This is a genomic window from Mesorhizobium sp. M0029, from assembly GCF_040323735.1.
Lineage (GTDB): Bacteria > Pseudomonadota > Alphaproteobacteria > Rhizobiales > Rhizobiaceae > Mesorhizobium.
In genome coordinates, this window is sequence record NZ_JAMYVF010000020.1 from 1 (window position 1) to 111,564 (window position 111,564).

Sequence of the window (111,564 nt, forward strand, 5' to 3'; positions counted from 1 at the left end):
TCGTTCAAAACATCGCCGCGCTTTGCGCCCCATGGTCGTACATCCAGTCGGTCACCCCACACGCGGTGGTGATGCGCTCGACACCTCTCCCCCGATCGACGGGGGAGAGGAAAGGCCCCCCTTCCGCAACTGCTGCGGGACGGGCGGGGCAGCGCAAGCTTTCGCGGTTGGCTCGTCATCAGGTACCGGTCGGACGCTTGCCTCCCCCGCCCCCACGCGGCATAGATCGGCCATGACAAGCGAACCTTACCGCCCGCGCCGCTCGGTGCTTTACGTCCCCGCCTCCAACGACAAGGCGCTGGCCAAGATCGCGACGCTGGCCTGCGATGCCGTGATCATCGACCTCGAAGACGCCGTCGCGCCCTCAGACAAGATCGCCGCGCGGGACAAATTGGCCGGCATTTTCGCCAGCCGACCGAAACGCCGCTGCGAGATGATCGTGCGCGTCAACGCGCTGTCCAGCGAATGGGGCAACGATGACCTGCTGACCGCGGCGAAATTCGAGCCCGACGGCATCCTGTTGTCCAAGGTCGCCACGCCGCGCGATATCCTCGAAGTCGGCGACGTGCTCGACGATAATTTTGCCCCCGACAGCGTCAAGCTCTGGGCGATGATCGAGACGCCCAAGGCCATGCTCAATATCGGCGCCATTGCCGAACTCGGCCGCGACCCGGCCTCGCGCCTAGCTTGTTTCGTTGCCGGAACGAACGATCTGGTCAAGGAAACCGGCATTCTGGCGACGCCTGATCGGCGCTACCTCGTGCCTTGGCTGATGCAGATGGTGCTGGCGGCGCGGGCCGGCGGCATCGACATGCTCGACGGCGTCTCCAACGATTTTCGCGACCTCGACGCGTTTGCGCGCGAATGCACGGAAGCCGCTGCCATGGGGTTCGATGGCAAGACGCTGATCCACCCCGCCCAGATCGAAACCGCCAACCGAGCCTTTGCGCCCGCGCCCGAAGCTCTGGCCGAGGCGCGCGCGGTGAAGGATGCCTTCGCCTTGCCGGAAAATGCCGGCAAGGGCGTGATTGCTTTGAACGGCAGGATGGTCGAGCGGCTGCACCTGGCGCAGGCCGAGAAATTGCTGGCGAAGGCCGCCGCCATCGGCGCATGATCCGCCCCGAAAAGACGAACTCACGACAGGATCTGACCCATGAGACTTTACCGCTTTTTGTCCGCCCCCGACGATTCGACCTTCTGCCACAAGGTGACAGCGGCGCTGAACAAGGGCTGGCACCTGTACGGCTCGCCGACCTACGCCTACGACAAGAAGACCAAATCGATGCGCTGCGGCCAGTCGGTGGTGAAGGATATCGACGGCCAGGAATACGGGCCGGATACGAAGCTCAGCGACTGGTAGGGAAGGCGTCAACCTCCGCGTCTTCGTCATCCTAGGGCGAAGCAAGGAGCGAAGCGACGCGACGCAGACCCTAGGCATGGATCCCAGGGTCTTCGCGACAGAGCTTCGCTCCTGCTTCGCCCTGGGATGACAAAGGTGGGGCTATTCCGCCGCCTCTTCAAGCTTTTCCATATCGTCGTCCGACAGGCCGAAATGGTGACCGATCTCGTGGATCAGCACATGGGTGACGATGTCGCCCAGCGTCTCTTCGTTCTCGGCCCAATAGTCGAGGATGGCGCGGCGGTAGAGGGTGATGCGGTTCGGGCCCTCGCCGGTCTGCGGGTTCCAGCGCTCGGCGATGCCGCGGCCCTCGAACAGGCCAAGCAGGTCGAACGGCGTCTCCAGCGACAGATCGTCCATGATCTCGTCGGTCGGGAATTCGGCGATCATGATGACGATCTCGCCGGTCAGCTTGCGAAAATCGTCCGGCAGATGCGCGTACGCCTCCAGCGCCAGAAACTCCATTTCCTCGATCGAAGGCGAGAGTTCGTCGTGCCAGGTGCGGGTCTTGTAGATGCGGGCCATGCTTTGTCCTTTGTCCCGGCATATAGGCTTTCCCTCCGGACTCGGCAAATGGACGGGTACCTGGCCAATGACTGTTTCTTTGCGCCGAATGGCTGCGACCAAAGTCCAAGGTTGGCCTCGCCACCTTTGATCAAGGAATAAATTCCTTCTGACTCCGCTTGACTCTTCCGGCACCCTCTGGAATCTATAGGAACATAACAGGAACAATTGTGAGAGAAATTGACCGTCATGGCGACATCAGCCGTGGCGCGGGAGACTGTTTTTGCCCTGCGCCGCCAGATCGCGAAGATCGAGGGAACGCTGCCCGAGCGCCTGGCTGCGCCGGCCAGCGAGCGGCCTCGTGCGCGTGCTGAGGGCTGTCTCCACGCCGCGCCTGAACCCGATTCCGATGTCACCATCATCCGGCGCGGGCTTGCCGTGGCTTCGCCGGATGCTTTCCTGCCCACCGGCGTCGAACGCCTCGATGCGGCCCTCAGCGGCGGCCTGCCGAAAGCCGCCTTGAGCGAAATCCATGGCCTTGAGACCCGCAATGCCGGGGCCGTCGCCGGCTTTGTGCTGTCGCTGGTCAGCCTGATCCTCAAGGGCCAGCCCTTGCCCGTGCTGTGGATCGGCACATCGGAGATTTTTCGCGAGGCCGGCTTTCCCTATGCCAGGGGATTGCAGGGCATGTTCGGTATCGCACCGGAGCAATTGCTGTTTTCCGAGGCGCCGAAACTCACCGATGCGCTGTGGGTAGCCGAGGAGGCCGCGAAGATGACGGCGCTCGCCGCAATCATCCTCGAGATCCGTGGCAGCCCGCAGCGGCTCGACCTCACCGCGACGCGCCGGCTGCACGCGCGCGCCCAAAACGCCGGCCGGCCGGTGTTCCTGCTGCGCCAGGCCGGCGAAGCCGAGCCGACCGCCGCCCCGGTGCGCCTCATCGTGTCGGCTGCACCAGCGAGATCGCGCCGGACGATCGCCGGGCCGCTTGCCGGCTCGATCGGCCACCCTGCCTTCACCGTCAGCATCGGCAAGAGCCGCACCGCTCTGCCTGGACAATTCACACTGGAGTGGAACCCCGATGAACATGCATTCGAAGAAAGAAAGCCCCGCGAAAAACGGGCAGAGAATTCTGTCGCTGTGGTTCCCGCATCTGGCGGCAGAACGGATCCTGCGCCAGCGCCTGGGACGGTCGTGGCGTTCCCGGCCTTCGGATCATCTGCCGCCATCTCACCCACCGCTCGTGATCAGCCATCGCGACCGCAACGCCCAGCGCATATCGGCCCTCGACGAGCGGGCTGAGGCGCTGCATCTGAAGCCTGGCATGGGCATTGCCGATGCGCGCGCCATGCATCCCTCGATCGACATTGTCGAGGCCGATCCGGACGCCGATCGCCGGCTGCTCGAAGGCCTCGCCGACTGGTGCGATCGCTATACGCCGCTGGTGGCGCTCGACGGTACTGATGGCCTTTATCTCGACGTCACCGGCTGCACGCATCTGTTCGGCGGCGAGCGCGCCATGCTGGACGACATCCTTGCGCGGTTTTTCCAGCAGGGTTTCGATGTCCGCGCCGGGTTGGCCGCGACGCCGGGTGCAGCCTGGGCGGCGGCGCGCTTCTGCGGCAACCGCATCGTTGTCTCCGGCGAGGAGGAAGCGCTGCTCGCCCCCTGGCCGCTGGCGGCACTGCGCATCGAGGCCGATATCCGCGCCAGCTTGGAAAGCGTCGGCCTGCGGACCGCCGGCGCGGTCATGGCAGCGCCGCGCGCGCCGCTCGCCCGTCGCTTCGGCGCGACCTTGCTGTTGCGGCTCGACCAGGCGCTCGGCCGCCTCGACGAGGCGGTATCGCCGCGCCTGCCCGTGGCCCCGCTTTCGGTCGAACGCCACCTGGCCGAGCCGGTCGTGCTGACCGCCGAGATCGAACGGCTGGTGCTCTTGCTGGCGGTGACGCTGAAGGCCGATCTCGAACGCCGCGGCGAGGGCGCAAGGATGCTGGCGCTGCTTTTGTTTCGCGTCGACGGCGCCGTCAGCCGCATCGCTGTCGGTACCTCGCGACCGTTGCGCGAACCCAAGCTTATCCAGCGCCTGTTCCATGAGCGGCTGGCCGCGCTCGAACAGGACATCGATGCCGGCTACGGCTTCGACCTGGTGCGGCTTTCGGTGCTGGCGGCCGCCGGCTTCGACATGCAGCAGGCCGATTTGACCGGCGAGACCGAGGATGACGGCGCCGACATGGCACTCTTTGCCGACCGCATCCGCGCCAGGCTCGGCGACAGTGCGGTGCTGAAACCGGTCGCCCTCGAGAGCCATCTGCCGGAGCGCGCCATCGCCACCATCCCGTTCTCGGAAGCGCCACAACGCAAAACACCGCTCAGGAAGCCGGGCTCGAAAGACGCGCCGCGCGCAACCATCTTCCCGCCGGAACGGCCGATCCGGCTGTTCCGTTCGCCCGAGCCGATCGAGGTGCCGGCCACCGAAATGCCTGAGGGTCCGCCGATGAATTTCCGCTGGCGCCGCGCGCTCTACCGGGTCGCGCGCGCCGAGGGGCCGGAACGCATCGCGCCGGAATGGTGGCGTGAAACGTCAAGCGATCCGCTCACATCGACGCGTGACTATTTCCGGATCGAGGATGCCGACGGCCGCCGCTACTGGCTCTACCGGCAAGGCCTCTATGGCAACCCGCAGGTGCCGCCGCGCTGGTTCATGCATGGGGTCTTCGCATGAACGCGCTGACCGTCATCCCCTATGCGGAATTCGGCATCCAGTCGAACTTCTCCTTCCTGCGCGGCGCCTCCAAGCCGGAGGAGCTGGTGGTGGCGGCCAAATTCCTCGGCTTTTCCTCGATCGGACTGGCAGACCGCAACACGGTGGCCGGCGTCGTGCGCGCCTGGCAGCAGGCCAAGGTCGAGAAGCTCGCCTATCACCCCGGTTGCCGCCTGGTGTTCGGCGACGGCACGCCGGACATTCTCGCCTATCCGCAGAACCGCAAGGGCTGGGGCCATCTCTGCCGCATGCTGACGCAAGCCAATTTGCGCGATGAAAACGAGAAGGGCGCGACCCTTCTCCAGCGCAGCGACCTGCTCGAATGGGGCGACCTGCTGTCGCTGGCGGTGCTGCCGGATCTCTCGGCGAATGCCGACGATCCCCTGGCATTGGTCCGTCAACTGAAAGACCGTTTCGGCGCTAATTTGCGGCTAGGCATGGCGCCGGATTATCGCGGCAATGACCGTTTCCGCATCGAGCAGGCGGCGGGCATGGCGGACATCGCCGGCGTGCCGCTGATGGCGACCAACGACGTGCTTTATCACAGCGCCGAGCGCCGCTCGCTGCAAGATGTGCTCACCGCCATCCGCCTCAATTTGCCGGTCGCCGAGGTCGGGCTGGAGCTGACGGCCAACGCCGAGCGCCATCTGAAGCCGCCGCTGGAAATGGCCCGTCTCTTCCGCCGCCATCCACGGGCGCTGGCCGAGACGCTGCGCTTTGCCGGCGAACTGACCTTCTCGCTCAGCGACCTCCAGTACAATTATCCCGACGAGCCGACGCAATCAGGGCTTGGGCCGCAGGCCGAGCTAGAGCGTCTGGCCAGGGAGGGGGCCGCCACGCGCTATCCGGCGGGCGTCCCCGCTTCCGTCTTGCAGCGCATCAGTGAGGAGCTCGCTCTGATCGAGCGTCTGAATTATGCGCGCTATTTCCTGACCGTTTACGACATCGTCCAGTTCGCCCGCAATGAGGGCATTCTGTGCCAGGGCAGAGGCTCGGCCGCCAACTCGATCGTCTGCTACTGCATCGGCATCACCGAGGTCGGCCCCGAGCGCATCGACACGTTGTTCGAGCGATTCATTTCCGAGGAGCGCAACGAGCCGCCCGACATCGACGTCGATTTCGAGCATGAGCGGCGTGAGGAGGTGATCCAGTACATCTACTCCAAATACAGCGCCAAGCGCACCGCGCTGGCTGCCGCCGTCATCAGCTATCGCGGCCGCTCGGCGCTGCGCGAGGTGGCCAAGGCCATGGGCCTGTCGGACGATGTCCGCATTGCGCTCTCCAGTTCGATCTGGGGCTGGTCGACCTCGGAGCTCGGCGAGAAGGAGGCGCATGCCGGCGGCCTCGACCGCAACGAGACCTCGACCCGTCACGTGATCGCCCACGCCAACGAGATCATGGGCTTTCCCCGGCATCTGTCGCAGCATGTCGGCGGCTTCGTCATTACCCGCGACCGGCTCGACGAGATCGTCCCCATCGTCAAGACGGCAATGGACGAGCGCAAGATGGTCGAGTGGGATAAGGACGATCTCGACTCGGTGAAGATCCTGAAGGTGGATATTCTGGCGCTTGGCATGCTGACCTGCCTGAAGCGCGCCTTCACCTTGCTCACCGACCATTATCCGAAGGCCCGGGATGATTACGGCCGACCCTATGTGCTGGCCACCCTGCCGCCGGAAGAGAACGACGTGTACGACATGATCTGCCGCGCCGACACGCTCGGCGTCTTCCAGATCGAATCGCGCGCGCAGATGTCGATGCTGCCGCGTCTACGCCCGCGCGAATTCTACGACCTGGTCATCGAGGTGGCGATCGTGCGGCCCGGCCCGATCCAGGGCGACATGGTGCACCCCTATCTGCGCCGTCGGCAGGGCAAGGAAGCGGCTGAATATCAAAAGCCAGAGCTGGAGGCTATTCTCAAGAAGACACTCGGCGTGCCGCTGTTTCAGGAACAGGCGATGAATATTGCAATCGTCGCCGGTGGTTTCAAACCCGGCGAAGCCGACGAACTACGCCGCGCCATGGCCACCTTCAAGCGCACCGGCACCATCGGCAATTACCGCCAGCGCATGATCGACGGCATGGTCGGCAAGGGATACACCAAGGACTTCGCCGAGCGCTGCTTCAAGCAGATCGAAGGCTTCGGCGAATACGGCTTTCCCGAAAGCCACGCCGCCTCCTTCGCTTTGCTCGTCTATGCCTCCTGCTGGTTCAAGACCTTTTATCCCGACGTGTTCTGCGCCGCGATCCTGAATTCGCAGCCGATGGGGTTTTACCAGCCGGCCCAGCTGGTGCGCGACGCGCGCGACCATGGCGTCGACATCCGCGACGTCGACGTCAATTTTTCCGACTGGGACTGCACCCTGGAGAAAGCCCAATTCGATCCGGGCCGCATCCTGGGGCGCCATGCCGAAATGCGCGGTGTCATCAAGACCCGGTACGCCGTCCGGCTTGGCTTCCGTCAGATCAAGGGCTTGGCCGAGAAGCGTATGGAAGCTTTCACCGCGCGGCGCGGCGCCGGCTATACAAGCGTCAGGGATGTGTGGCTGCGCTCGGGCCTCGATGTCGGCGAAATCGAAAGACTGGCGCAGGCTGACGCCTTCCGCTCGCTCGGCCTCGATCGTCGTGAAGCCTTGTGGGCGGTGCGCGCGCTGGATGGCAAGAGCGCCGCCGAACGGCTGCCGCTGTTCGACCAGCCGGCGATCCGGCTGCGCGAACTCGAGCCCGAGACAAAACTGCCGACAATGCCGCTCGGCGAGCACGTCATCCACGACTACCGCGCGCTCGGCCTGTCGCTGAAGGCGCATCCGGTCGCCTTTCTGCGCGAGCGGCTCGACCGCGCCGGCGTCATTCCCAATGCCAATCTCGGCTCGGTGCGCGACGGCAGGCGGGTCTCGGTCGCCGGCCTGGTGCTGGTGCGGCAGCGGCCCGGCAAGGGCAATGCGATCTTCCTGACGCTAGAAGACGACAAGGCCGTCGCCAACGTCATTTTCTGGGAGCGGACCTTTACCCGTTTCCGGCCCATCGTCATGGGCGCGCGCTTCGTCAAGGTCACCGGCAAGCTGCAGTCGGAATCCGACGTCATCCACATCGTCGCCGAAAAGATCGAGGATTTGACACCGTGGCTGACGGTGCTGCTGGAAGAGATGACGCCGGCTGCCCGGCCCGACATTGCCACCCTCTCGGACAAAGCTGAAAGGGTCATGCCCAAGGGGCGGAATTTTCAGTAGGCAAGTGCAGGGCGGTCGGGAGCCCATGACATTAATGCCGGCAAGGGCAGAGGGGGGCGCGAAGGATCGCCAACAGAATGGCTTCTTAGGCTGAGGTCCGTTTGAACCACCCCTGGCCCTTCAGCCCGGCCCACCCAATCGCGGCGGCGACAGCACGTCTTCCGCCGAAATAGTCCGCGCCTCCGAGGGCAGCATGATCGGGATGCCGTCGCGCACGGGATAAGCGAGCTTGGCAAGCCGCGAGATCAACTCGCCGCGCACCGGGTCCCAGGCCAGCGGCCCCTTGGTCAGCGGGCAGGCCAGCAGCTCCAGCAATTTTGGATCGACATTGACCGACTTGCCGTCACGCCCATCCGCAGCCATTGGATCCCCCTTCAGCCATCGGCTCAGCCCTTATTGCAGGCTGGAGCCAAAGTCCTCATTCTCGCGCGCCAGCGCCATTTCGGTGATCGCGATCAGCGTCTCCGCGCGGGCTTTCAGGTCGGGCGCCTCCAGCAGCGCCTGTTTCTCGGCCGGTCCGTAGGGCGCCATCATCGACAGCGCATTGACCAGCATGGTGTTCTCGGCGCGGCTGACGCTTTCCCAATCGGCTTCGAGATCGTTGGCCTGCAGATAAGCGCGAAACGCTTTCAACAGCGCCGGCCGGTCAACCTCGCTTGCCGCCTGGTCTTCGGCGAGATCCGTGAGGAACGGCGCCAGCTTGCATTGCCGGAAAGGCGTCTTCACCGGCAATTCGCTGGTGATGCGGAAACGGCAGACGCCCTGCAGCGAAACCAGATAGCGGCCGTCGCCGCTCTCGGCCATCGAGATGATGCGCCCGGCGCAGCCGACATTGCACAGTTCCGGCTCCCCGTCGGCGCGCAACGCGCCATTGAGGCTGGGCTGGACGATGCCGATCAGCCGCGCGCCGGCGATCGCCTCATCCACCATCTGCAGATAGCGCGGCTCGAAGATATTGAGCGGCATGCGCCCGCCCGGCAGCAGCAGCGCGCCGGCAAGCGGAAACACCGGAATGGTTGCCGGCAGATCCTTGCCGACCCGGTAAAATGCGTTTCCGACCTGCACCTTCACTCCTCCGACCCGCTTCGGGCGCGATGTTATCGGCCTAATCTGGCGCGGCGGCCGCCGACCGCAAGGCCCGACAGCCACGCCCCGGCAATTTGGCCGGCAAACGGCTCAGGAAAACAGCAGCGACGACAATTTGCGCCGTGCCGCCAGCGTCGCCTCGTCGGTCATGCCCCAGGCCTCGAACAGTTTCAGCAACTGCGCCCTGGCGCCGTCCTCGTTCCACGTCCGGTCGGCTTTTATAATCGCCAGAAGATTGTCGGCCGCCGCATGGCGCTCGCCCTTGGCGTTCTGGATCATGGCGAGGTCGAAACGCGCCTGGTGGTCGCCGGGATTGGCGGCCAGTCGCTGCTCGAATTCAGCTGGATTGCCAAGTGCTGCCGCTTCCGCAGCCAGCGTCATCTTGGCACGCAGCGCGGCAAGTGCCGGCGCATTCTTCTTGGCCTCCGGCGCCGTTGCCAGCAGCGCCTCGGCGCCGTCGCTGTCGCCGGCCTCGAACAGAAGCTCGCCCAGCCCGGCAATCGCCTCGATCGTCTCCGGCGCTTGCGCCAGGATGGCGTCGTAAATGTCGGCTGCGGTCTGCGCATCGCCCGCCGCATGCGCTTCCGCCGCCGCGGCCAGTGCTTCGGCCACCGGCGGCGCACCATTGCCCTTGCCGCCGACCTTGGTGATGAACTCGGCGATCTGGCTCTCGGGGATGGCGCCCATGAAGCCGTCGACAGGCTGGCCGTCCTTGAAGGCGATGACCGCCGGGATCGATTGGATGCCGAGCTGGCCGGCGATCGAGGGATGATCGTCAATGTTCATTTTGACCAGCTTGACCTTGCCGCCGGCGGCCTTGACCGCCTTTTCCAGAAGCGGCGTGAGCTGCTTGCAGGGCCCGCACCACGGCGCCCAGAAATCGACCAGTACCGGCTGTTTGCGCGATTCCTGGATGACGTCGGCGGCGAAAGTGGCGGTCGTGGTGTCCTTGATCAGCTCGCCAGCGGCAGGTGCTGCGCCGGGTGTCGGGCCAAGTGCCGACTTGGCCGGCTCGGCGCCGCCATATTGCACGGACGTGGTGTACTGGCCAGAATTGCCGCCGAATTGGCCGCCAAACGGATTGTTGTTGTCGCTCATGTCGTCGCCCTTCCGATCGCGCCCAGCGGAGCAGCGCGACGTCCTTAACTAGAGGTCAGTTTTCGCCATCCATGTGGCGATCAAGCCGAGACTTTCAAGATAGCAGCATCATGTCCGGTTGCCTCGACGAATCTGATGAGGTCGGCGGACGCGATCGACGTCGTCGCCTCATTGGTCAGCGGATGCGCGTTGACTGTCGCATGTGCTATCAAATCCTGGTCGAGCACCACTTTGACCCGTCTTTCGGTGTCGTTGATCAGCCCGAACACGGTGACCGCGCCCGGAATGACACCGAGCAGCTCCATCAGCATCTCCGGCTTGCCGAACGACACCCGGCCGGCGGCGCCGATCATCGTGTGGATCTGCTTCAGGTCGACGACCGCCTCCTCGCCGACGCTGACCAGGAAGAAATTGTCCTTCTTGTCCTTGAGAAACAGATTTTTCGTGTGCCCGCCCGGTATCTCGCCGCGCAGCGACTGCGAATCGGCCACCGTATAGAGCGGCGGATGGCGCACGGTCGACACTGATATGCCGAGATCGGCAAGAAAGGCGAAAAGCTCGGCTTCGGTCTTCGGCATTGGTGGTCTTCCCCTGTATCGGCGCGCGGCAAAGCCGTTTACGGCCAATGATGCCGCCGAGACAAGACCGTCATGCGGGAAGTCGATGAACCACCCGCGTGGCCGACAAGGTTCCGCCAAGCGATTTGGCGCGACCAAAAAGCCCGTCATTTCCCTGTTGCAATCGCCGCGCTCTTCAGCCATATAGGCCCGGCTTGCGGCCAAAGGGCCGTGTGAGCGGGTGTAGCTCAGGGGTAGAGCACAACCTTGCCAAGGTTGGGGTCGAGCGTTCGAATCGCTTCACCCGCTCCAGTTTCCTCCAAGGAAATCAAGCATCGAAAAGCCGCGGAACTCCGCGGCTTTTTCGTTTTTGGGCCGGTCAGAGATCGCGGCGACTTCAAGTCTGCGGAACGTCGTGGTCACCGTGCGGTTACTAGTTTCGCGGTTATCAGTTTGCGGATTCGACGCGGAGTAAAATCCGAACGTCGCGCAAGGGCACGCTGGGGATTGATAATAGTTCAAATCTGCGCTATCTCCCGAACACCGCGACGCAGGAATGCGCGTCGTCCACCTCCTTCAATCGCGTTGGAGGGCGGTTACGCGAAACAACTCAGGCATTGGCCCGATACGTTTCGTACGCCTTGGGAAGACGTTTCAGTCTTGTTGCCGCCTTCGGTGACGCCGGGATTGTCCTGGTAAACGGAAGGAGGATGCGCACGGACCTAGAGTCCTTGGCACCTCGGATCGTCAACCTCGTGTTGCGATCGGGTTTTTGACGAGTTCAGTCTCGATCGCCTAGCCAAGGACCATTGAAATGAACATCACTAGCACAAAAGAATATACCGTTCTTCCGCGTCCTGCGGAAAAACTTCCTGAGTATGCGCACGCAAAGGCCCGCCAAACCCTCGCAGAAAAACTGCAAGAGGCATTCGGCCTGTCCGCAGCGGCGGCAACAGCTATCTCTAACGCTGTTGTGGATCCGGCTGCGGTACGAAAGTCCATCAATGATACTGCGGACCCGACTGTTGAATCCATTGCCGTGCCTGGCGGAACCCTGCTTGGCATCCGAACTGCGGTGTGGGCTCGCCGGATCATGCCGGATGCCCGCAACCCACGCACGCTCCCGTCTCGTCGGCACCCCTTCGCAGTTGAACCTGGGAAGGGTGCTGAGGATTCAAAGTTTCGACCGGTGCCAGAGCCCCGCACCCCATCAGGTGTAGGTGCCGAGGTCGCTGAGCTGGCGGTCCAAATTGAGAGCCGCGAGCATCTGCATTGGGCTTCTCAGCAGGCGGCAGGATATGTGCTCGCAAACAACAACTGGAAGGATTCGATTGCTTCCCAGGGCGTCATGGAATCCGTCTATCTGGTCGCGATGACATATAACCATGATGACGGCATAGAACCGGTTACGACGCTCACTACCGTGGACGGGTCGTCCCGCGTAACGGCCACGCATGAGATACTCGGCATTCGATCGTCCGACGTGCCATACGATGACCAGGATACGAAGTTTCGGGGTCACATCCGCAAACTGAACGAAGAGTATGAGCGCGGAGCTGACAAACAGACCCTCGACACGCTGAGGTGCGAACGCATTCCGGCTTTGATCTTGGTTGGATTTGTGCCCTATCACTCAGGGACCACAGGGTTTCCGACAGCGGTCAAGTCGATTGTCGCGCTTCGCCATGTCGACCCCCCGACCCCTTGGGGGGAAGGTCCAGAAAATGAATCTCTTGCCGATGAAGTTCTCGATGAATTGCATCGTCGGAGTTTGATTACCAGCATTCAGCATGCCTACTACGCCGGCTCTTGCACAAGGGCGGAGGCACGCGCTGCCCACCTCTCGGATGATCCAGCGATTCGGGCAGCCGAAATTGTTGGTTTGCTGACGAATCCGGATCAGCGCTTCCGCACTGCCATTCGTGTCGCCGTTACGAGCCAGTCCACGCGGAAGCGGATTGGCACAAAGCTTCTGAACGACCTTGCCACGGCGCTTGTGCTTCGAGCGGTCGCGGGTGACCCTTCAAAAGCAGACCAGGTGCGCCGTTATCTCCGGTTCGCTTTTGGAAAATCGGTTCATAGCCAGGTTTGGCAGAGCACTTCCCGTGACACTGACACCTTGGTCAGAGCGGCGCTGTCCGAAGTCCATCAATCGATCGCCAATGGATCGGTTGACGAGAGGGGCCCAGCTTCTCTCGAACTTGCAGTCCGCGCGGCCTATCCCCTTGTTGTTTCGGGCAGGCTTAATGCCGACCGAGGCTCGGCTAACAATGATCAGCCCGATCGGCGGACGCCGGGTGAAGTCCTTGACGCTATGCGACAGAACGTTCAGGGCGTCCACCAGCTCGGTCAAGCCTTGAGAGATTTTGCCGAAGGTCGCCATATTCGGGCGGTCGCTGAAGACGGTTCAATCAAGGTGCAGGGCGATGCCGGCGACCAGATGGTCAATGACATCTACTTGCGGGGAGAATTCCCGCCTGCCGGGAAAGCGCGGGCACGCAGACCTGGGGATACGCCGACCGACCGCTACCACAACGCAGTAAGCGCCATGGCTAATGCGATCACGGCATTGACCGAAGCTTTCGACAATCTAAGAAGTGTCGAGGGAGATGACGGGCGGGCGCTTGTCGAAACGAAGGGTGTTGATCAGCGTGCCTGTGCGGCATGGCGTGAAGAACTGACCCAGATTGATGACGAGCTCGTCTTGTGGAGTGTGACGCATCGTCGGGCTAACGGTGCAAACGCCGATGCCCGTCGGTTGGTTGAAGAAGCAAAAAGTCTTGATGACGAGCCTATTATGGATGTTACGGATGAATGGGAACTAGAAGGCGATGAGCCCATCTCTCAGTCCGCTGATTAACCAATCGGCGTAAACCATCAAAAGTTTGAAACGCCAAGGTCAGTAAGTGGCCTTGGCGTTTTTGCGCTTCAGCCGGTATATACAATCCGGTGCGCCTCGTTCGCTCTTTAACGCTGCTTCCGCCGTGAGCCGTGTCATAACCATCTCATGCGGTTTCAACGCACGTCGGCCGCCCGCATGATTTGGTACGGGTCCGTGCCTATGGCTCGACACACCTCAATGTATTCTGCCACGTCGAGCCGCCGCTCGCCCAGCTCAAATTTCGATACAAAAGTCTGACGGACACCAAGGCGTTTCCCCAGTTCGATTTGGGTTATGCCAGCTTCCTTTCGCGCCTCTACAAGAAGCTCGATCATTCGGCGATAGAGATCATAACGGATTGAGGTCAAGAGGAGCGCCAATTCGAAACTGGCTGTCCAATAAAACCCTAAATCAGAGTACCCCAAAATCGGGTATTATGTCATTCTTCACTAAACTGAGGGATTCGGGGTCGGCGTGAAAGAACAATACGTCGGGGACATCAGCGACTATCGGAAGTATGCGTTGCTACGGGCGCTGTCAGCCGGCGGCGTTAACGGGTCGGCGTCTGCTGGATGCTGACGCCTTCGGATGGCAGTTCGGACGGCAACAAGCTCATTTACCTCAACAAGCCCGAACAGCACCGCGATCATGACCCAGTGCTATTCGACGTTCTCGCCCATACCGCATCGGAGCCAGACCGTCGCCGGCTGCAGGCCATTGAGGGTAGCAGCGCTGTCGCGAGTGCCACGTATTTCAATGAGTTACTCCCCGACAACGCTGCCGGTCGCCGGGCATTTATGGACAGATGCGCGTTCGAATTTCACGATGCTGACCTAGTGTTCTTCGATCCCGACAATGGCTTAGAAACAGCGCTCGCCAAAGGGCGGAAGAATTCAAGCAAGTACGTCTTCCTGGACGAACTGGCCACATTCTACGCTTCCGAAAAGTCGCTGCTGATCTACCAGCATTTTCCCAGGATCGAGCGGCGCGCTTTCATCGCCTCATGCACCGACCGCCTCCGGTCCGTGGCTTCCGGCGCCGCGATCTGGACGTTCACCACAGCGCATGTGGTGTTCTTCCTGCTTGTCCACCCAGACAGCCGAGCGCGCTTGGCTGTCGCGGCGATTGAGGCCTGCGGCCGGTGGGACGCGAGTTTCATCAAAGGCGAATATCTCGGATCGAACCGCATCGCTGTCGGATAATTGACAGCAGATTTTCCTCGTTATTTTTCGAATAACTTTGTAATTTCAAACGGATAGATAGCCATGAACATACCGAAAAAGCGTCTTACGAGCGCTACATTTCTCCTATCCACGCTGGCGCTCGCCGCCTGTACGCCGGTTGAGACCAAAACCTCGCTGCTCACGCCTGTTAGCGTTCAAATCCGGTCTGCCGGTCCCGGCGATTTCGTGATGAACTTCCAGTCCAGACGTTCTCTTCCCAACATCGTCGGCAAGGCCGACCTATTCGGCCGCACCACCGATGCGGGGCACACCACGGTCAGATATCTCGGCACGCGCCGCGGTCAAGCAGTGTTTGAACGGTCGGACGTGAGCGTCGAGAGCAATGCAACCACGATGAGCGAAACGCCACTCATTCTGCGCAACACCACCAACACCAACGTGAACGGCACGATCGGTGGAACTCCTGTCTCAGCGACCGCGGCATCGACCTCCTTCCAATACATTCCGCCGCGTGGCTCATCCCAATATGCAACTGCGGCGCAGCCGATCCAGATCGCGCTCGGGAAAGGGTCAAAGCGTCAAGGTCGAAGGCAGAACGCTGAGAGTTACGCGCGTGTCGCCGAATTCGGTTGACTACAGGGTAGAGTAGTTGGGTGTCGCGCGTACTGGGTATGCGCTCCAGATATTTTCGAGGGCCAAACGGGTCCCTTTGGCATTCTGTTACCTCTCGTTTGAAGGGGGAGGGTCGAGGCGCGCGCCCCGGAAACGAAGCACACATACGAAAATGCGGCGATCGAGAGTCGACCGCCGCATTGGGAAGGCGCAGCTGTGAGGTGGTGGCGGCTTATTCTGGCTCGATGGCGATGTGATCGACCGACTCACACTCCCCAAACTCTTCCAGCGCCCATTCGATCTCGGTTGCGTCGAGTTCCATCACTTCCGCAGCGGCTTCGAGCGGCATCCATTCCTCATTGCCGGTTCGCTTGTTCCTGATCAGGATGTGCATCGATCTCTCCCTACTGTCCAACAGGACAGTAAACCATGGCGAGAGCTCAGGCGCAATTATATCAAAGATATCATCATGTTAGCGACGATTTCCATGTTGCAGGCCTGCACCGCAGCCGTGCACCGCCAGCGGCGGTGCAGCCCGGCTGGCCGGCTGCCGTACCCACAGCGCTGAGCGTACGGTCCCCGTGGCGCGGCGTGGCCGGTGCCGGCATAGGCTAGCCGCTGTAGGCCCGGTCCAGCGCAGCGATCGCTGCGCTTCCGTCACGGACGGCCTGGGTGTAGTGACCGAGCGTGACCGTCGGGTTCGCGTGGCCAGCGATCTGAGCCACGAGGCCGATCTCGATGCCCTGAGCCTGAAGCATCGAAATGAACGAATGGCGCGCAGAGTGCGGCGTCACATATGGAAGTCCGAGCGCGGCGAACACCGGTGCCCAATAACGCTGCCGAAAATTCTGATAGAGCAGTGGACCGCCACCACCGATACGGGGCTTCGGCCATTCCTGTAGCCGGCCGGGGCCAGGGAACACGCGGTGCAGCTCCTTGCCCAACCTGGGGCAGCGAACCCGCCAAGCCAGCAGCATCTCGCGCAGCACGGCGCTCATGGGGATCTCGCGGGTACCGGCCTCCGTCTTGGTCATTTCGGTGAGCGAGCCGTCCCGCTCCTGGATGCGCCGGACGCGGATGACGTTGCGGTCGAAGTCCACCTCGCTCCACAACAGACCCAGCTGCTCGGAGGGCCTGGTGCCGGCGAGGAAGGCGAAGGCGTAGTAGATGCCTTGCTCCAGGTCGCTCTTCGCCGCCGTAATCAGCTTGGCGATATGCTCGGTGGCCAGGATCGTCTTTTTGATTTTGTGCCGCGCCCGCGCCAGCCCGGTCGGCATCGAAGGCGCACGGATGGAATAGTCTTCCTCGGCCAGCGCCAGGATGGACTTTAGGTGCGACTTGGCCCGATTTGCGGTGTAGCTGCCACACTGCTCGGTGACAGTCCTGTGCCACACGCGGATCATGGCAGTTGTCAGTTCCGATAGCTTGATATGTCCAAGCAATTTGATGAAGCGAGCATTCTTCGGTGGATTGCCAGTCTCAGTGAAGTCAGCACGTTCCTGCCTGGTGCCGATGAGCAGCGGTCCCCGGATTGCACCATACACCACCACCTTGTAGCCCTTCAGCGTCGATGACTTGACGTTGCCCTCCTTGGTCTGGAGCCAGTGCTCGATGGCCTGTGCAACGGTTGGGGCCTTGCGCTCATCCATGTAGCCGCCCTCCGCGACCTTGAGCAGCAGCGAGTTCCGGAACGCCTCGGCGTCCTTCTTACGGTTGAACGCACGGCGGCGGCGCTTCTGCGTAAGCGGCTCGCGATACTCACAGTAGTATTGCGGATAGAGAGCGACTTTGCCGTCGCGGAGCTTGCGGCGCCGGGTTGCGGTCGTGATGGAGACGTTGAAGTCATTCATGGCGTTGCTCATCCAAAAGGAAAAAAGCGGGAACGAAAACACGCGTCGGTAACCGGCACAAGTAATCGCCGGAGCGGCCAGCGAGCCCGTGAAACGGCCCGAACTGTAACCAGACGCGTAACCTCGGCATGTCAGGGAAGGTAGGAGCCGCGAGACGACGCGGCTCCGGATATCTCGGATTCCTCGGCCACCGAGGTTGAAATCGCGGCGCGTGATCTAGCTCAGGTCGACTGGGGGTGCCATATTCCTGTAGCCGCGCCGCGATGCCGGTTGGCTGAGAGCGCAACACAGCGGAGGGGACTATGCTGTGGCGTGTGTGGCATGCCACAGCCGCCTAGCGCGCCCGCCGCCTACACACCCGGCTACACATTCCTACACCGCTGACGCCGCCCCCCGGACATGCCACACACGCCACCACGCCACAGCCTAAAATTCTTGGGCATCGACGTGGCCTTCTGGTTTTGGGCGCTCGTAGCCACGGATCGTGTACTCGCCGACTCTAAACTTCGTAGGCTCCCAACCGAGCTTCCGCATCACGATAGCTAACCGCTTTGTGTGGAACTGGTTCTGGCGTTCTGCTTCGATTTTGAGCTTGCCTAAGAGTTCGTGCGTCCCCACACGCACCAGATGTCCGCTGGCGCGGCCTTTGACAGTAGCGAGGAGTTCGAGCCACGGGTCTTCCTCCAGCCGTGCCGCTTGCTCAACTGCGGCGGTCTCCCATAGGTTCGGTGAAAGGATGATGCTCTCGCCTTGGCGTTCGCGATGTGCAGCTTCCGCCCAAAGTTGAGCCCGGTCGCGCCTCAAGCCCTCAAGATCGATGACGGTAGTTTTTATCGGCCAGAACCGCCGGTTGCCCGTCTGGTCGCGGAGGTAGGTGGTTTCATTGGTGGTACCTATGAATACCGCTTGTCTTGGCCGCGCCTCGACAAAACGCCCGTATGCCATTCGGGATCGGTCTTCCTGGCGCGAAGCGAACGCCTTGATCTTATTGACTTCGGCTCGGTTGAATCCCTCGACCTCACCCAGCTCATAGATCCAAATCCCTTCGAGCAGTTCCATCTGGCTACGTGAATCCTGAGTGAGGATTTCCTGGTCAGAATGGAAACCCTCGCCCGCCATTATCCGGAGGGCAGTCGACTTGCCCGAACCTTGAGGGCCCTCCAAGATTGGGATCTGGTCAAATTTTACCCCTGGCACACGAACCCGACGAGCAGCGGCGATGAGAATTATCGGGCCAATTGCCCGATTAAGCGCTGTGTTTTCGGCGCCAAGATAGTCGACTAACCATGCGTCGATTCGCGGCTTTCCGTCCCATTCCAGGGAGTCGAGCATGTCGCAAACGGGGTGGAAGGAGTTTTCCAGGCAGTGTTGATTGACAGCGTCACGGACATTTTCAGCCCTGGGGTCAAAACCAAACGCAGCAATGATGAGGGCGCGGACCATCGCAACAGCATCATCGCTCAACTCCCCTTGGAATTCCTGCAGCGCCGCACCGTTTAGCATCTTTCGATGACGAAACCGGTCGTAGCTGAAGGTAAGTTCGAGCCGTTCAAGGGCCTGCAACGTATTGCGCATACTGGATCTCGGTTTACCGCTGCGCTCCACATCGATCCATCCAGCGGCCAGCGCTTCGGTTGCCCGCCGAGCCTGTCTAAGGGCATAGTTTTTCGGGTTTCGTTTTTCGAGAACAGAGGCCGAGATCCCATTTCTGGGATCTAACAAGATTCCAGCGATAGTTGTCTCATCGCACCCCGCTCGAGCCAACCCATGAGCGCCCGCAAAAACCGAATGACTTCTGCTTGGGTGACGAGGGTTGTGCCCTCCCCTTGGGCGTTCAGAGTCATCGCCGGTGCGTATCAGCTGTTTGAGGACTTCGCTAACACCGACCGACAGATCGTCTATTGACCTGGGTACGATTTCATCTAGCGAGGGCACCGGAGCTTTTCCGGTGCCAATAAAGGCGGGAGTAGCGACCGGAAAGTCATCGAGACCATAGGATAATGACCAGTTCATCCAATGACCCTCGCAAGGACTGGCACGCGGCCGGCCGCTCGTTTTTTTGCGTTCGGCAAATTAATCGTCCCCGGGAGTCGGAGGAGACGGTCGATGTTGTGACAGTTGTCACCGCCAAGCTGACGGGCGAGCCAGATGTTGATTCGCTCAGCCCGATCGAATTCGGTCGATGATTCAGTCAATCGCCAAAGCGCTTGGTATCCTCCACCAGAGAAGACAATAGCGGTCGGTGTAGGTCCAAATTCCCTCAACGCTGACAATGCAGCGTCGTCGTTCAAATCAACGTCAACATGCAGGGCACGGACTGCAACGATGTCCGGCTTTTTGGCTTTAATGTTGCGTGCATCCGTCCGCAACCGGTTGACGTGATAATAGAGGCCCTTTGTACCCTGCCGTCGTTCGATCCAATCGCGTGCTTGCTCATGTTCGTCAGGGATGAAGGTCCGGAATTCAGGTTGCCCCCCATCGGGTGGGAGGGCGGCTAAATCCCAACGATCTGAGGGAGTGAACCGCCTTAGAAAATCCATGGCCGAGGCAGTATCTGGCGTTAGGTTGCTCATGCCTTCTCCTCGCCACCGATTTGAGATCCAGCAATCCTTGTCTTGAGAGCGACGCGGATTTTGATCTCGACGGCTATGGTTCCCGTCGTGCAAGTGCCGTGGCTCCGCGCAGTGTTTCCGAGGTAAGTCGGACGAGCTAGATATTCGACCGGGTCGTCGAAATTCAGTTCTAGTTGGCGTTCGTCTTTCACAGCATGCCTCCCTGTCGGGTGGCATCGATGTAGGCGACGACCTCGGAGAGTTTGACCAGCTTCCGCGAGTTGAACGGGGTATAAGCTGGTATCACTCCAGAGCTTATGGCCCGACGCAGTGCCCAAGCATGGACGCCCAACGTTTTCGCGGCCATCTGGATATTGATCAGCTTTTCGGGCGCTGAAGGGCCGCTACAGGGTGAATTCTCCACAACACTCTCCGATCAGCGGAGAGCACAGAGCAACAAAGGGCGCTGCACCGTGCATCTCCGCCCTGTTTCCATTCAGGGTTAAAATGCGACCGGCGGCGCTCTGCAGAACTTTACAACCTAGCTTACGCATCGGTTGTTACGTCTGAAGCACTGCGTCATGAAGGCGGCATTGGCCGCGCGTCAGCACACATCATCAGTTGCAAAGTCACTCTGCCACAAATCGTCATACCGCGCAACCCACTGACTTTGTTCACGTTTTGTGGTCAGCCGTCGCCCAGGGTCGCGCGCCCGTGTAGCTGCGCCGCTGCTGAAAGTCGCGAAATATGCGTAGCGCTGGCACGGCGGGTATGACGATAAGAAGCGTATGGAGGAACGGCTGCAGAAGTCGAACTCTTCGGCGAGGTCTCAAGATGCAGTCCGGGCATTGGAGGAAATAGACTCGTCTCGATTGACCAACCCCGCGAGCCGCGTCAGCGCGTCGGTCACGATGCGTCCCTGATCATGGATGCTCTGGATGATCTCGGCAGGCGAGCGGTCGTCAAACTTTGCGACTGTGCTGGGGTTGACGGCCTTGAGGTCGAAGACGGCAGCATCCACGGCTGCTGCCTGAGCCTCCAGTTCTCGCGCTGCCTTCTCCTTCTCACTGATCTCCCTGATTAGCGCCGCCACTTTGCTGTCGGAAGCCTTCACCTTCTTCAGGCGCTTGAGCTTCTCCTTGAGGTCGATCACCTCGGCTTTGGTTTCGGTTGCCCGCTCCAAGATGGGCCGCATCTCTTGGCGGGCTTTCGCACGGCGCGCTGCGAAGTCGACAGTCCAAGAGTGCCGACTGTCGGCCTCCGCTTTGCCGCGCAGCGGCTGCAGCCGAGCGTAGGACGGGAACGGCTTTCCGGCGTTTTCTTCCTGCTCCAGCCAATCGGTGGTCAGGTTGGCGGGCAGCGCGCTGTCGGCGAGCGGCCTTCCATCCTTGTCGAATCCAAAGTGCGCCAGCGTAAGCGGGGTCTTCTTGCCGACCTTCACATGGCTCAGGTCGTAGTACCAGATCCGCTCGGTCTTCTTGCCTTTCGTGAAGAATAGCAGGTTCGTCTTCACGCCCGCGCCAGCGGTCGAGAAGACCCCTCCTGGCAGGCTCACAATCGCCCAAAGATTGCATTCATCGACCAGCTTGCGCTTCGTCTCCACGAACGAGCCTTCGTTGGTCCGGAACAGCATGCCTTCGTCAAGGACGATTGCGCACGTGCCTTTGGGCGCGAGCTCGGCAAGGATGTCCTGGACGAACAGGACCTGCGTCGAACTGGTCTCGAAAGCGAAGTTCTTCTGCGCGTCCTTTCCTTCCTTCCCGCCGAACGGCGGGTTGGTCAAAATGACATCGAATTGCTTAGGTGCCTTGTCGAAGAGCGCGCCATACGTAGCCCTTCGCGTAAGGGAGTTGCCGTGCCAGAGATTGGGCTGGTCGATCCCGTGCAGCACCAGGTTGGCCAGCGCGATCGGGATGACAAGGTTCTCCTTCTCGCGGCCGAAGAACGTGTCGTGCTTCAGCGTCTCAAGGTCAGTGCTGAGCGGGGAGCGGCCCAGTTTCCGGGCGATGTGCTCATAGGCGATCGCCAGAAAGCCGCCGGTGCCGCAGCAAGGGTCATAGACGGTCTGGCCAAGGTGCGGATCGACTGTATGCACCATCGCCCGGATCACCTCGCGCGGGGTAAAGAATTGGCCGCCGTCCGAGTTCTTTTCGCCCATCTTGAGCAGCAGGTCTTCGTACACCTGTGACAGGGTAAAGAAATGCGTATCGTCGATGTTGTCGACGCTGATTTCGTCCACGCGATCCAGGATATCGCGCAGGTTCGTCTCGGAATCCACGCGCACCCGTTCGACCGCCGTCATGATGCGGCCGATGATGCGCTGCTTGGGGCTGGCGGCCGGGTTCGGCAGCCCGGTACGCGTGTCAGTGTCCAGCCTGTGCAGCGCGGGCAGCAGTTCCTTGTTGATGAAGTCGAAGAGCTTGCCGTCACCGGCAGCAAACAGTTCCTGCCGCTTCCAGCCGAAGGCTTTACCCTCCGGGGTCTTAGGATGGTACGGCTTCTCGGAATAAGGCGCCGCCCAGTCCTGCCACCTATAGGGCTCGCGCAAAGCGTGCGAGAACCCGACGCCGACGGCATCGGCCTCTTCCTGGTCGCGTGCTTCCTGCGCATCGAGAAGGCGCAGGAACAGGATCCACGTCAGTTCTGGCACGTACTGAAGCGCACTGGCGCAGTTGGAGCGGCGCATCACGTCGCAGATACCCTTGACGAAAGTCGACAAGGATCGCACGCCACTGATGCTCCTTTGCTGGGGCTTTGTGGATTTATTCTGCTTCATTGTCATGCCCCAAAGGATGCCGCAACAATTCTGTGCGGCAGGCTCTTTATGTCCCTTAGCTGCACATTGATGGCAGCCTTTATCGAGTTGATTTCCGACTGCGCGATACGCAGCCTATTGGCAAATTCCTGTTGTACATCGAAATCTGGCAGGCACACCTCTGCCTCTGCCAGCCGATTGAAAAGCATTCGTTCCCTAACCGCTCCTCTGGCCAGAGAAAGCACGCATTCATGTCCGATAGGCGATCGGAGCCAATAGTAAAACCAGAGTGAGTCGATACAACCTTCATTCCCACGGAATACAACATAGTCTGGGCTGGTAATGCCTGGGGCATCGTCCTCGGCAACGAAAGCTACAGAACCGATAAGGATACGCATCGGATTGTAGAATATAGTCCCTGGCGTAACGGGCTTATACTTCTGAGGGTTCTTGCCCGGCAGTTCCTTCGCCGGCGCAAGACCGTCAACAGTCGCTCCGTACACCGGGAAGTTCGCCCAGTCAGGACCAATGCCGCCCTTTATCTCGGTGAGACCGTCTCCTAGTATGATCTTCTTGCTCACGTCTTGAACAGCCTTCCCTTTGCCTCACGCACCACGTCAGCAGGTTTCCCCAGCCCACGAAGCGCGGCGAGCCCTCCTGCCATCCGGATTTCCGGCACGTCCCACAGAGCGGGTGTCTCCAGCGCGTCGGTGCCGCCTTGCGCGAACTGGGGGCCAAGCTCCTTGAGCACAACGGTGGCTTTCGGGTCCATGGCGTCAAACCAGCTCCTGTTCAAGTCGATATATTGATTCCCACGCTCGGGACGCTTTAGAGCGCGGGCGTGATAGCCGTGATGGCCAAAGAAATCGTAGAGGTCAAAGTCGCTCATCTTGTCGATTTCGCGGATGACTTCAGGGCTGAAGTTGTCGCCGAGCAGATGGTCGATCAGGTCACGGCGCTTGGTCGTTTCGATCCAGAGCTCGCGAAACTCGTCCAGCGTATGCGCCTCTGCGAGCACACGTGCCATCACCTCGCGCCGATATTCGTCCACCGGAATTGGCGTGTCGCGCCCGTCGCGACTGACCAGGATGAAGCGACCCTGGGGGTTGATGATAACCTGCTTTCCGCCGATCTCGGCCACGGATGGGCCGTCACCCCCTCCGCCGTCGCGGCTCTCGCCACTACCACCTGTGCCACCCCTGTCACCGGGACGCGTTGGCCTGGTGATGAACTCGGTTCCGAAGAGATCGGTGACACCGGTGTAATCGTAGAGCCAGAACTTGTACTTGGCCGTCTCCTCGTGAATGCGCGTACCCCGGCCGACCATCTGGTAGAACTTGATTGGCGACTGGAGGTAGCGGAAAAAGACGACGGCATTCAGGCGTTCGATGTCCACGCCTGCCTCTAGTAGGTCAACGGTGCAGGCGATAAATGCGCGTTCGCCCGATCCCCGCATCGGCTCGATCATGTCGGCGCCGTTATTGGCTCCGCCCATGCACTTGAACGCGTAGTGGTCCTTGGGGACCTGGTCGTTCTCGCGGCACCATCGGACGTAGAGGTTGTTCATGTGCTGCGCGACCCGATCGGCATGGATCTCGCGCGTGCAGAAGATGATGACCTTCTGCTCCGGTCCGCCGTTCTGGCAGAGAAGCTGGAACAGGTCATCGCACATCTTTGGCGTTCGCAGCTCGACGAAAAGCTCGTCGTCAAAGTCCTTCCCCGTATACTGCGCCTTGGTGAGGTTATCCTCGGTCAGCGGCAAGCCCGTCTTGATGTCACGGACACCTGCCTTGAGGATTTCCTCCTTGGTGAAGACGATATTATCGATGCTGGCCTTGCGTTTGACGATCTCGCAGGCCGCCAGGTATCCGTCCTCCTGCGCCTCGATCAGGGTGTATTCGTAGACTGGTTCACCAAAGTACTTCCGATTGTTGGCGGTGATTTCCTGGTCCTCGACGCTGGCGTGCTTCGACTCCTCGAGTTTGCGCGGCGTCGCGGTCAAACCGATATGGATGGCGTTCGGGTTGCGCCGAAGCACCTCGGACCACCGGCCCCAGGCGGAGCGGTGACACTCGTCGATGATAATGACACTGAATGCGTCTTCGCCGTAGTGTTCGGTCAGGAAGCTCGCGAACCCCTCATCGTCATCCAGACCTAGGGTCTGATAGGTGGCGATGTGGATGCGTGCATTCTGTGCCGCGTTGCCGCCCCGCTCGGTCTTCACGATGCGGGCGTTGTCGCCGAAGGCCGCCTTGAGCTTGTTGTAGGCCTGTTCGCGAAGCTCGTCGCGATCACACAGGAAGAGTGCCGGTTTCGGGAGCTGTCCAGCCTGGGAGAGGCGCCAGAGCAGGTTGGTGGCGATGATCGTCTTGCCTGCGCCGGTGGCGAGGGTCAGCAATACCCGCGGCGGGGTGCCCGATTTCCGGTCGATAATGATCTTTTCGAAGGTGACGCGTATTGCGGCGTCCTGATAGTATCGGGTCTGCGCCCAAGCGGAGCTGTCTGCCTGGAAGAGCATGGCCGCTTCCGGTGCCCTAAGGTTGATGCCACGGTCTTTGGCGTATCTCGCCGTAAGATCGGGGTGAGCAAGAAAATCGGCGAACTGGAATGGCCCGGCTTGGAGGCCGGAGAAATAATCGTACTCCCCATATCTATGTCCGTTGGTGGCGAAGACATATTTTACGTCAAAGCGCTCGCAGTCGGCATACGTTTTGGCTTGCTGCATGCCTTTGAGAGGATCGTCACTCTCCTTCTTAGCCTCGAGAACCGCGATGGGCATAGGCTTCGGCATGTCGTCGATCTGAACGCACAAGAGGTAGTCCGTGCGCCCTGGCCCCTTCCGCCTGCGGCCCTTGGGCCCAATGGGTTCAACTGGTGAAGGGGTCAGGACAGTTTCGAGTGTGACCCGCTCACGACTGACATAGCCCTTCTCCCGGAGAACGGGGTCGATAAGGTGAAACCGCGTGTCGGCCTCATTCATGCTCATTTTCACCCTCCCGGTAAAGAAGCTTGTCGAGGAAGTGCCGACATTTCCTCGATTGCCATTGCGCTCATGCCAAACCCAGAATTCTTGTTGTGGTACAATCTGTCACGCTTCTGGCGAATCGGGGCGAGTCTTGCTTTCGTGAAAAGACAAGGGGGGGCATGGGGAGCCAATGCAAGCCAAACCGCGCACAATCGACGAGCCTTTTTAACTCGCGGTTCCGCTATGTCATACCAATGCGGTACGTTCGACTCCCAGCGGCGCTTCGTAACCAGTTAGAAATGTGTCGGTGTCCATCAGGATTTTTGGTTCTACGTCGACCTTCTTGTCGAGTTGACGCCGCCGTTCGTCGGCGCGCATGGGCGCTCACGGAGCCGCGCCGCCCGTTAAAGGCGCGGTCAGGTGAGCGCTGTGCGTCCCAGATGATACTCATCCATGAAGTCTTTGCTCTGAACTTGCGTCTACTTGTCCCAGTTCACACAGATTATTCGCCCGCACGAGTTGGCTTAGGCCCCCGGATGGAATAATCCCTTGGGTGGGGGGATTCCAAAATGCGCCAAATTGAGAAATCTATACGCAAATGGCTTACTGACGAGGATATGCCAGAAGCAGAATCCTTTTATTCGGCGCTGACCACTGAAGGTAAAGCCTTTACATCGGAAGAAGGCCAATATTGGGACTTCAAAGACCAGTGGCCTTTTTCTCTGTCCGACGAATATTTCGCTGGAATCGCTAGGCTGATATGCGCGTTTGGTAATGGCTTGGGTGGAGTTATCGTTTTTGGAGTCCACGACAAGAAGCGCGACGGCGGGCACAATAAAGTTCTTATAAACTTCGACAAGTTTCAACAAGCGCTCGGTCAATTACTTGGTGCTCATCCCAATCTGGTTTTGAAGAACTACTCGTCCGAAAGGTATGGTGACGTCAATGCCCTTTTGGTGTGTGCAAGGCAACAGAACGTTTCTCCATATCGATTTGCAAAAGGTATCGGCAAACACAAGGCGGACACGTTTTGGGTGAGGGCCGGACACGAGGTTTCTGAAGCAACGCCATCCCATTTTCCCATTCTTTTTTGCCGAGCAGATTACGAAGAATTTGAAGGGCGCTCGGGCGTCGAAGGGTCTCTCCCCCCAAGTCCGGCTGTATTGAAGCGGTTTGTCGGACGGACAGAGGTCCTTGATCAGCTATTCCATTGGCTGGGTAGCTCCGACGAGCCACGGACGTATCTTTATGGAAAAGGGGGGTCGGGGAAAACGACTATAGCCTACGAGTTCGCCAAGCTCCTCAAGGATCACGGTCAGCACCTTTCTATATCTGGGCATTCTATCGAAGTCGTTATTTTCCTAAGCGCGAAAGAGAAGGAACTTGTGCCCGCGACTGGTAGCGTGACTGATGTCGTGAATATCGATTTCTCTAGCGAATCAGAACTTCTTCGGAAGATTTTGCAATACGGAAACTGGACCTCTGATCTCGAGTCCCTCGCGACGTCGCAATTGACAGACCTCAGGTCGCAATTAGTGCAGTTTCTGGATCTAACGTCTGTGGTTCTTATTTTGGACGATGTTGATACATTAACTACAAAAGGTATTGATCCTGGGTCGGATTTTCTGTACCGATGCCTTTGCCGATCAAAAGTTCCATCCAGAGTCATTTATACTCTGCGGAATTCTCCCACCCAGTCCCTTACAAATTCGATAGAAGTCCCTGGCCTCCAGGACGGAGAATACGAACTTTTTGTAAGCGAATGTGCCGCCCAGTTTTCTGTTCAGGAGCCGTCGCGAGCGTTTCGGGACAATGTTTTGGCAGCAGTCTCAGAACGCCGACCCTTGGTCGTTGAAAATATCGTTGCTCTTGCCCGGACCGCCGGCAGTTATGATCGGGCGGTAGAGTTGTTCCATCAGCACGCGGGCGACAGCATACGGGAGTACGTCTTCCTCCGAGAATGGGAAGCGCTGACAGGTGGCAATCTTTCCAAGCTGTTCCTTGCAGCTCTGGCTGATTTTGACGTACCTGCAAATTTCGCCGACCTGCAGACGGTGCTGCAGTTCGAACCGTCGCGAGTGAAGGACGCGATCGGGATGGTGCGCGAGATGTTTCTGCAGGTCGATGAGGCTGGCCAAGAGGCACTCTTTTCGTTAGCGCCGCTAACTAAGCTTTTTGTTTCCAGCCGCAAGCGCCACTTAGAAGGATATAGCGTCTTAAGAGAACGGATACGCGCCTACAAGAGAACCGTGGAGGTTAGCAATCCGAGAGTCGCGGCAATTGCCACTCAGGTTGAGAGATTGCTGCCAAAGCGGTTTCCATCCCATCCACCCGATCGAGCAAACGAAGCCTACCGGATCGTTACCGACAAGAATCTGCCCCCTCTGGTAACTGAAAATCCCGTGTTTAAGAGCACGTACGCTTATGTTTGCGTCTGCCTTGCTAGGCCACACCTGATCGAGGCCAGAGAGGCATTCGAGTACGCATTAAAGATGCGGCACGAGCCGGACTTTCGTTACATGAACAGGTGGTTTGACGCGGAACGAAACAGTGGCGCTCACGATGGCTGGACCTTGAAGATCGCGGACTTGGTTCTCAACGGCCGTCGATACGATGAACAAGACAAAGTCACCATGATTTGTCTCAAGGCGACGAGTTTATATGCAAGAGGAAAGGAGAGGCTTCCGACCGATACCATCGACGGTCTCAAAGACTTAAACGACGCGTTAGCCCTCCATCTTCGCGCGTTTAAACTTCTGCATGTTGCAGCCGACTACCGTGCGGAGCGATACGAGTTGTTTGCCAGAAATACTGCGTTCCAAGTTTGCCAGATATTGGAGAGGTCCGAAACGCCCTGGGAGTTGGTGGATCGTGTGAAGTTACTGGGAGAAGAGAGAGAGATATATCTTGATCCCGTGGAGGAACCCATTACCAATTCCCTGCTGATATTTGCAAAGACGCCATATCGACCGGAGATAGCAAATCGACTGAGAAATCGACTGAGAGGACTGAGCGAAGCTCTTAGTGACCCCGACAAATGGCTTTCAAGCAGCGCTCTTAACAGAGTAAAGGAGGGACTCGCTGCCGCCGAAAAAAGTTTGGCTGCAAGGCGTCCTTAGGCGGCGTGGGGCACAAGCCACGCTGGACATCGCATCTGCTGAAGGTCGGGCGGGTATTAAGCACGTGCTTTATAACCGCTCACGGGATGCGAGATTTTGGCACCTGGCGGGACTCGCTCGCCCGGGCCCTCGCAAGCATGAGCCGGTTCACCACGCGCCCCGATTGCCTTGGACAGAGCATCCGATAGACGGTGAGGACGTTTGCCGAAATCCGTCCACGGACATGGGATAACGCGCGGCATGGGCCTCGACGGGATTAGAGCTGCACAGCGCCGCCTGCTCGATAAACTGCATGCCGAAGCGCTGGCGCCGGCCGAGGAACGTGAGATGGAGGCGACGGAATGAGCAACCCGACCGAGGGTTTCATCCGCACCTTCGAGGAGATCGTCCGCGAAGTTAATATCCGCGCCGGTTCGCCATCATCTCGCTCGTTCGAGATCGAAAAGGCGTCAGAGCGTGATGGCTCTGTGAGGAAGAATCGCGCGCTACTCGTCTACATCCGTGACGTGCGAAATGCGCTCCAACATCCCAAGCATCGTTCCGATGGCGACGCCATTGAGATTTCCAAGACGTTTCTCGATGAGGTAAGGGCTCTGCTCAACCATCTGAGAAACCCACCTACAGCCAATTCTGTCGGTGTGCCGCGTAAGGAAATCAGGACCGCCAGCCTTACCGACCAGCTTGGTGACCTGGCCGACGAGATGAAACGTGGCGGTTTCACTCATGTGCCAATTCTGGATGAGCGCGATGCGGTTATTGGTGTGTTTAACGAAGCGGCCGTCTTCCATCATTTGTGGGCAGAGACGGAGACGATCGTTGGTCGGCAGATGAAAATCTCGGACATATTCCCTAGTTGCCGTCTCGATGCCAAGCGTATGGAGACCTTCAGGTTCGTAGGCCCGAGGACCTCACTCGATAGCCTCGTCGAGATGTTCCTTGCCGTCGAGTCGCCCTTGACGCGGGTGGGTGCAGCGTTCGTGACGGCCTCAGGCAAAGAGTCAGAAGCGCTTCAACGTCTCATCACGCCGTGGGATGTCCTCGCCACGTCAACCGATGTTTGAGGCCGAGAAGTTGAGCGCTCAACCCGTTTCGACTCTTCAGTATGGGCATTGGGCTGATGACTGACCTTCCCAACAAACCTCGCCGGATCTGGCTACGCTCGTTCTACGGGTTTGGTCCCGAGGACGACGGCTATATCGGCTGGTTACGCACAGGTCACTTCCGGGGTTACGAAGCCCTCGTTAAAGACCAACTCGGGTAGCCGATTTAGTCGACCAGAAGGCTGCAATCTTCTCAGGATTCAAAAACCCGATAGACTCGAGCAGAAGCATTTCGTTGGCAAGGGCCGAAAGCTTATCTTTAAGAACGTCATCGATACCGGACAGAAAAGTCGGATTTGTCAAAAGTATCTTGCATGCCTCGCAATTACCACCAATCCCATCAGCTGACGGCAGTTCTATACCACGGCGCAGCGCGATTTCCTTGACAAGCGAGTAGGGGCCACGCAAGAACAGCCATACAAGTAAAGGATTGGAAAAACTTTTATGAATCAGGTCAGGAATATCGGCTGGCTCGAATTCAGTACCAATCGATAGCCGATCAGTATCCGGTATAACTCCGCAGCATGCAAGCAGCTTGCCTTTCGCACTCAATGTCGGTCCCGTAAGCACGTAGGGACACGGCCCCAAATAGCCGTTGGCTTTGGCGGGACGATCGGCTAGTTCGACCTCGGCTCGCCCGGTCAAATTCAAGTGGCTTTCAGCAACCACCGCTAGTCGTCCGGCGTTTTCTCCCAATGCTTCAAGAATGCTCACGCGAGTCCAGCGTGAATCGGCTGTCTCTACACAGTTGATTGCGGTGGAGATACCTAATTCTATTGCCGCGTTTACAACGTTCGCGACCGCATCGAACTTGACGAACTCTTCGTGAAAATCATCCCAACTAACGCTGAGTTCGTCCAATCCAGCCTTAGCCAGTGGCCTTAGCTTGGAGGCTGCTGCAGCACCAGTTGAACCAAAGTAGGCGCTGGTGACTATTCGTGTCCTGAAGTTCCGCTCGTGAGCAGCTTGAACGTATTTAACCAAGTGCGCACCGTGAAGAAATGGCTCTCCACCAGTAAATGCGACGAGCGATAAATCATCTGGTAAAGCAGCAATAGCCGTTAGCACGAGTGACGGGTCAAGTTTATCACGCACGCTTGGACCGGAATGAAAACAGCAATGTGCACATGTCAGCGGACATGTGTATGTCAGATGAAAGGCGAATGAAGTTGCTGACAGCACTTCGGAATGCAACTTAAAACGCTACGGCAACTTTAGAGGACGAAATGGAGTAGGAGCCGGCCGCCACAGCCCAAAGGGTCGCGTTGTCCTCCCCGCCTTGACCTACTTTTGACTGGAGGTCTTTGATGGAGGTTTTACCATTCAACCTGTTTTTGAGCTGATCAATAAAATCAGGGTCGACGGTCATGTTAAATTTCTTGAGAGAAGCATCGGGGTCTTGGGCAAATTGTTTGAAATTATCCTCGTTTTCAAGAAATGTGTTCAATTCCTTTATTTTTTGCGGAGCGTTTTCTATGGTGACATTTTTACCGTCTATATTTAAGTTTATAGAATTATTCTCCTGGGCATAAGCAGTTCCTCCTGCCACCTGTAAAACTGCTGATGTGGCAGCAGTTCCCGCCAACGCGAACATTTTACGCCTATTCATCGTCATATTAGCGCTCCCTAATAGATCGGCCAATGGTAGCCTATTATGGGGTTGAACACCAGAGGTTGAGTCGTCAAAAGTAGGTCGTGTAACCACAGGCGGTGTAGCTCGGCTGTAGCGAACGGCTTTGCGATGGTAATCGGCGCTTCCGGTAGGGTCTGGTTACGAAACCCACCTTTGACCGGAAGGACCACCGATGAACGACGACAAGATTACAAGGCAAATGGACCGGTCTGCAATTTGAAGCTCCGCGAAGTGCCTAATCGGGCCTTCAATCAGAGGGGTCTCCAAGACAATGGCGGCGGAAGCCGTCAATGAAGCATAGGAGTCGAAAAATGACACCCTCGGTCCCGACGAAGTGACAAAAGGATACAACGCGGGTTACCGTGCGGTCACCGTTACTGAATTTCGCTGAGGTTCCCTATACTCGACGGCGGTATGCGCCAGTTCGTAAATGCGATATCCGTTGTGCAACTTAGAAACGCGTATCGTGGCTAATTGGAGCGTTGCACGTGTAAATGAGCCGTACTCCAGAGACGCCGTAATTTATCGCTTGCCAAACTGGGGCGACACCGCGATTGCACGTTGAACAGTGTTGAGCTCTACCCCATCATTCGGTTCTAGTAACGAACCGCAACTCGCCCCCGCCAGTAGAGGTTCCTCTCATAAACCGCTGGCGGAAATCGGCGGCTAACAACGCCTTCGCAGTCGGCCGCGCATAGTTGATCGGATGCTGGGTAGCAACCGTGTCACATCCTGCTGTCGATATCGGCGCAAACCCAAGCAGCTGAAGCAAAATTGTGTAAGTTGATGATCGCATGCCATTTGCTCTTTTGCCGCGACCCAGAGAACTGTGCGCAATCCTGCAAGCTGAGGCTCGACCGCGCCTTCATATCATCCATCTGATCTGATGCTGGGAAGGAATAACTACGGTGATGAAGGATTTTGTTGCAGCTCTCTTGAAAATGTAGCGGGATGGGGTCGCTTCCATCCGTGGAAAGCAAACCAACCTCTCTGTCCGCGAGTTGGCGCCATTCGCCGGTTCTCATCTCTGATGGATACTTTTCGAACACTAGGTTCCGGATCATTCCCGCGGTGGCGAGGAGTCTTTTCAGGAGCATGGCTTCGATACTGGTCTGGCAATCATCTAAGAAGTTGTCGACGTCTGAGTTTCTATTGATCGCCTGCTCTGCATTCTGCAGCGCGAGAACCAGGCATGATATCAGAAAGGCATCTTCGATGATGCTGGATACGACAATTGCATTGCCCTCCATCGGACTAAAACCTCACCTTTCGCCAACCGGCCGCCCGCGCTTCTTGGGGGTGATCATTTCGGAACACATCTAGGAAGCCATGCAGATTTGTTGCAAGGAGCAATTCCATATTCGGCAGATCCGATCCTCTCCAGGAAGTTCCGAGGCCCCCTCTCTAACATATTGGTAGCGGAAAGTTTCTCAAATCAGTCTTGATCTTGCGTTGGCAGAGGCGGGATTTCTACTGAGCAATAGGGCTCAGGAGGTTTGCCCACCATGAGAAACTGCCGCAATCGGTCGAGCATCCGCTCGCCATTTGCAACGTCGATGCTTGCGGTTTCCAAAATGGTTTCGTGCCCGGTGATTTTGTGCCGCGCGTGCACTGCTTCTTCATCTCCTAGCCCAGGGTGATGTGGGTACAGCAGCGTCAGTCTAGGCGCGCGGTAGAGCTGCGCGTAGGCCATCATCTGGTATACGTCGCTTTGCGAAACTCCCTGCTTTGGATGGTCAATCCGAGATAGGATCCGCTTCCATTTAGTATCAATCAGATGGACAACGGCCCCTGCTCGTCGGATGATTATATCTGGTTTCGTCTGAAACAGACCACGTCCAGTCTCTTCCGCGCTTAGACAAAAGAGACGCCCTCCCTGTAAAGATACGCTCAGGTCGGTCCCAACCAAAGCGCGCGAAATCATGCGGCCGACATATTCTTCGAATAGCGCGTTCATTTCAAAGAGAAGGGCTGTGCCCTCACCAGGGCCTCCAGTGGTCGTCTGGTAGCGATTTGATAGCAGAAGCTTTGCCATATCAAACAGCTCCCGCCACTGGCGGTTGGTGCGGTCGATAACAACCTCGTCCCATCGGAGGGCCGCAGGGGGAAGATCGGCTATTTCTGAATAGACGAATGCTAGTTCGCGTAGACGCTGCTGATTGGCCGGACTTTTCGAGATGTGAAACAGATGCCGGATTGTCGCCTTCATGATGCGGTTCAGCGCAATATCTTCGGATAGAGTATCGAACCGACAAGCGAGGCGTGAGGGATTGATTGCGTGGCGGGTGAACTGCCGCGTGATGTTCAGTCGACCCCTCAGCATGGGCAGGTCATCATCCTGCTCTGTGTAGCGGCGCGGCATACCCTTGCGAACCGCTTCGGTAAGTTTGTCGCAAAAAATCCGAATCAAGATTTCGAGAAGCGTCTCGCGCTGCCACTCAATATCCGTTATCGCCCCTAGATCGATCTTCAGTTCAAGGGCGACGGCCAACATATGGACTAGCCGCTTCCGAGTCTCGGCGTTTTGGCGGCTGATGTTCTCGCCGGGCACCACGTCAATTTTGGGCAGTATCTCCAGACTGCAGTCTTTGGCGGCCAGAATGCCGACAACACCCCTGGCGCGCAGCGAGTGGCGACGGTGTTCGACCACACCACCGCCCTCTCTGCCAGCAAATGCAGAAACCCGCGCAATGGCGGCCAGCCGATCCGCGAAGGACTCCGGTATCTGGCCGGTTCCGTCTCCATGTGAAAGGCTGTCCCATTCACGGACCGTATAGGCCGGCATCAGGCTTCAAACTCGGCGAAGTTGAATTTTGCTTTGACGCTCCAGCGCAGCTTCTCCCCGCCGAGTTCATCGTCCGCAAGGCCGGCGGGAGGCGATAGTCTCTTCGCTTCGAGGAAGTTGGTGTTGGCCGTCCCGCCTCCGTCGCCCAGCACCGCGGCGACCTTCGACCAATCCTCATAGAAATACTCGGTCAGAAGCGGGATGATCTTGTGACGCATTACGTCGTCCACATCCGCCCGGCTGCCGCATTCTGTGAAATAGGCGTGACCAATCTGATGTTCGCGATCGAATAGGTATTCGATCCGCTCGTTGATCGTGCTCAGAAGTTTGCACAGATTAATGCCGTCGAGGTTCTCTGCGTTGAGCGCTCTCGTAGCCATGGTATTCCGCAGCACCGATATGTCTGGCATTAGCTCGCGAAAAGTGAAGCGGCGGCGCAGTGCCGTGTCGAGCAGCGCGATCGAACGATCTGCGGTATTCATCGTACCGATGATGTGTAGGTTAGACGGCACGCCAAAGCTTGCCCCGGAATAGGGAAGCCGGACCTTAATTTCGTTCTGACAGCCGAGACGCTTGTCTACCTCGAGTAGAGTGATCAGCTCGCCGAAGACCTTTGAGATATTCGCCCGGTTGATCTCGTCAATGATCAAGACATGAGGCCTTGCGCCGGCAACGGGGCGCCCGGCGTCCAGACCTATGACTGTGGTTTCCAACGCGTCCCAATCAATGAGATCTGGATCCAGTCGATATGCCGATTGGCGCCTGAAATTCTTGGCGTAGAAGCTCGCACGATCTGTGCCGCTATCATCGCGCCAGATCCACTGCACTCTTCGCCTATGCGGGTGGAACGTGGCACCAGCGTCGAACTCATATTCCCCTGTGACCTGGCCGAGAGCACGGAAGCTGTCTCTGCCGTCAGAGATGACTACATAGTCCCCGACCTGGAGACCTGACCTAAAAGCATAAGTTATTTCGATGTTCGGATCTTTGCCTCCGGCGTCCGGATCCTTCTTGGCCTTCCATTCTTTCCTAATTTCTTCGAAATCGTCGAAGCGTTCAGCCGACCAATCAATATCGCCTCCCCATCCGATATGGATCAGTGATTTGTCGAGCCCTTCTCGAATTTGGTCTTCTTCGGTCCGCCGGCGACCTAAGGCGATTTTGTAGACTGCTTTAGACCTGTCGAGCCGTATCGTCGGGGTGTTCCCTGAGTCTAAGCGGGCTTTCTCGCTGATCCTTTTGAATACGCCAGGCTGAGGTCTGAGCCTGAACCCGCTTGGACCCCCTGCTCCTGCTTTTTCATCACCAGCGTCCCCTCCTTCGGTGACGGGCCGCAGCCCCCCAACGAACTCTTCGTAGGAGAATGACTGATGGAAGGTTACGAACGCGATCTGTTCGTCAGCTACAAGATGGCGATACTCGGTCATCAGCGCATCGCGATCATGCTCCAGCGCAGCCACCGCCGCCGTGGCAAAGTCGGACCGCTTCCACAGCCGTTGCGTAGGTCTTGCCGGTCCCAGGAGGACCATAAAGGATTAGGTTGGTCGCGGAGGGCATTTCAACCGATGGCTCGGAGTTCATGGTTTCTGGGCCTTCTTCCGCAGGGGTGAGTTGATATGTGAAGACCGTGGTGCTGCTCGGGTTCGGTTGGGTATGTGTAGCCACACCAACTCCGGCCAGTTGCCGCAACTTCTCACCACCAAGAGCACTGCAGATAGCCGGATGAGCATTCAGCAGGCCTATATCCGCTGCCAAAGTTCCGGCACGGATCGAGACTTCATGCGCCGCACTCTCACGGGCCGGTTCCATGTAGTAGTTCAGCGCCACGAGCCGAATACGGTCTGCCCCGCGGATCACGTGACCATACTGCTCTGATGGGGTTACGGGCTGGTCGTCCTTGTCGACCACAATAAATCCAGAATTGTGCAGCAGGGCGGCAGCGTCGTCTGCGTTTCCCCAGCCGCCACTAAGTTTGGTTCTGTCACCCGCGAACGCGACTATGGGCTTCGTAGGATAGACCCTGTTAGGGCGTGCTCGCGTTGAGCGCACCCAATAATCGCGCGGCTCGCCGAAATGCCCAAAGATTTCGGAGTGCTCTCCGTTCTGGCGATATCTGTCGAATGCATCCATTGCCGCTTCGACGGCCATCCGATCCAGTATGTCTGGGACTGCACCTTCTCCCCTGGTCGACCTGGAGGCAGTCTGCCAGTGGCTTCCATTGCTATTGCCGTCGATGACAATTCCTGCCGCTACACTCTGGCTGCTGAAGGTGTGATCGACGGCGAAGCGGAACAACGCCGGGTTTTCATCGGGCACTAGCACTCCTGTGCCAACAAGCCGGTCGCGTTCCGCCCGGTCTCTCTTCACAAGCGGCGAGCCATTGCGCATGGCTGTCGATCCTTCTCGGACCAGGAATCCGGAAGGCACGCTTTTGCCAAACGCGAGCGCCAACTCCTTTCGAATTTGGAGCCAATTGTTGCCGCTGTCAGTAGTCAACCAGATCCTCCTGAGTTCAGACGTCTTGAAGTGCGCAAAGCGTATTCACCAGCCGCATGTGTTCGACCGTGTTGCATTTCGCCTCGCGCAGGCGGGGCGAACCGAAGACGAGCGCAAGCCCCTTGGCGCGTGACACCGCTACGTTGATGCGGTTGAGCGAGAAGAGGAAATCCATCCCGCGGGAGGTTTCCTCGACCGAAGATGCGGTCATCGAAACGATGCAGACCGGCGCCTCCTGCCCTTGGAACTTATCCACGGTGCCGACGCGAATTCCCTCTGGCAGCGCCTCTCTGAGTGCGTTGACTTGCACGTTGTAGGGGGCGACCACGATTATGTCGTCCTGCGAAATCGGACGGGTGTTGCTGGTCTTGTCGGTCCACCGGCCGGTCAGCAACTCGTCGCACGCGACGCGGATCGCTGCGACCTCTTCCGGCGAGGCCTGCGCGTTGCCCTGATGTTCGACCGGCACCCAAAATGCCCCAGCCTCGGGGAAGGCAGTGCCGATCACCCGCTGACGGGCTGTGTCGGGGTGGCTAATCAGCCGCCCGTCATAAACCTGATCCGAGATGAAGCGGCAGACCGCGGGATGCATGCGCCGCGTGACGGGCAGGAAGATTCCCAGGTCGGCCCGCACGGTCGCGTGTTCACCTAACATCCAGTCGAGGCATGAAAGGTTAGCAGGCGCGGGATGCGCACCCTGGATCACCTGAGGCAGCTGGCGCGGGTCACCCACTAACACGAGGTTGCGCGCAGCCCGACCCATAGCGACCATGTTGGCGAGTCCTACCTGACCGGCCTCATCAACAAAGAGCCAATCAAAAGCCTGGATGTTCTCATCGCGCGCGAAGAAGAAGGCAGTGCCGCCTACGACATGGCCGCCCTCGGCGGCTTCGGCATTGTCGGTCGTGCGGCGCACGGGGCAATCTTCGGGATATCCGTTTTCATCCTCCGAGACCTTGTGAACAAAGTCGAGCGCAATCGGCACGTCCACGTCTTCAAGCGCCGAGAGGCACCCGAGCAGCACGTTGCGGACGGCTTCGTGGCTGTTTGAAGCGACGCCCACGCGATAGCCTGCGCCCGCCAGTGACAAGATCGCGCGGGCAGTAACATGGGTCTTGCCGGTGCCGGGCGGTCCTTGGATGGGGAGGACGGTATTCTCCATAAGCTGGACGGCAGCGATAGTGCCCGTGCCCGGATCGGCACCATTCAGGATATCGCCGCCGCCACCCGTCAAGCGTGGAGACGCGCGCGAAAGCAGGTCATCAATCGCCCGGTAAACCCGCGAACCACATTGATCGTCGATTACGTTCCCCAACGCTGCGGCGATGACCTCGGTGCCGATCGGCTTATCGGGGTGCAACGTCAACCGGTCGCCCAACAGCTCCCCCTTGGCCGCGCCTATCTTTAGCGTGAGAATCCGCTTTGTACGGTCGAATGCCTCGATGTTGACCGAAGCAAAACCCTCGGGCGTAGGGACCGTGGCCTTCCTCCCGCCTCGCAGTTTCGTCTCCTGCGGCGGGAACCGATAAGTGCGCGCGACCGACCGTTTGATCGGCTCGGCGGGCCCAATGGCCACCAAGCCACCGAGCGCGTCGAGATCGTCAATCAATTCGTCGTCTTCACTCCCGAGGCTATCAAAGATTGCCCACCAGGCAGGCTTGGCCTCGCGTTTGTGGAAGAGGCCAAGGTTGAAAAGCATTTCCTTGCGGTCCTCGGGCAGGTTCGAGGCTGCGAGCCGCGCTCGCAAAGCTCGCGCCTCGGCATCCTCCTCCGCTTCCTTCTCGCTCTGGTCGCGGCCGATCTGCGGCCACGGATCTTTGGGGCGGATCGACGCTAGCCATTCGCGGAGCATCTCGGTCGACTGGCAGTCGATACGGTTGTAGTCCTCGATCTCGCTCAGGATCTGCGGGTCGCCTGTCTCGCGCCATTGCTCATATGCCACCACTGAGCCGCCCGCCGTCTTCACCTCGCCCTCGCGCTTGAGGCCATAAAATACCTCGAGCGACTTGATTGAATAGTTGGGCTCGGATGCGATCAACCCGCCGCGCACCACGGCATAAAGATCGACGAAGCGTCGCTCGCGCAACAGCCGGTCGAGGAAACCCTCGCCGATGCCGTATTTCGCGGTCAGACGGCGTAGTGCGGTGATTTCGTATGGGGCGTAGTGATAGATGCGGGCTTTCGGATAACTCGTTAGCCGCGCGCGGAAGAAGTCGAAAAGGTCGGAAAGCGCCTGCGCCTCGGCGTGGTGGGTGTGCGCCCAGAAGGCGCGAAACTGCCCGTCGCACCAGATCCCGTGCAAATATTCAAGGCCCCCCTCGTAGTGCGGGTCGCCCTCGATATCATAGAACAGATCGCCCGGCTGGGGTTCGGGTAGAAGATGAAACCCCTTTCCCTCTTGCGGCGAGCGTAACTCATAGGCCGGCGCTCCAATTTTGCGAGCATGCTGCAGCCGCGCCTGCGCGCGCAGCTTCTCCAGCGTGCCCGCCGCCATGCCATGCACCAGCCCTTCCCGCGCAGCAAGCTCGGCCATCGTGGCGATACCTGCGGCTTCGAGCTTCTTCACTTGCCCGCGCGCAATATTCGCGACGTTGAACAAACTATCCTCAGCCTGCCAGACACCATCGCAATGGTCGGACCAGCGGCAAAACCCACAATCGGCGCAAGGAATGGGCCGCGTCGGGTGCGGGTCAGCCGTGAAAGCCTCAAGCCGAGCCCGCGCCATCCGCGCATAGGCTGCATAATCCGCTAGCCGCAGCGTTGCGCGGCTGCCGTCGCCTAACTCAACATGGGCATATTCGGGCGCCACGCTCTGAATATCCGTCAGCAGGTCAGAATAGAGCACAAGCTGCAGCACATGTTTGGGGTGAGGGCGGCGCCTGAGCTTGGTGTCGGCCACCTCATAACTGAACGGGCCTAGCGTCGAGGGTAGAGTCAGCCGTTCCAGAAAATCAGACCAGCCCCCCCAGTTGCCCGAGAGAAACGCGCCCTGAAAGACCACCTCAGCGCCCGATGCTAGGACAGCTCGGGTGACCTCTGCATTTGCTGCCAGATCGCCTCGCTCGATTTCCACGACCTCACGCCCTGTCCCCTTCAGCTGCGCCAGATGCGCAACCTCATGAGCATCGCCAAGCTTTTGTGATAGCGCCGCATCCTGGCTGTCCTCTCGCGGCTGGGGCCCTTTACCGCGCAGCCGTGCAAGGTCGAGCGCCGTCGCATGGGCGCAACCCATGAAACGTATGAGATCGGACGCCGAGAATAGGATGTTGCCGCGTATTTCCCGCAAACGTCACCGAGTTGGTCTTGAGTGTATTTCCACGACGGAACCGTCTCGATAGGTCCACCATGGGGTAGTCCGACTTCAACCCCCCATTTAGCTCTGTACTCGTCGGGCATCAGTTCGAGAAGGTCCATACCTTCTGGAGTTTGCTCGCGGCCACGAGAACGCCATCGCTATTCCTCCTTGACCAATCCGAATATAGCGACCGGGGTGGTGGTCGTTTGGATCGCGCGCCAATTTCATAGAAGCTGCGATTTCCTTGGCGCTCGCTTGGCTATTCTGCGGATGCAGTTCCTGTGACGGTCGTGGCGGGATTTTGACGACCTCCTCGCCAACCAACTTCCACAAACTTTTCCCATCACCGAATCGGCTAGCCACCGGTCAATAACTTCTTTCTGCTGCGGATAGGGGTTTGTGTAGTCTCGGTCATCGGCGATCGCTCGATTGCCGAGCGTTAAGAGGCAGAAAGCTATCGCAAGCATCATTTGCGGCCCCGCGCCCATGCGATGTCTCCTATTGAAGCGTTAAGGAAAACTGCCCGTCCTTGACGTCTGCCCGCCATGTGCCGTGGGTAGCATTGGCTTGCGACAATGTTCCTTGCTCCAGCACCTTATCGCCTCTCAGCTTCTGGACCACGACGGTAAAGGTATACTGCTTGTCGCCCGAGGCGGATGGGAACGGAAAGGAGAAAAGCGTCTCGCCAGTTACACCCTCCTTTTCGATGTCGACGTGGTCAGCTTCCTCCTGGACTAACTCCTTTCGATAGAGTTGATAATCGTATTTCACCCACCCCCGCCCCTTACAGCCGAGCCACGTGTGGAATGGGCCTCTATTGGCCCCACAGCCCTGGACGTGGCCGCCGACAAAGACGCAATGGTCTCCGGATGGATTAACTGGTCCGATTCCGCTTCCACAGTTCGCCGACTGGTTAGAAAGTTCGACATGATCGATCGTGCCGCTTTTCTGCACAAGGCAGAGATTCTGGTCGGCGGAATAGGAATCATCGCAGTGATTATTCCCCGTGCTTTCGAAATGCCCCTTCAGATCGGCAATGACGCTGGGAACGAAATGGCTCGTCGTGAGGGTACCCTTTAAGTGATAGGTGATGGGTGGATCGATTAGGAACTGCACGGTTGGAGTAACGTCCAGATTGCTGAACCTCTCGGAGCAGCCAAGAATGAACCTGATCTTCCTTGTGATGGTCTTAAGCCCGACTATGGATGCACTGACGGCAACCTGCTTGGCCTTCGCATCCTGCAGCACCGTGGGAGGGACGGCAAAGTCGATTTCGGTATCGCTGCGCTGAAGGATTTGCGCCTCCTCTTTGCCGATTTTTACTGAAAACTCCTTCCCCTGAAGCAGGAAGTTACCGCGGACGTGAATGATCGGCGCTTCCTGATCGGCCTGGATGGCGACCGGATCGACGAGCATTACCCGCGGCTTCGTCGTGCGACACGGTAGCGAATAGCTCGTATTGTAGGCTACGATATCACCCTCAATCATAAGCGATCTGGCTCTCTCGAAGTTCTTCTTGGTGAGCTCTTCAGTGGCTTCCTGAGTAAGTGAGATGAGTCGCTCGCCGTTTCCCACGAGCTGTCTTTGCTGCTCCGACATCTTGTCAGCAGCGAGGTTCAAGTTGTCGGTGAACGCCTTATTTATGTCGCTGATGACGTTCTGGGCGTTTGCTTGGTACGAGTTCCCGACGCTCTTGGCGTCGTTGGTCGCCTCGTTGAGGGCGCTGCGCATTCCGTCGAGCGCTTGGTTCAGGCCCTCGATTACCCCTGCGGCCGTCAGCAGCCCCTGCGCGGATCCCGCTGTAGAAAGGATCGCGAGTAATGTGACTGCTATGATGGCGATAAACGCACGTTTGGCCATAGTTTCCTCCAGCAACACCTGATAATCGATTAATGGACGCGCTGTTCGTGGAATTATTCAGCGGGTCTCAGATCACGTCATAGGGAGGTCGTCGGACCTCGGGCTTACTCGATCTCGGCCGACCTCCATTCCAATGATAACCATATAGCCGAGGCCCAGTAGCAGTGCGGCCGCCGACACAAGCAACAAACCATCAGTAAAATATTGCACGTACTCATTGACGCCCGAAAGCGGCTTACCGGCGTCGTTAAATCTTGGCCCCACAGCGAAGCAGGGTTGGTGGCTGCACGCACGGCTATGAGCCGTGAGCCTGCTACTCATGAACCCCACATTGAGCGGGCTCATGTCGTTCCAAACATAGATGCGACTTTCAGAATATCTGACACCGAAGATGACCAGCGCCGCCATGATCGTAGCCGCATAAACGACAGCTGTGCCCCAAGAAATCAGGCGGCTCCTAGAGTCACTGCTCTCGAACGTAGTATTCGGGGGCACCACGAGGCGCATCCCTATTCGTTTGGCCGCGCGCATATATAGCGCGAACGTCCATGCCAGAATATTTGCCGCGCCGAGCGTTAAAAGAAGCCCCCAATAACCTCGGGAGACAAGCACACCAAGAGACGCCGTCTCTCCATTTAGGCCGCCACGAACATAAACCGCCCAACCTACCGCGATGGGGATAAATGAGTGACCGGTCCAAGTCCACAGCTTCGCGAGGGGCTTCATCTCAGGTCCTCTAAGAACCGGTTTTTTCGATCTAGAACCTAATGTCCGGAAAACGGTGAGCCACCGTTTCGTCGGATGTTCCACGTAGCCTAGTGCGGGTTGTTGCACCGCCCGCTCGGAGCTTCCCTCCTATGGCGAAGTCCCCCAGCCCAGGGAGGTCAAAACTTACCCGGCCACAGAAATGACCCAGTTGCTTAATCTGGGTAAACGGCCAGACGATCCACCAATAGTCCAGACAAGCTGGTTCCCCATCGATGTCCGCTGCCAGGTGCACCTTTCCCGAAAGGTTGATGCTCCAATATACATCCACAGCTGCCCCAGGTTCGACCCACACCGTCTCATAGTCCGCCGCAAGCGCGCGGCACGGGAACCCAAAAAGTAACGCTGAAGTCGACAATGCTAGGGCCCATCGCCGCCAGGAAAACATTCGGCTTAAATCTTCACCCACGCGCGACCTCATTGCAGCTAGGGGCTGGTCGGAGACAAAGCGCCGCCGACAACCAAAGCCTTTTCGGTAGCCTGGTAGCTGGTCGTCGCAGACATCGACGTTCCTTCTATCTCAAAGGTGGTTGGGGTCAGCACGAGTTCGAAGGCGCGCTCCTGACCCGCCAATTCAAAATCGCCGTTAAGTTCCGGGATAGCCCTCGACGCCTCTACAACAACAGGGTCAAGGAGGCCATTCACTGGCAGACAGGATAGCCTCATGTTGTAGCTCTGCAGAATTAAGTCCCTTGGCCCGGGCCGCATCTTAACGGCCAATGCCGACGTTTTAAAAACGGCCTTCAGTTTTGGCGGGGTGGTTGTCATGTCTAATGAGATTTGCGAACTCAGTCCCAACTCCTGAGTTGGAAGACGTACGTCAAGGTGCTTGTTCTCAGTCCAAGGAACTTGGCAGACCAAATATCCCGCTATGTCGAGCGGCACGTACTTAATACCGAAATCTGCCGAAGCCTGACCACTCACCGACAGAGAAGCGCTTAGGTTGTCGAGCGAGTGTGACAGCGATAGTTTCTTTATGCAGACGCTAAGTGTCCCCGATCCACCTACTTTGCCGTCTACATTGGCTACGTTTCCCAGTCGCGATATGCGTTTCAGTCCTTCTTTAGCAGTCTCGCACAGAGCTTTTTTGCCGGTCTTTTCAGCCTCACAGGCTAGCCGGGCAGCCTCCTTCTGTCCTTCGCATTGCACCTTTGAAGCGGCTTTGTTCTTTTCACAATCAAACTTCCTGCCTGATTTGGCGGCTTCGCATTCACCTCTAGCTGCGGCTTTTTCAGCCTCGCACTTAAGCCTTGATCCAGCGTAGGCATCGTTCTGAGCCGCCTTCTGAGCCTCACAAAATGGATCGTTCCCTTCCTTGATGCATTGGCCGCCAGAGCAACTTCCGAAAAAGCACACTCTGGGCGCCCTAAGGAGGCAAGCATGGCAGTTCCGTTCGTCGTGTGGCTGACTACAATCTCTTGTCTGTGAACAATCTTGTGTTTGGGTGCAGTCAGCCGTTGGTGTGCAGTCCTTCGTAGGCGTACAGTCCATCTTAGGAGTACAATCGATCGACGTTTCGTCGGGAATTTCTATCTTATTGCTAAACGACTGATCGGGGATCGAAGCCGACGCTCCAATGCAAAGATCTGCCTGGGTAACTACCGCGTTGACTACGTCCGCCACGAGCGATTTGGAGACTGCTATCCATTCGCCCTTTATCGCCTCCGGAAGGGACAAACCAGCTGACAGCCTTTGCGTAAATTCGACGTCGAGACGGGAGAAATCAACGGCGCCGGCCGCACCATCTGCGGCAGCGACAGGTTCTGACCCAACGGCCGCAAGTTCCGCTATTGCAGCAAAGCTATCTGCATCGATCAACCAAACAACTGACCTTATATAAACCGGTGACGAGATCGGATTCCCGGAGATCGTGATTTTTGCTGCCGCCTCCTCAGGACCGTCGAGAGATATTGACCGGGAGGGATCCATCCGATCAATGGGAATGGCTGGAAACGACACTTTGGCAAAGTCGGCCCGGCTCAGTTCGCCGGAAATGTTGTCAGCATAATCGTTTAAAAGCGGTATTAACATGTCCGCTGCGGCAGTAAGATCAATTTTTTCGGCTAAATCAATTTTGTCGACATGAATATTCTTGAACAGGGGCAGCAGGTGGAAACTCAGATTTAGATTTCCATTCTCGCTCTGCGCACTAGCACTGGTGACGCCGAGCCCAAATGTTATCGTACCTTTGAAATGAGGCCTCCAACTATTTAACGTTGTACGTGTATCATTATCTAATGCCGGAAAATCAACATCTGAGAATTGCTTGTCGAGAGATACGTCGGCAAATAATATTTGCTGATCTCCCCGAAGGGTAACGTTCACAATTCCGAATCTACTCTTAAGTTCGCTCGAATTAATGATTTTGGCAGCGTCTGATATACTCAGGCCGACGGCTATATTCGGGTCCTTCATACCAGCTAGCGCCGACATAGCCGTAGATATGGCTTCAGTTCGATGCTGCTCCGGCGAAACGGGGGGGAATCTGTCGTTGACCACCTTTTCCACTGGATCGCACCCTGCCAACGCTACAGCTAGACCTAGTACAAACAAAAGCGTAAGCTTTGAAGCCACAGGAACGCCCCCCTTACGATCTTAAGATTGCGTACAATTTCGTCTTAGTTGTGTTGTATCTCTTTTGGCGTTGATCATTCTGCGCAATAAAAACTCTTGACATCGAATGGCGCAGCGCACTGGTTGGACAACTTCCTGAAAGATACTTGCCGCCTCGACATTTAAACCAGCTTGAGCTTGTAGTGGGCCTTCGTTGTAGGTGCGAAAGATTTTTACGCGATCGCGCCCATGAAGCTCATCAGGCGACTTTCAAACGCTTCTGAGGCCAACGGAGAAATGGAGGCTGGGCTCCGCGCCGGACGAGCAGCGAGTGGTTGATGCGGAGTATCTTGCGGACACTCGCAAGTGCCGCCTCATTCACCTCGATGTACGCGACGATGTACCACTCGCCGTCTTGTTCCCTGGCCATACCCATCGGCTCGGCCAGCCATTTCAGCGCGCCGTGATGGGGCATGAAGTAGGTTTCCTGGATGCCGCCCACCGCGGCGAGGCCCTCCTCGAGTGCGTATTCCATCACCGCGCAGCACAGCTGCGTCAACGTGCCACGCAGCCCGGAGCGTTTGTCAGGAACAACAAATGTGCGCGTCCATTCGGCCCAGTCTGGGCGTCGCGGGACTCCTGATTTCTCGCACATGTGAGGAAAGACCTCCGACACCATGTGCGGCTCGGTCGTTGGGATCAATCGAGCAGAGGTCACGACCCGATCTTCTTCGATGCCGAGCAGGTAGGTCGCGGCCTCAGTATCGAACTGGTCTAGTTCGCGGCCGTCCGGGCTGGAAGGGCGCCAGCGTTTTTGGTGCACGAAGAAGTCGTGCCGCCGACGCAAAAACTCGTCGAACTCAGTTTCGTAGAGATGTTTGTTCTGCGCATTGACGACATGGGCCGTAATCATAGCGCGATCCCCCTATCGTTCTTCGGGGGATAGTTGCAGTCGTCCTAATGGACGTCACCTGTCCGATCGGACAGTTGACACCTAAGGATGGATCAAGCGCCTGCGCACCGCCTCGACGACGGCCTGCGTCGTCGTGGCGACGCCGAAGGCCTCGCGCGCTCGCGTCGAGTGCCATTTGACAGTACGTTCGGTCAGACCGAGAATTTGGGAGGTTTCCGAGGACGTCTTGCCGGCTGCGGCCCACAAAAGAACCTCCCTTTCCCGATCAGTCAGCGGACCTTCGTCACCGTCATCCTCATTTGACAACGCCTGAATCGACATCCCGGCGTATACCGCCATGGTGACCAACTGCACCTGCTGGCGAGGAGACAGCTTGCAGGACTTCGCAGAGGAGGCGAATGATAGGACTGACTGCCAGTGGTGGACGCTGAGCATCGGCACGGCGAAGCCGCTGCAAATACCAAACTCCGTCGCTTCTCTCGCAACGCGTCGGGAGCCTTCGGTACCCGACCATTTTGCCGGGACATCAGCCCAAAGGAACGGCCTAAGAGTTTTGGCTGAGTAGATGCAAACACCGTCAACAGCTGCATGCTCGGCCTCGACATAGCGTTCGAACCAGCCTGCTGGCCAGCCGTTCAATTCCACCATCGGCGCGAGCTTCTGACCCCCGAGCGGAACGCCGCTCATGATTAGATGCTCGAAGCCGAGATTCCTTACCGTTTCAAGAAGATCGTTCAGAAGGGGCCCCGTCGCCGAGTGCTTCCTGCAGCGTTCGACAAAATCAAATACGTCTCCGTCGATCATCCAGCAGACCTCACCCTGACACTCAGTCAATATAAGCATAGCCTGAATTAGAGATTCCGGACATCACATTTCAACACTGGGCACCAGGAGGAAGCTGCTTGGCTCCTCGTGTTTGTCATGGCAAGAATAGGTGTTGTTGGTCGTGCCCCATCAGGTGGTGTAGCTCGGCGGTAGCGAAGCCGCTCACGAGCGCGCCGTTAGTAGCGCTCGTAGCGAGCGAGCGGCGTGTGGGTGGTCATCGGCGCTTTCCGGTAGGGTTTGGTTGTTGACGCCACCCATTTCGGAAGGACCACCGATGACCGACGACATGATGAACCTGCGCACGCTCGTGGAGAAGACCCCGGATGCCGATCTGCTGCGGGAGATGATCGGCTTTGCCGCCGAGCGACTGATGGAAAGTGGGCGCGGCCACCGGCGCCAGCTATGGCGAGAAGAACCCGCTGCGGCTCGCCCAGCGCAATGGCTACCGCGACCGGGACTGGGAGACGCGGGCCGGCACGGTCGAGCTGCGCATCCCGAAGCTCAGGAAGGGAAGCTACTTTCCAGGTTTCCTCGAACCGCGCCGCATGGCCGAGAAGGCGCTAACCGCCGTCATCCAGGAAGCTTATGTGCAAGGCATCTCGACCCGGTCGGTTGACAACCTGGTCAAGGCCATGGGTATGAGCGGCATATCCAAGAGCCAGGTCTCGCGGCTGTGCGAGGAGATCGACGGGAATGTGAAGGCCTTCCTCGATCGGCCGATCGAGGGCGATTGGCCATACCTATGGATCGACGCCACTTACCTGAAGGTCCGCCGCGGTGGGCGGATCGTCTCGGTCGCCGTTATCATCGCCGTCGGCGTCAACGCGGACGGCCGGCGCGAGGTACTGGGCATGGAGATTGGCACCTCGGAGGCCGAGCCGATCTGGACAGAGTTCCTGCGCAAGCTCACACGTCGCGGCCTGCGCGGCGTCAAGCTCGTCGTCTCCGATGCTCACGAAGGCCTCAAGGCGGCCGTCACCAAGGTGCTGTGCGCGACATGGCAGAGGTGCCGCGTCCACTTCATGAGGAACGTGCTGGCCCATGCCGGCAAGAGCGGCCGCAGGGTCGTCTCAGCCTTCATCGCCACCGCTTTCGCCCAGGAAACGCCCGAGGCCGCGTCCGTACAATGGCGCGCCGTCGCCGACCAGATCCGGCCGAAGGTGCCGAAGCTGGCGACAATCATGGACGACGCCGAGCCCGACGTGCTGGCCTACATGACCTTCCCCAAGGAACATCGCGCCAAGCTCCACTCGACGAATCCGATCGAACGTCTCAACGGCGAGATCAAGCGGCGCACCGAGGTCGTCGGAATCTTCCCGAACGACGATGCGATCGTGCGCCTAGTCGGCGCAATCCTGCTCGAACAGAACGATGAATGGGCAGTGCAGCGGGCCAGATATATGACTCTGGAAACGATCAGCCAGATGAGCGATGATCCCCTGATAAGCCTGCCAGCCGTGGCGCGCTGATCAGCCCGGCTCATGCCGGAGAGCACGGCGACTAATGCCGCCAGCTACACCACGCCGCGGGACACGATCGTGTTGTTCCGAAACGTCGCACTTACTGAGCCTAGGTTTGGCAGGAGGTCTGATTGGAAAAAGGTCCGAGCGTGCTTATGCGTGGTATGAGTGAAAAGAAGATCAATGCCTTATGGGCTTTGACAAAGCGGCCGGAAGGAAATTGGTGGCAGGACCTCCTGCGATCCTGGGCGCCGTCCGGATCGCCGCTGAAGGGACAGCGACAGCTACGGCTGGCTCTCCGCGATGAATACCTCAACTTCTATCATTGCGGTCAGTCACTCGCGCGAGTGTCGCTGGACAGGCGAGGACATCCCAAGTTGGAGGTGCACCACAAGTACGTTTTCGACGATGTGTCCGGCCAAACTTACATGTCCCTGTCTGACCAAACCGTTCGCTACAAGTCGACAGCCGAGCGGGAAGCCCCTTACCAAGGGATCCAAACCATGACGGCATGGATCAAGCGCGCAAATACGTATTCGGGCTATGAAAAGTCGGGTGTGGAATGCATCGTTGCGGCGAATGAAGATGTTATAGATCTGGAGATGGGGATCCCTTGGTGGCCAGAGCAGGCAGTCGATGCCAGTACACCGGAACGGACCGGCAAATACGCTCCACGTATGGACATGATAGCTTTGGAGGATGGTCCACGGGGCCTCATCAACATCGTTTTCTGGGAGGCAAAGACCCTGGGCGACAAAAGACTGCGAAGCAGGAGCACTCCGGAGGTCATCCGGCAGCTACAGGTTTATAACAAGTATCTCAATCGAGCCCCCTACCGTGACGCGGCTTGCGCAGCCTATGTAGAGACGTGCAAGCTTCTGAAGACCTTCCACGAGATGGCAACGCACCTTCCTGGAGCAACATCTCTGCCGCCGCTCGGCAACCTTGTTTCCAGGATAGCCTCGGGAGCCGAACTTCCTGTCGTCGATCCGATGCCGCGGCTATTGATATTCCCGGCCGAGGTCAGCACGGGAAACTTCGAACGACAGGTCTCCACCTGGAGTCGCCATCTTGCGAAACTCACAAGTGAGTTTCCCGTCTACAGCGTCCCTGACCCGAAAGCCGCTGTTTTGGCGAGTAGTATTCGTCAATTCGATCGAAAGCCTGATGAGCACATCGTTCAAGCAGCAAGCGCGTTTTGAAGGGAGGTTCTCGAAAAGCGGCCGAAAATCAATGTTATCCTGGTGACAGGAAGGGGGAGATTTGCGAGATGAACAGCGATCCACTTGCGCTTTTAATTGACGGCGACAACGCGTCCCCAAAGATCATCTCGGGGCTCCTCGCGGAGATCGCCAACTACGGCACGGCTAGCGTCAGGCGGATCTACGGTGATTGGACGAAGCCAAACCTCAACGGCTGGAAGGAGTGCCTGCTCGAGCATTCCATTCAACCCGTACAGCAGTTCGCCTACACGACAGGCAAGAATGCGACCGACGGTGCGATGATCATCGACGCAATGGACCTGCTCTACACCGAGCGGTTTTCCGGCTTCTGCATCGTCTCGAGCGACAGCGATTTCGCAAGGCTCGCATCACGCATCCGCGAACAGGGTATAACCGTTTACGGATTCGGTGAACGTAAGACGCCGCGACCGTTTATTACGGCTTGCGACAAGTTCATATACTTCGATGTGCTCGGCGGCGCGGCACCAGAGCCGCAGGCAACCCCAATCACCCCAGAGAAGGTCGTAGGAAAGCCAGCGAATGCTCCCACCATACCCGTCAAACCGGAACAAGGTCGGTCAGCGCCGGGTGGGGCGGCGAGTGGCAGGCTGGACGAAGTCGCTCTCGGCATGCTTCAAAATGCAGTCAAGGCATCGGCAGACGACGAAGGTCGTGCAAACCTCGCTCGCGTGGGCGCTCATCTGTCAAAACAGTCTCCAGATTTCGACGCTAGAAACTACGGCTATGCGCGATTAAGCGATCTAGCGGTCGCTTCTGGCATTCTCGACGTGGAGCGTGTCGGTGAACAGAAGGTTGTCATGGTGCGACTGAAGACAAGCTGACCGAACGATTACTGACCTTCGCCAAGCTGGTAGGAGACGCCCAAGTCTCGGCTAGCGGTCAAAGAACCACCACCAGGCATCGACGGACATCCTCGTTCAATGCGAATTTCCGTAGGCGCTCGAGTGTCCGGAGGCTGTGAACGACCTCCGGCCTGATTTGCTCGAAATCGAGTGTGTGGTTGATCACGGGCGTCCTGACGTTGACGAATGCCATGGATTTTGTGGGTCGAACGACCATGTCAGGTTCCAGGTAAGGAAGCAGGGCCTCCCCGAGCGCTTCGGCGTTCCGAGTTGCGATCGCAAGCTCGCAGCCGATACCCTTGAATTTGTGAATCAATCGAACGCTGTTTCCCGAATACAAGCCGGGGAAATAGATCCAGCTTCCGTCCTTACCCACGATGTCCGGCTTCGGCATTCGAAGTTGGGGAAACTCCGAGGAGGCCATCGACCAGTAGTTCTTGTAAAAGTTCATCATGGCCACGTCGGCCGACTTCACGTATCCCTTCCGGAAATCCGTGATCGCGCTTTCAAAAACGTGTCGTTTGAATGTGAACTCGGGAAACCCGTTGAGGAATGCTACCACCTCCTCGTAGGATAGATTTGCGTCGATGTGCAAAGAATGCTCCGCGTCGAGAGCCTCAAAATAGCTTCGAGGTGACATCAGGATAACCTTGAAGCGCCCCCATTTACCTGCTCGGACGCCTGCCTCCCCCCGCATGCGGTATCTAGCGAACTGGCGGTCCATCAATGGCGCTCGGACTTTGTTCTCGATCAGGATAGCGCAACTGCCATTCGGTCCGCTGGCGACAACCTCAATGTCTGTCTCACCAAGGGAGGTGTCCGCGACCGAGCGACGTATGGAAACTGGTTTCAGGTCTGGTGGTTCACCTGCGACCGCTAGCACTTTCGAGAAGAAGGCCTGAGAGCTGTGCAAGAGATCCATGGCAAGCACGTCCGTGACGATTTCCTCAACACGGGCGATGGTATCAAATTTCAGGCTATTCATTGTCTCAGCAAGCCTCTTCGCTATCCGCGCCTGCTGCTCGGCAATTCTTATGAGGTCACCGCGCGGTTACTGTCTCTAGCGTGCACTGAAATTCACCAGAGTCCATCGGGGTTCGTCAGTGCTAAAGATTCAACGACCAGCGATTCGCCTTCCGGCGCGCATTTGCGCGAAATCCAGCGCACTGCTATGAACCACTTGAACGGCGTAATTTGTGGCTTGCCAAGGTTGGGGTCGAGCGTTCGAATCGCTTCACCCGCTCCAGTTTCCTCTAGGGGAATCAAGCGATGAAGAGGCGCCTTTCGGGGCGCCTTTTGCTTTTTCCAGACCGGCGATGTAAGCGCGTTGCGGGACACTTGTTCTCCCTCAGAACCAGGCGCGGGTAGTACGGCGTGGCGCATAATCCCTTGGTTTCCAGTTCGGCGAACGGCGGCAGCGCATCCGAAGCGCTTGCTTGGCTGGCGTTGCGGAACGCCGCGTCCGAATGCGGCTCAGGCTCGCGCTTGGTCGACCCGCAGCCCCTGCGCGCACTCCCGGCGGGACGCAAGTGGGCGCATGAGATTGCCAAGGTAATCTTCGATGGCCTCATGGCAGGAAGCCTGTCGGTGCCGGCACAATTGGCTGCCGGATGGGCGAGGTTCGGCAGCGCAACCACCGCGTTGATCATCGAACTCGGCAAGATCTGGGACAATCCCGCAGCAGCTCGCCGCGTCCAGTACCAGCTTGAGCAAATGCTTCTCGAAGCCGACGATCTTGCCGCGCCGCGCAGGCTGGCGCGAACGCTCGGAGTTCGCGTCGACGCTCGCAATCCGACCGCGACCGAACTGCCGGAAGGCATCGATCAGATCTATGCCCATCTGATGCTGGATGGCCGGATCGAGGCTGTCGTGCAGTTCGGTGCACTCGGGACGGTGACGAGCGATCATTGGATTGAATTGATCCTGGATGTAGTGCCTGCTGAGCGGCTTGCGGGAGGATCGCCTGCACCGCAAAAGGGCGCCGGCGCGACCACGTCAAACACGCCTGCAGCCGAGGTATCGTTTGCCATGGCGGGAAGCGAGCCCGATCAGGACAGCCACTTCGGCAAACTCGCGCAATTGGCCGCACAGGCGCATGACCTGGTTCGGTCGAGCGCTGAACCGTCAGAGCCTGTTACGCCGCGCCGCGCACGGGTCGCGGACAAGCACGACAAGGATCGCACGGCGTTCTGGAACAGCTATTTCGCGACCGAGGATCCCTGGAACTACAGCTCGCTCTATGAGCAGGAAAAATATGAGCGGCAGATCGAGATCCTGCCTGCCGGTCCCATCGGGCGGGCGCTTGAGCTGGCCTGTGCGGAGGGCCATTTCACGCGGCAGCTGGCGCCGCGCGTGGGCCATCTGACCGCAACCGACATCTCCGCCATAGCCATCGAGCGAGCCCGCGCCCGATGCAACAATCAGGCGAATGTCGAGTTCGGCGTACTCGATTTCGCTGCCGACACGCTGCCGGGTGAGATGGATCTGATCTTCTGTTCGGAGGTGCTCTACTATCTGGACGATCTCGCCGAGTTGCGGCGCATCGCCAAGAAATTTGCCGAGGCGTTGGCGCCTGGCGGTAGTTTCATCAGCGCACACGCATTCGTGCTGCGTGACAATGTCGAAAAGACGGGCTTCGACTGGAACACATTCGGTGCCCAGGCGATCTCCGAGACGCTGGCAGCGACCGAAGGCCTGGTGCTCGAGCAATCGATCCAGACCGAGCTCTACCGCATAGACCGCTTCCGCCGCCTATCGCCGGGCGATGTGGCGACGGACCCGGTGATCGATCATGTGCCGATCCGCGCGCCCATCGAAATCGGCGTCGCGCGAAATATCGTCTGGGGTGGGGCGCGAGCCTTGCGCCGCGACGTCGCACGTAACGAGCAGCGCCGGCATATCCCTGTCCTCATGTATCACGGCGTTGCCGATGAAGGTCCGGCCGCGCTCGCTCGCTTTCGGCTCACGCCCGCCGCATTCGCCAGCCAGATGGGATGGCTGCGCGCCAATGGCTTTCACGCCATTGGCTCCGAGCAGCTGGAAGCATCCATCGCCAACCGTCAGCCTTTCGTCGGCCGCCCGGTGCTCATCACTTTCGATGACGGCTTCCAGAACTTCGCCGACCATGCCTGGCCGATCTTGCGCGCCAACGACCTGAACGCGGAAGTGTTCCTGGTGACGGACCTGGTGGGCGAAAGTGCAAAGTGGGACACCGACATCGGTCCGCCGACGCCGCTTATGGGCGCCGGGACGGTGCGACGCCTCGCTGCCGAAGGCGCCTTCTTCGGCAGCCACATGGCGACGCATCGCGCCATAGATGGTCTGTCGAGCGCTGACCTGGCCGCCGAGCTCCTGCGCTCTCGTCTGTTCATCGAACGCTGGACCGGCCGGCCAACCAGGGCGTTCGCGGCCCCCTTCTCCGTCACCGACCGACGGCTTGGCCGGCTGGCTAGGGAGTGCGGCTATCGAGTAGGCTTCGGCCGCAGGCACGGGCCGGCGGACCTCCATAGCGATCTCATCGACCTTCCGCGCATCGAGATTCGCGGCGACCGCTCGCTCGATGACTTTGTCGCCACTGTCGAGGCCGTGCTCGGATAAACGGTGAACTTGTCAGTTCATTATTGGGCGACTTGCGACACGGCTGACATCAGCTCCTTCGGGTTTGGGGCGCCAAACATGTATCGCCCACCCTCCGGGACCTCCGTGAAGCTCCAGCGGACGATCCCCTGCCGGTCCAGCAGGAACTGACCAACCAGTTGTCCGTGTCCCGTGGCCATCATCTGCTCGTCGGCTTCGGTCAGTTCGTAGTGGTCCTTCTTGTCGAGGATTGCGGCGGCTGTCATCGGATCCATGGGACCGGGCAATTCGCCAGGTATGTCGACCCGCATGTCCTGTGCCGCTGCCATCGCGACCTTGTACGGCCAGTTCGTCTCGTTCTCGGTGAATTCGAGATTGGGCAGTCCAAAAGCACGATGTGAAGCGCGTTCCGGGTCCGACGCCGCAAGCAGGTTCGGCATTGGATGGTAGCGGAAATAGAGCCGCGCCCGTTCGATCGGCGTGTTGACCACCGTCAGGCTCTCCACGCCCTTTTCGCGCAGCTCCGGATCGAGACGCGCCTGAGCGGCGATGTGGCGCCGGCAAAACGCACAATGCAGACCTCGAAACAGGCCGACCAGCACCGGTTTTTGCCCGCGAAAGTCGTCAAGCGCAATCTTGCCTTCCTGGGTAATGGCGTCGAGTATCAGGTTCGGCGCCCGGTCGCCCGGTTGAAGCGGTATCAATCCACTAGGCGCGGACATGTCCAACCCCCTATCCCGGCTAGTCGAGAAAAGGCAGCACCACAAGCGCTTCCGGGTCGAGCCCGTGCTGGGCGCATATACCCTGCGCCAGGGAAAAGTAGCGTTCGGCCTCGGCCAGATTGTCGAGGTCGAGATTAAGCGTTGCGAGTCCATCATAGCACGGAAACAGCAGTTGGGGCTCGCCCGTTTCGCGGGCTACCTCCAGTGCTTCGTGGAACAAGCCGATCGCCAGTTCCGGATGGCCGTTGCACTGGTGGATCTGCCCAAGCACGATCAACGGCACTGGCAGGTGCTCGCGCTGGTCGAGCGCCCGGTCAATCTCGATGGCCTTCTCGGCAGCAGGCACGCCCTCCGTTGGACAGCGATCCGTGAAAGTACAACAAGCTACCGCCAGATTGGCGAGGAGGCGCGCCTGGAAACCCAAATCGCCAATACGGCGCGCCACTTCAAGACCGCGCCGACAGACCTCCATCGCCTTCGCCGGATCGATGGTCGTGTAGAGCACCCCGAGATTGGTGTAGCCGCGGCAGGCCGCGCCCAGCAGACCGGCGGCTTCGGCCAATTCAATGCTGCGCTCAACCTCACGCACGGCTTCATGGTTTCGCCCAAGGCGAGCCAGCGCAACAGCCTTGGTATTAAGTGCCTCGGCGGTCACGAGGGTGGCATCATCGGAGACATGTTCCGTTGTCAGAGAGCGTACGCAATCCAGCGCCGCGTCTGCCCATTTTGCCGCGAGAGTGTGATCTCCGCTGCGGAACGCCTGTCGGCCACGTTCTTGCCAGAGATGCGCCTGCTCGATCGGGGCATCCGCTCCATCGAGGAGCGCTGCCGCTTCAGCGTAGCGCGATTCCGCGTCGTCCCGCTTGCCCACGTCCCAAAACAGCCGACCGATCTTGCGCAAAACGCGCGCCGCCGCGACACGATCGGCTGACTCGCGATAGGCCTGCAGCACCGCCTCGTAGTGGCGGTGTGCAATCTCGCGGCGGCCTGCCGGGCCGCTCAAATCGGCAATGCGCTCTGCAATTGCCAGTTTGAGCGGTGTTTGCCCGATCGCGCCCAACGCAGTCAGTGCTCGCTCGTAGAAACGAAGGGCGTCGTCATTGGCGTATATCATGCGAGCGCGATCTCCCGCCGCCTGCAGGTAATGCGCGCCCCTCTCCCGCTCGGCGCTCTGAGCGAAATGATGACCGAGCACGGCCAGATCCTCGAACCGTTCCGGCTTGTCGCCGCACAGTTGCTCCAGGGCGGCACCTACCCGGCGGTGGATGTCGGTCCGGCGTTGCAGGAGCAGATTCTGGTAGATCACGTCCTGCAGCAATGTTTGCGTAAAGCGGTAGCTTTGCGACGAGACCGAGCCTGATCCGGCAACTTCCTCGATGATTTCCGCATCGCAAAGCAGTTCGCAGCCCGCTTCCAGTCGGCCGGGGTCGGCTGCCACGGCTTTCAGAAGCGTGGCATCGAAGCGCGGGCCGATTACCGCGGCTTCCTGGGCCAACCGGCGCACCTCTTGCGGCAGCCGGTCGACGCGAGCAAGCAACATTGCCTGGATCGTGGCGGGGATGCCGGTTGCGACTTCGCCTGCCACGGTCCGCCATTGCTGGCCCTCGCGCACCAATACACCGCGATCGATAAGGCCGCGAACGATCTCCTCCAAGAAAAGCGGGTTGCCGCCCGCGCGCTCGAGGATCTGGTCGAGAAGCCCTCCTGCGGCGTTTACCCAGCTCTCGCCGAAAAGCGCCGCCACCAGGCGGCGTCCGTCATCGCTGTCGAGCGGCGAAAGCCTGAGCGCTGTGTGGCTGACCCGACTTGAGTCGAGTTGGTCGTTGTCCGACGCCGGACGATGCGTGACCAGCAACATCAGCCGCGTGCGTTCCAGTCTGTCCATCACGAAACGCAGTGCCTCGAGCGAGACGGAGTCGGCCCAGTGCAGGTCTTCGACGACAATCAACAGCGGCGACAACGCAAGCCGCCGTTCCATGATTGTGCGGACCGCGTAGAGAATTTGCCGCCGCAGCTGCTCGGGCTCGACATGCTGCAAGGTGGCATCGGGGTCGCCGAGGCCAAGCACATGGTAGAGCAAAGGCATCAGCCGCTTCGCCTCCTCGCCCTGCAGGCCGAGATCGGCAAGCAAGGCTGCGAGCTTGCCCCGCATTTCGTCCCCATTGTCGTTTTGCATCATCCCGGCAGCGCTGCGCACCACTGCACCCAGGGCGCCAAATGATTGTTCACCCAGCGGTGAGCACGTGGCCTGCCGCACGGCGACGTTGCGAAAACGATCCTCGTCGCCGACGCGGGCGACGAACTCCTTCACCAACCGCGACTTCCCGATACCGGCTTCGCCGACGAGGCGGACAAGCTGGGCCGAGCCGCCGCACGCCAAGTCAAGGCTCGCCAGCATTCTGTTGAGCTCCGCATCACGACCTATTATGGGCGCACTGAGGCCGAGCGCCTCGAGCCCGCGCGCTGCACGCGGCGCCGCAAGCGGTGCATCCAGTCGGTGGACGAGCACACTGCCAGCCTTGCCGCGAAAGACGACATCGCCCAGCGACTCGTACGAGAAGGCATGCCGGGTCAGCCTGTGCGTGAGTTCGCCCACCAGCACCTCACCCGGTGCAGCCAGCGATTGCAGGCGTTGCGCCGTATTCACCGTGTCGCCGGTCACCGAATAGGATTTGGCGGTGCCGATGCCCAATCCGCCAGTAACGACCGGACCCGTGTTTATGCCTATGTGGAGCAGCAGCGGCGAGCCGGAGTGGCGGGTGCTTTCACCGAGCCGCGCCGTCCGGGCGATCATGTCGAGAGCGGCTCGAAGCGCACGTTCCGGATCGTCCTCATGCGCGACCGGCGCACCGAATAAGGCGAGCAGAGCGTCGCCGATGAATTTGTCGACGAAACCACCAAAGCCTTGCACGGCCGCCGTCAATTCCTTGAACAGTTCGTTCTGCAGCGCCTGCATGACCTCGGGGTCGAGCTGCTCGCTGAGTGTCGTGAAGCCGCAGAGATCGGCGAACAGCACCGTTACCGTTCGTCGATCGGCGTCGGAGACGGAATGCGGCCCCTCTTCGCTTTCGATGTTCGGCGATGGAGCTCGAGAGGGCTGCGCAATGGTGCGGCTTGGTGTCGGAGCAGGCCGTTCGGCAGCTTTTGCGGACGCACCGACGCTTGCCCCACATTTAGGACAGAACTCGAAATCAGGTGCGCAGGCGTAGCCGCAACTGGCGCATGGCACGGGCTGGCGGCGGCCACACTTCGGACAGAAGGCGTAACCGCCCTCGATCTCGAAACCGCAGCCCGAGCAGTTCATGGACACCTCACCAGAGCATGATGCCGAAGAGTGTGAAGCGGTTTTCGGACGACATCATGCTCTATCTCTTTGACCTTGGGCCATGACGCGTGATCTCGCCACGCTCGTCACGGCCGGGGTATTCACAAGGATGAACCGATAGTCGTCAACCGGCAAGCGGCAGCGCAAATGGGCATCGGTCTGGGTTCGGCGGTGGAGCACTGCCGATACGGGCGGCCGCGTGGCCGTGATTTGCGAAAATTCCCTCGTCCCGCCGTCTTCCTGCTATGATGGAGACGAGGAGGCGACCCATGAGCGAGAACCGTAAGCTGGCCGCAATCCTGGCTGCAGATGTGGTCGGATACAGCCGGCTCGCGAGCGCGGACGAAGATCGTACCTTGGCGCGGTTGCGAGCACTGCGCAGCGACCTGATCGATCCGATCATTGCAGTGCACCACGGGCGGGTTATCAAGCGTACCGGAGATGGGGCACTGGTTGAGTTTCGCAGTGTGGTCGATGCCGTGCGCTGCGCCGTTGAGATTCAAAACGGTATGGTTGAGCGCAATGCCGGCGTACCGCAGGAGCGCCGCATCGAGTTCAGGATAGGCATCCATCTGGGCGACGTGGTCGAAGAGAGCGATGGCGACCTGATGGGTGACGGCGTCAACATCGCCTCGCGTCTGGAGGGCGTTGCGGCGCCCGGCGCCATCTGCCTGTCCGAGGATGCCTATCGCCAGGTCAAGGCCAGGCTTGACCTCTCGGTCAGCGATCTCGGCAGCACACAGCTCAAGAACATCGCCGAGCCGATCCGGGTGTATTCGCTGCAGGTCGGCGCCGGGGCCAAGGCGGCCGCGACCTCGCAAACCCCGACGAGCCCTCCGGCTGCGGCAGCGCCGCCGAAACTGTCGATCGCCGTGCTGCCGTTCGCCAATATGAGCGGTGATGCCGAACAGGACTACTTCGCCGACGGCATCTCCGAAGACATCATCACGGCGCTGTCCAAACTGTCACAGCTCTTCGTCATCGCTCGCAATTCGTCCTTCATCTTCAAGGGCCAGAACGTCCATGTGCAGGATGTCGGCACGAAGCTCGGCGTGCGCTATGTCCTTGAAGGCAGCGTACGCAAGTCGGGGAACAAGGTACGCATCACCGCGCAGCTCATCGATGCAATCTCAGGCGGCCATCTTTGGGCGGAGCGGTTCGATCGCGATCTGACCGACATTTTCGCCGTGCAGGATGACGTGACGCAGCACATCGTCGGTGCACTGGCGCTCAATCTGACCGAGGATGACCGTCTGCGGCTGGCGCCCGAACACCAGCGCAACCCGGAGGCGTATGACTGTTTCCTGCGGGGCCGGGAGCTATGGCACCGGCTGACGAAGGACACGAACGTCGCGGCCCGCGAGCTCTTGCAGCGGGCCATCGAACTGGACCCGAAATTTGCCTCTGCCCACGCTTTCCTAGCCCTCACGTACGGGCTCGATTACCTCAACAGGTGGGGTGCGTCGGACTCGATGGCGCAAGCGGAAGAGGCAGCAACGCGAGCGGTAACGCTGGATGACAGCGATCCCTGGGCGCACTGGGCGCTGGCATCGGCCAAGCTTTACACACGACGGCACGATGAGGCCATTGGCGAGGTGGAGCGCGCGATAGCCCTCAATCCGAACTTCGCCGAAGCGCACGTCGCCCGCGGCGAGGCGCTGTATTATTCGGGTAGGCCCGCGGAGGCGCTAGAGAGTTTCGCCCGGGGAAAGACCTTGAATCCATACTTCCCGGATGTGCTTCTGCACTTCCAGGCTTTGGCATCGTTTCAACTGGGAAGGTACGAAGAGGCGGTCGACCTCTTGCTGCAACGGCTGGCTCGCAACGCTGTCACCGACCTCTCGCGCGCGCTTCTGGCCGCCACCTACGGCCATCTGGGCCGTCTGGAGGAGGCCCATACGGCATGGCAGGACCTGCTTCGCGTCAATCCCGCCTATTCGCTGGAACACCGCCGCAAGGTCTTGCCTTACAAGAACCCTGCCGATTTCGAACTCATGGTCGAGGGGCTCCGCAAGGCCGGTGTGGTGCAATGACGGGCTAAAGCCCGGCCGGATCAGAGGCGTGAGGCCCGGCCGATCTTGCGCCATCGGGGGTTTTCGCGAACCGGTTTCAGGTCGTCGGTCGTCTCGGCAAATGTCCGCAACCGGTATTGCCGGAGCAGGTCCGGGAAGAGCGCCCCTTCCGGCAGGCCGGCAAGCTGCTCGCGGACCGAGATCTTTTCATCGATGACCCGCATGCCCCAGGCATTTTCCCGAACCTGCAGCTCGGCGGCCAGATCGCGCTCTTCTGGCGCGTGTTCATCCAGCGCAGCCAGCAGGATCGAGTGGAAAAGCGCGACATAGCCAATCTGTCTCAGGCCGCCCACGACCCGCACGCGCGGCAATATGGCAAGGGCGAGGAACATCAGGAACAAGTCCGGCAAAAGCATGCCGTCGAGCAGTGCCTGCTGAAGATGCGGCCGCTCGAACGGGATGGAAAGACCATGCGGCCTGTCAGGCTCGATCAGCCGCCCGTTCTCGAGGACGAGCTTGCGCACGCGCTGCTCGCGGATGCCCCAGAAATAGGCCGTGGCATTGGGCAGGAACCTGCCAAATAGGCCCGATGCGGCTTCTTGCAAGGCATGGTCGAGACGCCGGCGCCTTGCGGGCTCGAGGAGCAGCCTGGAAAGAAGGCTGCCTTCATCTTCCAGATGCCGCGAAACGACAGTCGCGGCCAGCCTATCATCGACGAAAACCGGCCGAGCCATGCCGGAACGATCCCAATCGGCGACCAGATGCTCGTTGAGTTCTGTCAGCGCATCGGCGGCTGTTGCAAATACCTTGTCCTGGCTGGCAAGCAGCGTGCCGAGCCAGCTTCTGGCATCCGTCTCATTGCCCACCGTTTCGAGCGCGCGCCCGTTGAGGGCGACGGGACCGGCCGCGCAGGCGCTTTTGCGGCACAGTTTGTGGCGGCCCATGCCAAACAAATTGACCTTGTCGTCGCCGACATCCAGCCATCCCGGCCCCTCCCGGCCGGTTGTCTCCATGGTCATGGTCGTTCCCATGAAGCCGAAAAAAGCCGACAGCCCGTTTTCGACCGCGCCGAGCCAGGCAAGCAGCAGGGCATCGAAGGTGATGCGATCCATCAGAAGCAGGCAGTGCAGGCCGGACTGGATAACCGGTCTGTGGTCGAATTCGTCGAGGGCCTTGTCGATCGCTTCGGGCTGCATGATCGCACCGAGGCGCTGCTGCAGGACGTCGCGCAGGATCGAGCGGGCAGCGATCGACAGGGCCGATGCAGGCCTTGCCACCGGCCGCCACAGATGGCGGGCATAATCGGAAACCGGCGCATTCCAGTTCTGCTCGATGTCACGCACGACCTCCGGGCAGAGCAGCGACAGCACAGCCAAAATGTCCACCGGAGGGGCAAGGGCAGGGACGGTGGTCATCAGAACCGCAGCCGGGCCATGCTCAGGAGGTCGTGGTACTGCCCGTCGGTAAAACCGGCCTTCACATGCCGGCCTTCGACCTCGAAGCCGTGGCTTGTGTAGAGACGGATGGCCGGTTCGTTGTCGGCATAGACGCTTAATTCGACCCGCTTCAGGGCGCGCCAATTGTCGGCCACGTCAAGCAGCGCGCCAAGGATGGCAGAGCCGATGCCCCTGCCGACAAAGCCATCATCGAGGCCGATATTGATCTCGCCGATATGCGAGCGGCGCGGCGAACCCTGTGCGATCAGGCTGCCATGGCCGACAACCTTGCCGTCCAACTCGGCAACGATCCAGGTGGTTTCCGGGCCGGACTTGGCGATGCGCCGCTCCACCTGCTCCACCATCTCGAACGGCATCCTGAGCGTGCCCCAGCGGAAGCCCGGCATATTGAAGATAGCGCAAAGCGCCTCGGCATCGCTTGGGCGGACGGCCCGGAGCTGCGGCTGGATTTTCTCTAGGGGTGGCGTGCTGGTCATGGCTTTTCCGGCTACAGCAATTCCAGGAAAAGTGTGAGCGGTTTTCCGTCCGGAATTGCGTCAGAACAAAGGACAGAGGCAATATGCCCGGCACGATGCACCGGACGTCACCTGAAAATCCAGCCGTCTCTGAGACCTATGCCGATTGCGGGGCAAAATGCCGGGGGGCGGCGCAGAGCTTGAGGATACCGCTGATGCCGATCCAGCCGAAAAGGGCAAGCCAGCACAATGTCCCGGCCGCCGTCCAGTCGATCCGGTGCACGGCGGCGTCGGTGATGACGAGGCCAAGGACGGCAAGCAGGCCAACCAGAAACTGCGCCAAGCCGAGCACCAGCAATTCCTCACGCGGCGCACTTCTCCAGACGAGATAGGTGCCGCCTGCACCCGCGAGGAAGATGGCGCTGTAGACCTGGGCGTGGAAGGCATCGATCGGCCATGGCCAGAAGCCACCGAATGTCAGGGGAAACAGCAACAGGCCGACGCCGTAGGCCCCGAGGATCGTCATTTCCACCGGTAGGTAGGCGCGCCATGCGGGGTTCAAGATCACGCCTTTTGCAGAAGGGCGGGCCCTTGCCCGCCACAGGAACAGCCCGGATACCGCGGCTGACGCAAGATAGACCAGAAACCAGAGCCAGGGGGCTTTGCGCTCGAAGTTGAAATAACCGAGATTGATGAACGAAGCCGCCGACACGATGACGGTGAAGATGAAGGCCATGACCAGCACGAGCCTGCCGGGCGACCAGCGATTCCAGACCAGCAGCGCCGCCATCACTGCCATTTCGGCGGTGTAGAAGCCGCCGAGGAAGCGGGCATTGAACGGCGTGACGGCCCAGGGCCAGCGCGGCTTGACCAGCGCAGGCGCGAAAAACAGGCCGGCCCCGACGATCAGGACGATGATGACCCCCGCCGAGAAAAGGCGCAGGGCCGCCGGAAATGGCGGGTTGTCGCGTGTCGGCATGGAGAAAACCCCAGAGATGAATGCCCCATGGGCTATCATAGTTTGGAATTCAACAAATGGAAATTGACCTGTCACCAGGCTTGTCCATTCGAATGGCCGTCCGGTCCATTTCGCAGTATGATGGAGCGTTCGGGTCGAAGATCGGTCCGGCCAACACGCCTAGAGCCGGATGATTTCAGGTCTGTCCGACCTGAAATCTGAATCCGCCTCTGAATCAGGAAGAGCATGATGTCGTCCGAAAACCGCTTCACACTTTTCGGCATCATGCTCTAGCGGCGCAATTTCCGGAGCCTGCACGATGACCGAAGCTCAGGATCTGTTCTCGCTTCTGCGGCAATCGACCGATGTCGATCCGCAGGCAATCGACGCAATCCGGCAAACCATCGCCGAGGGCAAGGACCGCGAACTTTGCCGCATCAATGCGCTGGCCTTCGCCAGCAAGCATGGCCTCGACGAGGAACGCACCATAAGCGCCTTTCTCCATGCAGCGCGGGTGGGCATCTTCGACATTTCCTGGAATGTTCTGTGCCCCGGCTGTGGCGGCGTGCTCGACACCAACGCCACGCTGAAAACCATGCAGAAGGACGAATACACCTGCGCGCTGTGCTCCCAGGGCTATTCGCCGACCCTCGACGAGATGGTCGAGGTGACATTCACCGTCAGTCCCCGCGTGCGCAGGATTGCCGCCCACAATCCACACGAACTGCCGTTGGTGGAATATTACCGCCAGATCTACTGGGCGTCCGGGGCCGATCTGCCGGACGAGGATCTGGCGGAAAAGATGGAAGCGTTCTCGCTGGAAGATATCGAGCTTGCGCCCGGTGAAAAGGCGGTTCTGCACATCCAGCTTCCGCCCCAATTCATCATCATCTTCGAGCCGGTCACGCATTCGGCCCAGTTCATCGACGCGAAGGGCGAACCGGCAAAAGAGCGGCGAAACCTCTCTCTGGCCTTCGACCGCGACCATGTCCAGAGCCAGACGCTGGAGATGCAACCCGGCCCATTGCGCATTTCGCTGGAAAACAGGACCGACACGCGCGTGCTGCCGACGGTCTTCATCGCCTGCCCGGTATTGCATGATTTCCTGGGCAAGCGCCGGCCCTTCGTGACCGCCAAGCGCCTGCTCACCAACCAGACGTTCCGGGATCTCTATCGCACGGATACGCTCGACATCAACCAGCGCCTGAAGATCACCAGCCTGACCTTCCTGTTCACCGATCTGCGCGGATCGACCGAGCTTTACGAGCGGGTGGGCGATCTTTCAGCCTTCGATCTCGTGCGCGAGCATTTCCAGGTTCTGCACGAGATCGTCGCGGCGGAGGCAGGCGCGGTTGTGAAGACGATCGGCGATGCGGTGATGGCGACCTTCGCGACGCCTGACCGTGCGATTGCCGCGGCGCTGCGGATGCGCGACGCCATGCGGGCGCTCAATGACAAAAGCGGGCGCGAGGACCTTCTGCTCAAGATCGGTGTTCATGCCGGCCCCTGCATAGCCGTGTCCATGAACGAGCGGCAGGATTATTTCGGCCAGACGGTCAACATTGCTTCGCGGGTCCAGAACCTCGCCAACGCACAGGCGATCTTCGCCACGCGTGCGGTGGTCGACGATAATCTCACCGCCGATCTGTTGCACAGGAACGCGCTGACGCCCGTGCCGCACGAGGTCTCGCTGCGCGGCATCGAGCGGGAGATTGCGGTTTATACGATCCCCTGAAGAGTTCTCTACCGCTCACACGCGCTTGCAGAGGAAATAACGGTCGGCGGGCTCCGAAGTGGGCGCCGGGAGGTGTTGCAGCAGCGGGTGATCGAGCGGCGTGCCACTGACCGCGAAGCCGCCGACGCGAAGCAGGCTCGCAATCAGATCGGGAAGCCAGGTAGCGGTCACTGCATCGCGATCGTCATAGCCGGTGCCAATGTCGGCATGAACAAGGGCGGCTTCGATGCCAATGAACTTGCGGCCCGTCTCGCGTATTTCGCCGAGCACGAGGTTTTCAGCTTCGGGAATTGAGCTAGTGTGCGCGCCAACTTCGCGGTCGAACACCACGATCCGGCGCCCGGGCAGAAGCTCGCGCAGATGGTGGAATGTCCGGCCATTGCCGAGGCCGAGCTCAAGCACAAGCCCCTCCATCTTCGCCACCTCGGGGCAGATTCGATTGAGAATGTCGCGCTGCGCGGTCATCCTGCTGATGAAATTATCGAGGCGACTCATATGCGATTGTGTGTCCTGAACCAGCAGCCCCGATCGAGGCTTGCTGCATATAAAGGCGAACGACGAACCCTGCAATAACGCAACCGGCCGCCGACAAGCGTCATACCGGGTGGAGTGTTCGGCAGGCCGCGCGGTGGAACAGCGATATCACTTGTAGGGGTCTGCGGCGTCCCGCAAGCCGTCGCCGAGGAAGTTGAACGCCATGATGACGAGGATGACCGGCAGCATCGGCAAAAGCAGCCATGGATAAAACGCGATCACGCTGACGCTGCGCGCCTCGGTGAGCAGGATGCCCCAGCTGGTTATCGGCGCCCTCAGGCCGAGCCCGAGGAAGCTCAACGCCGTTTCGCCCAGGATCATGCCAGGGATGGAGAGCGTCGCCGTCGCGATCAGATGCGACATGAAGCCGGGAATGAGATGCCGCCTGATGATGCGGCTGCTTCCGGCGCCCATCAATTGCGCCGCCAGAACGTAATCCTCCTCGCGCAAGGCCAGAAGCTTTGAACGTACGGCCCGCGCCAGTCCGGTCCAGTCGAGCAGCCCGAGGATGACGGTGATGCCGAAATAGATCAGGATCGGACTCCAGGTTATCGGCATGATCGCCGCCAGGGCCAGCCATAGCGGAATGCTGGGAATCGATTGCAGGACTTCGATTATCCGTTGGACGATCAGGTCGAAGATACCGCCGTGATAGCCGGCCAGCCCGCCGATGACGATGCCGAGCAGGAAGCTGAAACTGATGCCGACGAGGCCGATAGTCAGTGAAATGCGTGCGCCATAGATCATGCGTGAGAGCACGTCGCGCCCCAGCCTGTCGGTGCCGGCCAGAAAGAGTTGGCCGTTCTCGGCAGGACAGACAAAATGCCTGTCACCTTCGATCAGGCCCCAGAACCGATAAGTGTCGCCCTGGCAGAAGAAACGGAGCCGCTGAACTTCGTCGTGGTTCTCGATGTAGTTCCGCTTGAGCGTGTCCATATCCAGCGTCATCTGGCGGCCATAGACGAACGGCCCGACGAACTCGCCATTGTGGAACAGATGCACGTGCTGCGGCGGCGCATAGATGTAGTCCATGTTGCGCGAGTGCAGATTGTAGGGCGCCAGGAACTCGCAGATCAGTATCCCGGAATACAGCACTGCCAGGAATATGCCGGATATAAGCGCAAGCCGGTGTTTGCGGAATTTCCACCACATCAGCCGCAACTGCGATGCCTGAAAGACCTTCGATTGCTCCGGCGTCATCGCCTCGACCGACTGCAGGTCGAAGGGCGCGCCGGAAATGTAGTGTTGCAGTGGAGCACCCGGAGCGGGCAGCGGCGAGTCCTGCTTCATTTGGTGCTGCCACCCTGCAAACGAATTCGTGGATCAAGCAGCGCCAGCGCCAGGTCGGAAATCAGCACGCCGATAACCGTCAGGAAGGCGAGGAACATCAGGAATGACCCTGCCAGATACATATCCTGGCTTTGCAGCGCCTTGATCAGCATCGGCCCGGTCGTTTCCAAAGACAGAACGATAGCCGTGATCTCAGCGCCGGAGATGATGGCCGGCAGGATCGAGCCGATGTCGGAAATGAAGAAGTTGAGTGCCATGCGCAGCGGATATTTGACCAGCGCCTTGAACGGATGAAGGCCTTTGGCGCGCGCCGTCACGACATATTGCTTGTGCAGTTCGTCGAGCAGATTGGCGCGCAGCCGCCGGATCATGCTCGCCGTGCCGCCGGTGCCGATGATCAGGACCGGGATCCAGAGATGAGCGAGGATCGACTTCGCCTTGGCCCAGCCCATCGGCTCGCCGAGATATTGCTGGTCCATGAGGTGGCCGATGGACGTGCCGAACCAGATGTTGGCGAAATACATCAGGATCAGCGCCAGCATGAAATTCGGAATGGCAAGGCCGAGAAGGCCGAAGAAAGTCAGGCCGTAGTCGCCCCAGCTGTATTGATGCGTGGCGGAGTACATGCCGATCGGAAAGGCGATGAGCCAGGTGAAGATGATCGTGACGAAGGAAACCAGCACGGTCAGCCACATTCGGTCGCCGACGACGTCGCGAACCGGCAGCTCATATTCGAAGGAATAGCCGAAATCGCCGTGCAGCATCCCGCCCACCCAGTAGAAGTAGCGAATGACCGGCGGCTGGTCGAAACCATATTCCTTGCGCATCATCTGGATGCGGTCGGAATCCACCGCTTCGCCCTGGGCCCGAAGCTCAGCGACATAGCTGTCGAAATAGTCGCCCGGTGGAAGTTCGATGATGGTGAACACCAGCGCCGATATGACCAGCAGCGTTGGAACCATCACGGCGATGCGCCAGACAAGATATCGAAGCACGCTCAGGAGCCTCCAAGCCAGAATGTGTCCGGCATGTAGACACCGAAATAGGAGGTCGGGTCGTAGCCGTAGAGTGCTTTGTCAGGCAGGTTGCGCAGCCGCGAGGATACCAGAATCGGCTGAAGTGTTTCGTTTACCGTACCGATAGAGAACACCTGATCGGTGTAGATCGACAGCATCGAGTTCCAGATTTCGGCGCGCTCGCTGGATTCGGTCGACCCGTTCCAGCGCTTGAGCAAAGCCATCAACTCGACCACTTCAGGAACATCGGGCGCCTCACCCATCTTGCCATGCGACAGATAGTAAGCGCCCCAGAGCGGCCATTGCAGCTGGTCGTCGATGGTGGGGGCCAGCTGGTATGGATTCATGTCGGCGGTCGGCACGCCATTGTCGATGCCCGACGACATCGACATCAGGATCTGGCCGCCAAGCGCACGGCTGCGGAAGATGTCGCGCTGCGAAGTCCGGATGAACAAAGCGATGCCGATCTTGCGCCAGTGATCGGTGATGAGTTCGAGCGCATCGGTTTCCAGCGTGCTTTCGCCGGCCGTTTCCACGATGATCTGCGCCGGGCGTCCATCGGGAAGTAGCCGCAGGCCGTCATCGTCACGGGCCTGAAGCCCGACCTCGTCAAGCAGTGCATTGGCCTGGTCGGGATCGTGGGCGACCCAGGCTTTCGCGAATTCCGGCCGGTAGAGCGGGCTCTCCGGCAAGACCGTATCGGCGCTTTCCTGCGCCAATCCGTAGAAGACGGCCATGTTGATCTCGCGCCGGTCCACAGCGAGCGAAAGTGCGCGGCGCACGCGCACGTCACGCAAAAGGCCACGCCACACCGGGTCGGCACAATTCAGATTGGGCATGAGCGCCAGCCGCGAACCCTGTGTGCGTTTCCACAGATGCATCTTCACCGGGTAGCGCTTCTCCGCGTCCTTCAGGAAGGAGTAATCGCTGAAGTCGATTCCCATGCATTGCAGGTCGCTCTCGCCCGCACCGGTCTTGGCGGAGATGATCGCCGACGAGCTGACATTCATGATGATCCGGTCGACATAGGGCAGTTGCCGGCCGTTCTCGTCTGTTCGATGAAAGAACGGGTTGCGCTCGAAGATGAACTGCTCGGCCGGCGGCTTGGTCCGGTTCTGCCAGGGGTCGAGTGTCGGCAGATCCGGGTTCTCCGGGCGATACTGCCGCGACATGCGGATGTGCAGCAGCGTCCATTTTGCGGTCCGGTTCTCCTTCATCAGGCCGGCGAGCCGGAATGGATCCTGATATTTCTTGTGGAACTGCTTGAGATAGGCGGCTGGCAAAACAAGCGGTGTCGGCGAAGCAGCGGCAAGTTTGGGCAGGAAGTCGGGATTGGGCGCGTCCCAACTGTAGCGCACCGTCAACGGATCGACGATCTCGAAACGTGGCGGCTTGCCGTCCGCCAGCAGGGCAGGGGCGAGCCCCCCTTGCGAAAGCTCATCGTTCAGCCAGACATCTTCCCAGCAATAACGAAAATCCTCCGGCGTCAGCAGGCTGCCGTCTGACCATTTATGGCCTTCACGAATCTTGAACGTGAAGACGCGATCATCCTTTACGTCGAAACTTTCGAGAATGTCGGCCTGAAAGTTAAGCTTTTCGTCATAGCCGACCAGCCGGGAATACCCGTAGATCGTCATCATCCGGATATCTTTCTGGCTGCCGATGATCGTACGCAGCGTGCCGCCATACTGGCCGGGCTGCCGGCCCATCGCCGCGAGGTTCAACGCGCGCGGGCTTTTGGGCAGGCGCTCCGCGAGTGGCGGCAGAGCCCTGGCTTTCAGCTGCGGCTGAAGAAAATCCGGCTCCAGATCGCCGGCGCGCGCCGTGCCCGGCAGAAATGCCGAAGCCATGAGACCAAGGACAGTGCGGCGGCTGATCAATGGCGTAACTCGCTGACATCGGCCGAACGTCGGGCCAGCACGAGATGGCCGCCGCCGAGATCGAGCGGCGACAGCATATCCTCTTCGCCCTCGTCGCGGAATTGCGGGCCCCATGCGCTGGTGTCGGAAGCGCCGCCGAGCTTCAGCGTCTTGAAATCCATCGGCCGGTCGAGATCGGGGAAGGGGACTGCGGCGAGCAGCGAGCGCGTGTAGGGGTGGATCGGTTTCCTGAGCAGAATTTCGCGCGGTGCAAGCTCGACGATACGCCCGCCGCACATCACCGCGATGCGGTCCGCCATGTAGTCCACCACCGCCAGATTGTGGGATATGAACAGGTAGGTCAGGCCCAGTTCCTTCTGCAGGTCCTTCAGAAGGTTCAGGATCTGCGCCTGCACGGAGACATCGAGCGCCGAAACCGGCTCGTCGCAGATCAGCAGTTCAGGCCCCAGCGCCAAGGCGCGCGCAATGCCGATACGCTGACGCTGCCCGCCGGAGAAGCTGTGGGGATAACGCTGGATGAAGCGCGGATCGAGCCCGATTGCCTGCATCAGGCTCTTGACTGTGGCTAGCCGGGACGCGGCATTGCCACGTTGATGGATTTCCAGCGGCTCGCTCAAGATGTTTTCCACGGTCATGCGAGGCGAGAGCGACGAGACCGGATCCTGGAAAACCATCTGGAGTTTCGCCCGCAGCAAGCGCAGGGCGTCTCCCTCGGCTTCCAGGACGTCGATCGGTCCGTCGCGGCCGTTGAAGATCACGGAGCCGCCGGTAGGGGTGACGGCCCGCATCAGGATCTTGCTGACGGTGGTTTTGCCGCAGCCGCTTTCGCCAACCAGGCCCAGGCACTCACCTCGCCTGATGTCGAAGCTGACGCCGTCCACGGCGCGAACTGAGGTCTGATGGCTCCCGCCGAACCATCCGGAGTTGCGGATGGTGTAGACCTTTTTCAGATCCCTGACCGACAGCAGAATGTCGTCCGGCCCCTTCGCTTCCGGCGCCGTCTGCTTGCCCAGCAGGGTCCCGACATTCACCGGCACCTCGCGGAGCGCCTTCAGTCTTTCGCCAGGCTTCAGGTCGAAATGCGGAACGGCTGCCATGAGGCCCTTCAGGTAAGGGTGGCCTGGCCGGCGGAATATTGCCTCCACAGGGCCTGCTTCCATGATCTCGCCATGGTACATGACGACCACCTCGTCGGCGACATTGGCAACCACGCCGAGGTCGTGTGTGATCAGCAGCATTGCCATGTTGAGCTTGGTCTGGAGCCCACGAAGCAATTGCAGGATTTGCGCCTGGATGGTGACGTCCAACGCCGTTGTCGGCTCATCGGCGATCAACAGAGCGGGCCGGCAGATAAGCGCCATGGCGATCATAGCGCGTTGCCGCAATCCTCCCGAAAGTTCGAACGGATACATGTCGTAGGCGCGCTTGGGATTGGGAAACCCGACGAGGCCGAGCATTTCCTCGGTCCTCGCCTTGCGCTCCGTCCGATCCATGTGCGTATGAATCTGCAGGGATTCGCTGACCTGGTTGCCGATCGTGTGCAGCGGCGACAGCGATGTCATCGGCTCCTGAAAGATCTTGCCGATGCGGCTGCCTCTCAACGCCCGGATTTCGGGTCCGTCGCGCGGCATCTGCAGGATGTCCTGCGTGGTGCCGGGCTTTTTGGGATCGGAAAACAGGATACGGCCGCGAACATGGGCCGTGTTCGGCAAGATGCCCATCACGGCCTGGCTGAGAACCGATTTTCCGGAACCGGACTCACCGACAAGTGCGGTGACCTTGCCGGGCAGGACGCGAAGATTTGCCCGCCTGACGGCATGCAACGGTCCCCCGACAATGGCAAAAGAGATGCCAACATCCTCGATCCGCAGCAGATCAACGCCTGCATCCATTCCCACACCAGCCCCAATCTGGCGCCTCCCGACCGGCCCCAAAAAGCAAGACTAGCGCATTGTCAGCGCAGAGCAACTTGGATTCGAAACGAATTCCCCGGCGACCGGCGGCCGGACAGCATACCAGGGCGTCCAGATCGGATGGTGGTGACTACTGGAGCTTCCTCCGGTCGCCCGCCGACAGCCGCGCGGCATCGCGATGAAGCAGCATGACCTGCTCGGCGTCCGATATCCGATCGTGAAACGGCTGCAGCGCAGCGTCTTCATCGAGTGCGAGAGCACCCGATAGATCGGGTGAAAGCACCGTCAGCTTCTGCTTGCTGCCCGCCAGTTCCTCCTCGCCGAGCGTCAGCCAACTGTTGGCCCCGCAATAACCGGCGAAGTCTTTGCTGGCGAGAACGCTGTGCGGATATTTCTTGGTCAGGGTCTGGAGACGCTGGACCTCGTTTACAGCCGAGCCGAAGACCGAGAATGTGAGTCGGTCGGTAAGCCCGACATTGCCGAACATCACATTGCCGACATGCAGGCCGATACCAAATTTTATATCGCCCAGTCCTTGCTCTTTTCTGCGCAGATTGAGCTCCATCATGCGCATGCTGGCCTTGTGCGCAGCCGCAAGAGCAGCCTGGCAGGCGATCTCTGACTGCGCGCGATGCCTTTCGCAGGGGTAGACGGCAATGAATCCATCCCCCAGGAAACTCATGATCTGCCCGCCTTTGCGATTGAAAGGTGCTGCGATGGCATCGAAAAACTGGTTCAGCGTATCGATATAGACTTCGCGGCCGGAAGTTTCGGCGAGCCTTGTCGACCCGCGCATATCGCCCATCACCAGCGCGGCCCGGATTGTGTCGCCCTCGCCGCGCTTGATCTGGCCGTCCAGCACGCGCCTGCCGGCGTCACCGCCGAGATACGTGGTCATCATGTTGTCGGCGAGCTTGGTGAGCACCGCCATCTTGCTTGCTATAGCGAGATGGTTCTGGATCCGCAGCAGCGCCGAAATCATGCTGTCGCTGAAGCCTGAAGCACTGTCGGTGGACCAGGACCCCAACATGCCCTGACTTGTATCGCCGTTGAAGGGATGGACGAAAGCCATGTAATCGGTGACGCCCATAAGCCTGAGCTCATCGAAAACAGGAAACTCCGACCGCACCGACGGGTCGAGCCGGCGCCGCAGATGGTCGAGCTTGTTGCTGAGCAGATGGTAGTATGGGCTGGTCAGGAATCTGTCGGAATGGACGCCGTTCTCACTCCGGAAGCCTTCCACTTCCAGGCCTTGGCCGCGAATCCAGGTGAAACCGAGCGCGTCATAAAGCGGATGCAGCATCGAAAAGCTCAAATGCACCCGCTTCAGCGGCAGGCCGGCAGCAGCCAGCCGTTCACAAAAACCCTTGACCAATGTTTCCAGGTCGTCGCCCGCCAGCGCCGATTGGGTCAGCCAATCGGCAACCTTATCCATGAGAATGTTGGAAATTTCTGCTTGCGCTGTGCTCATGCTATCTCGAAACCCGTCGAAGACGAGCCATCTCCTTTGATCCGCAAAATTCTCGAAGTCAATGAAGCCGGCTTCGGGGGCAGAAGCCGGCGAAGAATATCCCGAATGACTGTCCTTGCAGGAAGCAAGCAGACGTCGACCGCACAAATCACCTGCAACACTATGTGGCGAGGCTGCCGGCGAAGTGCAATCCCGATCCTGACATCGCGCAAATAATTGGTCGGCTCAGGCACCGTTGGGCTCGCCGGGTCCCAAGAACCATGGCCGCGGCGCATTGCGGAAAATCGATTCCCCAAGCCGTCATCAGACCGGCGCCTTCGCCTTCAGGCTTGCGGCAGCCATTGCATAGCCGCCGGCGGCGCCATCGATGAAGTGAACATGATCGCGCTGCAGCGGCGAGATGACGAGGCATGTCATCAAGGCCGACTTCTGGCGGTGCAGGCCATAGTTGCAGATGCCGGCCTCTTCCGCTTGTTTCAGCCGGTTCTCGATCCGCTGCAACACATCCGCGTCGACGTCGATGGTCATCTTCAAGCCGTCGTCGAACTTGCGGAAATCCGAATTGCTGGCCACCTCGCGCTTGTAGACCTTCGGATCGAAACCGCCGATCGTCCAGCCCAATTTGTCGGTGACGGCCGTAAGCGTCATCAGGAAGATCACCCACAGCTTGGCCAGCCACCGCCGCCCCGGCGGCGCCGTGGCCCGTGCCTCGACATCGAGACCGGCGGGCAAGAGACTATAGGCCGGACCGTCCACCGGCACCGGGTGGCCATCGCGCTCCTGCCTGCCGGCAAGGGTGATGATGTCGGAAGCCAGAAACTGGAAACCACGCAAGTCGCGCGATGCCCCGGGCACGGCTATGATCGAGACAATTTCGCCATGCCGGGCTTCGATCGGGTTCCAGCGGCAGGAGAGGCCGGTCAGATCCGGCCGCGCGCCGGCCGGGGCGGGGTCGACGCGGTAGCGCCCGGCTTTCATTTCGGCTTCCGCCCAACTGCCGCCGCCGCCGGCGAACATGGCATAGAAGGCTGCTTCGGAGGCCTGGAACCTCGCCACGCGAACGTCGAGGCCTTGCGCTCTTATGTCCTTTATCGGCACGATTGCGGCACGCAAGGTCAGGTCCAGTTCGTCCGCCACCCATCTCTGGACAGAAGCCAGCGCGTTGCGGGCGATCTCCAGCGCCGAGCCGGGAAACGCCACGAGCGCGCCGTCGCCGCCGAAGACGAAGGGAAGATCTTGCCGGCCCAGTGCATTGAGCAGCGCCGAAATGACGCTGGCGCCGGCCATATTGACGGTTTTGTAGCGCCCGGCTTCGATCGCCTTGGTCGAGCCGACGATGTCGGCGGTGGCCAGCGCCCAGCCATCGGGGAGAGGCCGATAGTTGTCGATATCGGCAACGCTTTCGAACTTTGCGAAGACCGGCAAAGAAGCGACGAACGGGTCGGACGCGACAGCTGTTTCCATAAGCATCAGATAGCACATTCCAGCGCTTGAAGGTGAAGTCGATCATGCCTCGAAATTGACTTTGGCAGGCTTTGCGATGATAGGATCGCGCGATGCGAATTGCCTTCTACGCCCCGCTGAAGTCGCCCAATCATCCCGTTGTCTCCGGCGACCGCCAGATGGCACGGATGCTGGTCCAGGCGCTGCAGCATGGCGGGCATAGCGTCGAACTGGCATCGGAGTTGCGCTTCTATCTACGCCAGCCGGAACCGAAAAGTTTCGATGCGCTCATGATAGAGGCCCGGGACGAAGCCGCGCGACTGACAAGGCTTTGGGACCGTGACGGCAAGCCCGATCTCTGGTTCTCCTATCATCCCTACTACAAGGCGCCCGACCTGATCGGGCCCGAGCTGGCGTTGGCCTTTGCTGTCCCCTATGTGACGGCCGAAGCCTCCTATTCCGAACGGCGCAACGCCGGTTCGTGGGCCGATAGCCAGGCATTGGTGGCGCGAGCCATCGAGCAGGCGGCGCTGAACATCTGCTTCACGCAAAGGGATCGCCAGGGGCTGGCGGATGCTGTTCCCCACGCCGCTCTCGGTATGCTTTCACCCTTCATCGACACATCGGCATTCCACGAAATGCCGGTACTGGATTATCCGACGCGCCTCGTGACCGTCGCCATGATGCGCCCGGGCGACAAGGTCTTGAGCTATCGCATGCTGGCGCAGGCGCTCGGGTTGATCGGCCACCTCCCTTGGACGCTGTCGGTCGTCGGGGACGGACCTGCCCGTGACAAGGTAAAGGCGCAATTCGCCGGCTTGCCCGCCGACCGTATCGAATGGCTTGGCGCGATTGAGCCGGTCGCCGTGCCGGATGTCCTCTATCGCGGGGGAATCTACGTCTGGCCGGGTTACGGCGAGGCCTATGGCATTGCCTATCTTGAAGCACAGGCCGCCGGCCTTCCGGTGGTGGCTCAGGACATTGCCGGCGTGCCGGAGGTCGTGCGGCATGGCCAGACCGGGCTTCTCACCCCGCCAGGCGATGTGGCGGCGTTCGCTTCCGCAATTGCAAGGCTTCTGGCCAATAATGATGAAAGAACCATCATGGCTGCAGAGGCCAGACGTTTCGTTCTCGAAGAACGCTCTCTCGGTGCTGCAAAGGCCCGCCTGGCCGAACTTCTCAAGATGATCCCGTTGTCATGACATCCGACCCGACTTGGCAGCCCCTGGTGGACGAGCTGGCGCACCGGCAACGGGCGGGCCGCAAGGCAGAGTTCTGGCTGCGCGACGATGACGCCGTGGATCCGACGCCGGCGCTCGATCGGTTGCTCGACCTCACCGGTGACTTCGCGGTTCCGGTCACTCTGGCCGTCATTCCGGCCCGGACCGACGGGAAGCTTGTCGTCCGGCTTGACGCGGCGCCGCATGCCACGGTCGCCATTCATGGCTGGGCGCACCGAAATCATGCGCCCGAGGGTCAAAAAAAGCAGGAGCTCGGCGCGCATCGGTCACGCGAGGTGGTGCTGGATGAGCTGGCCGGCGGGCTGTCGCGTGTAACCGGCCTGCACGGCGCACGTGCGGTTCCGATGCTGGTGCCGCCCTGGAACCGGATCGATGTCGGCCTGGTACCCGACCTCGGATCGATAGGATTTGCGGCATTGTCGGTGTTCGGGCCGCCAAGGCCGGCTTCCCTGGCGGTCATCAACAGCAATGTCGACATCATGGATTGGCATGGCACGCGCGGCTGCCGCGATCATGGTCTCTTGGTTCAGGCCATCGTCGCGCAATTGCAGCGTGCATTCGACGGCGGCGAACCGGTCGGCCTGCTCACCCACCATCTCGTCCATGATGAATCGGCATGGCTTTTCCTCGAACGGCTGTTCACGATCACCGCGCGGACCGAAGCCTGCGCATGGCTTCCGATCAGCACACTGACAGAACGCAGCGCCGGAAAATAGCTCAGCGCTTTTTGTGCAAGACTGGAAATGTGAGCGTCTGGCCATCCCGCGCCGCAAAAGCGCCGGAAAATCTGTCCTTGGCCAGTTTCTCCATCTCGTCCAGCTCATCGTCGGTGCGTGCCGGATCGTGGTGAAACAGCGCAAGCCCGCGCGCGCCGGCCGCCTCGCAGAGCTTGACGCCCTGTTGCCATGTCGAGTGCCCGTTGCCGCGGTAGCGGTCCATTTCCTCCTCGGTGTAGGTGCAATCGTAAATGACGAGGTCGGCATTCTCGATCAGGCCGAGCACCGCCTGGTCGAGTTTGCCCGGCTCGTGCTCGGTGTCTGTGATGACCGCCACGACGCGGCCCCCCCATTCGACCCGGTAGCCGATGCAGCCGCCCGGATGGGTAAGACTACCGGTTCGTACAACAACTCCTTCGCGTGGCCGAAGCAGGTCTCCGGATGCGAAATCGCGGCAGTCGAGGCTCGCCTTGCAGACACCGAGTGTCACCGGAAACCATGGCGGCCGAATGAATTCATCGACCATCTGCCGCGTCGTCATGCGTCCAGCGAGATGCCCGGACCAAAGCGTAACTTTGATGCCTCGTTCATAAATAGGCTTGAAAGCCGGCAGCCCGATGACGTGGTCGTAGTGGCAATGGGTGAAAAACAGGTCGAAATCGGTGACGCCCGCCGCCCGAAGCGTCCTGCCGGCAGGCCGCAAGCCGGAGCCCGCGTCGAACAGAAGCGTATGCTTGCCGCATTGCATCTCGATGCAGATCGTGTTGCCGCCATAGCGAGCAAATTCTGGCCCCGACACCGCAATGCTGCCGCGCACGCCCCAAAACCTGACAAGGAAGAAATCGTCGTCCATGCACCCTTTCGCCCATCGTAGCCAACCAACTGCTGCCAGAGTCGTTCCAGGAAAGGTGTGACACGGTTCCGGAAACTGCATCAAAACTAAGAAACAGAGCGGCTCGCCGTTTCAGTGTAACTGTGAATCGCTCTCGGCCGTTCGTGCGTCGATCAGGTCCGCGGTTGTACTGCTTAGCCGATCGGCAAGAACCCGCAATATCTCGATGGTCATTTCGGGAAACTCCTTCATAAGCCTCAGGAAATGGTCCTTGCGGATTCTCAAGGCCTCCAGCTCACTTGCCGCTTTGACGGTGGCAGTACGGGAGCTGTTGCACAATATGGCAATCTCGCCAACGATCGAATTTGGCAGCAATTCGGCAACTTTGATCGGCCCATTGTCGGAATCGACCAGAATATCCGCGCTGCCGGAAAGGATGACATAGGCGGCGTCTGCCTCGTCGCCCTGCCGGAAAAGAATCTGGCCGGCACTGTAGTTCACGCGATCGGACGTGAACGCGAGCAGCTTGAGCTTTGTCGGCTCGATGCCAGAGAACAAGGGAACGCGTTGCAGCATTCCAACTTCATCCTTGAGCAGCATTGTCGCAAACCTTCCTGAATTCGCGTTTGCCAGACTATGACACAAGTTCCTTGAAGATACCGTTTCCCGCCAAGAGTGTCTCGTGTGTTCCGTCTTCCACCAATTGGCCTGAGTCAAAGACCACAACCCGATCGAACATCGCCGCCATTGCCGGATTCGTCACCACCCACACAATTGCCGGCGAATGGCCGTCGCGTCTGGCTTCGTCGAGCACATTCCGCAACACCTTGTCCTGCACGCGCTGGTCGAGCGCCGACAGCGGCCGATTGAGAATGAGGAAATCGGGACGCTTGAGCAAGGCGCGGGCAACATCGAGCTTCTGTCGCTGTCCGCCGGTCAGCCGCCTGCCGGCGGCGCCGACGTTGAAGTCCAGGCCGACATCCAGAAGCTCGGCATAAAGCCCCAGTTCGTCAAGAATATCATAGACGATGGAGCGAATGCGGTCCGGCGCGTCGGGATGGTTGTTGCCGACACGCCCGAACAGGACGTTGTCCATGACGGTGGCCGCGGCGATGTATTTGGCAGGGTCAAACCGTTCGACAGCTTTCTCCAGCTCGGCCGGCAGGTTTTCATAGAACTGGTTGCGTGCAGCGATGATCTTGCTCATCAGCTCGTCGGTCAACAGGCCGAAGCGATGCCGGGGCTCGATATAGGCAAAGCTTAAGGTGACCATCATGGCGCGGTCGTTCTCCGAAACCGCATCGTAGGGGCGATTCTTGAGCCGTTGCAGCAAGGTTTCGTAGGCGGGTATCTCCTCGGCGCTCATGAAGGCGAGCTGCTGGAAGAACTGGTGTTCGGGCGGCAGGTCGGCAAACAGCTCGATCGCCTGTTCGGCGATCTCCATGCCCATTTCGTAGAGCGTGCGGTCGAGGCCGGCTTGCTTCAGCACGGAAGCAAAATAGGGATTGGACGCCAGTGCCTTGTGAGCCAGTTCGGGGCCGGCAGCAGCGCCGAAGAGCAGGTTCTGGCCGATCGTCGCTTCCTTGTTGTAGGCGCCCGGTTCAAAAGGAACCACCAGCGCGCTCAGGCCTTCTTCCTCCAACCGGGTTCGCAGCGCCGCACGCAATTCGACGATCCGCCCGGCAAGCTTCGTGTGGCGCTTGAGGTCGGCCGAAGAGCGCAAGCCAAGATCCAGAATGTCGCGCGACAGAAGAACCGCGTCGAGCACCCGGCGCACGGCTTCGAAGAGGTCGTGCGGGCCGGTGGCGCCGGCGGAGGCATAGTTGATCCAGTCGCTGCGGATATCGAGATCCGGATTGCCCGACCGGCGCGCCTCGTCGATACTCCAACGGTGCTGGTCCGCCGCGGCGCCGTCATATGTCACCGATGTCAGCGGCGCATGCTTCAACCCGTAGAGCAAATTGTCGCGCAGGCTTGCCTGGAACAGGAAAACATCCGACGAAGCGTAGGACATGCGCCGGCCGGTCACGGCTTCGGGGAGATCGAGCAAGTCATCGGAGCCCGAAACGATCCTTCCGCTATCCGGCCAGGTCAGCCGCGCAAAGGCTTCCGCAAGCGCCTCCGCTCCCCCTGTTGCGGTGCTGACCAGCGCCACCGTCTCACCCGGCTTGACCTCGAGCGAGATGCGATTGAGGAGCATTGCGCCGCCATCGTCTGCTATGGACAGGCTGATCGCCGACAGCGGCTTGGTCATCGGATCGGGATCGTCGATCGTCAGTGCTCCGATTTCCGGCGCGATGATTTTCTCGACGGTGAACTGTTCGACGACCTGCTGATATTTGACCTGGACATCCTGCCGGTCCTGATCCCAGTCGATCAGTTCCTTCATCGGTCCGGGCAAGTCCTTGTAGGCGCCAATCACGGCCACGAGCTGGCCGACATCCAGCCGCCCCTGGATGACCAGATAGCCACCGATCATGTAGAACAGAAAGGGCGTGAGCTGCGCGAGAAAATTGTTGAGGAACTTTACCATGAATTTCCATTGGTAAAGATCGAAGCGGATTTTGAAGATGAGCCCGAGCCGGGCTGCTATGTCGGCGCGCTCGTAATTCGACGTATCGTGGACGTGAACCGCGCCGATGCCGTCAACGATTTCGCCAACCCGGCCTGAAAGCGCGCGCGCCGTCAACTGCCGCTGGCGCCCCAGCACGAGCAGCCGCCGCCGCATTCGCGGGATAAGCACAATTTGGATCGCCACGATCACGACCGCTATCATTCCGAGCCAGACGTTCTGGACCATGATGAACAGCATGGCCGTCAGCGCCTGGCCGCCGAGCAGCACCGGCTGCAGGAAGGCATCGCCAATGAAGCCGCCCAGCGGCTCCACCTCGTCCTTCACCATGGTCGCCACTTCGGCGGATTTCACCCGCTTGAAGTAAATCGGCGGAAACCGCAGCACACGATCGACCAGATCGAAACGAATACGCCGCAGCATGCGTTCGCCGAGCCGGCCCTTGTAAGTGTTGATGTAGAGCTTGAACAAGCCGTTGATGACGACCAGCAAGAGGAAAACAAGGCTGAGCGCAAGCAGCGTCGACGTGCGGTCCAGTTGAAAACCGGAGAAGAACTGAACCTCGCCGATGAACGGCAGGTTATAGTGCAACCTCATGAATGGCAGGGTCGCGCCCGGTTGCTCGAACCCCTTGCCCTGGATCGGGCCGTTGACGATCAGCTTCGGCAGGTCGAACGACATGAAATACGGGACCATCGAAAGCACGACGATCATCAATATCCAGAGCTGCTGCTTCCTGGTGTGCGTCCAGATATAGCGGGCTAGGCTGGTTTCCATATGCGATTGTCAGTTTGAAGGATGCGGAATGTAAAGGCACCTGCTGGCGAATGGTGTATCGGCCATGTCTTCGCTGCCAACGACCAGTTCGAAGCGGCAGCTGCGCGCCAGGCGGATGGGCGCCGATGGTCCGGACAAATTCAATCGGCCTCCTCCGGGCAATGGCGAAACGGCTTGCGGCACAGTCGCGTCCGCAAGTCGAACAGGCTTGCAAGAGGCAAGATTGCGTTGTGTCGCCCGAAATCCCAACATAGAAGACGAATATGATGGATGTCACGCAACCACGCAATGCCGGCATGGATGGGCATGAGCAAGTCCTGGACCTCACGCGGGGAATTGCCGCCTATGTCGACCACCCTCTCGTGGCCGGGCTGGCGCGCGTCATCGCCAAGCATCCGCAGGCCAATATCGCGAACGCCTTCAACCACAAGCAGGTCGCCTGCAAGATGTGGGCGCTCGACAGGCTGTTCGAAAGCTGCGGCGGCCGGTTCGAGCGCATATGGGTTCTGGGTGGATGGTACGGCGTATTGCCGGCGATTCTTTTCAACGACGCCCGCTTCGACATCGCGGCGATCGACAGCATCGACATCGATCCCGAAGTCGGCGCGGTCGCCCGGACACTCAACCGGCAAGCCGGCGACCGGTTTCAAGCGCTGACGGCAGATATGTACAAGCTCGACTATGCCGCCGCGCGGCCCGACCTGGTGGTCAATACGAGCTGCGAACACATAGCCGATCTCAGCGCCTGGCTTGCCCTGCTTCCGCAGGGCACGAATGTCCTGCTGCAATCGAACGATTATTTCAGCGAGCCGACGCACATCAACTGCGTGGCGTCACTTGCAGCCTTCGAAGCCATGGCGGCGCTGCGGCAGATCAGGTTCTCCGGCGAATTGCCGACAAAAAATTATACACGCTTCATGCTGATCGGAACTGTTTGAAGCGCTCGCGCAGGATTTGCGCCGAGCGCCGCGCCCCTTCCAGATCGAGGCGATGCGCGGCTGGCGGCGGTCCGGCAAGCGCCTGCTCGATCGCATGCGCCAGACCTTCAGGCGTCAGGTCCTGTTCCGTCAGCACCGTTGCAAGACCGAGCTCTTCGAGCATCAGAGCGCGACGCGTCTGCTCGGTTTCCCCGCCGGCTGCAAATGGAACGAGCAGCGAGCGACACCCCGCGCGCATGACATCGCAGACCGTGTTGTAACCCGCCTGCGAGACCGACAGGCGGGCGCCGGTCAGCAGGCTGGCGAAATCCTCGCGGAACCGGAAGATGGACAGGCGTGGGGAGGCATCGCGTGAAATCGCGTCAAACTCGTCCTTCGGCAGGTTTGGGCCGGTGATCAAACACCATGTCCAGGCGTTATCGGCATTTCGCGCCGCCGCGACGGTGGATCTGACAAGGCTCTTTCCGGCCGCCCCGCCGCCAACCGACACCAGAACGTCGAAGCGCTCTGAGGCCGCTTTCGCCGGCGGCGCGGCAACGAGCCCGGTGTAGGCGGCCTCGGCCCTGATCGCCCCAGCCAGCGGAAATGTCTTGTCGATGGTTGCGAAAGCCGGATCGCCATGGACCATGACAAGATCGAAATGCCTGTTGACGAGATCGACCGTTTCTTCGTTTCGGCTCGGCTTCACGCGCTCCTGAAGGATGTCGCGGACGGACGCCGCCAGCAGCGGTCTGGGCGATGTCGCTTCGATGGCCTCGATCAGTGGCAAGAGTTCGAAACGCATCTGCCGGCGTCCAAAGGGAAACGCCTCGATAATGACGATGTCGGGCCTGTAATTCCGGAAAGCCTGCAGCAGCATCTCTGAGCGCCGCGTCTTGAAATCATCGTCGACGGCTTTGCCCTGCAGGTCGACAAGTCCGGAAAACCCTTCGTCACCGGAGGTGACAGGCGGCAGGGTCACGGATTTTACACCCGATCCCGGAAATCCCGCGATCGGCGCTCCGCCGGTCACGACGGTGACGTCGAACCCGTCATCGACCAGAGCCGCCGCAATGCGGCTGGCGCGCGCGAGATGGCCGATGCCGAGCAGGTGCTGAACATAGAAGAAAGCGCGCAGCCGCTTCATTCGGCGGCCCGCCACTCCCGCTCGAACAGTTCCTTGAGCTGTCCAATGCCTGCCACATGGTCGAAATTGCTTCGCACGCGCCGCTCCGCGGCGTCGCCGAGGCGGGCGCGCAGGACGGGATCGCGGATCAGGCGCTCCAGCGCCTGTGCCAGTGCAGTCGGGTTTTCCGAGGGAATCAGCAGCCCGGTTTCATCCGACGATAAAAGCTCCGGCACGCCGGATATATCGGTCGACACGCAGGCAAGCCGCTGGCTGGCCGCCTCCACCAGAACATTCGGCAGGCCGTCCCGGTCGCCATCCGCGGTGATCCTGCAGGCCAAAGCGAAGATGTCGGCGCTGCGGTAGTGCTCAAGCACCTCCTCCTGCGCCAGCGCGCCTTTCCAGGAGACGCGCCCCTCCAGCCCGAGCCTTTGCGCCAGCGCCTTCAGCCGTTTCAGTTCCTCGCCGCCACCGATATGCTCGAAACACCACGCCAGATCGCCAGGCAAGAGGGCAAGAGCCTCTAGCAACGTATCATAGCCTTTCTTTTCAACGGCGCGTCCGACACTCAAGATCATGACCGGTTCGGCCGGCGCCGAGCCGTCACGCTGTTTTCGCGCCTCGCCGAAACTGCCGAAGCGGTCAAGGTCGAGCCCATGATAGCTCAGATGCACGGACGAACTGCCGTTGGCGAGTTTTTTCAGATGGTCGAAGCCGGTTTTCGTGCACGTGACCGTCCAGCGCGCCGAGGAAAGCTTGCCGGCCAGATCCCAGTCCGCCGACGTCCAGATGTCCTTGGCATGGGCTGAGCAGCTCCAGGGCAAGCCACGAAGCTGGCTGGCATAGCGCGTCACCGATGCCGGCGTGTGCGCGAAATGGGCATGCAGCCATCCGGCATCTTGCGGCCATTCGGCGGCCAACACCAGCGCTTGCCCGAAGCGGCGCGCGCGATTGCGGGTAAAGTCGCGGCGGATATCGGCAGCGAGCGATTTGAGCGCGCGCCAGAAGCCAGGCCGCGGCAGACAGGCAAACAGCGATCGAACCACTCGCAGCGGCTCTCTGTGCAGATATTCCGGCAGATAATGGACGGGGGCCTTGATCTCGTCATGCACGGGATGACGTTTTGCGTCGGTCGGCCGCCTGAGCGCGAAAAGTATCAGGTCGAACCCCGCACGCTCCAGACCGAGCAGCTCCTGCGCGATGAACGTTTCCGACAGCCGCGGGTAGCCCTTCAGAACCACGACGATCTTGCGGTGTTGCAACTCAGTTCATGCCTTCAATGACCGAAAGGTGATGGCCGGCCCGCCGGTCGAGCAGTTCCGCGACGATTTCGGAAATATGAGGCAGCCCTTCCAGCGTCAGATGCGCATTGCTCTGCGATGGGCGGGGCCGGCCCGGCAAAACCTGCAGCGCATCGGCAAACCGTTGGGCATCCTCGGCCTCCTCAGGCAAAAGCATCTCGATGAGGCCGAGTTCGGCTGCGCGCCGTGCCCGGATCAGCTGTTCCTCGCGCGGCGTGACGCGCGGCACGATCAGCGCCGGCTTGTCGAAAGACAATATCTCGCAATAGGTGTTGTAACCGCCCATCGCCACCACCGCCTTGGCGCCGGCAATCAGCTCTTCCATGCGGTTGTCGAATTCGATGATCTTGACATAGGGGATCTTGGCCCCCTTCCGGACCAGCTTGTTGCGCTTGCGCGCCGGCATGTAGGGCCCAAGCACGATCAGCGCCCGGTGCTGCAATCGCGAATCCTGCTGATAGGCCTCGATGACGTTGTGGATCAGGTCGGCGCCGTCACCGCCGCCACCGGTGGTAACCAGGATATAGTCGCCCTCGGGCCGGTGGCCGGGCAACTGGTTCTGCTGCAGGCTCCGTTGCAGGAAACCGACGAACTTCATCTTTGCCCTGACCGCCGGCGGCACGTCCAGGCCGGTCAGCGGATCGTAGAAATCCGGCGGGCCATAGACCCAGACCTTGTCGTAGAACAGGCCTATCTTGCGCATCACATCCCTGCGTGCCCACTCCGCTTCGAGCAAATGCGGCGCGTCCATCACCTCGCGCAGGCCAAGCACGAGCGTGGTGCCCCGCGTCTTGAGGTAGGACAGCGTATCCTCGATCTCTCCGCGCAGCCCCAGCGGTTCCTTGTCAACGATGAAGATATCCGGCCGGAAGCTCTCGGCCGTGTGGCGGATAATCGACTGCCGCATCCTTAGCGTCTCATGCAGATCGATGTCCTTTTCCAGCGAGGTGTATTCGCCGTTGCGCAGCTTGATGACGCTGGGGATCTTCACGAAGTCGACGCGGGCGCGGTAGTCGAAGGCGCCGGCGATGGTGGCGCCCGAAATGATAAGCACCTGAAGTCCGCGGAAATCCCCGACCAGCGAATGCGCGATCGTTCGGCAGCGCTGCAAATGGCCGAGCCCGAACGTGTCGTGGCTGTACATGAGAATTCGTGCGTCTTTTGCGTGCTGTGTCATTGTGAACGTCTTTTAGAATTCTCGCCGGACCGTGGGCAACCCCGCAGGCTTCGAAACCATTCTCACGGGTCTATCGACCTGTTTTGAAACATGGGGGCGAGAGGTACGCAACGGCATTCTTCACCAGGTCACGAATGCCAGGGGCGCTGATTGTGGCGCCATGCCTTGTCTTCGCCGACGATAGACGGCCCGAGCACAAATCTCTGTCATGAGGCTTGACCCCGTGGAATTAAATGCCCTGCGGCCTGAGGCAGGCAAAGCGCACATTGCGAAAAATCAAGGGCGACCAAGGCGAAACGAGGCTGCCGCACATTGTGAGGAGAACCCGCACCTTGGGAAAATGCTTCATAATCCATCGAAACACAACGGCCGCCAGAGGCCGCACATTGCGGCCTTTTATCCTGCCATCAGCCTTGGCCTGTGGCAAGCGTCCGGTCCTTGCACCGTTGAAGCTGGTGCAATCTCGCGTCATGCCGGCTTCGTCCGTCATGTGGAGGATAGCTGCGGCCCCAATGAGATTCGTCAGCCAGGCGACCCATTCGCCAGTTCCGCCCAAAGCTTTGCGTGAACACGCCGGCCGGAACGGCGGCTAAGCCAGCCGCGCCCTTGTCGTCCTCGGCGTTGCCAGCAGCAGACTTGTCTCGCTGCCGGTTATCCCGGGGATGAGCCGTATCCGCCTAAGCACGGCGTCGAAATCGGTGAGCGATGCAGTGCCGAGTTCGACCACCAGGTCCCAGCGGCCATTGGTGGTGTGAATGGTCGAAACCTCGGCCAGGCCGCCAAGCGCCCGGACCACGCGATCCGCGGCATGGCCTTCGATCTCGATCATCATCACGCCGCGTATCCGCTGGTCGACGGCGTCGGCGCGCAGCACCACCGTGTAGCCGATGATCTCACCCGACTTTTCCAGCCGCTCCATGCGCGCCCTGACCGTGGCGCGCGACACCCCGAGATCGACCGCGAGATCGGAGATGCTGCGCCGGGCGTCGTGCCGGAGCAGCGTGACCAGCCTTTCATCGAGCAAGTCCATCATTCTATCCACTTTGACCAAACTGACTTCTCGGAATGATAAATCATTCTTCGCGAAATGCCAATTTCGCCTGTTCAAACTGCCGGGCCGGGATGGTTCATTCCACGCATCAATCGCAAGGACAAAAAGAATGCGCTGCAGGATCGTTGGCGCGCCGGTGCAGGACGGCGCCGGCAGGATGGGATGCGAGATGGGGCCAAGCGCGCTGCGCACGGCCGGGCTTGTCTCGGTGCTGTCGGAACTTGGCCACGAGGTCGAGGACTGGGGCGCGGTGCAACCGGCCGCCGTGCGCGCAATCGTCCATGGCAATCTCGCGCTGAAGGCCCTACCGGAGATTTCCGCCTGGACGGCGGCGATAGCCGAGACCGCCTATGCGGCTTCGCGGAACGCCATGCCGATCTTCCTTGGCGGCGACCACGCGATATCGGCCGGCACGATGTCGGGCATAGCCCGACGGGCGGCCGAACGCGTCCGGCCGCTCTTCGTGCTGTGGCTCGATGCGCATCCGGATTTCCACACGCTCGATACCACCGTCAGCGGCAATCTGCACGGCGTGCCGCTCGCCTATGCCAGCGGCCGGCCGGGCTTCAACGGTTATTTCCCCGACCTGCCCGTCGCCGTCGATCCCGCCCACATCTGCGTCATGGGCCTGCGCAGCGTCGATCCGGCGGAGCGCCGGGCGCTGAGCGAAGCGGGCGTGACCGTGCACGACATGCGCACCATTGACGAGCACGGCGTCGCACCTTTGCTGCGCGCCTTCCTGGCCATCGTCGAAAAGGAAAACGGCCTGCTGCATGTCAGCCTCGACGTCGACTTCCTCGACCCCTCCATCGCGCCGGCCGTCGGCACCACCGTGCCCGGCGGCGCCACCTTCCGCGAGGCGCATCTGGTGATGGAGATGCTGTCCGACAGCGGCCTGGTCTCCAGCCTTGATCTGGTCGAGCTCAACCCGTTCCTCGACGAGCGCGGCCGCACCGCCACTCTGATGGTCGACCTCGCCGCCAGCCTGATGGGCCGCCGCATCATGGACCGCCCGACCCGCAGCCATTCCGGAAGCATTGCATGACCCAGCCTTCCCGCCTTGCCATCGTCCCCTTCGTCAGCGTCGACCGCATGATGAAGCTGGTGCTGACCATCGGCGTCGAGCGGTTCCTCACCGAACTCGCCGCCTATATCGAGGAGGATTTTCGCCGCTGGGAGCTGTTCGACAAGACGCCGCGCATCGCCTCGCACAGCCATGACGGCGTCATCGAGCTGATGCCGACCAGCAACGGCCGCCTCTACGGCTTCAAATATGTCAACGGCCACCCGAAGAACATGCGCGAGGGCCGCCAGACCGTCACCGCCTTCGGCGTGCTCGCCGATGTCGGCTCCGGCTATCCGATGCTGCTCACCGAAATGACGATCCTGACGGCGCTGCGCACCGCGGCCACCTCCGCGGTCGCTGCCAAATATCTGGCGCCCAGGGGCGCGCGCTCGATGGCCATCATCGGCAATGGCGCCCAGTCCGAGTTCCAGGCTGTCGCCTTCAAAGCGCTGCTCGGCATCGACCGGCTGCGGCTCTATGACATCGACCGTTCCGCTTCGGAAAAATGCGCCCGCAACCTCGCCGGCAAAGGCTTTGACGTCACCATCTGCACAACGGGCCAGGATGCTGTGGAAGGAGTCGACATCATCACCACGGTGACCGCCGACAAGCTGTCCGCCACCATTCTGACCGACAACATGGTCGGTTCCGGCGTGCACATCAACGCGGTCGGCGGCGACTGCCCCGGCAAGACGGAACTGCACCGCGACATCCTGCTTCGCTCGGACATCTTCGTCGAGTTCCCGCCGCAGACGCGCATCGAGGGCGAAATCCAGCAGCTCCACGCCGACCATCCGGTGACCGAGTTGTGGCAGGTGATGACCGGCAAGGCGGAAGGCCGCAAGACGGCGGAACAGATCACCCTGTTCGATTCCGTCGGCTTCGCCACCGAGGATTTTTCCGCGCTGCGCTATATCAGAGACCAGCTTCAGGCCACCGGCCTCTACGAGGAGCTCGACCTGCTCGCCGATCCCGACGAGCCGCGCGACCTCTTCGGCATGCTGCTCAGGGCAGCGCTGCAGCCGGCCGCCGCCTGAGGGACTTCAGCCGCTCAACGGCGCGCAGCTCTCCCGTTCGACGAGCACCGGCGTGAGCACTTCGCGGCGCGAATGCGCCGCCGGCTCGGCAACTCGCTCGATCAGCAGGCTCACCGCCCGCGTGCCGATCTTCTCGACCGGCTGTGCGATCGTCGTCAGTGGCGGCCAGGTGGTGACGGCATAGGGTATGTCGTCGAAGCCGATCATCGACATGTCGCCTGGGACCCGCAATCCGCGCCCGCGCAGCACTGTCAGCGCGCCCATGGCCATCAGATCGTTGCAGGCAAACAGCGCCGTGATCCCCGGCGCCTGCGCCATCAGCCGCTCCATCGCTGTGCGGCCGCCGGCAAAGTGATAGTCGGAATCCACCACCGAGGCCGGCGGCAGGTCGAGGCCGGCTTCCTGCAGCGCCCTGGCGAAGCCGCGCAGGCGGGCGGGGCTGGAGCTGGAATCGCGCGGGCCGCCGATGACGCCGATCTTCTCGTGGCCGAGCCCGGCCAGATAGCGGCCGGCGAGATAGCCGCCATGATCGTGATCGACCAGCACGGAATCGACATTGACCGAATGGATCTCGCGGTCGATCAGCACCGCCGGCACGCCGGGCAGAAGGCTGGAGAACACCCGCGCATGATCCGACGAGCCGGCGAAGATCAGCCCGTCGATCTGCTTGGCCATCAGCACCTGGAGGTAGCGCTCCTCCTTCTCGGCGCTGCCGTCGGAGTTGCACAGGATCACAGTATAGCCGGCAAGGAAGCCGGCATCCTCGATCTGGCGCGCCACGCCGGCGAAGAACGGGTTGGAATTGTCCGGCAGCAGCAGGCCGATGGTCTTGGTCTCGCCGCGCCTCAGGCTGCGCGCCAGCGTGTTCGGGCTGTAGCGCAAGGCGGCGATGGCCGAATGCACGCGCTCGGCCGTCTCAGGCTCGACATGGCGCGTGCGGTTCATCACATGCGAGACGGTTGCGACCGACACTCCGGCATGGCGCGCGACATCGGCAATCGTCGTCATTTCTTGTCCCCTAGTGCATGTCGCCCGGAGTGTCCGGCGGATCTGGGAAAATGACATCCATAAAACAAAAACCAAAAAGCGCGACGCGCTTTATCGGATCACCCTCAACAGCTTTTCCCGATAGGCATCCAGAATGACGGCGAGCACAATGACAAGGCCTAGCACGATCGGCTTGAAATTGTCGCCGACGCCGAGCAGCTCGTAGCGAACGCCGGCGACCGGGCCACCGATGTTGACGCAACAGATAGACCATGGCGACGATGCCGGCGCGTTCTCCCTTCCGCCGGAGCGCTGTATCCTTCTCAGGCTAGTGATTCCCGCAGACAGGAAACCTTCATGAACGGCCTGACGCCCATACTTTCCACCGTGACCGCCTCGTTCCTTACCTCCTTCGTCGAAGTGGCCGAGGCCTTCACCATCGTGCTGGCGGTCGGCGTCACCCGCAGCTGGCGGCCAGCGCTGACAGGCGCGGCGCTGGCGCTGGCGGTGCTGGCGGCTCTGGTGCTGGCCTTCGGACCGCTGCTGGCGCTGATTCCCATTGCGGTGCTGCAGTTCGTCGTCGGCGTGCTCCTGGTCCTGTTTGGCATGCGCTGGTTGAGAAAGGCCATTTTGCGCAGTGTCGGCGTCATCGCCCTGCATGACGAGGACGCCGCCTTTTCAAAGGAAACCGCCGCTTTGCAGCAGCAGGCCAATGACCGCCGCGCCGATTATCTGGCCGGGCTCGCGGCCTTCAAGGCGGTGCTGCTCGAAGGTGTCGAGGTGGTGTTCATCGTCATTGCCGTCGGCGCCGCGCATGCACAGACCTTCTATGCCAGCCTTGGCGCGTTGGCGGCCTTCATCCTGGTAACGATCATCGGCCTTGCGGTGCACAGGCCGCTGACGCGGGTGCCGGAAAACGCGCTCAAATTCGCCGTCGGCCTGATGTTGACAAGCTTCGGCATTTTCTGGACCGGCGAAGGCCTGGGCACCGACTGGCCGGGCGCCGATCTGGCGCTGCTGGCCATCTTCGCAATCATCGCCGTCGCGTGCTTCGCCATGGTGCGCTGGTTGCGCGCCAGCTACCCCAAGGCTGCACAAGGAGTTGCTCGATGAACGTCGTCCGCCTCATTCTAAAGGAGCTCGTCGGCATGTTCATCGACGACGGCAGCCTTGCGACGTTGGCGCTGCTGTTGATCGTGGCGATTGCCGCGGCAGTGAAGCTGCTGGCGTTGCCGCCGCTTGCCGGCGGCGTCCTGCTTCTGCCCGGCTGCCTCGTCATCCTGCTCTACAGCGTGCGCCGCGCGGCACGGCGCTCCGGTCAGTAGAGGGTGAAAAACACCGGCAGCATGCCGCTGATCCGCAACTGCTCAATCGTCTCGATGGCCGGGAACAGCGCCAGGAAATAGAGCCCGTCCGTGAATGTCCGCCGCAACGCCTTTGTCGAGAACCGGCGTTCGGCTTGATCGTGAAACAGCAGCGGGTTCGGCCAGAAAGGCGGCGTGCGTTCGGCATAGACGCTGTAGGCGGGGCCGAACTTTCCAAACAGGAACTCGGCTTCCTTGCGCGCCGTCACCCGGAACACCAGGTAGCTCACCAGAGCCAGCGCCGCCGCCACCAGCACCGAGCCGTACATCAACCCGACGCCCGCCGCGCCGACCGTGGAAAAGAAGTAGAGCGGGTTCCGGCTCATCGAGAACGGGCCGATGGTGACCAGCTCGTCGTTCTTCCTGCCGCCGACATAGAGAATGCTCCACAGACGGCCAAGGAAGCAGACCAGCACGAAGCCGATGCCCAGCGCCTCAATGTATTCGTGCCCGTCCGAGCCTTCGACGAGAAAGGGCTTGGTGAACAGCAACAGCATGACGGCGAGGGCTGCCGCCACTTGTATGACGAGCAGGCGCTTGTGCTGGTCGAACGCCTTCGCTGCCGGCTTGGGGGGAGCGTAGCTCATCATAGTTCCTGCTCTCCGGCAGGGCTCATAGCGCCGGTGTCTCGCCACCCACTAGCGCTTCCGTGCGGCGATGGCGAGGCAACCGGCAGGAATTTCAGCCATTCTTACGAATTTGTAAGCGGGCGGACAGATTGCGGCGAGGTCGCCTGCCCATAGTCCTTATGCCGGCCGACCTGCCGGACATCGTTTCAACACCGCCTGGATATCGGCGCAAGACAGGAACACCAGCATGAAAAAGCTAACCCTCGCTTTCTCGCTCTGCGCCATTGCCATCGCCAACCCGGTCTTTTCAGCCGCTTCCGCTGCGACGCCTTGCGAAGACGCTCTGAAGGACCTGCGCGCGGCGGAAGCCTTGGCGGCGCTGAGCGCCGCGGACAAGACAAAAGTATCCGATCTCGAGGCCAAAGGCGTCGAGCGCTGCAATGCCGACGACGACAAGCGCGCCGACGACTTCTTCGCTCAGGCCATGAAGATCATGGGGAAGTAAGACCAAGCCTCGCCGCACGTACCGGGGAATAGGCCCGTCCCCGCCGAAACGACAAGGATCCCATCATGCTCTTGTCTGCAAGCACTGCACCCGCCGCACTGGCATCACCCAACAGGGTCCCTGATGTCACCGTCGAATTCTGGCTGATCAAGCTTTTGGCGGTCACCATGGGCGAGACGGCGGCCGACTATCTGGCCGTCAATCTTGGCTTCGGACTGACCGTCACCTCGCTGATCATGACCGGCATCCTTGTCGTCGCGCTGGCGCTGCAATTCGCGCAGAAGCGTTATGTGCCATGGGCCTATTGGCTGGCGGTGGTGCTGATCAGCGTCGTCGGCACCTTGATTACCGACAATCTGGTCGACAATTTCGGTGTCCGTCTGCAAACCACCACGATTGCCTTCACGGTCTTGCTCGCCGCGACATTCGCGGTCTGGTACGCCAGCGAAAGAACGCTCTCCATCCATACGATCGTCACCACCAGGCGCGAGATCTTCTACTGGCTGGCGATCCTGTTCACCTTTTCGCTCGGCACCGCGGCCGGCGACCTAGTCGCCGAGACGTTCGACATTGGCTATCTCACGACTGGCTTCTTGTTCGGCGCGGTCATCGTCTTCATCGCCCTCGGCTATTTCGCCTTCGGCCTCGACGCCATCCTCGCCTTCTGGCTGGCCTACATCCTGACGCGGCCGCTTGGCGCCTCGTTCGGCGACCTGCTGTCGCAGCCGGTCGAATATGGCGGCCTCGGCTTCGGCACCACCTTCACCAGCATGATCTTCCTGGGCTGCATCGTCGCCCTCGTTCTCTATATGAGTCTGAAGAAGGGCACCGGCGAGGCCGACAAAATCCTGCTTGAATCGGAGTAGATGCAAGCACCTGCACGCCCGCTTGACGCGACGAGAACGCGCCAAAACGTCAATGGATCCCTCCCGTGGGTCGCCCTGGGCAGCTATCGCGCTCACCTCATGGACGGAAGAATGAACTCCAGGAAATCCGGTTATAGCGGCCTCCAAATTAGCCTGCATTGGATGATAGCGGCGCTTGTCCTGTTCCAGCTCCTGTTCGGCGAAAACATGACAATCTATGTCGATGCGGCAGCGGACAGACGCCAACTGTCGTCCTACGGGCAGACCATGGGGTCCGCCCATTACTGGGTAGGCCTGGCGATCCTGTTGCTGGTGTTCGTGCGACTGGCCGTCCGCCTCTTCATCGGTGCGCCCAAGCCGCAATCCACAATGCCGAAATGGATGGCTTTCGCCTCACGCACAACGCATGCGCTGTTCTATGGCCTTCTCGTTGCCGCTCCTGTTTCCGGGCTTCTGGCCTTTTATGTTTGGAGCTGGATGGGCGATGTCCATACTTGGGCAAAGCCGGTATTCATCGTTCTGATCTGCATTCATGCCGGTGCGGCACTCTTCCATCATTTTATTCTGAAAGACGCCGTGCTGCGCAGGATGCTTGTCCCTGCGCGCGATCCGGTCGGATGACACTTATGGACATGTGCAACGACCACGAGCGACCAGGCGCCGGCGGATATTCTAGGAACGGACCGCCGCCGGTGCTAGCATGCCGCTCTGGCAAAGCCTCGGCAACAGACCGGAACAGAGATGCGACTTCTCCTTGTTGAGGATGACCCCAGGACCGCAGACTATGTCGTCAAGGGCCTGAGCGAAGCCGGGCATGTCTGCGATCTGCTGCGCGACGGGCATGACGCGCTGTTTGCCGCGACACGCGACGCCTATGACGTGATCGTCGTCGACCGCATGCTGCCCGGCCTCGACGGCCTGTCGATGATCAAGGCGGTGCGGGCGGCGGGCGTGCGCACGCCGGCGATCTTTCTGACCTCGGTCGGCGGCGTCGACGACAGGGTTGAAGGGCTCGAGGCCGGCGGCGACGACTATCTCGTCAAGCCATTCGCCTTTTCCGAACTGCTCGCTCGCATCAACGCGCTCGGCCGTCGCCCTGCGGTGCAGGAGCTGAAGACGACGCTGCGCATCGCAGACCTCGAAATGGACCTGATCCAGCGCCGCGTCACCAGGCAGGGCCAGGCGATCGACCTGCAGCCGCGCGAATTCAGCCTGCTCGAAGTGCTGATGCGCGGCGAGGGCCGCGTCATCACCCGCACCATGCTTCTGGAACGGGTCTGGGATTTTCACTTCGACCCCAAGACCAGCGTCGTCGAAACCCATATCAGCCGGCTGCGCGCCAAGATCGACAGGCCGTTCGAAACCACGTTGATCCACACCGTGCGCAACACTGGCTACAGTGTTCACGACTGAGGCGCGGCATGACAGAAACTTGCCATGACTGAAGCTTGCCATGACTGAAACGCACTATGACTGAGACAGGCTCTCGCCTGCTGCGCAGCACGCCGTTTCGGCTGGCCCTGACCTTCGCCTTGCTGTTCGTGCTCGCCTTCATCCTGTCAGGCGCCATCGTCTACCAGCTGATGAGCGCGGATCTTGCCGAGCAGCTCGACCAGTCGGTCAAGGAGACCTATTCGGTCGTGGCGGTGACCTATGCCGGAAACGACCGGGAGGATCTGGTTTCGGCAGTCGACAGCCACGCCGCGCTCAGCCCGAGCAAGGAACAGCTGTTCTCGCTCACCGATCCCGCCGGCAATCGCCTGGCCGGGAATTTCACCGCCGCCGACCTTCCCGATGGCTTTTCGGATTTTGCAGCGTCCCTGCCCGATGTGACGCCCGGCACCATGTACCGCGCCTGGTCCGGTTCGGTCGGGCCGAACAGCCTGACCGTCGCCTTCTCGCTGTCTGAGATAAGGGAGTTGGAAAACATCGTGCTGATGAGCTTCGGTTGGGCCACCCTGATCATTTCCGGCCTTGGGGTGGCCGGCGGCGCCCTGCTGGCGTCGCGCGTGCAGCGCCGCCTCGACGGCATAGCCGCCACCATGGACGATGTCTCCAACGGCCGGCTCGACGCCCGCATTCCACTGCTCGGCAATGGCGACGACATTGACGGCGTCTCGCGCCAGGTCAACGCCGCGCTGGAGCGGCTGGCGGCGCTGGTGGACGGCATGCGCCAGGTCAGCGCCGACATCGCGCATGATCTGAAGACGCCGCTCAACCGGCTGCAGATGATTTTGGAAGCTGCGGCCGACAGGACCGCGCGGGGTGAGGCCGTTGCCGATGAGCTGGCGGAGGCACGTGGGGAAAGCCTGCAGATCAACGAGACTTTCGATGCGCTGTTGCGTATTGCCCAGATCGAGGCCGGCGCCCGCAAGGCGCGCTTTGTCGATCTCGACCTCAACGGCGTCATCGATGCCATCGCCGAAATCTATGCCGGTGTCGCCGAGGATGACGGCAAGTCGCTGTCGGCCACGATCGTCCACGGCACCCCATGCCTGGTCCACGGCGACCGCGACCTGCTGACGCAATTGTTTGCCAATCTCGTGGAAAACGCGCTGCGGCATTGCCCTGATGGCACGGCGATCCAGATATCGGTGACGCGGCAGGACGACCGCATCGTGGCTGAGGTCGCCGACAACGGCCTCGGCATCCCGGCGCAGGAGCGCGAAAAAGTGTTCCAGCGGCTCTACCGGCTCGACTCCAGCCGCACCACGCCCGGCAGCGGCCTTGGCCTCAGCCTGGTGCGGGCCATCGCCGACCTGCATGGTGCAACGATTGCGCTGGAGGATCGCCGGCCTGGGCTGGCGGTAATTGTCGGGTTTCCTCGGGCGGAGGGCACCGGTCCCGGCTTGAAATGACAACGCCAGAGCCAGGTCGACCCCACTCCGTCGAGCGGAGTGGGGGAAGGCGCTCATGAAACGCGAAGTCGCTGACAACTTTCTCCAAGTTGATGATCGCATCCGACAAAGGCGGTCGCGATTAGCCTTGCACATGTTTCCACCCGGAACGGCTGCGGGTTGATCAAGATGACCGTTGAACCTATCGGCCCACCGCACCCCGGCGAAAATCCGAGGGCGACATCCCTGCCAGCTTGCGGAAGGATTTGTTGAAGGCGCTGAGCGAGCCAAAGCCTGAATCCATGGCGACGCGCAGCACATTGGCGTCTTCATGCATCAGCAGCGCCTGCGCATAGCTCAGCCGCAGCAGGTTCATATATTCGTTGAGCGTCATGCCGGTCGACTTCTTGAAAATGCTCATGGCGTATTTGGGATGGATGTCGGCGGCAGCGGCAATGTCGACGCAGTCTATGTCGTAGAGGAAATTCTCGGCGATGAAGTCGCACATGCGACCGACATTGCGCAGCGATTGCTGGTCGAACGGGCCGCCGGGTTCCTGGCCGATGGCGGTTTCCGGCACCAGCCGGTAGGGCTCGAAGCGCACCCGCTCCAACCGCAGCAGCAGCTCGTTCACGGCGTGCTCGGTTATCGCCGCATCGCCCGAGCGGAAATAGCGGTTCCAGCGCTCGAAATTGTGATGGTCGGCCTGGTCGGTCGCCGATGTCACCAGCGTGGCGCCGGTCATCAGCCGGTGGCGGACATCCGTCGGCAGATGCAGGCGGAAGAAATGCACCAGCGGCAGATGCGCGCCGGCATAGATGGCGTCGTCGGAGAGATCGTCCATCTGGTGCGGCAGCCCGCCCCAGAACAGGCACATGTCGCCGGCCGACAGCGAGATCTCGTGCTCGTTCATGCGGTAATGCACGCTGCCGCGGACGATGAAATTGACCTCGACCTGGGCATGCCAGTGCGGCTTCAGCATCACCAGCGGATGGTTGTGAAACATCTGCAAAGCCATCGGCAGGCCTTCGACGCTGCTGGCGCCAGGCTGGTAAAACGGCCGTTCCGGCATCTTACTTTCCGCCCATCTTTTATTCCCGTTGTCAGGGACAAGCCTTCCGCGCCGCCTAGTCTAGCCATGCTCGCGAAGAGAGAGCAAATGAAATGGGAGGATTTCAATGCGCACGACACTGATCTGTGCCGCGCTGGCGCTTGGCCTGGGCTCAGCCCCAGCTTTGGCGCAGTCCGGCGAAATCACGATCTGGAGCTGGAATATCGCCGCTTCGTCGCTGAAGGCCACGGTGGCCGGCTTCAACAAGCAGTATCCCGACGTCAAGGTCACCGTTCAGGATCTCGGCAACCAGCCGACCTATGACAAGTCGATCGCCGGCTGTGCGGCCGGCGGCGTCGGCCTGCCCGATATCGTCTCGATCGAAAACGGCGAGGCCGAGAACTACTGGAGCCAGTTCCCCGATTGCTTCGTCGATTTGCACACGCTGGGCTACACCGCCGACGACCAGAAGAAATTCCCGGATTTCAAGCGCACCGAACTGGAGGTCGGCGACAAGGCCTATGCCATGCCGTGGGATTCCGGCCCGGTAGCCGCCTTCTACCGCCGCGACTTCTACGAGAAGGCTGGCGTCGATCCGGCCTCGATCAAGACCTGGGACGATTTCATCGCCGCCGGCAAGAAGGTCCAGGCCGCCAATCCCGGCGTCACCATGACCAATGCCGATTTCAACGGCGACACCGAATTCTTCCGCATGATTTCCAACGAACAGGGCTGCGGCTATTTCGCCGCCGATGGGCAGTCGATCACCGTCAACCAGCCGAAATGCGTCGACACGCTGGCCAAGATCAAGGACATGAAGGACGCCGGCATCATCTCGTCGGCCGACTGGGGCACCAAGATCACCAACAACACCGCCGGCACCGTCGCCACCCAGGTCTATGGCGGCTGGTATGAGGGCACCATCCGCACCGAATCCGCCGGCGAAAACGGCAAATGGGGTGTCTATCTGATGCCGAGCCTGACCGCCGACGGCCCCCGCGCGGCCAATCTCGGCGGCTCGTCGCTCGCCATCACCTCAGCCTCGAAGAACAAGGAGGCCGCCTACGCCTATCTGAAATACACGCTCGAGACCAATGAAGGCCAGATTACCATGCTCAGGGATTTCGGCCTGGTGCCGTCACTGATCTCGGCCCTCGACGACCCCTACGTCTCGCAGGGCCTGCCCTATTGGGGCGGCCAGGCAGTGTGGAAGGACATTCTCGCCACGCTGCCCAAGGTGGTGCCGAGCCGCGGCACGCCGTTCCAGAGCGACGCCGAAATCATCATGCGCGCCGTGCAGACCAAATATCTCGGCGGCGGCTATCCCGATGCCAAGGCCGCCCTCGACGACGCCGCCAGCCAGATCGCTTCGGCGACGGGACTGCCGATCAAGTGACCAAGGCGGTGATGCTGGCGGGCCAGATATAGGGCAATTTGCCGGACTGTTGGCGCTGCCCCTCACCTGCCTGCCGGCATCCTCTCCCCGTATAGTGGCGGGGAAAGGGACGCTCTCGCCCAACAGTTCGCCAATCGCCGGCGGCGTCCCAACAAGCCCCTTCTCCCCGTCACTATACGGGGAGAAGGTCCCGGCAGGGGGATGAGGGGCGGCGCCAAGCCTTAATAATTGACGCCGGCTAACAACACGCCGGATATCAACCGGGAAAGAGGAAGGAGGAGGAAACCATGCGCTACCAGAACGCCACGGCCTATCGCTTCCTTACGCCCTACCTTCTGATCTTCGCCATCTTCTGGGTGTGGCCGATCATCTCCTCGTTCATGATTTCCTTCCAGGCGACGCGCACGGTGCCCTGGCGCTTTGCGCCGACGTTCAACTGGGGCCGCCTGATCGGCGACCCCGCTTTCTTCAACGCGCTGAAGAACACGCTGCTCATCCTCGTCATCCAGGTGCCGGTGATGATCTCGCTGGCGATCATCATGGCGGTGCTGCTGAACTCGCCGCTGCTGAAAGCACGTGGCCTCTACCGCTTTGCCTTCTTCGCTCCGGTGGTGGTCGGCGAGGTCGCCTATTCCGCCGTGTTCCGGCTGATGTTCAACCTGGATTTCGGCATCATCAACAAGCTCCTCGCCGGCGTCGGCCTGGCCAAGATCGACTGGTTCTCCAACGTCACACCGGCCATGGCGCTGATCATGATCGCGGTAACCTGGCGCTGGGCCGGCTACAACGCCATCATCTTGCTCGCCGGCCTGCAGTCGATCCCCGAGGACGTCTATGAAGCAGCGACGCTCGACCGCGTCAGCAAGCTCAAGCAGTTCTTCTACATAACGCTGCCGCTGCTCAAACCGGTCATCGTGTTTTGCGCCGTGCTGTCCATCATCGGCACGATGCAGTTGTTCACCGAGCCGTTCCTGATCACGGAGCGCGGCGGCCCCGGCGGCGGCACCGAGACGCTCGGCCTCTTGCTTTACCGCCAGGGTTTTCGCTCGCTCAATTTCGGCTACGCCTCGGCCGTGGCCTACACCATGGCGGGCTTGGCCATCGCCATCACGCTGGTGCAGCTGTGGCTGACAAGAGAGCCGAAATGAGAGGGGAGGCGAAATGAGTTCGCTCTCGCAACGACGGCTCGGCCGCAGCGTCCTGCTGCATCTGGTCCTGACGCCGCTGGCGGTGATCTGGCTGTTTCCGCTGTGGATGATGGTGGTGTTTTCGACCATGCCCGACAACGGCATTTTCAGCCCCGGCATCGAGCTTCTGCCGCACGGCAATTTCGTCGACAATTTCAACAACCTGCAGCGCGACACCAATTTCGTCGGCGCCATCGGCATTTCGGTGGCGGTGGCGGTGACCTACACCTTCTTCTCGGTGCTGCTGACCTCGATGGCCGGCTGGGCGCTCGCCCGCTATCAGTTCTTCGGCAAGGGCGCGGTGGTGGCGATCATCCTCGGCACCATCACGCTGCCCTATGCGGTGGTGCTGATCCCGCAATTCATCATGGTGGCGCGCGACTTCCAGCTCGCCAACACCTGGATTGCGTTGATCGTGCCACCCTTGTTCAATTCGCTGGGCGTGCTGTTCATGCGCCAGGCTTTCTCGATGATGCCGGCCGACCTCTTCGACGCCGCGCGAGTCGAAGGCGTCAAGGAATGGCGTATCTTCCTGTTCGTCGCTTTGCCGCTGGCGCGGCCAATGCTGGCGGCGCTCGCCATCATTCTGTTCCTCGCCTCGTGGAACAATTATCTCTGGCCGCTTTTGATCAACAGCCAGCCCGGCGCCATGACGGCCCCTGTGGCGCTCGGCACGCTGATCGGCCTGACCAAGGTCTCATGGGGCGGCATCATGGCCGGCGCCGTCATGCTGACCGTACCGATGCTGGTCGTCTTCGTGCTGCTGCAGCGCCATTTCATCGCCGGCATCGCCGCCGGCGCCGTCAAGTAGGACTAGAGCGATATGGCGGCAGTCACCCTCACCAATGTCGTAAAACGCTTCGGCGTCTATGAGATCATCCATGGCGCCAACATCGATATCGCCGATGGCGAGTTCGTCGTCTTTGTCGGCCCGTCGGGTTGTGGAAAATCGACGCTGCTCAGGATGATCGCCGGGCTGGAGGATATCAGCGGCGGCGAGATCGCCATTGGCGGCAAGGTGATGAACGATGTCGAGCCGGCCGAGCGCGGCATCGCCATGGTGTTCCAGTCCTACGCACTCTACCCGCACATGAGCGTGGAGCAGAATCTGAGCTTTGGCCTCAGGATGACCGGCAACCCCAAGGAGGACACCGAGCGGCGGGTGAAGCGGGCCTCCGAAATCCTGCGCATCACAGAGTTGATGACGCGGCGGCCCAGGCAATTGTCCGGCGGCCAGCGCCAGCGCGTCGCCATTGGCCGCGCCATCGTGCGCGAACCGCAAGTCTTCCTGTTCGACGAGCCGTTGAGCAATCTCGACGCCGAGCTGCGCGTCCAGATGCGGGTCGAGATCTCGCGCCTGCACAAGGAGCTCGGCACGACGATGATCTATGTCACCCACGACCAGACCGAAGCGATGACGCTGGCCGACCGGATCGTCGTGCTGCGCGGCGGCCATGTCGAGCAGATCGGCCGGCCGCTCGATCTCTACGACAATCCCGACAACCAGTTCGTCGCCGGCTTTGTAGGCTCGCCGAAGATGAATTTCATCAAGGGCCGCGTCGTCGGGCGCAACACGAGCAGCGTCACCGTCGAGCTGGTGGGCGAGGAAAAGACCCGCATTATGCAACCGTTGACCGGCGCCGTGCCGCAAACAGGAGCCAAGGTCATTGTCGGCGTGCGGCCCGAACATTTCGGCAATGGCGGCGAAGGCGACGCCGACCTCACAGTCGGCATCGACGTGGTCGAGCATCTCGGCGGCACCAGCTTCATCTATGCCAGGACCGCCCATGGCGAAGACCTGGTGATCCAGCGCGACGCGGCAAAGGTCCCCGACACCCAGGAGATCACCGTGTCCATCCGCAAATCCTATCTGTTCGATGAAAATGGCCAGCGGCTGCGCTGAGCGCTTCCAGCCTTGCAAGGAGAATGACCATGACTGCAACCGCGCCCATCCGCTGGGGGATACTCGGGCCCGGCGACATCGCCAAAGCGTTCGCCCGCGGCGTGGCAGGCTCGCGCACCGGCACGATCGTGGCGCTCGGCGCCCGCAATCCCGGCAAGGCAGGCTTGGCCGAGACGTTTCCCGGCGCCCGCATCCTCGACGGTTACGACGCGCTGCTCGCCGACCCCGAGGTCGATGCCGTCTATATCGCCATCCCGCATCCCGGCCATGCCGAATGGGCAATCAAGGCGGCGGAAGCCGGCAAGCATGTGCTGTGCGAAAAGCCGCTGGCGCTGACCGCCTTCGAGGCCGACGCCATGATCCATGCGGCGCGCAAGGCCGGCACCTTCCTCGGCGAAGCGTTCATGTACCGGCTGCACCCGCAGACGGCGAAGCTGGTGGAGCTCATCAAGTCGGGCGTCATCGGCGATGTCAGGCTGATGAAGTCGAGCTTCGGCTTCGCCATGCCGGGCTTCATGCCCGAGCACCGGCTCTACGCCAACGATCTCGCCGGCGGCGGCATCCTCGATGTCGGCGGCTATCCCGTCTCGATGGTGCGGCTGATTGCCGGGGCTGCGACTGGAAAACCCTTCGCCGAGCCGGACAAGGTTGTCGGCACCGCCCATCTCGGCAAGTCCGGCGTCGACGAATGGGCCTCGGCGCTGCTGCATTTTCCCGGTGGCATCGTCGCCGAGGTATCCTGCAGCATCTCGCTCAAACAGGACAATGTGCTGCGCATCCTCGGCACCAAGGGCCGCATCGAAGTGCCGGATTTCTGGTTCGCCGGCGGCGGCAACCGCGATGGCGGCCCTGGCCGGATCGATGTAATCCTCGCCGACGACACGCGCGATACCATCAGCGTCAACGAAACCCGCCATCTCTATTCCTTCGAGGTCGACGCCGCCGGCGAGGCGATCCTGGCCGGCAAACAGGAGTTCGCCTGGCCGGGCATGAGCTGGGCCGACAGCCTCGGCACGCTGCGCGTCCTCGACAGATGGCGCGCCGCCGTCGGGCTCGAATATGAGATCGAAAAGCCGGCTAAGCGAACCAACACCATTTCGGGCCGGCCGCTGCGCACCGGCGGCACGGCCATTGGCAAGCGCAAGATTCCGGGCCTGTCGAAGCCGGCCTCCGTGGTGGCGCTCGGCTTCGAGGATTTCCGCACCTTCTCGTCGGGCGCAATCCTGCTCGACGCCTTCTTCGAGGCCGGCGGCAATCTGTTCGACACCGGCTATGTCTACGGCGCCGGCTACACCGAAACGCTGCTTGGCCAGTGGCTCAGGAATCGCGGCGTGCGCGAGCAGTCGGTGATCATCGCCAAGGGCGCGCACTCGCCGCTCTGCTATCCCGATGTCATCGGCAAGCAGCTCGCCCAGTCGTTGGACCGGCTGCAGACCGACCATGTCGACCTCTATTTCATGCACCGCGACAACCCGGATGTGCCGGTCGGCGAATTCGTCGATGCGATGGACGCCGAGGTCAAGGCCGGCCGCATCCGTGGCCCGTTCGGCGGCTCGAACTGGACGATGGCGCGCATGGACGAGGCGATTGCCTATGCCGAGCGCACCGGCAAGCAGAAGCCCGGCGTGCTCTCCAACAATTTCTCGCTGGCCGAGATGCTGGAGCCGATCTGGGCCGGCTGCATCACCTCGTCGACCGACGACTGGAAATCCTGGCTGACGAAAAGGCAGATGCCGAACTTCGCCTGGTCGAGCCAGGGCCGCGGCTTCTTCACCGACCGCGCCGGCCGCGACAAGCAGGACAATGAGGAACTGGTGCGGGTCTGGTATTCGGAGAAGAACTTCGGCCGCCGCGACCGCGCCATCGAGCTGGCGCAGCGCCTGGGCAAAAGTCCGATCCACGTCGCGCTCGCCTATGTGCTGGCGCAGCCCTTTCCGTCGGTGCCGTTGATCGGCCCGCGCACGCTGGACGAGTTGGAGGACAGTTTGAAGGCGCTGGATATCAAGCTGTCGGCGGAGGATGTGGCGTGGCTGGATAGCGGGCCGGAAAGGCGGCGGGCTTAGCAGCTAATCTCCCCCCTTGGGGAGATGTCGCCGAAGGCGACAGAGGGGGTCGCCTCGCGTGGAGCGCTAACCTCCTTCTGCAGCGGCAGGTAGGCCGAGCCCAGTCGACCCGACTCCCTCTGGCCTGCCGGCCATCTCCCCCGCACGGGGGAGATTAGCGGCTCATGCGTTCCACCTACCGATCGATCCGTGTCGACAAAATAATCGACGACGACGTCCGCTCGACCCCGTCCATCGCCCCGATCTCGTCCAGCAACGCATCCAGATCCCTGATCGACGGCGCGTCGACGATGACGATCATGTCGAAATTGCCGCTCACCGAGTGCAGCGTCCGTACCGGCGGCAGCGCCTGCAGCGCCCGCACCACCTTGTCGGCGAGTTTCGGCGTGACGGTGAGCAGCACATGCGCCCGCACCAGCCCCTGCTCGTAGTCCGGCGCCATCCGCACGCCATAGCCGGTGATGATGCCGCGCTGTTCCAGCCGCTCGATCCGGCTCTGCACCGTCGTGCGCGAAACGCCGAGCTGGCGCGCCAGCTCAGTGGTCGATGCGCGGGCATTGGCGCGCAGCAAGGAAAGCAGCTTTTGTTCGGCGTCAGTGAGCATTTTGACGAACTTTATCGGCGTATTGATCAATTGTGGGGTTCGTTTCGAACAGTTTCACGCTTCCTTTCGACAGGCAAGCTGCGATTCTTGAAGGCATCGCGTCCACCGCGCGGCGGTCTGGGCCAAAGAGTTTTCACGAGGGGCAAGGTCATGAAGAAAATCATCGTCGTCGGCGCCGGCAAGATCGGCTCCACCATTGCAGGCATGCTCGCCGACAGCGGCGACTACCACGTCACCGTTATCGACCGCGCGGCGGCGCAGCTTGCCGCGGCCGAACTTCCCGCCGGCGTCGAGGGGCTGGAGCTCGATATCGCAGCGCCGGGCGCACTCGAGGCCGCCCTTGCCGGCGCCTTCGCCGTGCTGAGCGCCGCCCCCTTCCATTTGACCACGCGCATCGCCGAAGCGGCCGCCGCCACCGGCGTGCACTATCTCGATTTGACCGAGGATGTCGTCTCGACCCGCCGCGTCAAGGAGCTGGCCAAGTCGGGCAACAGCGCCTTCATTCCGCAATGCGGCCTGGCGCCGGGCTTCATCTCGATCGTCGCCAATGATCTCGCCAGCCGCTTCGACACGCTGGAAAGCGTTCGCATGCGCGTCGGCGCGCTGCCGCAATACCCGTCCAATGCGCTGAACTACAATCTGACCTGGAGCACCGACGGCGTCATCAACGAATATTGCGAACCCTGCGAGGCGATCGTCGAGGGCGAGCTGATCGAGGTGCCGCCGCTGGAGGAGCGCGAAGAGTTCTCGCTCGACGGCGTCACCTATGAGGCCTTCAACACCTCCGGCGGTCTCGGCACGCTGGCCGAGACGCTGAAGGGCAAGGTGCGCACGCTGAACTACCGCACCATCCGCTATCCCGGCCACGCGGCGATCATGAAGGCGCTGCTCAACGATCTCGGCCTGCGCCACCGCCGCGACGTGCTGAAGGATATCTTCGAGAGCGCCCTGCCGGCAACGCTGCAGGATGTGGTCATCGTCTTCGTCACCGTCTCGGGCCGCCGCAATGGCCGCCTGCTGCAGGAAACCTACGCCAACAAGATCTATTCGCAGCGCATCGGCAACCAGGTGCGCAGCGCAATCCAGATCACCACCGCCTCCGGCATCTGCGCCGTGCTCGACATGCTGGCCGACGGCACCTTGCCGGCGACCGGCTTCGTCAAGCAGGAAAACATCGCGCTGGATGCGTTTCTCGCCAATCGTTTTGGGCGCGCTTATGCGCAGCACGAGATGGTAAGCCGGCTGGCAAGCTGAGCTACTTCACCCTCCCCCTTGTGGGGAGGGTCGGCGCGCAATCGGAGCGAAGCGGAGATGGCGAGACGGGGTGGGGGTGAGCGCCGACGGTTGGCGAGGACCCCCACCCCGCTCCGCTCCGCGATCGACCCTCCCCACAAGGGGGAGGGTGAAGCGCCCGCTACTTCCGCAGAGCCATCGGTCGTCCGAGCAGAAACCGGATGAAGTTGCCCGCGGTTCGCGGCGCCATGCGGGGCTGCGTTGCCTGTCGTGGCGCGCTTTGCCTTCGCGCTGGCACCTCGGGTTCGACACCCGGTCGGCCCACCGTAAAGGAGGGCCCCGAGACCGGCTTCCCCCTCAACACGTTGGCGGCGTTGTTGTCATGGATGACGATGCACCATTGCGCGCCCTTCGATGCCGCCACGACGGTGTTGAAGCGCGTCGCCATTTTTGCGTGGTGCTCGCTGTAGACGCCGCTCATCTCCGGCGATCTCCTTTCGACCAGCGTGCCGAACGCCGACGTGACATAGTCGTGGTGCGTGTAGCGTCCGCTTGCCGTGTCGAAATTCTGGCCGTCCGGAAAGGCAATGTAGAGCGGCTGCAGGTCCACCACACGCTTTTCGATCTCCCGGCGCGCGTAGTGCTCGACGCGCTCCATGAAGGTCGGCGCCAGCGCGTCGTCGCTGTCGAGCCGCGTGAGCGAAACATAGTCGGCATCGGTATCGGCCTGGACGAAGGCATTGAAGCGATCATTGTAATCCTCGCCCGCCTCGACAAGGATCGGCCTGACGTCGACACCGGCCACGCAGCTGCACACGGTGCGAATATAGTTCTCGTGCGTATCGGCATCGAACGCCAGAAGGACGGTAAAATCCTTCAGCGACTGGCCTTCGAGCGACGACGCGCAATAGGTGTCGAACAACGCCAGGCGCTCGACCAGCCAGACCGGGTCGAGATTGGCGCGGCCCTTTCCGTCCCACTGGCTTGGCTTGAAGCCAGCGGCGATGTTGTAGCGTATGGCGATGTATTTCTTCAGGCCGGTGTCCATGGACCGACACTTAGTACATTCCGCTGATCTGCGACAACCAACGGCTGGGCGGCCACCCTCCCCCTTGTGGGGAGGGTCGGCTCGCGGTCGGAGCGAAGCGGAGATGGCGAGACGGGGTGGGGGTGAGCGCTGACGGTCGGCGAGGACCCCCACCCCGCTCCGCTACGCGGATCGACCCTCCCCACAAGGGGGAGGGTAAGCGCACTTCAAATATGCAGCGCGTGGCCCAGCGCCTTCAGCGCCGCTTCCTGGAAGCCTTCGCCTTGCGTCGGATGCGCATGGATGGTCCCGGCGATATCCTCCAGCCGCGCGCCCATTTCCAGCGCCAGGCCGAACGCCGCCGCCAGTTCCGACACGCCTTGCCCGACCGCCTGGATGCCCAGCACCAGATGGTTGTCCGCGCGGGCGACAACACGAACAAACCCGTCCTCGCCGAGTTTCGTCATCGCCCGGCCGTTGGCGGCGAAGGGGAACTGGCCGATCTTGATTTCGCCTGAAGCCTTCGCCTCCTCCGGCGTTAGCCCTGCCGTCACCAGCTCCGGATCGGTGAAGCAGACGGCCGGGATCGAGCGCTTGTCCCAGCTGCGCTTGTGGCCGGCGACGATCTCGGCCACCATTTCGCCTTGCGCCATCGCCCGGTGCGCCAGCATCGGCTCGCCGGTGACGTCGCCAATGGCATAGATGCCGCGCATCGAGGTGCGGCACTGGTCGTCGATCTTGATGAACTTGCCGGCCATGTCGAGATCGATCTGATCGAGGCCCCAGCCCTCCGTCACCGGCTTGCGGCCGGCCGTGACCAGGATCTTGTCGGCGGCAATTCTGGCGCTCTTGCCGTCCGCGGTCTCGACCAGCAGCGCGCCGCCCTTGACCCCCTTGGCGTTCGCACCGAGCATGACCTCGATGCCGAGCTGGGTGAGCCGTTTCACCACCGGCCGGGTCAGTTCCGCATCATACTGGGCCAGCACGCGCGGCAAGGCCTCGACCACGGTCACCGCGGCGCCCATTTTGGCGAACGCCATGCCGAGTTCCAGCCCGATATAGCCGCCGCCGACCACGGCGAGCTTTTTCGGCACCTCGCCGAGAGCCAGCGCTTCTGTGGATGAAATCACCGGGCCGCCGAACGGCAGGAACGGCAGTTCCACCGTCGCCGAGCCGGTGGCGATCACAACCGTTTCGGCGCGGATGATCTGGGTGCCGGTCTCGGTCTCGACCGCGACGGTCTTGCCGTCGCGGAACGTCGCCCAGCCATAGACGGTCTTGACCTTGGCCTTCTTCAGTAGCCCGGCAACGCCCCCGGTCAGCCGGCTAACAATGCCGTCCTTCCACGCAACCGTCTTGCCGAGATCGAGCACCGGAGCCGCCACAGAAATGCCGAGCGGACTGCTGCCGCCGGCCATATGCCCGACCTTCTCGAACTCTTCCGCCGCATGGATCATCGCCTTGGACGGGATGCAGCCGACATTGAGACAGGTGCCGCCCGGTTTGCCGGCTTCAACGATCACAGTATCGATGCCGAGCTGGCCGGCACGGATAGCGCAGACGTAGCCGCCGGGCCCAGCGCCGATGACCAGCAGCTTGCAGGAGATTTCTTTCATCATCTTGGCACGCTCTTTCTGGTGGCGAAGGCCCCCTCATCCGGCCGCTTCGCGTCCACCTTCTCCCCGCTGGGGAGAAGAGGCAGATGTCGACGCCCGCTCCCTCCTCTCCCCTCGGGGAGAGGTCGGATTGCCCCGAATTGCCTTTGCAATTCGGCTGGCAATCCGGGTGAGGGGGTCTTTGCGACCGTTGTCACCACCCTCAATCCACAAATATCAGCGCTGGCGTCTCAATCAGCGCCTTGATCCGCTGCACAAACACCGCCGCATCCCAGCCGTCGACCACCCGGTGATCGAAGCTCGATGACAGGTTCATCATCTTGCGCGGGATGAACTGGGTGCCGTCCCAGACCGGCCGCACCATCATCTTGTTGACGCCGACGATCGCCACCTCAGGATGGTTGATGACCGGCGTCGTCGCCACGCCGCCCATGGCGCCGAGCGAGGTGATGGTGATGGTCGATCCCGACAGCTCGTCGCGGCTCGCCGTGCCCGACTTCGCCGCTTCGGCCAGGCGGTTGAGCTCGGCCGCGCAATCCCAGAGGTCGCGCGCCTCGGCGTGCTTGACCACCGGCACCACTAGGCCCGACGGTGTCTGCGCGGCAATGCCGATATGGACGCCGCCATGTTGGTGGATGATGCCCGCCTCGTCGTCGAACAGCGCGTTGATGTTGGGCTGGTCGGCAATCGCCTTGACCATCGCCCGCATCAGGAACGGCAGCAGCGTCAGCTTCGGCCTCTCCACACCCTTGCGCTTTTCCTTGTTGAGCGCCGCGCGCAACTCCTCGAGTGCTGTGACGTCGATCTCCTCGACATAGGTGATGTGCGGGATGCGTGACTTCGCTAGCGACATTTTTTCGGCGATCTTGCGCCGTAGTCCGATGACCTTGATATCCTCGACGCTGTCATTGCGCGCCAGACCCGACGCCTTCGCCACCTGCGGCCCACGCGCGAGAAAGGCCTCGATATCTTCGTGGCTGATGCGGCCGGCAGGGCCGGTTCCCGACACCTGGCGCAGATCGATCCCCGCCTCCTTCGCCCTGAGCCGGATGGCGGGCGACGCCAAGGGCTTTTCGCCCTCCGGGCGCGGCGCGCCGGAGGGTGCCGCACCTTTAGATGTCGGCGCAGCACCCCCACCCTTAGCCCCTCCCCACAAGGGGGTGGGGGATTCAGTCTCAGCTGCCCGTGCGCTTTTGGCTGCTGGTGCAGGTGGTGGCGACTTGGCGTCGGATTTCGTGGCCGAAACGCCTCCCTCTTGTGGGGGTCCGGAGGACTGGCGAGACCCGTGGCTCGCCCCGGCAGGGGTGGGGGTGCTCTTGGCGCTGGCCTCGCCCGGCAGCGCATCCTTCACATTGCCTTCACCCGCCACCTTCAGCCGCACGATCGGCGAGCCGATCGCCACCGTGTCGCCGATCTCGGCGCCCAGCCACAGAATCTCGCCATCGACCGGCGAAGGTATTTCCACCGCCGCCTTGTCGGTCATCACGGCGGCAAGCACCGAGTCCTCGCGCACGAGGTCGCCGACCTTGACGTGCCACTCCACAAGTTCGGCCTCGGCGACGCCTTCACCGACATCCGGCAGCTTGATGATGTGTTCGCCCATCCCTAGGCTCCCATGGTTTCGAGAAGCGCGCGGCCGACACGGGCCGGCCCCGGGAAATAATCCCATTCCTGCGCATGCGGGTAGGGCGTGTCCCAACCGGTGACGCGCGCCACCGGCGCTTCCAGATGGTAGAAACAATTTTCCTGCACCAGCGCCGACAGCTCGGCGCCGAAGCCGGAGGTCAGTGTCGCCTCGTGCACGACGACGCAGCGTCCGGTCTTCTTCACCGAAGCGACTATCGCGTCGAGATCGAGCGGCAGCAGGGTCCGCAAATCGATGATCTCGGCATCGATGCCGGTTTCTTCCACCGCCGCCTGCGCGACATAGACCATGGTGCCGTAGGCGAGCACGGTGACGGCCGAGCCCGCCCGGCGGATCGCCGCCTTGCCGAGCGGCACCGTGTAATGGCCGTCGGCGACCTCGCCCAGTTCATGCTTCGACCATGGCGTCACCGGTCGGTCGTGATGGCCATCGAACGGTCCGTTATAGAGCCGCTTCGGCTCCAGAAAAATCACCGGATCGGGATCCTCGATCGCCGCGATCAGCAGCCCCTTGGCATCATGAGGATTGGACGGCACCACCGTCTTCAGCCCCGACACATGGGTGAACAGCGCTTCCGGGCTCTGGCTGTGCGTCTGGCCGCCAAAAATGCCGCCGCCGGTCGGCATGCGGACCACGATCGGACAGGTGAAATCGCCGTTCGAGCGGTAGCGCAGGCGTGCTGCTTCCTGCGTCAGCTGGTCGTAAGCCGGGTACATGTAGTCGGCAAACTGAATTTCCACGCATGGCTTCAGCCCATAGGCGGCCATGCCGATGGCGGAGCCGACAATGCCGGATTCGTTGATCGGCGCATCGAAGCAGCGGGTCTTGCTGTACTTCGCTTGCAGGCCTGCCGTGCAGCGGAAGACACCCCCGAAGAAACCGACGTCCTCGCCATAGACGATGACGCGTTCGTCGCGCGCCATCGACACGTCCATGGCGTCGCGGATCGCCTCGATCATGGTTCGTCTCGGCATGGTCAGACTCCCGCCTGCTGGCGCTGGCGCCTGAGATGCGGCGGCATCTCGGCAAACACGCCCTCGAACATCTCGCGCGTCGACGGCTTGCCGCCGGCATGCAGCGTGCCGTGGCCTTCAGCTTCCTTCTGCGCCGCGATCACCGTCTCGAGGATTTCCGCTTCGGCCTGGGCGTGACGCTCGTCCGACCAGACGCCGCGTTGGATCAGATGGTTCTTCAGCCGCATCACCGGATCGCCGAGCGGCCAGGCGTCGGATTCCGTCTTCGGCCGATAGGCCGACGGATCGTCCGAGCTCGAATGCGCGCCGGCACGGTAGGTGACATATTCGATCAGCGTCGGCCCGAGATTCTGCCGCGCCCGCTCCGCCGCCCATTTGGCCACGGCATGCACGGCGAGATAATCATTGCCGTCGACGCGCAGCGCCGGAACGCCGAAGCCGAGGCCGCGCGCGGCAAAGGTGCCGGAGCCGCCACGCGCAATGCCTTGAAACGTCGAGATCGCCCACTGGTTGTTGACGACGTTGAGGATGACCGGCGCCTTGTACGTCGAGGCGAACACCAGTGCGGAATGGAAATCGGATTCGGCCGTCGAGCCGTCGCCGATCCACGCCGCCGCGATTTTCGAATCGTTGCTGATAGCGGAAGCCATCGCCCAGCCGACCGCCTGGATGTATTGCGTCGCCAGATTGCCGGAGATCGAGAAGAAGCCGTGCTCCTTCGACGAATACATGATCGGCAATTGCCGCCCTTTGAGCGGATCGGCCTCGTTGGAATAGATCTGGTTCATCATCGTGACCATCGGATAGCCGTCGGCTATGAGCAGGCCGGCTTGCCGATAGGTCGGGAAATTCATGTCGCCCGGCATCAGCGCCTTGCGGAAAGCGCAGCTCACCGCCTCTTCGCCCAGATGCTGCATGTAGAACGAAGTCTTGCCCTGGCGCTGCGCCATCTGCATGCGCGCATCGAAGCTGCGCAGCGTCATCATGTGGCGCAACCCCTCGAGCAGCTCCTCGTCGGTGAGCAGCCCGGCCCACGGCCCGACCGCCTCACCGGTGCGGTTGAGCACACGGATGATCGAAAACGCCATGTCGCGGATGGTGCGCGGATCGACATTGATGTCCGGTCGCGGTACCGAGCCGGCCTTGGGGATAGGCACGTTGGAGAAGTCGGGCGTTCCGCCCGGCCGCACTTCCGGCTCCGGCACATGAAACCGCAACATCCCAGCATCGGTCATGACCATGGTCCTCCCATTTGCCTGGCGTCGATATTTGCACATCCGCGCGCCCGGCACAGCGCCAATTCATGGGGCGCCGAAACCGATCCAGCGTCCCGGCCGGCAGGCGACCGCAAGATGCAGATATGTCGGCGAAATTTCTTGTCGATGTTGGGGAGCGGCGCGCAATTAGGCGCAAAGTTTTGCAGGATTTCCGGCAGATAGTCACTTCACAGCCTCCGGGAGAGATGAAGGAACCAAGGTCGGCGAACTTGCGCTTTCCTCTCCCCCGTCGATCGGGGGAGAGCTGTCGAGCGAAGCTCGACGGATTGGGGGTCGACGGAGTGGATGTCGACCCTTGGGGCGCAAGGCGAGGCGATGTTTGCACCGAATGCCCTTCCGATGTCCGTTCGCGGCGACTGCCAGGTGGTTCCCCCACTCCGTCTCGGCTTCGCCGAGCCACCTCTCCCCCCTCCGGAGGGAGAGGAAGGGCAATTGTCCGAACCGGATAGATAGGTAACAGAATGGACCGATAGCATGGGTGACAGTTTTCTTGTCCGCCGGAGGACCGGCGATGGTTTGGCGAGAGACTGGCATCA

92 protein-coding genes, 1 tRNA gene and 2 pseudogenes are annotated in these 111,564 nt (G+C 60.8%); 36 read left to right on the top strand and 59 right to left on the bottom strand.

Features of this window, described 5'->3' with window-relative positions; translation table 11 throughout:
• Positions 1-232 precede the first annotated feature (232 nt).
• Positions 233-1,114 (top strand): HpcH/HpaI aldolase/citrate lyase family protein, encoded by an 882-nt coding sequence (locus tag NKJ76_RS26165; protein ID WP_023699284.1) that lies wholly within the window; start codon positions 233-235, stop codon positions 1,112-1,114.
• A gap of 39 nt (positions 1,115-1,153) precedes the next feature.
• Positions 1,154-1,360 carry a DUF1737 domain-containing protein gene (locus tag NKJ76_RS26170; protein WP_023699283.1) on the top strand — a complete coding sequence of 69 codons (207 nt, stop codon included), beginning with the start codon at positions 1,154-1,156 and terminating at the stop codon, positions 1,358-1,360.
• 141 nt (positions 1,361-1,501) lie between these two features.
• Here the strand turns inward: NKJ76_RS26170 and NKJ76_RS26175 are convergent, their stop codons facing one another.
• Complete coding sequence (locus NKJ76_RS26175) at positions 1,502-1,924, bottom strand: metallopeptidase family protein (RefSeq protein WP_023699282.1); 423 nt, start codon at positions 1,922-1,924, stop codon at positions 1,502-1,504.
• Between the two features lie 228 nt (positions 1,925-2,152).
• On the opposite strand from NKJ76_RS26175, the gene NKJ76_RS26180 reads away from it, so the two are divergent.
• From NKJ76_RS26180 to NKJ76_RS26190, 3 genes are read left to right on the top strand one after another with little or no spacing between them, the layout of a single operon-like run.
• Positions 2,153-3,205, top strand: a complete 1,053-nt coding sequence (locus NKJ76_RS26180; protein WP_352538704.1) for an ImuA family protein — start codon at positions 2,153-2,155, stop codon at positions 3,203-3,205.
• Entirely contained in the window at positions 3,147-4,625 is a 1,479-nt protein-coding gene (locus NKJ76_RS26185; RefSeq protein WP_352538705.1) for a DUF6504 family protein, read from the top strand. Before NKJ76_RS26180 ends, NKJ76_RS26185 begins: the two co-directional genes overlap by 59 nt.
• Positions 4,622-7,894, top strand: a complete 3,273-nt coding sequence (locus NKJ76_RS26190) for an error-prone DNA polymerase (RefSeq protein ID WP_352538706.1) — start codon at positions 4,622-4,624, stop codon at positions 7,892-7,894. The genes NKJ76_RS26185 and NKJ76_RS26190 overlap by 4 nt, the downstream gene beginning before the upstream one ends.
• A 120-nt stretch (positions 7,895-8,014) precedes the next feature.
• Here NKJ76_RS26190 and NKJ76_RS26195 read toward each other — a convergent pair whose 3' ends face one another.
• The 4 genes from NKJ76_RS26195 to NKJ76_RS26210 form a co-directional block, all read right to left on the bottom strand.
• Positions 8,015-8,257: a Trm112 family protein gene (locus NKJ76_RS26195; protein WP_023672122.1), complete on the bottom strand. Its 243-nt coding sequence runs from the start codon at positions 8,255-8,257 to the stop codon at positions 8,015-8,017.
• Between the two features lie 30 nt (positions 8,258-8,287).
• Positions 8,288-8,959, bottom strand: a complete 672-nt coding sequence (locus tag NKJ76_RS26200) for an LON peptidase substrate-binding domain-containing protein (protein WP_023685086.1) — start codon at positions 8,957-8,959, stop codon at positions 8,288-8,290.
• A gap of 111 nt (positions 8,960-9,070) precedes the next feature.
• The gene (gene trxA, locus NKJ76_RS26205) at positions 9,071-10,078 is read right to left on the bottom strand and encodes a thioredoxin (RefSeq protein WP_023672124.1); all 1,008 of its coding nucleotides are present in this window, start codon (positions 10,076-10,078) and stop codon (positions 9,071-9,073) included.
• A gap of 80 nt (positions 10,079-10,158) precedes the next feature.
• Positions 10,159-10,656 carry a prolyl-tRNA synthetase associated domain-containing protein gene (locus tag NKJ76_RS26210; protein WP_023672125.1) on the bottom strand — a complete coding sequence of 166 codons (498 nt, stop codon included), beginning with the start codon at positions 10,654-10,656 and terminating at the stop codon, positions 10,159-10,161.
• A 216-nt stretch (positions 10,657-10,872) separates the two neighbouring features.
• Here NKJ76_RS26210 and NKJ76_RS26215 point away from each other — a divergent pair.
• A tRNA-Gly gene (locus NKJ76_RS26215) sits at positions 10,873-10,947 on the top strand.
• Positions 10,948-11,449: 502 nt separating this feature from the next.
• Positions 11,450-13,495, top strand: a complete 2,046-nt coding sequence (locus NKJ76_RS26220; protein WP_352538707.1) for a hypothetical protein — start codon at positions 11,450-11,452, stop codon at positions 13,493-13,495.
• Between the two features lie 155 nt (positions 13,496-13,650).
• Here the strand turns inward: NKJ76_RS26220 and NKJ76_RS26225 are convergent, their stop codons facing one another.
• On the bottom strand, positions 13,651-13,884 hold the full coding sequence (locus NKJ76_RS26225; RefSeq protein ID WP_352538708.1) for a helix-turn-helix domain-containing protein: 234 nt from the start codon (positions 13,882-13,884) through the stop codon (positions 13,651-13,653).
• Between the two features lie 204 nt (positions 13,885-14,088).
• Here NKJ76_RS26225 and NKJ76_RS26230 point away from each other — a divergent pair, with 204 nt between their 5' ends.
• Both NKJ76_RS26230 and NKJ76_RS26235 read left to right on the top strand, forming a co-directional pair.
• Positions 14,089-14,718 (top strand): hypothetical protein, encoded by a 630-nt coding sequence (locus NKJ76_RS26230; protein WP_352538709.1) that lies wholly within the window; start codon positions 14,089-14,091, stop codon positions 14,716-14,718.
• Positions 14,719-14,781: 63 nt separating this feature from the next.
• Positions 14,782-15,333, top strand: a complete 552-nt coding sequence (locus tag NKJ76_RS26235; protein WP_352538710.1) for a hypothetical protein — start codon at positions 14,782-14,784, stop codon at positions 15,331-15,333.
• A gap of 211 nt (positions 15,334-15,544) precedes the next feature.
• Here the strand turns inward: NKJ76_RS26235 and NKJ76_RS26240 are convergent, their stop codons facing one another.
• The 9 genes from NKJ76_RS26240 to NKJ76_RS26280 form a co-directional block, all read right to left on the bottom strand.
• The gene (locus NKJ76_RS26240) at positions 15,545-15,706 is read right to left on the bottom strand and encodes a hypothetical protein (protein ID WP_352538711.1); all 162 of its coding nucleotides are present in this window, start codon (positions 15,704-15,706) and stop codon (positions 15,545-15,547) included.
• 217 nt (positions 15,707-15,923) lie between these two features.
• Positions 15,924-17,162, bottom strand: a complete 1,239-nt coding sequence (locus NKJ76_RS26245; RefSeq protein WP_352538712.1) for a tyrosine-type recombinase/integrase — start codon at positions 17,160-17,162, stop codon at positions 15,924-15,926.
• Between the two features lie 426 nt (positions 17,163-17,588).
• On the bottom strand, positions 17,589-19,175 hold the full coding sequence (locus NKJ76_RS26250; protein WP_352538713.1) for a virulence-associated E family protein: 1,587 nt from the start codon (positions 19,173-19,175) through the stop codon (positions 17,589-17,591).
• Complete coding sequence (locus NKJ76_RS26255) at positions 19,172-19,735, bottom strand: DNA-primase RepB domain-containing protein (RefSeq protein WP_352538714.1); 564 nt, start codon at positions 19,733-19,735, stop codon at positions 19,172-19,174. The genes NKJ76_RS26250 and NKJ76_RS26255 overlap by 4 nt, the downstream gene beginning before the upstream one ends.
• Positions 19,732-19,926, bottom strand: coding sequence for a hypothetical protein (locus tag NKJ76_RS26260; protein WP_352538715.1), 195 nt, complete (start codon positions 19,924-19,926; stop codon positions 19,732-19,734). The genes NKJ76_RS26255 and NKJ76_RS26260 overlap by 4 nt, the downstream gene beginning before the upstream one ends.
• Positions 19,927-20,543: 617 nt before the next feature.
• A complete protein-coding gene (locus NKJ76_RS26265) occupies positions 20,544-22,490 on the bottom strand; it encodes a class I SAM-dependent DNA methyltransferase (RefSeq protein WP_352538716.1) in 1,947 nt (648 codons plus the stop codon).
• A gap of 2 nt (positions 22,491-22,492) precedes the next feature.
• Entirely contained in the window at positions 22,493-23,050 is a 558-nt protein-coding gene (locus NKJ76_RS26270; RefSeq protein ID WP_352538717.1) for a restriction endonuclease subunit S domain-containing protein, read from the bottom strand.
• Positions 23,047-25,455: a DEAD/DEAH box helicase family protein gene (locus NKJ76_RS26275; RefSeq protein WP_352538718.1), complete on the bottom strand. Its 2,409-nt coding sequence runs from the start codon at positions 25,453-25,455 to the stop codon at positions 23,047-23,049. The genes NKJ76_RS26270 and NKJ76_RS26275 overlap by 4 nt, the downstream gene beginning before the upstream one ends.
• 225 nt (positions 25,456-25,680) lie before the next feature.
• Entirely contained in the window at positions 25,681-25,812 is a 132-nt protein-coding gene (locus tag NKJ76_RS26280; RefSeq protein ID WP_352538719.1) for a hypothetical protein, read from the bottom strand.
• Between the two features lie 191 nt (positions 25,813-26,003).
• Here NKJ76_RS26280 and NKJ76_RS26285 point away from each other — a divergent pair, with 191 nt between their 5' ends.
• The 3 genes from NKJ76_RS26285 to NKJ76_RS26295 all read left to right on the top strand — a co-directional run bounded on the left by NKJ76_RS26285 (position 26,004) and on the right by NKJ76_RS26295 (position 29,614).
• Positions 26,004-28,553 carry an AAA family ATPase gene (locus tag NKJ76_RS26285; protein ID WP_352538720.1) on the top strand — a complete coding sequence of 850 codons (2,550 nt, stop codon included), beginning with the start codon at positions 26,004-26,006 and terminating at the stop codon, positions 28,551-28,553.
• A 201-nt stretch (positions 28,554-28,754) separates the two neighbouring features.
• Positions 28,755-28,898, top strand: coding sequence for a hypothetical protein (locus tag NKJ76_RS26290; RefSeq protein WP_352538721.1), 144 nt, complete (start codon positions 28,755-28,757; stop codon positions 28,896-28,898).
• Positions 28,895-29,614: a CBS domain-containing protein gene (locus NKJ76_RS26295; RefSeq protein ID WP_352538722.1), complete on the top strand. Its 720-nt coding sequence runs from the start codon at positions 28,895-28,897 to the stop codon at positions 29,612-29,614. Before NKJ76_RS26290 ends, NKJ76_RS26295 begins: the two co-directional genes overlap by 4 nt.
• 180 nt (positions 29,615-29,794) lie before the next feature.
• Here the strand turns inward: NKJ76_RS26295 and NKJ76_RS26300 are convergent, their stop codons facing one another.
• From NKJ76_RS26300 to NKJ76_RS26355, 12 genes are all read right to left on the bottom strand, one after another.
• Positions 29,795-30,835, bottom strand: a complete 1,041-nt coding sequence (locus tag NKJ76_RS26300) for a radical SAM protein (RefSeq protein WP_352538756.1) — start codon at positions 30,833-30,835, stop codon at positions 29,795-29,797.
• 13 nt (positions 30,836-30,848) lie between these two features.
• A complete protein-coding gene (locus NKJ76_RS26305) occupies positions 30,849-31,268 on the bottom strand; it encodes a hypothetical protein (protein ID WP_352538723.1) in 420 nt (139 codons plus the stop codon).
• A gap of 743 nt (positions 31,269-32,011) precedes the next feature.
• On the bottom strand, positions 32,012-32,536 hold the full coding sequence (locus NKJ76_RS26310) for a hypothetical protein (protein ID WP_352538724.1): 525 nt from the start codon (positions 32,534-32,536) through the stop codon (positions 32,012-32,014).
• A 185-nt stretch (positions 32,537-32,721) separates the two neighbouring features.
• The gene (locus NKJ76_RS26315; protein ID WP_352538725.1) at positions 32,722-34,071 is read right to left on the bottom strand and encodes an McrC family protein; all 1,350 of its coding nucleotides are present in this window, start codon (positions 34,069-34,071) and stop codon (positions 32,722-32,724) included.
• The gene (locus tag NKJ76_RS26320; protein WP_352538726.1) at positions 34,071-35,531 is read right to left on the bottom strand and encodes a DUF8426 domain-containing protein; all 1,461 of its coding nucleotides are present in this window, start codon (positions 35,529-35,531) and stop codon (positions 34,071-34,073) included. The genes NKJ76_RS26315 and NKJ76_RS26320 overlap by 1 nt, the downstream gene beginning before the upstream one ends.
• Positions 35,512-36,567, bottom strand: coding sequence for a DUF4357 domain-containing protein (locus NKJ76_RS26325; protein ID WP_352538727.1), 1,056 nt, complete (start codon positions 36,565-36,567; stop codon positions 35,512-35,514). Before NKJ76_RS26325 ends, NKJ76_RS26320 begins: the two co-directional genes overlap by 20 nt.
• Before the next feature lie 16 nt (positions 36,568-36,583).
• Entirely contained in the window at positions 36,584-39,853 is a 3,270-nt protein-coding gene (locus tag NKJ76_RS26330; RefSeq protein ID WP_352538728.1) for a TM0106 family RecB-like putative nuclease, read from the bottom strand.
• A gap of 507 nt (positions 39,854-40,360) precedes the next feature.
• Positions 40,361-41,722 (bottom strand): hypothetical protein, encoded by a 1,362-nt coding sequence (locus NKJ76_RS26335; RefSeq protein WP_352538729.1) that lies wholly within the window; start codon positions 41,720-41,722, stop codon positions 40,361-40,363.
• A gap of 72 nt (positions 41,723-41,794) precedes the next feature.
• Complete coding sequence (locus NKJ76_RS26340) at positions 41,795-42,448, bottom strand: hypothetical protein (protein ID WP_352538730.1); 654 nt, start codon at positions 42,446-42,448, stop codon at positions 41,795-41,797.
• 465 nt (positions 42,449-42,913) lie between these two features.
• Entirely contained in the window at positions 42,914-44,995 is a 2,082-nt protein-coding gene (locus NKJ76_RS26345; protein WP_352538731.1) for a hypothetical protein, read from the bottom strand.
• A 304-nt stretch (positions 44,996-45,299) separates the two neighbouring features.
• Positions 45,300-45,953, bottom strand: a complete 654-nt coding sequence (locus tag NKJ76_RS26350) for an acyl-homoserine-lactone synthase (protein WP_352538732.1) — start codon at positions 45,951-45,953, stop codon at positions 45,300-45,302.
• Between the two features lie 81 nt (positions 45,954-46,034).
• Positions 46,035-46,757, bottom strand: a complete 723-nt coding sequence (locus tag NKJ76_RS26355) for a LuxR family transcriptional regulator (protein WP_352538733.1) — start codon at positions 46,755-46,757, stop codon at positions 46,035-46,037.
• 295 nt (positions 46,758-47,052) lie between these two features.
• On the opposite strand from NKJ76_RS26355, the pseudogene NKJ76_RS26360 reads away from it, so the two are divergent.
• From NKJ76_RS26360 to NKJ76_RS26370, 3 genes and pseudogenes are all read left to right on the top strand, one after another.
• A pseudogene (locus tag NKJ76_RS26360) lies at positions 47,053-48,247 on the top strand (IS256 family transposase).
• A 122-nt stretch (positions 48,248-48,369) separates the two neighbouring features.
• Complete coding sequence (locus NKJ76_RS26365; protein WP_352538734.1) at positions 48,370-49,440, top strand: hypothetical protein; 1,071 nt, start codon at positions 48,370-48,372, stop codon at positions 49,438-49,440.
• A 68-nt stretch (positions 49,441-49,508) separates the two neighbouring features.
• Positions 49,509-50,303 carry an NYN domain-containing protein gene (locus NKJ76_RS26370; protein WP_352538735.1) on the top strand — a complete coding sequence of 265 codons (795 nt, stop codon included), beginning with the start codon at positions 49,509-49,511 and terminating at the stop codon, positions 50,301-50,303.
• A gap of 58 nt (positions 50,304-50,361) precedes the next feature.
• Here the strand turns inward: NKJ76_RS26370 and NKJ76_RS26375 are convergent, their stop codons facing one another.
• Complete coding sequence (locus tag NKJ76_RS26375) at positions 50,362-51,309, bottom strand: hypothetical protein (protein WP_352538736.1); 948 nt, start codon at positions 51,307-51,309, stop codon at positions 50,362-50,364.
• Positions 51,310-51,401: 92 nt separating this feature from the next.
• A complete protein-coding gene (locus NKJ76_RS26380) occupies positions 51,402-51,662 on the bottom strand; it encodes a hypothetical protein (protein ID WP_352538737.1) in 261 nt (86 codons plus the stop codon).
• A gap of 231 nt (positions 51,663-51,893) precedes the next feature.
• Here NKJ76_RS26380 and NKJ76_RS26385 point away from each other — a divergent pair, with 231 nt between their 5' ends.
• Positions 51,894-53,921, top strand: a complete 2,028-nt coding sequence (locus tag NKJ76_RS26385) for an SAM-dependent methyltransferase (protein ID WP_245261215.1) — start codon at positions 51,894-51,896, stop codon at positions 53,919-53,921.
• A 20-nt stretch (positions 53,922-53,941) separates the two neighbouring features.
• On the opposite strand, the gene NKJ76_RS26390 is transcribed toward NKJ76_RS26385, so the two are convergent.
• Positions 53,942-54,622: a redoxin domain-containing protein gene (locus NKJ76_RS26390; protein ID WP_023672127.1), complete on the bottom strand. Its 681-nt coding sequence runs from the start codon at positions 54,620-54,622 to the stop codon at positions 53,942-53,944.
• A gap of 19 nt (positions 54,623-54,641) precedes the next feature.
• Positions 54,642-57,926, bottom strand: coding sequence for an adenylate/guanylate cyclase domain-containing protein (locus tag NKJ76_RS26395; protein ID WP_023672128.1), 3,285 nt, complete (start codon positions 57,924-57,926; stop codon positions 54,642-54,644).
• Between the two features lie 290 nt (positions 57,927-58,216).
• On the opposite strand from NKJ76_RS26395, the gene NKJ76_RS26400 reads away from it, so the two are divergent.
• Positions 58,217-59,980 carry an adenylate/guanylate cyclase domain-containing protein gene (locus tag NKJ76_RS26400; RefSeq protein ID WP_352538738.1) on the top strand — a complete coding sequence of 588 codons (1,764 nt, stop codon included), beginning with the start codon at positions 58,217-58,219 and terminating at the stop codon, positions 59,978-59,980.
• A gap of 20 nt (positions 59,981-60,000) precedes the next feature.
• Here NKJ76_RS26400 and NKJ76_RS26405 read toward each other — a convergent pair whose 3' ends face one another.
• The 3 genes from NKJ76_RS26405 to NKJ76_RS26415 form a co-directional block, all read right to left on the bottom strand.
• Positions 60,001-61,374, bottom strand: a complete 1,374-nt coding sequence (locus NKJ76_RS26405) for a hypothetical protein (protein WP_352538739.1) — start codon at positions 61,372-61,374, stop codon at positions 60,001-60,003.
• On the bottom strand, positions 61,374-61,892 hold the full coding sequence (locus tag NKJ76_RS26410; protein ID WP_023816106.1) for a GNAT family N-acetyltransferase: 519 nt from the start codon (positions 61,890-61,892) through the stop codon (positions 61,374-61,376). The genes NKJ76_RS26405 and NKJ76_RS26410 overlap by 1 nt, the downstream gene beginning before the upstream one ends.
• A gap of 136 nt (positions 61,893-62,028) precedes the next feature.
• Positions 62,029-62,850 carry a hypothetical protein gene (locus tag NKJ76_RS26415; protein WP_352538740.1) on the bottom strand — a complete coding sequence of 274 codons (822 nt, stop codon included), beginning with the start codon at positions 62,848-62,850 and terminating at the stop codon, positions 62,029-62,031.
• A gap of 298 nt (positions 62,851-63,148) precedes the next feature.
• Here NKJ76_RS26415 and NKJ76_RS26420 point away from each other — a divergent pair, with 298 nt between their 5' ends.
• Positions 63,149-64,564: an adenylate/guanylate cyclase domain-containing protein gene (locus NKJ76_RS26420; protein WP_023698120.1), complete on the top strand. Its 1,416-nt coding sequence runs from the start codon at positions 63,149-63,151 to the stop codon at positions 64,562-64,564.
• A gap of 15 nt (positions 64,565-64,579) precedes the next feature.
• On the opposite strand, the gene NKJ76_RS26425 is transcribed toward NKJ76_RS26420, so the two are convergent.
• The 7 genes from NKJ76_RS26425 to NKJ76_RS26455 form a co-directional block, all read right to left on the bottom strand.
• A complete protein-coding gene (locus NKJ76_RS26425) occupies positions 64,580-65,059 on the bottom strand; it encodes a class I SAM-dependent methyltransferase (protein ID WP_023672134.1) in 480 nt (159 codons plus the stop codon).
• A 147-nt stretch (positions 65,060-65,206) separates the two neighbouring features.
• Entirely contained in the window at positions 65,207-66,388 is a 1,182-nt protein-coding gene (locus NKJ76_RS26430; RefSeq protein ID WP_031249370.1) for an ABC transporter permease, read from the bottom strand.
• Entirely contained in the window at positions 66,385-67,383 is a 999-nt protein-coding gene (locus NKJ76_RS26435; protein ID WP_352538741.1) for an ABC transporter permease, read from the bottom strand. Before NKJ76_RS26435 ends, NKJ76_RS26430 begins: the two co-directional genes overlap by 4 nt.
• A 2-nt stretch (positions 67,384-67,385) precedes the next feature.
• Positions 67,386-69,284, bottom strand: coding sequence for an ABC transporter substrate-binding protein (locus NKJ76_RS26440; protein WP_352538742.1), 1,899 nt, complete (start codon positions 69,282-69,284; stop codon positions 67,386-67,388).
• A complete protein-coding gene (locus tag NKJ76_RS26445; protein ID WP_023710305.1) occupies positions 69,281-71,176 on the bottom strand; it encodes an ABC transporter ATP-binding protein in 1,896 nt (631 codons plus the stop codon). The genes NKJ76_RS26440 and NKJ76_RS26445 overlap by 4 nt, the downstream gene beginning before the upstream one ends.
• Before the next feature lie 151 nt (positions 71,177-71,327).
• Positions 71,328-72,668, bottom strand: coding sequence for an adenylate/guanylate cyclase domain-containing protein (locus NKJ76_RS26450; RefSeq protein WP_023672139.1), 1,341 nt, complete (start codon positions 72,666-72,668; stop codon positions 71,328-71,330).
• 303 nt (positions 72,669-72,971) lie between these two features.
• Positions 72,972-74,150, bottom strand: a complete 1,179-nt coding sequence (locus NKJ76_RS26455) for a DUF3095 domain-containing protein (RefSeq protein ID WP_027050460.1) — start codon at positions 74,148-74,150, stop codon at positions 72,972-72,974.
• A gap of 74 nt (positions 74,151-74,224) precedes the next feature.
• On the opposite strand from NKJ76_RS26455, the gene NKJ76_RS26460 reads away from it, so the two are divergent.
• Together NKJ76_RS26460 and NKJ76_RS26465 are read left to right on the top strand one after the other, a co-directional pair.
• Positions 74,225-75,313, top strand: coding sequence for a glycosyltransferase family 4 protein (locus NKJ76_RS26460; RefSeq protein WP_352538743.1), 1,089 nt, complete (start codon positions 74,225-74,227; stop codon positions 75,311-75,313).
• Positions 75,310-76,068: a polysaccharide deacetylase family protein gene (locus NKJ76_RS26465; RefSeq protein WP_352538744.1), complete on the top strand. Its 759-nt coding sequence runs from the start codon at positions 75,310-75,312 to the stop codon at positions 76,066-76,068. The genes NKJ76_RS26460 and NKJ76_RS26465 overlap by 4 nt, the downstream gene beginning before the upstream one ends.
• A gap of 1 nt (position 76,069) precedes the next feature.
• Here NKJ76_RS26465 and NKJ76_RS26470 read toward each other — a convergent pair whose 3' ends face one another.
• The 3 genes from NKJ76_RS26470 to NKJ76_RS26480 form a co-directional block, all read right to left on the bottom strand.
• The gene (locus NKJ76_RS26470) at positions 76,070-76,921 is read right to left on the bottom strand and encodes an MBL fold metallo-hydrolase (protein ID WP_023831907.1); all 852 of its coding nucleotides are present in this window, start codon (positions 76,919-76,921) and stop codon (positions 76,070-76,072) included.
• A 111-nt stretch (positions 76,922-77,032) separates the two neighbouring features.
• Positions 77,033-77,500 carry a cyclic nucleotide-binding domain-containing protein gene (locus NKJ76_RS26475; RefSeq protein ID WP_023672144.1) on the bottom strand — a complete coding sequence of 156 codons (468 nt, stop codon included), beginning with the start codon at positions 77,498-77,500 and terminating at the stop codon, positions 77,033-77,035.
• Between the two features lie 34 nt (positions 77,501-77,534).
• Positions 77,535-80,249 carry an ABC transporter transmembrane domain-containing protein gene (locus tag NKJ76_RS26480; protein ID WP_352538745.1) on the bottom strand — a complete coding sequence of 905 codons (2,715 nt, stop codon included), beginning with the start codon at positions 80,247-80,249 and terminating at the stop codon, positions 77,535-77,537.
• A gap of 266 nt (positions 80,250-80,515) precedes the next feature.
• Here NKJ76_RS26480 and NKJ76_RS26485 point away from each other — a divergent pair, with 266 nt between their 5' ends.
• Positions 80,516-81,187, top strand: coding sequence for a class I SAM-dependent methyltransferase (locus NKJ76_RS26485; RefSeq protein WP_352538757.1), 672 nt, complete (start codon positions 80,516-80,518; stop codon positions 81,185-81,187).
• Here the strand turns inward: NKJ76_RS26485 and NKJ76_RS26490 are convergent.
• From NKJ76_RS26490 to NKJ76_RS26510, 5 genes are all read right to left on the bottom strand, one after another.
• The gene (locus NKJ76_RS26490; protein ID WP_352538746.1) at positions 81,165-82,313 is read right to left on the bottom strand and encodes a glycosyltransferase family protein; all 1,149 of its coding nucleotides are present in this window, start codon (positions 82,311-82,313) and stop codon (positions 81,165-81,167) included. The genes NKJ76_RS26485 and NKJ76_RS26490 overlap by 23 nt on opposite strands.
• Positions 82,310-83,554, bottom strand: coding sequence for a glycosyltransferase (locus NKJ76_RS26495; RefSeq protein WP_023827410.1), 1,245 nt, complete (start codon positions 83,552-83,554; stop codon positions 82,310-82,312). Before NKJ76_RS26495 ends, NKJ76_RS26490 begins: the two co-directional genes overlap by 4 nt.
• 1 nt (position 83,555) lies before the next feature.
• Positions 83,556-84,770 (bottom strand): glycosyltransferase family protein, encoded by a 1,215-nt coding sequence (locus NKJ76_RS26500; RefSeq protein ID WP_352538747.1) that lies wholly within the window; start codon positions 84,768-84,770, stop codon positions 83,556-83,558.
• Positions 84,771-84,999: 229 nt separating this feature from the next.
• On the bottom strand, positions 85,000-85,260 hold the full coding sequence (locus tag NKJ76_RS26505) for a hypothetical protein (RefSeq protein WP_023672151.1): 261 nt from the start codon (positions 85,258-85,260) through the stop codon (positions 85,000-85,002).
• Positions 85,261-85,359: 99 nt separating this feature from the next.
• Positions 85,360-85,800 carry an Lrp/AsnC family transcriptional regulator gene (locus NKJ76_RS26510; RefSeq protein WP_023745917.1) on the bottom strand — a complete coding sequence of 147 codons (441 nt, stop codon included), beginning with the start codon at positions 85,798-85,800 and terminating at the stop codon, positions 85,360-85,362.
• A gap of 130 nt (positions 85,801-85,930) precedes the next feature.
• On the opposite strand from NKJ76_RS26510, the gene rocF reads away from it, so the two are divergent.
• A complete protein-coding gene (rocF, locus tag NKJ76_RS26515; RefSeq protein ID WP_352538748.1) occupies positions 85,931-86,866 on the top strand; it encodes an arginase in 936 nt (311 codons plus the stop codon).
• Positions 86,863-87,924 (top strand): ornithine cyclodeaminase, encoded by a 1,062-nt coding sequence (gene ocd, locus NKJ76_RS26520; protein ID WP_352538749.1) that lies wholly within the window; start codon positions 86,863-86,865, stop codon positions 87,922-87,924. The genes rocF and ocd overlap by 4 nt, the downstream gene beginning before the upstream one ends.
• A gap of 6 nt (positions 87,925-87,930) precedes the next feature.
• Here the strand turns inward: ocd and NKJ76_RS26525 are convergent, their stop codons facing one another.
• Together NKJ76_RS26525 and NKJ76_RS26530 are read right to left on the bottom strand one after the other, a co-directional pair.
• The gene (locus tag NKJ76_RS26525) at positions 87,931-88,932 is read right to left on the bottom strand and encodes a LacI family DNA-binding transcriptional regulator (protein ID WP_023706787.1); all 1,002 of its coding nucleotides are present in this window, start codon (positions 88,930-88,932) and stop codon (positions 87,931-87,933) included.
• 90 nt (positions 88,933-89,022) lie between these two features.
• Positions 89,023-89,209, bottom strand: a pseudogene (locus NKJ76_RS26530) (ABC transporter permease); the annotation flags it as partial.
• 59 nt (positions 89,210-89,268) lie between these two features.
• On the opposite strand from NKJ76_RS26530, the gene NKJ76_RS26535 reads away from it, so the two are divergent.
• Together NKJ76_RS26535 and NKJ76_RS26540 are read left to right on the top strand one after the other, a co-directional pair.
• Positions 89,269-90,024 carry a COG4280 domain-containing protein gene (locus NKJ76_RS26535; protein WP_352538750.1) on the top strand — a complete coding sequence of 252 codons (756 nt, stop codon included), beginning with the start codon at positions 89,269-89,271 and terminating at the stop codon, positions 90,022-90,024.
• Positions 90,021-90,236 carry a hypothetical protein gene (locus NKJ76_RS26540; protein ID WP_023672157.1) on the top strand — a complete coding sequence of 72 codons (216 nt, stop codon included), beginning with the start codon at positions 90,021-90,023 and terminating at the stop codon, positions 90,234-90,236. The genes NKJ76_RS26535 and NKJ76_RS26540 overlap by 4 nt, the downstream gene beginning before the upstream one ends.
• Here NKJ76_RS26540 and NKJ76_RS26545 read toward each other — a convergent pair.
• Positions 90,230-90,862 carry a methyltransferase family protein gene (locus NKJ76_RS26545; RefSeq protein ID WP_023685059.1) on the bottom strand — a complete coding sequence of 211 codons (633 nt, stop codon included), beginning with the start codon at positions 90,860-90,862 and terminating at the stop codon, positions 90,230-90,232. The genes NKJ76_RS26540 and NKJ76_RS26545 overlap by 7 nt on opposite strands.
• Positions 90,863-91,091: 229 nt before the next feature.
• Between NKJ76_RS26545 and NKJ76_RS26550 the strand changes: the two genes are divergently transcribed.
• The 5 genes from NKJ76_RS26550 (at position 91,092) to NKJ76_RS26570 (ending at position 95,073) form a co-directional block, all read left to right on the top strand.
• A complete protein-coding gene (locus NKJ76_RS26550; RefSeq protein WP_023685058.1) occupies positions 91,092-91,349 on the top strand; it encodes a hypothetical protein in 258 nt (85 codons plus the stop codon).
• Between the two features lie 65 nt (positions 91,350-91,414).
• Positions 91,415-92,215 (top strand): COG4705 family protein, encoded by an 801-nt coding sequence (locus NKJ76_RS26555; RefSeq protein WP_031196754.1) that lies wholly within the window; start codon positions 91,415-91,417, stop codon positions 92,213-92,215.
• Positions 92,216-92,836, top strand: coding sequence for a cytochrome b (locus NKJ76_RS26560; RefSeq protein WP_245261217.1), 621 nt, complete (start codon positions 92,216-92,218; stop codon positions 92,834-92,836).
• 120 nt (positions 92,837-92,956) lie between these two features.
• Positions 92,957-93,628 (top strand): winged helix-turn-helix domain-containing protein, encoded by a 672-nt coding sequence (locus tag NKJ76_RS26565; RefSeq protein WP_023740151.1) that lies wholly within the window; start codon positions 92,957-92,959, stop codon positions 93,626-93,628.
• A 56-nt stretch (positions 93,629-93,684) separates the two neighbouring features.
• Complete coding sequence (locus tag NKJ76_RS26570; RefSeq protein WP_023747421.1) at positions 93,685-95,073, top strand: HAMP domain-containing sensor histidine kinase; 1,389 nt, start codon at positions 93,685-93,687, stop codon at positions 95,071-95,073.
• A gap of 181 nt (positions 95,074-95,254) precedes the next feature.
• On the opposite strand, the gene NKJ76_RS26575 is transcribed toward NKJ76_RS26570, so the two are convergent.
• Positions 95,255-96,124 (bottom strand): helix-turn-helix domain-containing protein, encoded by an 870-nt coding sequence (locus NKJ76_RS26575; RefSeq protein ID WP_023672161.1) that lies wholly within the window; start codon positions 96,122-96,124, stop codon positions 95,255-95,257.
• A 106-nt stretch (positions 96,125-96,230) separates the two neighbouring features.
• Here NKJ76_RS26575 and NKJ76_RS26580 point away from each other — a divergent pair, with 106 nt between their 5' ends.
• The 5 genes from NKJ76_RS26580 (at position 96,231) to NKJ76_RS26600 (ending at position 102,652) form a co-directional block, all read left to right on the top strand.
• Complete coding sequence (locus NKJ76_RS26580) at positions 96,231-97,499, top strand: ABC transporter substrate-binding protein (RefSeq protein ID WP_023726709.1); 1,269 nt, start codon at positions 96,231-96,233, stop codon at positions 97,497-97,499.
• A 287-nt stretch (positions 97,500-97,786) separates the two neighbouring features.
• A complete protein-coding gene (locus NKJ76_RS26585) occupies positions 97,787-98,647 on the top strand; it encodes a carbohydrate ABC transporter permease (RefSeq protein ID WP_023672163.1) in 861 nt (286 codons plus the stop codon).
• 13 nt (positions 98,648-98,660) lie between these two features.
• The gene (locus tag NKJ76_RS26590) at positions 98,661-99,497 is read left to right on the top strand and encodes a carbohydrate ABC transporter permease (protein WP_023672164.1); all 837 of its coding nucleotides are present in this window, start codon (positions 98,661-98,663) and stop codon (positions 99,495-99,497) included.
• A gap of 12 nt (positions 99,498-99,509) precedes the next feature.
• Positions 99,510-100,589 carry an ABC transporter ATP-binding protein gene (locus tag NKJ76_RS26595; protein ID WP_352538751.1) on the top strand — a complete coding sequence of 360 codons (1,080 nt, stop codon included), beginning with the start codon at positions 99,510-99,512 and terminating at the stop codon, positions 100,587-100,589.
• Between the two features lie 29 nt (positions 100,590-100,618).
• Positions 100,619-102,652 (top strand): aldo/keto reductase, encoded by a 2,034-nt coding sequence (locus NKJ76_RS26600; RefSeq protein WP_352538752.1) that lies wholly within the window; start codon positions 100,619-100,621, stop codon positions 102,650-102,652.
• Positions 102,653-102,827: 175 nt separating this feature from the next.
• Here NKJ76_RS26600 and NKJ76_RS26605 read toward each other — a convergent pair whose 3' ends face one another.
• Entirely contained in the window at positions 102,828-103,256 is a 429-nt protein-coding gene (locus NKJ76_RS26605; RefSeq protein WP_023685052.1) for an Lrp/AsnC family transcriptional regulator, read from the bottom strand.
• Between the two features lie 150 nt (positions 103,257-103,406).
• On the opposite strand from NKJ76_RS26605, the gene NKJ76_RS26610 reads away from it, so the two are divergent.
• Positions 103,407-104,510, top strand: coding sequence for a saccharopine dehydrogenase family protein (locus NKJ76_RS26610; protein WP_023715718.1), 1,104 nt, complete (start codon positions 103,407-103,409; stop codon positions 104,508-104,510).
• Positions 104,511-104,670: 160 nt separating this feature from the next.
• On the opposite strand, the gene NKJ76_RS26615 is transcribed toward NKJ76_RS26610, so the two are convergent.
• From NKJ76_RS26615 to NKJ76_RS26635, 5 genes are all read right to left on the bottom strand, one after another.
• Positions 104,671-105,537 carry a glycosyltransferase gene (locus tag NKJ76_RS26615; protein WP_023747425.1) on the bottom strand — a complete coding sequence of 289 codons (867 nt, stop codon included), beginning with the start codon at positions 105,535-105,537 and terminating at the stop codon, positions 104,671-104,673.
• Between the two features lie 206 nt (positions 105,538-105,743).
• The gene (gene lpdA, locus NKJ76_RS26620) at positions 105,744-107,132 is read right to left on the bottom strand and encodes a dihydrolipoyl dehydrogenase (RefSeq protein ID WP_352538758.1); all 1,389 of its coding nucleotides are present in this window, start codon (positions 107,130-107,132) and stop codon (positions 105,744-105,746) included.
• Positions 107,133-107,334: 202 nt separating this feature from the next.
• Entirely contained in the window at positions 107,335-108,735 is a 1,401-nt protein-coding gene (locus tag NKJ76_RS26625; RefSeq protein ID WP_352538753.1) for a dihydrolipoamide acetyltransferase family protein, read from the bottom strand.
• Positions 108,736-108,737: 2 nt separating this feature from the next.
• Positions 108,738-109,751 (bottom strand): alpha-ketoacid dehydrogenase subunit beta, encoded by a 1,014-nt coding sequence (locus NKJ76_RS26630; protein ID WP_352538754.1) that lies wholly within the window; start codon positions 109,749-109,751, stop codon positions 108,738-108,740.
• A 2-nt stretch (positions 109,752-109,753) separates the two neighbouring features.
• Positions 109,754-110,986, bottom strand: a complete 1,233-nt coding sequence (locus NKJ76_RS26635) for a 3-methyl-2-oxobutanoate dehydrogenase (2-methylpropanoyl-transferring) subunit alpha (protein ID WP_352538755.1) — start codon at positions 110,984-110,986, stop codon at positions 109,754-109,756.
• Between the last annotated feature and the right edge of the window lie 578 nt (positions 110,987-111,564).

Coding starts and splice junctions, on each gene's coding strand:
- NKJ76_RS26265 (WP_352538716.1), bottom strand. CDS start 22,490: ATGAAGCAGAATAAATCCACAAAGCCCCAGCAAAGGAGCATCAGTGGC.
- NKJ76_RS26490 (WP_352538746.1), bottom strand. CDS start 82,313: ATGAAGCGGCTGCGCGCTTTCTTCTATGTTCAGCACCTGCTCGGCATC.
- NKJ76_RS26565 (WP_023740151.1), top strand. CDS start 92,957: ATGCGACTTCTCCTTGTTGAGGATGACCCCAGGACCGCAGACTATGTC.
- NKJ76_RS26450 (WP_023672139.1), bottom strand. CDS start 72,668: ATGAGCACAGCGCAAGCAGAAATTTCCAACATTCTCATGGATAAGGTT.
- NKJ76_RS26350 (WP_352538732.1), bottom strand. CDS start 45,953: ATGATTACGGCCCATGTCGTCAATGCGCAGAACAAACATCTCTACGAA.
- NKJ76_RS26480 (WP_352538745.1), bottom strand. CDS start 80,249: ATGGAAACCAGCCTAGCCCGCTATATCTGGACGCACACCAGGAAGCAG.
- NKJ76_RS26525 (WP_023706787.1), bottom strand. CDS start 88,932: ATGACGACGATTGCCGATGTCGCGCGCCATGCCGGAGTGTCGGTCGCA.
- NKJ76_RS26295 (WP_352538722.1), top strand. CDS start 28,895: ATGAGCAACCCGACCGAGGGTTTCATCCGCACCTTCGAGGAGATCGTC.
- NKJ76_RS26335 (WP_352538729.1), bottom strand. CDS start 41,722: ATGGCCAAACGTGCGTTTATCGCCATCATAGCAGTCACATTACTCGCG.
- lpdA (WP_352538758.1), bottom strand. CDS start 107,132: ATGAAAGAAATCTCCTGCAAGCTGCTGGTCATCGGCGCTGGGCCCGGC.
- NKJ76_RS26315 (WP_352538725.1), bottom strand. CDS start 34,071: ATGCCGGCCTATACGGTCCGTGAATGGGACAGCCTTTCACATGGAGAC.
- NKJ76_RS26635 (WP_352538755.1), bottom strand. CDS start 110,986: ATGACCGATGCTGGGATGTTGCGGTTTCATGTGCCGGAGCCGGAAGTG.
- NKJ76_RS26500 (WP_352538747.1), bottom strand. CDS start 84,770: ATGACACAGCACGCAAAAGACGCACGAATTCTCATGTACAGCCACGAC.
- NKJ76_RS26340 (WP_352538730.1), bottom strand. CDS start 42,448: ATGAAGCCCCTCGCGAAGCTGTGGACTTGGACCGGTCACTCATTTATC.
- NKJ76_RS26230 (WP_352538709.1), top strand. CDS start 14,089: ATGCTGACGCCTTCGGATGGCAGTTCGGACGGCAACAAGCTCATTTAC.
- rocF (WP_352538748.1), top strand. CDS start 85,931: ATGCGCTGCAGGATCGTTGGCGCGCCGGTGCAGGACGGCGCCGGCAGG.
- NKJ76_RS26570 (WP_023747421.1), top strand. CDS start 93,685: ATGACTGAGACAGGCTCTCGCCTGCTGCGCAGCACGCCGTTTCGGCTG.
- NKJ76_RS26305 (WP_352538723.1), bottom strand. CDS start 31,268: ATGACGATGAATAGGCGTAAAATGTTCGCGTTGGCGGGAACTGCTGCC.
- NKJ76_RS26475 (WP_023672144.1), bottom strand. CDS start 77,500: ATGCTGCTCAAGGATGAAGTTGGAATGCTGCAACGCGTTCCCTTGTTC.
- NKJ76_RS26400 (WP_352538738.1), top strand. CDS start 58,217: ATGAGCGAGAACCGTAAGCTGGCCGCAATCCTGGCTGCAGATGTGGTC.
- NKJ76_RS26355 (WP_352538733.1), bottom strand. CDS start 46,757: ATGATCGACGGAGACGTATTTGATTTTGTCGAACGCTGCAGGAAGCAC.
- NKJ76_RS26540 (WP_023672157.1), top strand. CDS start 90,021: ATGAACGTCGTCCGCCTCATTCTAAAGGAGCTCGTCGGCATGTTCATC.
- NKJ76_RS26630 (WP_352538754.1), bottom strand. CDS start 109,751: ATGCCGAGACGAACCATGATCGAGGCGATCCGCGACGCCATGGACGTG.
- NKJ76_RS26370 (WP_352538735.1), top strand. CDS start 49,509: ATGAACAGCGATCCACTTGCGCTTTTAATTGACGGCGACAACGCGTCC.
- NKJ76_RS26600 (WP_352538752.1), top strand. CDS start 100,619: ATGACTGCAACCGCGCCCATCCGCTGGGGGATACTCGGGCCCGGCGAC.
- NKJ76_RS26550 (WP_023685058.1), top strand. CDS start 91,092: ATGAAAAAGCTAACCCTCGCTTTCTCGCTCTGCGCCATTGCCATCGCC.
- NKJ76_RS26585 (WP_023672163.1), top strand. CDS start 97,787: ATGCGCTACCAGAACGCCACGGCCTATCGCTTCCTTACGCCCTACCTT.
- NKJ76_RS26390 (WP_023672127.1), bottom strand. CDS start 54,622: ATGTCCGCGCCTAGTGGATTGATACCGCTTCAACCGGGCGACCGGGCG.
- NKJ76_RS26195 (WP_023672122.1), bottom strand. CDS start 8,257: ATGGCTGCGGATGGGCGTGACGGCAAGTCGGTCAATGTCGATCCAAAA.
- NKJ76_RS26420 (WP_023698120.1), top strand. CDS start 63,149: ATGACCGAAGCTCAGGATCTGTTCTCGCTTCTGCGGCAATCGACCGAT.
- NKJ76_RS26610 (WP_023715718.1), top strand. CDS start 103,407: ATGAAGAAAATCATCGTCGTCGGCGCCGGCAAGATCGGCTCCACCATT.
- NKJ76_RS26245 (WP_352538712.1), bottom strand. CDS start 17,162: ATGAATGACTTCAACGTCTCCATCACGACCGCAACCCGGCGCCGCAAG.
- NKJ76_RS26280 (WP_352538719.1), bottom strand. CDS start 25,812: ATGCGCGCCGACGAACGGCGGCGTCAACTCGACAAGAAGGTCGACGTA.
- NKJ76_RS26505 (WP_023672151.1), bottom strand. CDS start 85,260: ATGACGGACGAAGCCGGCATGACGCGAGATTGCACCAGCTTCAACGGT.
- NKJ76_RS26535 (WP_352538750.1), top strand. CDS start 89,269: ATGAACGGCCTGACGCCCATACTTTCCACCGTGACCGCCTCGTTCCTT.
- NKJ76_RS26595 (WP_352538751.1), top strand. CDS start 99,510: ATGGCGGCAGTCACCCTCACCAATGTCGTAAAACGCTTCGGCGTCTAT.
- NKJ76_RS26560 (WP_245261217.1), top strand. CDS start 92,216: ATGCAAGCACCTGCACGCCCGCTTGACGCGACGAGAACGCGCCAAAAC.
- NKJ76_RS26310 (WP_352538724.1), bottom strand. CDS start 32,536: ATGGAGGGCAATGCAATTGTCGTATCCAGCATCATCGAAGATGCCTTT.
- NKJ76_RS26190 (WP_352538706.1), top strand. CDS start 4,622: ATGAACGCGCTGACCGTCATCCCCTATGCGGAATTCGGCATCCAGTCG.
- NKJ76_RS26465 (WP_352538744.1), top strand. CDS start 75,310: ATGACATCCGACCCGACTTGGCAGCCCCTGGTGGACGAGCTGGCGCAC.
- NKJ76_RS26175 (WP_023699282.1), bottom strand. CDS start 1,924: ATGGCCCGCATCTACAAGACCCGCACCTGGCACGACGAACTCTCGCCT.
- NKJ76_RS26470 (WP_023831907.1), bottom strand. CDS start 76,921: ATGGACGACGATTTCTTCCTTGTCAGGTTTTGGGGCGTGCGCGGCAGC.
- NKJ76_RS26405 (WP_352538739.1), bottom strand. CDS start 61,374: ATGACCACCGTCCCTGCCCTTGCCCCTCCGGTGGACATTTTGGCTGTG.
- NKJ76_RS26590 (WP_023672164.1), top strand. CDS start 98,661: ATGAGTTCGCTCTCGCAACGACGGCTCGGCCGCAGCGTCCTGCTGCAT.
- ocd (WP_352538749.1), top strand. CDS start 86,863: ATGACCCAGCCTTCCCGCCTTGCCATCGTCCCCTTCGTCAGCGTCGAC.
- NKJ76_RS26235 (WP_352538710.1), top strand. CDS start 14,782: ATGAACATACCGAAAAAGCGTCTTACGAGCGCTACATTTCTCCTATCC.
- NKJ76_RS26615 (WP_023747425.1), bottom strand. CDS start 105,537: ATGGACACCGGCCTGAAGAAATACATCGCCATACGCTACAACATCGCC.
- NKJ76_RS26395 (WP_023672128.1), bottom strand. CDS start 57,926: ATGAACTGCTCGGGCTGCGGTTTCGAGATCGAGGGCGGTTACGCCTTC.
- NKJ76_RS26580 (WP_023726709.1), top strand. CDS start 96,231: ATGCGCACGACACTGATCTGTGCCGCGCTGGCGCTTGGCCTGGGCTCA.
- NKJ76_RS26605 (WP_023685052.1), bottom strand. CDS start 103,256: ATGCTCACTGACGCCGAACAAAAGCTGCTTTCCTTGCTGCGCGCCAAT.
- NKJ76_RS26285 (WP_352538720.1), top strand. CDS start 26,004: ATGCGCCAAATTGAGAAATCTATACGCAAATGGCTTACTGACGAGGAT.
- NKJ76_RS26240 (WP_352538711.1), bottom strand. CDS start 15,706: ATGCACATCCTGATCAGGAACAAGCGAACCGGCAATGAGGAATGGATG.
- NKJ76_RS26255 (WP_352538714.1), bottom strand. CDS start 19,735: ATGAGCAACCTAACGCCAGATACTGCCTCGGCCATGGATTTTCTAAGG.
- NKJ76_RS26385 (WP_245261215.1), top strand. CDS start 51,894: ATGGCAGGAAGCCTGTCGGTGCCGGCACAATTGGCTGCCGGATGGGCG.
- trxA (WP_023672124.1), bottom strand. CDS start 10,078: ATGAGCGACAACAACAATCCGTTTGGCGGCCAATTCGGCGGCAATTCT.
- NKJ76_RS26180 (WP_352538704.1), top strand. CDS start 2,153: ATGGCGACATCAGCCGTGGCGCGGGAGACTGTTTTTGCCCTGCGCCGC.
- NKJ76_RS26555 (WP_031196754.1), top strand. CDS start 91,415: ATGCTCTTGTCTGCAAGCACTGCACCCGCCGCACTGGCATCACCCAAC.
- NKJ76_RS26575 (WP_023672161.1), bottom strand. CDS start 96,124: ATGCCGGAACGGCCGTTTTACCAGCCTGGCGCCAGCAGCGTCGAAGGC.
- NKJ76_RS26430 (WP_031249370.1), bottom strand. CDS start 66,388: ATGAAGCAGGACTCGCCGCTGCCCGCTCCGGGTGCTCCACTGCAACAC.
- NKJ76_RS26210 (WP_023672125.1), bottom strand. CDS start 10,656: ATGCCGAAGACCGAAGCCGAGCTTTTCGCCTTTCTTGCCGATCTCGGC.
- NKJ76_RS26170 (WP_023699283.1), top strand. CDS start 1,154: ATGAGACTTTACCGCTTTTTGTCCGCCCCCGACGATTCGACCTTCTGC.
- NKJ76_RS26455 (WP_027050460.1), bottom strand. CDS start 74,150: ATGTGCTATCTGATGCTTATGGAAACAGCTGTCGCGTCCGACCCGTTC.
- NKJ76_RS26445 (WP_023710305.1), bottom strand. CDS start 71,176: ATGGATGCAGGCGTTGATCTGCTGCGGATCGAGGATGTTGGCATCTCT.
- NKJ76_RS26375 (WP_352538736.1), bottom strand. CDS start 51,309: ATGAATAGCCTGAAATTTGATACCATCGCCCGTGTTGAGGAAATCGTC.
- NKJ76_RS26425 (WP_023672134.1), bottom strand. CDS start 65,059: ATGAGTCGCCTCGATAATTTCATCAGCAGGATGACCGCGCAGCGCGAC.
- NKJ76_RS26625 (WP_352538753.1), bottom strand. CDS start 108,735: ATGGGCGAACACATCATCAAGCTGCCGGATGTCGGTGAAGGCGTCGCC.
- NKJ76_RS26410 (WP_023816106.1), bottom strand. CDS start 61,892: ATGACCAGCACGCCACCCCTAGAGAAAATCCAGCCGCAGCTCCGGGCC.
- NKJ76_RS26165 (WP_023699284.1), top strand. CDS start 233: ATGACAAGCGAACCTTACCGCCCGCGCCGCTCGGTGCTTTACGTCCCC.
- NKJ76_RS26460 (WP_352538743.1), top strand. CDS start 74,225: ATGCGAATTGCCTTCTACGCCCCGCTGAAGTCGCCCAATCATCCCGTT.
- NKJ76_RS26485 (WP_352538757.1), top strand. CDS start 80,516: ATGGATGTCACGCAACCACGCAATGCCGGCATGGATGGGCATGAGCAA.
- NKJ76_RS26510 (WP_023745917.1), bottom strand. CDS start 85,800: ATGGACTTGCTCGATGAAAGGCTGGTCACGCTGCTCCGGCACGACGCC.
- NKJ76_RS26220 (WP_352538707.1), top strand. CDS start 11,450: ATGAACATCACTAGCACAAAAGAATATACCGTTCTTCCGCGTCCTGCG.
- NKJ76_RS26275 (WP_352538718.1), bottom strand. CDS start 25,455: ATGAGCATGAATGAGGCCGACACGCGGTTTCACCTTATCGACCCCGTT.
- NKJ76_RS26250 (WP_352538713.1), bottom strand. CDS start 19,175: ATGAACTGGTCATTATCCTATGGTCTCGATGACTTTCCGGTCGCTACT.
- NKJ76_RS26415 (WP_352538740.1), bottom strand. CDS start 62,850: ATGCCGACACGCGACAACCCGCCATTTCCGGCGGCCCTGCGCCTTTTC.
- NKJ76_RS26545 (WP_023685059.1), bottom strand. CDS start 90,862: ATGAGCTACGCTCCCCCCAAGCCGGCAGCGAAGGCGTTCGACCAGCAC.